Below are 115343 nucleotides of genomic sequence, written 5' to 3' on the forward strand. Positions count from 1 at the left end.
TCCACACCCCGGATTGGCAAGACAGTATCTGACCATTGGAATCCTTCGAAACTAAGCCATTTGGACTACAAACAGACCCGACAACCACGGTATCGCTGAGCAAAACTTTGCCAGCAGTGGCAATTCCGGCGATGGTTATGTTCCCGCTGTCGTTCACGGCCAACGCCGACCAGGTTGTGCCGTTGCAGGTGTATGCCCGCGGCCCCGTGCCGACTGTTGGTGTCTGAACGACCCTTGTCTGCCAAGCAGCAGCTGCGTTGCACGTTGGCAATGTGGCGAACGAGGCCACCGGATCCTCCCAGAAGGCAGACCCCTGGGGTTTCCAGAGCCCGGCCTGGCATGACAGAACAGTTCCCGTGGAGCTACGCGCAATAGCACCAAGGGTCGAACAGGCGTCGTTCGCAACCTGCACGGAATTCATCACAATGGGAGTGTTCATCGCGTTTAACTCCGGCCGCCCAGGCACGGCATCCCTGGCCAAGAAGGCGGATGAAGTGTCACCGTTCTCAAACCAGAGGGCCATCGCCGGGGTGCCAGCTGCAACTCGAACATTGCCCGTTGTCCCGTCACACCTGCGAGTGACGTTGTTGACCAGGTTGTCAAAGGTCGCGGTGCTAATCGCCCAGCCACCAACGGCACCGCGAATCACGCTCGCGTCGGATGAGTATGTGCCGCCCCCGCTGCCCCCAATGATGGCAGCCAGGCTCCCAAGTGAAAGATCGTCTACAGCGGTGCCGCCCTCAGCAACCACCATCGCCTGCAGGCGATTCGCAGTTGGTTCAAGCACAAGCGCACAAACGCTCTGCCCATATGCGTTCGTTGACATGAACCCAGTAGTGAGATGACCAGACGCGATCAAAGTCGGAACATCGATCATCGCTGGCGCTGTCGGCGTGGCCACGGCCTGGATGGCAGCGTAGTTATCCTTGATGTAAGCCTTGGCGGCTTCACCGAAGGTGCGTGTTTGACTCGCCGCGATGGTCACCTTCGTGTCATCAGAATACCTCGACGCGATCATGTTCATGCCAATCGTCGCGGTAGAAATGATTCCGAGCGCGACGATCACTTCGAGCAAGGTCAAACCGTGCTGGCTCTTGCTACGTAAGGCTCGGAGCGGTGGTTTTGGGATCGACATCTGAGTTGGCCCTTTAAAACTGTGGCGTCACGAACTGGTAATTTGCTTCAGCATTTCTTCCAACTTTTTACGCACGGCGCCCTGTCCTGCGACGCTGCGTAGCGCATCGCCTTTGGAGATTCTCTTGGCCGCCACATGGTCGTACAGGCTCTTCGTCATTGAACGAGAAATCTTGTCGGTCTGATTCTCGAGAGCCATGTTGACTTTTGCCGCATCGCCCAGCATGTCGGAGAACTGCTGATCGTGATTGAACATCAACTCAGTCGCTACGACGCCCTTCACCTTATCGACCGCCGGCACCATCGACTGGTAAATCACGCCAACCAAGGACGTTGCGAGTGCAGCGAACTTTGCCTCTTCATCGCCAGGGAAAAAGGAAACGAGCTTCTGCACTGCGCCGTATGCCGAGCTGGCGTGAATTGTCGCAATTACAAGATGGCCGGATTCACTCGCCAGAATTGCATTCTCGGCTGTATCGCGATCGCGGATTTCCCCGATGACAATGACGTCAGGGCGTTGCCGCATAGCTCCGCGGACTCCCTCATAAAAACTGGGGGTGTCCGCGCCAACTTCACGCTGGGAAAAGATTGAATTCTTGGCCTCGAAGACGTACTCGATCGGGTCCTCGATAGTCTCAATATGGCAGTTCCGGGTCGTGTTGATGGCATCGATAAGGGCCGCCATAGTGGTCGTCTTGCCGGCCCCGGTAGCACCGGATATCAAGATCAAGCCCTTGGGGTTCTCCACCATCAGGGAGATCTCCTTCGGCAGGCCGGTTTGGGCCAAAGACAGCGGCTCCACTGGCGTGCGGCGAATGGCCAGCATCTGTTTGCTCCCGCGCAAGGCGAGGTAGGCAGTCACGCGCAAGCGCCACTTTCCGACGAGAAAAGGCCGGCTAAAACCGCCAGCCACCAACAAGTTGGCGAAGGCCGGATCCATGGTCGACAAGATGTACTCAATATCCTCCGCAGTGTAGGGCTCCATTTTGTGTTCGACCCAGCCACTTGCGTTCCGGATCATCACAGGGTCGCCTGCGGATATCAGCATGTCGCTGAAAACCACGTCGCTTTCAACGACCCCCAGGATCGCCGCAATTGTGTGAGCTGCCTGAGCGTCGTTTGGTGCCGCGGTTGGTGTGGTGGTTTGTTCCATTGCTATTTCCCTACGATCAAGATTGCACCGTTTGGCACCGCGGCGGGTACAACCACCCCGGTGCCAAAACCCTTTGCGCTAACTAAAAAGCCGGCCACATTGCGGCCGACCATGTATGAGTTCATTGTTTTTGCATAAAGCTCATCGAGCAAGCCTGGCGTGTTCGATGGTGAGGCTTCGTAAACATATAGGGCGCCACTACTCACCAGATTCGTCCAACGCGTATCGCGTACGTGGCCCCAAACAAATGTCAAACTGCCATCTGGCACCGTTCCTGAGAACCCTGGGTTGCCATTGAGATAATTGATCACTGACTCGCGGTATGCCAATGCCGATGTGGTGCGAACATTCGCGACGGCCTTAACCATTTGGGCTTCCTGAGCAGGAACGTGCATGGCGGCAGCCAGTGACACCATTGCAATGAAAAACAGGACCGCAACCAATGGCATAGAAGATCAGGCGCCAGCCCGCCTACCACCAGCCATGATCATCCGGCTTTTCTGGAGGTTGCTGAAATTCTTCAGCTGGTCAAACTTGCGCTGGCGCACCAGATTCCGCGCTGCGTGCTCGTCCTCGCCTGCAATGAACAGTGGTTCGAGCATTAATTGCCTGCGCGAGTCAGAACTTTCCAACTTCTGGTGGACGACCGCCGCCAATCCGGTAGCGAGCATGCTCAACACATCGTCAGGCGAGGAACCTTCCACACCGCATGCCAGTGCAAAAACACGCTCGATAGCCATGGAACAGTTGTCAGCGTGCGCTGTACAAATCACAAGTTTTCCGTTGATCGAAGCGCGAAGTGCCTCTATCGCCGTTTCAGCATCTCGGATCTCGCCGAGAAAAATGATCGAAGGGGCCCAGCGTGCCGCCTGGCGACAGGCGTGGCCGAAGCCGCCTTGCTGGACCCATGTTTGGTAGCAAACGCCTTCGCCATGCTTCCCATGCAGCGGGGCCTCCGGCGGCTCTTCAACCGTCACAGCCACACCGCCAAACTTGCTGATTCGAGCAGCCACGAACGACGAGGCGGTGGTTGTCTTTCCTTGGCCGAATGTGCCACTCACAATGAAGAGCCCCGTCATGTTTGGCTTCATCATCATGTCCACAAAGACGGGCGGGATACCCAACTTGTCAATGGGTGTAATTGTTTCGCTCAAACGCCTCATGACGTAGATGACCTCATTGATGGTCTTCATCGTCGACACCCGATAGCTGGTGGACCCATGGCGGAGCGGAAAGTCCTCGCGTTCTGGGTTCGCTTTGGTGTATGCCTCGCATTCGGCCCGAAGCGCGAGAATTTCCGGCATGTCCTCTTTTGATGCCGCTACTGGATCGGAGGTGCCCGGAACACCTGAGATCCAGGCACCCCCCACATCCAGATAGATGTCGGTAAAAACGAGATCTTTAAGCGCCATAGTGTTTTCTTAGCCAATCAGGTCGACTGGAAAATGATGGTGTTGGTTGCTGCGGCGGAGCACTGTGTGGACGCCGTATCGGGGGTGATCGGGAATGCGGTGATAGCGGTGCCGGAACCGACCGTCACAGAATTCCAGCCGTTGGTTCCGGACAGGAGGTTCAAGCAAACATCAGTCGGGACCGCCGTCACGGTGATCGTGAAGTTTGTCGCCGCGCCGGTGGCTGTCACGGTTCCGTTAAGCCCGTGTGTGATGGTCGGTGGCGTACCGGCGGTCACAGACATGGTGGTTGGGACCTTCTTGCCGTTCACCAGGACAGCGTTCAGATTTGCTGTGCCGTAGCCGCCCTGGCCAAAGTAGAGGGATTTGACGGCCGAGCGAATCGCGCTCAGATCGGAGGTCATCTGCGTCGAGATCTGGCTTGAGGACGCACCGCCGAACAGTGCCAGCGCCCCACCGACGACGACCGCGAAGATTGCCAGCGCCGCCATCGATTCGATGAGGGTCAGGCCCGCCTGCTTTTTGGCTTTGGAAATGAATGAAACTTTCATGAAAACTCCTGGATAGAAAATATTGAAACAAACACCCTACTGAACTTCACACTCACCTCACGCCCTGCTGCAGCAGCTGGGTGAGCTGCAGCTGCATCGCGATCAGTCCGGAAACGGAGAACATGATCAGGCCCGCAACGGCCAAAATGCTCACACCGAAAATCATCCTCATCAGCCCCTGAATCTTCTCGACAGACTCGGAAATCCATTCATTACCGATAATCCGGATCGCTTCATCAAAGCCGGATTTCGTCGCGTATATACGGATGTCAGAAATGATCTCGGGATCGGGAAAGTTGTTGCCACTTCGCTCCAGCGCCTCCCCGAGATTCCGGCCGGCGCGCAGGCCTTTGAGAGCCGCCGCGAGACGTGTCGAGAGCCACGGGGAAGCCCCGTTCCCGAGTTGCTCAATGGCCGCAACAATGGGCATTCCCGCTTGAACAAGAGCCGACACGGCGATCAGCCAGGAGGAACCTTGCATCACCCGGTAGATGCTGTACGGCGCGAACATGTCCAGCTTGGCGCGGAATGCCGACGTCCAGCGTGGTAACGACACAAAGAACAAAATGGCCACCGTGATCGCAAGCAGCGCGAGCCAGTGAAGATAGTTCTGGACGAAGGAGGAGGCGTCAATCATCGTGCGTGCGAAGCCGACCCACGCGTCGCCGCGCGCGGCCTTAGTAAACGCCGGCACGATCTTGAAGCCGAAGAGGTACAGAATCCCGAACGACAAGAGCATCAGGAAGAACGGGTAGGCCAACCCGCCGAACACGGCTGAGTTGATGTCGGACTTCGCTTTGGAAACCTTTACTACTGAATTGAGCGCTTCGTCGAGGGTGCCGGACTCTTCTCCGGCCACAATCAGCATGTACTCCTCAGTGGTTACCCAAGGTCGGACCACTTCAGATAGCTTGCGACCATTGTTCATGCCGCGCGTCCACGCAGCGATCGCCACAGAAATCGGAGCCGTCGGCTTCTTCAGCCCGCGGATCTCGTTCAGCCCTGCGATGATGGGAATCCCGTCTCGCAGCAGTTTGCTGAGTTTCCTCCACAGGCGCTGACGCGTTTTGGTATCGCTCTTGAACTGGAGCTTTGAGAACGCGAGGCTCAGTTCCGCCATGTTCATGGTACGCCCCCAGCTGCAGCGTCCTGCAGGACAAAGTTCAACGGTCCCACCTCGTCCTCTGCCTGAAATGGGTCCACAAGCCCTGCATCGATCTTTGAGATTGCCAGGTCAAGCATCGTCCGCCCTCCCGACTCTCTCCAATACGCGATTGCCTTGTCACGATCGCCTTTGCGTACGTGGGCCATGAGAACTTGGTCCGGAACAACTATTTCGGCAACAACGGTTCTTCCCGCGATGCCGTTGTTCTGGCAATGGTTACAGCCGTCGCCGATTACATGGGCCGTCTCGACGTTGATCGTGGACATAATGCGATCGCGGTCGCCGGCGGTATACCGGTCAGCATGCGCAGCAAAGGGCTTCTTGCAATGAGGGCACAGCACCTTCAGCAAGCGCTGGCAGATCAACCCGGTGACTATGGAAGGGTCGGCCATCATGTTGAGCGGAATTCCCAGATCCACCATTCGGTCGATAACCGCGAATGCGCTATTTGCGTGGACAGTCGACCAAACCTGGTGACCCGTCATAGCTGCTTGCACAGCAAGGCGGACCGACGGCGTGTCGCGCATCTCGCCGATCATGATGACGTTGGGGTCAAGACGCATAGTCGCTTTGATTGCGGCCTGGAACGCCGCTGAGCGCTCCTCTTCCGTCGTTGCGTCCGCCACCGGCGTCTGGACGATGCCCGGCATTGGATACTCTGGTGGATCCTCGACCGTAATGATGTGCTTGGTGCCGCGACACTCCTGATGGATTGACAACAATGTGCGCTGCAGCGTGGTCGACTTTCCCGAACCTGTCGGCCCTGCAATGATGTTGATGCCAGTAGGCCGGCGCTTCATCAGGGCGAATTCCTCCTTTTGGGCCTGGTCGTAGCCCAAAGAGCAGATATCCGTGGATTTGTCGGCGTCGTTATACAGAAGACGCAGGACCATTACAGTCCCGTCTACCTGTGGCGTCGTAGCAATTCGAATACCGTCCAGGCCGGGAACCAGATTCTTCTTTGCGGAAATTCGACCGTCCTGCCGCGCGTTCTCCTCGTAAGTTGCAGCAGAAATGTCCGACATCGCGGTATAGATGGCAGAACATAGCAACTTGCCCCAACTGTACGGGTGCTCGGCGATTTGCTCGAGGTCGTTATGGATCCGGAAAAGAATCCTTGTATCTCCCTTCGACGAAACTCGAATGTGAATGTCAGACGCCCTGCGCTTGAAGGCCTGCTTGAAAAGGTCCGATGCAGTCCGTTGCATCTCACTGGCTTCAATGACGTCGTTTCGGGTCTCCTTTACCTGGTTGGTACGAAGCGTCTGGATGACCTCCATCGCCACGTTCTGAATATTGAGGTTGATCCCATCATTCCGGAGAAGGCTTGTATAGCTCCTGACATTCGGGTCGAATGCGTGGGTTTTCGACACGTACAGCGTCGCGCTGTCCTCGTCGAAGTAAGCCATCTTCTCCAGATCGCTTCCGGGCTTGACTGCGTGTACGGTCATCGTGCTATTGCTTCGGGGAACTATTAGCTCGGAATGCTTAGCGAATTCCACTGCCGGCAGGGGCTGGCGCTGGATAGCTGATCTGCCCTGGCGCGCCAGCAGCGGCCGCGCCTGTGTCTCTGGCCACGGCCGAGCTGCCGAAGGCGAGGCGTCGTTCATTTTTCCCGTTGAGGTCGGTAAGGGCGACCTCATTGAGCGAGACCCTTGCGACTTTCCTGTCGCCGACGATGTCGCCAGGTTTGACTCGTTGAACAACACCGCCCGGAAATGCAAGAAGCGCTTCAACATGGCCTTTTAGTCCTTGTACGTAAATCACCGAAGGGTCTCCAAGCGAGCTGCCCAGCGCACTGAAGCTGGAGCCGCCCTGAACCCCGATCAGTTCTTTCTGCTTTGCGGCGATCTTTGCTTTGAGTTCCATTTCATTCAGCCTGGCCTGCAAGACAGTCATGTTCTCGTTGATGCCCTGGATCTCGGCTGCTGTCGCGGCCGACACGGGGGACGAGTGAATCTGAGGCTGCGGTGGCGCAGCAGGAGCGGCCGCGGGTGCGGCGGGGGTCTGCGCGCTCACAATTGCCGTAACCAGCACGAGCAAAAGGAATGGGGCTTTTTTTCTAAGGTTGGACATACTGCACTCCGTATAGTTGGTATTGCATGGCGCCGGCGTCGTAGACATAGGAGATCTTTTTGAGCCTGAAGCCCGGCATGTTGAGTACTCCAGCGGCCTGGGCTGGATCGATGTTCGTGTTGACCACAACGTTCAACTCCGCCCACGAGGGCGGAATGACAGGGGCAGCGGTGCCTGCCGCTTGGCCAGGAAGCGTCGGTGGCGCGGAAGGCGCTGGTGCTGCGTCGATGCGGAGAGCCATTCCGTAGCGAGAAGCGAGATCGAGAAACCTCAATCGCGTACTGTGCTGCGGTGGGAGAACTTCCGCGAAATCGTTTGACGGCGGGGCATAGGCCGTCCCGGTCACGCTTGCGCCCTGGCCGTCAGCCGTGAAGGTCGCGTCAGGGCGAACGGCAGCAAGATGGCTGATCCACGCGCGTTCGTTGGGTCTCTGCCAGGAGACCGTCAAGGTCCCACCTTCACAATTGATCGAAGAGCGAACCCAGTTCCCACCGCTTAGCCCTGCCCTTGTCAGCGCATCCTCACACGCGGTCGCGAACAGTACTGGGGCGGGCATCAGTGGCCATGGCTTGGGCGGTGCCGTGGGTGCAACGCGTTGCCCACGTGCAGCCTCTTCCTGTTGCAGGCGAAGGGCAGCGGCAGCAGCAGCCTTCTTCTGCGACCACGTCTTCCATCCGTAGGTCCCACCAAGTGCGACCGCAGCAATAACGATTGCCGGTGCAACATACTTTCGCCAGGCGATCGTCGTTTCCCGTAGCGCCCACTTGCTCGGCGCCTTGAGGGTTTTCTCGTTGAAGAAATGGGAGAATTCTTTGTCGTCAGAATTGGGGATCCCCCAGTCACCTGGGCAGATGATGACGCCCCACCCTCCGAAAGTCACGGCCTCGACGAAGCGTACCCGGATCTCGTCGCGTGAGCCAAGAACGTCGCCATCTGCGAGGATGACTCCACGCACGACGGACACGAACATGTAGGTGCCTGGATCGTCGGGCAGTTGCAGTGCGACCAGCATGTGCTGACCGGCGGAATCGTCGGAAAAAGCGTCTGCAATAACCGCTGCGGCCGCGATCTGGCCCGCTTTTGCGCCCTCGGACTTTTTGGCAAATCCTATGTGGGGCGACTCCGTGCCACGCATAACCTTGAGGTCGCTCTCGGTCTGGGCCGCGTAGGCAAGTGCTTCCTTGGCCCGACCAGACCCGGCATCCTGCAGCAAATGCCAGACGAGCCCCGCAACGAGCTCGATCTTTTTCTTGCCGACGTTTAGCTCAATAATTCGCATTTGTTGCTTTTTGCGCGCCGATTAGAGGGCGATGTTGGGCTGAATCAGAACTACCAGCATGGTCCGCTTTCGAGTTCCGTTCCTGCTTCCAAGTGCCGCGTTCTCGGCAGATCCAATGCCGTTCGACACAGCGGACAAGTTGTCCTGGTCGAAGCCAGCCACGACAAGCGTCTCGCCTGACTGGATTCGAACCCTTTGGATGAAGTTGCTGGTCGAGATGTCAGGTGCTTGAATGGAGCTGGTACCCGACGTGATGGTGGAAAGACGGAGCAGCGAGGACAGGTCGAGGGAGTACTGGAGCAGCATCTCCTTGCCATCGATGATGTGCGGTACCAAGGTCATTGAGAATCCAGTTTGCACAGTCCCAGGCGTCAACGCAGTTGTCGCGCCTACGTTGGCGGTCTGGGTGGTGGAGCTAGAAGCCAGGTACGAGACGCGTCGGCCTACATTTACGGGTGCCGGCTGGTTGTTCAGGGTAACCAGCGTCGATGATGTCAGTTCGCTCACGCGCCCCTGGGTTGACAGTGCCGAAATCATCGCGCTGGAACCTGCCCATCGACTTGCAGAGGTAGCAGGTGCTGAAATGATGATGTTGCCGGCACCACTTGCAACGGGGAACGCCGTCTTCAAAGCAACCGAAAACGGATTGCTTGCCGATGCCAGGTTCGAATACACGGCGTCCCAATTGATCCCGTAGTTGTCGCCGTCGGTCAACTCGACGGACAACACCCGGACGTTGACGGAAACCTGGCGGTTTAGCGCGCTGTTTTGTCCGTTGATGTATTCAGTCACCCTCGCCAATACGCTTGGCGTATCGGTAACGGTGATTGTTCCCGTGGCCGGCGACGCGATCACGCGGCCTCCTGTGCTCAGCATCTGTTTGATGCCGGACTCAAGCGCGGACCACACTGATAGACCAGAAAAGCCCACACCGGTCGAGTTGGTCGAAGTACCTGTCTGCGTCGCTCCGGATGATGCACCTGACCCAGTTCCGCCGGCGCTCGCGTTGGATGATGAGTCGACAGACGAGTTGAGCCGAGTGTCGCCAGGAAGTGCAGCGATGCGGTATGTCTTCGAATCCATGACAAAGAATCGCAGGCCTTGCGCCTCACCCTTCCAGTTCACGCCGTAGTAGGCGGAGACCAGATTCATCAACCCTGACAAGGAACCTGAATAGGTCGCCATAAAGGGCGAGTTGGCCGTTATTGGACCGGCCTGCGCAGCGGTCGGAATACCGCCAATTCCGGCAGGCATCGGCGTCGGCATGACGCCGCCAGGGGCACCCATCGGGAACGGCATCCCTGCAGGCATTGGCGCACCCGCGGCCGCCGCTCCTGCAGTGGCGGCCGTCGTCGTTGGAATGTCGGAACCGAGATACACGGGCAGGCCGGTGAGCGAAGAGATTACGCCGGCTACCTCGTTCAGGCTGGCGAACCGCTGGTTGATCTCGATCTGAATGGTGTCGGCCTTCGCGCTCGCTTCATCCCGGGCGAGGCGCTCAACTTTGCGCAGTGGGATCCAGCTCTGGTCGCTGTAGCTCACTGGGCTGGTTTCGACCGGTTCAACACGCCGCGTCAGCATTTGCTCCGCTTGTACCTTTGCCGTTGAAACTTCTTTCTCGATCGACTTCACCTGCTGTGTCGGAGCGGTACAGCCAGCGAGCGTTGCGATTGCGAGCAGGGATGCAATAGTTTTCATATTCAGAACTCCGTAACACGTACCGTTTTGTTGCCGCGATAAAAGACAGCACGAAGACGGGACCCTGCTTCGTTCGTACCCTTCAAGAAGAAGAGCACCGCGGTTTCGAACTCACCCTGGATGACCATGTTTTGATCAAGCACAAAGTCGGGGGCCTGCCAGATCAGGTCCCATCCGGACCGTTTGCCGAAGTCGCGAAGTTGCTCGTCGACGCGCTTGCCCCTCACCAACTCGAACGTCGGGATCGGCGCCTGTGGGACTGCAGTCGCGACTGGCGCCACTTTGCTAGCGGCGCCCGGCTGGTTGGGCGCTGCGAACGGAAGCACAGGCTTGTCCACAAACGGCTCATTGGAAACCTGAATGGTTTGGGCTCCGGCCATCAAGGTTGCGCATGATGCAACAGTGAGCAGCGCCACTTTTATAAAGGGGGTTCGTTTCATGTCATTCGCCCGTGAGTACAAGAACTTGATTGCTGTACGCGGTTGCTTTAATCTGGTAGCCGACGGATCTCGCCTGGGTGACAACATAATCCGCAGCCTGAAGGAAACTTGGATGTGTCAACGGCCTGTCTGCGTCAGCCGTAATCTCCACGGTCGGGGCACCCTTCCAGATAACCCGCCATCCGGCATCCTTCCCCCACCGAGCGAGCATGCTTTCGATGGTCTGGTCCGCTTTACGGACCGACCAGGAAGAAACGGCTGGTGCGCTCGGAGCAGCCGCCGGGCCGGCTATGGCTCGCGACGGCTGTGCACCCTTGAGTCGTTGCAAAGCCTCAGATGGACTGAGGCGGCCTGCCCGCATAGCTTCAATAATTGAAGAGTCAGAGTCGGGGTGGCCCCGGCCCGCCACAACAGGAGCTGGTGATCGGAGCGGGGTAGATTCCGACCAGCTGATCGTTGTTGGGTTCAGTAGCTTTTTCCCAGTGTTCTGCAACTGCTCGTCAAAGAGAAAACCGACCTTTACGGAGATGACGGATGGCGCGACGCCGGCGGCGACAAGCGCATTGCGGACTACACGTGCGCGCTCTGTCCCGCCAACGTCTGCGGGATGGGTGTCGTCTGCTGCTGATATGACGACGCGCTGAGAGCCGGTCACGGACGACGCGATCTGCTTCAAGCGCCGCTCACCTTCCCGGTCGAGCTTCCCAGATCCGCGTTCAAACGCGACCACCTTGGAATGCTCGGTCTGGGCGGACGCCCAGGTCACATAGTCACCGCGCGCGGGCTGGGCGTAGGTGTTGTCCGTCCATTCATTGCGCTTGACATAGTTTTGGGCGAAACCTGAAGTTCCTGCTGTCGGCGAGAGCGAGGCCAGGGTCAATCGCTCAACGGGTGTCGCTCCAGGCGCTGCCCCCCGCTGCTGATACTGGGGAGCCGTGCTGAGAGCTGATGCGTGCGTAATCCTGGCGCTGGATGAGCCGAGCTGAGCGACGAAGTCGCGTGGAGTGCCGTTGATGACCGTGTATGGCCCCTCTTTGCGAGGGATCAGCAATTCGGAGGTACGGGTGGATATGAAAGCGGGAATGTCGTCAGTGGCGCGGTACTGAAGAAACGTCCGCTGTCCGTCGTCGAACACCTGCAGCGGCTTAGCCCTCGGATCCCCCTGAACTGAATAGTCAAAGCTGAACCGGTCCATGGCATTGACCGGGCCGGAGGCGGACATCCCATTTGCAGTTGCGAGCGCAAGGAGCGTTCCGATGAATGTGAGTTTGCTCATTTGAACTAGCCTCGATAGGGAGAAGGAAACACCATGTCGCGCCTGACTTCAATAACGACCCTTGCACCAGACGGGATGCTGATCGTCGGAGCGACCTCGCGGTTGCGGTCAAGAATTGACTTTGCGGTGTCAGTTAGGATTTGGCCCGTTGCCGAGAGGCCGCCCGCTTGACCGTTGGTGCCTTGGGGCACGGCTCTGGTCGAAACGACCCGGTCAGCCAGAAGGCCAATCATCAGACTGGTGCCGAAGAGTCGGAAGTAATGGTTGTCGACGTCGCCTTTCACACCAGCCCGTCCTGCCGCATCTCCGCCGTTGAACGATCCAAGGTCGAACGACTGGCCGTCCGGAAGCACAAGTCGGGTGAATGCGAACAACAAGCGCTCTTGCCCCATCCGGACTTCGGAGGAGTATTCCCCGATCGCTAGCGTGCCCTTTGGCAAGATGAGATTGCGCTGGGTTGTTGAGTCGTAAATATCGCGCGTCGTGCGCGCTGTGATGACACCAGGTAGATCACTGTTGATCTCGCGCAGGGTAACTGCCTCAATCACGCTCCCCTGCGTCAGCATCAGTGGCGCCTCCGGCAATGAGGGGCGAAGACCGGGGTCCTTCCGCGTTGTTGAGAACTCCTTCAGCCACGATTTGTCGGCAGCTCGGCCCACTGCCGCCTGTTGCTGACGCTGTGCGTTAAGGATCCCCGCAAGTTGTGATGGATCCGTCGCCCTGGCCTGCGAGGCCTCCCTGCTTGCCTGGGCGCGCTTTTCTTGTTCGATGAGCTGCGAGATCGGATCCAGCTTTTCGGCAGGCGCCTGCGCTGGCGCCAGCGCCTGGTCAAAAACAACGGGTTTGGCATTGGAAATCTCTGTCTCGCGGACGGCCTCCAATGACGCCGCCGAGCCGGGCTTGGAATTCCCCGGCGCGCTTCCGAGTTCTACAGGGAACGGCTGCGGCCGAACCCCGGTTTCCGGTGGTAGTGCACTGGGGAGCGGTGCTTTTGCGTTCGGATCGCCTCGCAGCGCTGCGGGCACGCCGGCCTTGTCGGCGAACGCGGTTACATCCTTGGGATCGCCCTTCATGCCAACGTCCTTCGCGGCGGTCGCTTCCTCCAAGGTAGCCTTTTTGCTTCGTTCCTGTCCCGGATTCGGCGCTGAACTATCCTGGTACCAGGTGTAGCCACCAATGGCCAGCAGAATGCCGATGGCCAAAAACGCGAGGATGTTCTTTGGCGGTACTCCTGTCGGGGCAGGGGTTTTGGGTGACAGGAGGTTATCGGCCATTCATCAGCCCCCCAAAGAAATTCCTGCGACCTTCCTTTTCGACTCGCACTTCCAGCTTACCGAGCTTTAGCAGGAAGACCCCGCCAACACCCTGGGCGATCAGATACCCATCCTTGACCGAATAGTTGACCAGGGACGCCTCGTTGTCCTTGAGGGTGAAGAGCGCAGGCATCTCCTGCATGCCCTCGGGAATCCGAAAATAGGTGCGAACCCCGTCGTCAAACACCTGCGCCGGCCGGATCGACTCGCTGCCAGATATGGAGTAATTGAATTGGACCTTGTCGATGATGAGGTTCGAGTCACTGCCGCCGGCTACTCGGGCAGGTTGGTCAGGTGCCGCCGCTGCATCCCGCTGTGGCGTGCCGCGCGAGGAAGCCACCACATCCTGCAGCACCATGTCTGGGTTGTTCCAGGTCACCCGCTGGTGCCACTTCCCTGTTTCGTTGGCGCTGCGAAGGATGAGCTGGTAAGTTGTCTTGTTCGTGATCAAACTTGCGCTCGTGGTCAGACCTTCGAACTTGGGTTTGATGAAAATATGTTCACGGCTCGCCGAGACCTGAAAAACGAAATTGACCGTATCGCCGGCGACAAGGGAAAGCACCTGTTCGCCTGGCGCAAGCATCAGGTTTGTGACTGACTTGGGTCGCGTAAGGATCAGATACGTGACGTCCGGATCGAAGTCAAACGTAACCAGGCGCGTGTCGCCGTTTACGGGCGTAGCGATCTGTTGAGCGTTGGCGGGTTGCCCGGCGAGAAGACAAAGACCCAGGGCAAGAGCAGAAAGAGATCTCATTTCACACCCTCTTTGAAGCGCTCGAAGTACGAGAACGTGATGCCCAGTGGGTTATCCATAAGTTGGGCCTCCGATTCCGGGGGGACGGTCTTGTAGTGGATGGTGAAGCGCCAGTTCTCAACAATGGGCGGGTTCTGGCTGATGCGCTCGTTGGTCGTCACGGTCGCGAAGATGAGCCCCGGTTGAGAGGTATCCACTGACGTAACGACCGCCTCCCGTACCAGGCCTGGCTGCTTGGCCAGGCGCTCGAACGGCTGATCGCTGGCGATGAGGTCCTTGACTTTGCCGATCGCCTTGTCACTGGAGCGCCGCATAGCGGTCTCGAACTGGCCCCGCGTGAGATAGGGGTCGATCGTCATGAGGTTGCGGACGTACGTCATGGCCTCGGCCTTGACAAAGCGAGCATCCGGCCGGAACTGCTCTGCCTTGAACGGCTGCGCCACAAGCAATTTTTCCGAATTGGTCTCCACCAGGTAAACGGCGACCTGCTTGAGCGGAATCAGAAAAACGAGCGAGAACGACTGGAGGACGTTCAGCAGTAGCAGGAACACCGCTACCAGGAACCAGCGTGATCCATGCGTTGCTGCGTTTCCGTAAAGTTCCGAAAACTGCCGGGCGGCCTTTATCTCGGCGATCGGCGGCGTGTTTTGCAGTGAAGTGGGCTTTTTTCCGAACATGCCACAACTGTAGAAAGCAAAAGTGCGAAAAATTTCGGAGAAATAGGCCCCAATTCGCTGTTTTGTCCCTTTCTGGCGCCGAAAATAAAAAAGCCCACCCTGGTTAGGGGTGGGCTCTGGGGCAGTGGTGGCTTACGGTCTGTAGCCGCTTTCGAGCCGATCCTGCCAGGACTGCTGAGATTCGGCGTCCGACGTTACAGCTTCGTTTTCAGACGCTGCCATCGCAGCCTCGTGCTGCGCTGCATTTTGAGCGAGCAGCTCAGCTTCTTCTCTCTCCTGGTCCAGCACGCGGGCCTGTTCCTCAAAAGCTGCAGCTTCCGCATGGCCATCCGCAGGTGCCATCTGAACGGCAACAGCCTCACCGTTTGCGCCCGCCTCATACCCAGTCGAGGGAGTTGAGACGAGAGGCGCCCGCCGCCGTGGCTTGAAAATCTGCCAATGCACGAAGGCAAGTACCAAAGCCCCAAGCAGGGGGTACATGACGGCGAGCTTGCCAGGCACCAAGAGAACAAGCGCGAAGAGTATTAACCAAATGAGGTTGGCTAGCATGGCTACTCCTTGGAATTTCTTGCCACGATGGTACGCCACGCAGCTTCCGCGGCGAATGCGTACATTCTCGCGGGCATTTCCAGGAGTTTCACCTTCACCACCTCGTAGATCGCGCATTTGACGGCGGCCGGGCAACCTCGGCCGACCTTCACCAAGCTTGAGTTCACGACGCGGTGCAGCGAAATCCTCGGCTTCCCGTCTTGCCACTTCCCGTCGACAACGATGCTGCCATCTGGGAGATGCCCATCCTTGAGGCGGACGAATCCGCCGGGGACCACAGCGAAATGCATTTTTGTGGCACGAATGTGACCACGCGAAAAAAAGACCTTTTCCATTTACGGACTCCATGAAATCCGGGACGGAATCCCACAGTGAGGAGACCCCCGGTGGGTTGAACGAGACTAGCTCGGAAGGCTTGAATTAGGCACAAGCTATGCCATCGAAAACAGTTCGACTATATCGCAAATTCTGGGCGGAGGAAACCGCGGACACTCTTGCTGCTATTTAAAGTCTTTAAATGCGTCAGCCTGGCCCTTCTTCACATTGGCGCTTTGCTCCAGACGAAATTTCATCTGCCCGCCGTGAGCGTTTGCGCAGTTTGCATCGCTCTTCATCGACGCAACGCCCTTTTTTATACAAGAGTCAACCACCGCGTTAGCCTCTGCGATGTGGGCAAAGTAGTACTCGACTGTCTTGATATCAGTCTTTTGCTCGCATGCCGACAAAAGCGCTAACAACATGCAGCCCAGAATCGAAGTTTTGATACTCATGGAATTCCTCATAAAAGCCGTACTACTCAGTTGATTTTAAGTTGACTTTTTGCAATTTCAAGTGACTCCCGTTTAACGGGGTTCCCGCGATCGACACCGCCTTTCGCAGTTAGCGTAAGGTTCCACGCTTGCATCAAGATTCCTTGCGCGTCTGCAATTGAAGAGCCAGTCAGGACATCCGCGACCTCCTCCCACGAAACGTCCATAACCGCGTTCCTTTTTGGGTCAAGGAAGAATGCCTTTGCCATCGCCAGCAGCGGAGCGTCGCCCGGCTTCTCAAAACGCACCTTCTCAGTGAAGCGGCCCGAGCGAACAACGGCCTCATCCGAGACTTCGGCGAAGTTTGTTGACGCGATCCACAACAAGTCGTTGATCTTTCCATTCGGACCATCCATCGCGGCAAGCAACTTGTTCGTTGCCGCCTTATACGGGTTAGATGAACGGTCGCCAAGCAAGTCATCAGCTTCGTCAATGAAGATAATTGCGGGCCTCGCGTTCTGCACCTTTTTTATCGTCTTATCGATAAGGTCCGGATCCCTGGCGAGATCTGATCCGTGAACAGCAAAGAATGCCCACTTTGTTTCCTTCGCAATCATTCGTGCGGTTTCGGTCTTCCCTGTTCCGGTTGGGCCGTAGAAAAGTACACCGGACGGCGCCTGGCCTCCAGACTCTTCCATCTCGAACGACCGCCGGACACGGGCGATAAGCCCTTGAATCGTTGCGGCCTGCTGAGGCGGGTAGCTCATTTCGGCAAATGACTTCGTCGACTCCGGCACGCGGTTGGCCATTCCCTGCTGGCGCCGCAGCATCTCCATAAAGTCGTCAAACGTGAGTTGGGTCCTTTGATGATCCTTCACGAACTGGGGGATTTGGGTAGGGACACTCAAGATGGTGGCGGAGTTGAACCCGTTCCAACGCTTGGCCAAGGAATCAACAACGCCGTCGGCAACTGAAACATTGGTCGAATTCTTTGCAATCGACGCGCGCAGCAAGCCCACGCGAGCTTCGAGATCCGGCTTTGGCACTTCGAATACATAGTCGAACCTGCCAGCACGTTTCACAGCAGGGTCTATCGCGTCGATGAAGTTAGTCGCAGCGACAAACACGACGCCGCTTCGACGATAGTCGACAAGGTAGGTTAGAAGCCTGTTTACCATCGAGTTGGTTTCGGTGAGGAGGGAACTGGAAGTTGCATCTCCCCTGCACGGGAATACGGAGTCGGCTTCGTCGAAGAAGATCAAGCAAGGGGTCCTAGCGATGGCCTCGTTAAGTTGATCAAAAAGGTTCTGCGGTGCGTCGCCAACCCATTTCGACATCTTCTTGTGAATCGGGATGAACTCAAGTCCCAAGTCGCCGGCAAGGGCTTTTGCGAGCGATGTCTTGCCGTCCCCCGGCTCGCCGTGGATAAGAATGCCGTTTCGGTCCTTCGTGCCAACGCTATCTAGTCCGGCTTGGCGAAGTTTCTTCTTGAACTCGGTCATTCCAACGATTGAGCGGAAATCGTTTTCCCATGATGGCGTGATGAACCGTGGAGCCGGCAGCCCAGCTTTGCGAGCGCGGTACCTTGCGGCAAGCACTTCCCCCGTTGTTGGCAGGGGAGGCTGAGTGGCCGACATATTTTTCCCGCTCAGGCCATGTGCAACCAAGGCTCGCCTCTTCAAGAACAGTGAGCCCACAGAAGCGACCATCAACGCCGTTCCCGCGGCCAGGAACAGAGCAGCCTCGGTAGAGGCCTTGTAGTGAAACCATGCCGACGCGGCTGCAATGGTCATCAGAGCACCGATCGCCATGCTGGCTTGGCCAGCAGACAGGACAAATGCCGAAAGGACCGCCGCGACTAAAAGGATCACCCCAAAGGCCAACCACTTCATCCACCCGTCCATAGGCAGCGACAGAACAATCGCGCCGGCTACCACTGCGGCTATCGAAGCTGGATTAAAAAGACGATTCATCATTTCGCAGTACCTCCAGCCGTCGCCGGACGGCCTTTATGACGTTGCTGATCCTTTTGCGCCGTGCGAGGCACAGCAACGACTTCGATCTTGGGAAAACGGACCAATGGTGTCGACGTGGTTTGCTCAATCCCATTGACCAGAACTGAAGCTTCCCGCAACTTGTGCTCATGCACCGACAGGTTCGTTGAACGCCAGATTGTTGGCATGCTGACGCATGCTTTGGACGCATTACACCAGACGGCAACCGCCTAGACCTCCGACATGCGGGTGCTTGCCGCCAGAGCTGCAGAGGTAATTACTGCCACGCCGGCGGCGACACCAGCACAGATGGCGGCGCCGCGGAGGACGGAGTTGGCAAAGTGAAAGGGGGAAACACCTGTGTTCATGTCTAAATTAGACACGAATCACCTTAGGAATCAAGGTTCGAGTGACAAGCTCAGAAGAAAAGACGTAACCCGATCAGCACAGCAATTAGGGGAAGAAGCGCCGGATGCGCCTTCTGGATATCAACAATTGAGTAAACGACGCTGGCAAGAACACTCCGCGCCCGAAACACAGCCTGGTCTGCGAGCGCGTCCTGCATCTCGTCTTCATTCGTTGCTTCAGACTTCCGCCGCTCATGCTGAATGAGTTCTACGAAAGCGTCGCGAATTCGGTTTTGCATCGTCGTTCCCCCGGCTAGCTGTTAGGGGGCGCGGGGGGCGCCCTTGTTGTCCCCTTAGCGCGCTCGAACGTCGCGCGGGCGAGAGTTGCATTACCGAAAGACCGCTGAACCATTTGCTGACCTGCGCTGGACAAAGTCTTCCCCTGGAGCGCCTTACCTGCGGCCTGGGCAGCACCCAGTTTCGCAGCTGAGCCGGCGAGCCCTGCCGAGCTCGCAGCGAGGCGCCCTGGAGTCGACGCGGCGCTGCCCTTCGCAACGGACGTGAGCTGACCAATGCCTGTTGCGCCACCGCTAATAATCCCTTCCCCAATATCCGCGGCTTTTAGCATCAAGTAGGTCAGGATGATCGCCATACCGCCCATAGCCAAATACGTGACAACCGCAGCCGAATCTGGCGGCACGTTCTCGATGAGATTCGCCATACCCTTGGATCCGGCAATCACAACAGAGCTAACGGCGAAAACGCCAACGATGCCGAAGCCCGCTTTCAGGAAGAAGTTCAACCAGCCGCTGAAAAGGAACTCTGTTGGCTTAAAAACTAGCCAGGGAATGAGTAGGGGTGCCAGCGCAATGGCTAGCGCCATTTGAAATTTGGCGACGAGGATGGCTGCAACAGCCAGTCCGGCGGCCACGACAATCAGCAAGATGATTCCGATCCGCAGAAGGAGCATCGCAAACGCCGAAAGTGCGACGCCAAAGATACTACCCTCAGACTGTGAAGGCGAGCTGGCATTCCAAATCAACGTCGCCGATTTGAGCAAATTCGAAGCTATACCGATTTCCATGCCATCAGCCCCGCCTGCCCCGAAGATCCCTGAAATCGCCGCAATTGAAGAGTCCACAACTTCAGGCAGTTTTCCAATGCCCGCACCAATAACAAACGCGGCAATTACAAGGGGGAATACCAGATCTCCCACCAGTTGCGGAAGTGATTGTTTCAAGGCAATATTTTTGATGATGCCCCAGACGATCACGATACCGGTCAACATGATGGTCAGTCTCTCTCCATATGCCTTGACAGCCGTATTCCCCCTGATGCTGTTGATTGCGTTGTTTGCAAGTGTGACAACACTCTTAAATGCCTGTAGCGCCTGCGCACCGAATGACTTGGCCTGCTCCTCTGTTACTGGAGTCGTTGCGACAGATGTTGAGTACGCAGTGGCGTCAGGGACCTCGTTCGGCAACTGCGCGAACGCGAATGCACAAGCGAAGGATCCGAGTAGAACCAAGGCCTTCCAAGGAAATCCTAATCGCTTCATGGACTACTTCCAAACCTTGAACACTTCGCGATCTGCAGCCCTCTGAATCTCTGCATTTCGAATACGAGTACGTTGGTCGTCGGCAGCCCGCTGCTTCGCCTGCTCTTCAGCCATAACCTGTTCCGGCGATTTTCCGTTCATGGAAGAGATGAGACCTTTGTTCACCTCTGCCAGTTGCGTGACCACTCGATTCATCTGGGTATTCATGAGGGCCATCGATTGTTGGACGCCCTCAGCTTCTGGGATCTTTTGAGCCATTTCCTGAGCAAACTCATAGTCGCGTTTCACGCGTTCGACCCGACTGATGTCCTCTTGGGCCCGGGCGGCGGCTGAAGCAACACGAGACCGAATCTGCAGATCCTCTTGGGCGGCATACTGCTCCCATGTCAGGTTGAGCCTCCGAGCCTCCTCAAACCGCCTGGAATAGCTTTCCTGCATGCCCCCCATGCTCTGTTGCAGTGCGATCAACGAAGTCACGCTGGCCTTTGCGTTAGAGATGGACCCGGAAACACGCCCAATCTCAGTGGAGATTGTTCCAATGTCGCGCAACTTCTCAAGCCTCCCCATGTTTTTCACGAGCTCCGCCTGCCCCTGCGACAACGACCCAAGCGCGCCGCTAAGCGCGCCCTGGGGCAGCTGCTTCAGATTCACCAGCATCGTTTGGTATTGCTGAAGCTGCGTGACGTACTGCTGGGCGCGTTGGGCAGTCCCGGCGATCGACTCCGCAGCGGTAATAGCGTTCTGGATCCAACTCGTCGGATCGAACACAATCCATTGGGCTACCGCGGGCCCCTGGAATACCGATCCCGAGATAAAGAGAGTGAAAACAGCGAAAAAGCGCGCGAATCGAGTGTGTACTTGCGTTTTCATGATTTTCCCCATTCAGTGGTTCAACAACGTCTTCACATAAGCCTCTGATAGCTCCGCCCCGACGAAGCCCTCTTCAAGGAGCTTCTTGAATACCAGCTTGGCGCGAGGGTCTGATCTCGTGTGGGCGAGAATTTCTGGAGGGAGCAGCACATCGATCAAACGTACCCGGCCGTTTTGCTCAATCAGGTAGTGCCTCTTTGGCGTCGCGTTGGCCAGCACGTCGACATCCTCTTCGCTCAGGCCTAGATAGTCGATATAGACACGAGCGGCGGACTTCGCCTTTGCGCTTGGGAGGTAGATTCGGGTTCTCACGTTGTCGTTGAACGCAGCCGACAACTTAACCTTTTCGATGTCGAAGACGGACTGAGTGGCCAGGCCAATGATTGCCCTGCGTTTACGCAACGTCCGCAGATAGTCCTCGTAGACACCCCGGAACCGCTCGTTCTGAAGCAGATACCAGCCCTCCTCCAGATAGATCATCGTGGGCGAGAGTCCGTCGATCATTTCGTCGATCGCCATAAAAAGGTACTCAATAACGCAAGGAGCGAGTTTTTCGTCCTTCAATAACGCATTGACATCAATACCGATGATGCCGCTCGAATCTGCAGCAAGCTGGGCTGCGAAGCCATCCTCATGCCCATCAAAAAGGTGGGCGTACTTCGAGCCAGACCCCTGTGCGTTTCCAGACCCAGCGGGGGACACAAACGGCGCGAGCCTGGCCGCCAAGTCTTTGCTCAGTCCACTGAGTTGGTCGTAAAAGTTCCCCAGCGTGTGTCTGTGCGGCTCTAGAGACGACAGCTGGGCGATTACCCTCGTAATCATCGTCGACTGCTGGGCGGTGATTGGCTCATTCCCATACACGGACATCGCGCCTTCGATCCAGGACGCCACCTTGGACCATGAATTCGGGTTCTTGATCCACCGCAGTGGATTCATTTTCGCCTGCGCCTTCTCGGGATCGATGCTGATGTAGGAGCCGCCCATGGCGTTGATAGCGATAAAACAGCTCTCGTCCTTATCGATAACAATTGTCCGAGCGCCCCTGTACTTCTGCCACATCATGAGGAGCAGATTGAGCAGCGTCGTCTTGCCGGCGCCTGTCCCGCCGATGATGGCGAAATGCCCGACGTCACCAACGTGAAAGTTGAAGTACTCTGGGACACCACTTGTCGTCGGGAATAAGCATAGCGCTTCCTGGGGCGAACCAAGCTGCTCCGTCAGGTACTCATTTTGTGGAGATCCTGACTTGATAGATCGAACGAGCGACATATCGGACAGGTTTCTCGTCGACACCATCGACGTTCGGACCGTCGAGTCGCCCCCACCGGGGATGGTGGCACAGAAAGCCCCGACCTGATTCACAACCTCCCGGACCACGCCATACCCCAAGTTCGAGTACAGGCCGGCAATCCCCTTAAGGGTGATGTCAAGGTCACGACGATCCCGGCCAATGGCCATGACGGCCATGGTGTGATACCCAAAGTTGACTCCATCGCCGGTCAGCTCCGCAAGTGCGGCAGACGAATCCTCGGCGAGCGCGAGCATACCCATGTCCATTGAGTCAGACTCGTTCCCGCTCAATCGCTCAAACGCCTGGGTCATCGGCGACTTGATCGAAGATCGGTAATGGTGCTCGCAGTCATTGATGTAGGCTTTGGCCTTTTCGCGATCAAGGAACCGGTACTGTTGCACGACGGAAAAGTCGCCCTGCAGCGAGAGCAGAGCCTCAACGTCAGCGTTGTTGATGACTTGCGGCAGCCCCTTGATGCTCAGCATCTGAACAAACTGGCTGCGAGTAGCGCCAACAAACTCCAGAACGCCGCCATCCGCTCGCTTGAGGGTGTCAGTTACCAGCAATGTATTCAGGTAGTCGGGAAGGGGACCGCAGGCCACCCTGTTGCGGGGAGTAGCAAGGTTGACTCTGTCACTCAGACCGCAGAGAAGCTCTTCGTCAACAAGTCGGCGCGCGTTCAACGTTGTCAGTGTCCCGAGAAACGCGCCGATCTGAGATTCAAAGGCCGCAGTAGCGCCGACGATCTTTCCCTGCATCTTTTCGATGCCCTTCTCGCGCCGGAGCGTCGACGAGACAGTCTTCAGAATGGCTGCTGGGAGGCTATTGTGTTCGTCCATCATCGACGCAGAGATTTCGTCGAAGAATCCCATCGTCCCGCGGAACGGGCGAAATGCGATTGCGATGTAGTGGCGAATTTCCGAAAGCGATCCGTCGTCAACCGAGGCGCGCCAAGCATCGTCAACGGCTCGCGCGACAAGGTTCTCCCCGCCGGCCGGCCCCAGGAACGTGCGCCGGCGCTTGTCGACGTAAAACCACCCGATATTCCGGTCATCGAAGGCACGAAGCGCGATTTCCATCGAATTCGAAGCCTGGTCGTGCTGATCCCCGTCGGTGCTCTGAAGATCGATCCCGTCGTACTCAAACATGGCGAGCAATGAACCATCCATGCAGATCACCAGCCCAGGAGTGATCTGGCCGAACCATGGAACCAGCTCCGGGTACGACCCGACCTCTGTGTTGTAGTCGCGGATTAGCGATTTCAGGTTCAGCATTGAAGGTCTTTCCCGTATCCGGCCGGCCGCTTTGTGGTCGTCACGGGTCGATGCCAAGGGTCGTAGACATCCTGCTCCCGTGCATAGCTAAACATTGCCTGGAACGCACCATCGTCCCGGGCGTGCATCCAACGTGCCGCGAAGTGAATGGGGATCAGGATCAGGATGAACACGTATACGCCCCCACCCAGCATCAGCACAAGCAGCAGGGACTCGACCGCGAAGATAGCTATCGGGACTCCCATGATCGCCCTACGGCGATTTAGGCTGGAATGGATGAGGGAACTGCGCATCGCGAGTTAGCGGATGGCTGCGCACTGGACGTCGAATGAACCCAGCGAGCTGAGCACCGAGCCGAGGCCCTGAGCGATGCCGATCAGGAGGGCGATGACGAACAACGTTCCCCAGACGCCTTTGTCCATCTTCAGGAGATACGCAAGGATGCCGACGATCGCGACAATAAGCGCGACATAAAAGAGAATCTTCTTGGCCAGGTAGGTATAGATGCCGCACAGTACGTTGTCCAGACCAGGCAACGAAAAGTTTGAGGTGGTCTGGGCGAACGCCTGGTCATTTGCCGAAAGCAGCAAGAAGCCAACGGCCAGAACGATGAAGATGCGAATGATCTGGTCGATAGAGTGCGCGGGTTTGACGGTGGTCGAAAACATGGAAAGCTCCCTGGTGGTTAAAGATCGGATTGGTACTCAAAGATGAGTTTGGTTGTGTAGCTGCCGTTGGCATCAAGGCCTGTCACTTCACGAAGCTCACAAAGGCGAAGCTCGTTTCCCTTCGGCGTCGTCACTTCGGACATGAAGCCGAGGACGTGGGCCGCCGATGCGATTCGTTTGCGGTGTGATATGAGCGGGAGGTTTGGCTGGCCTTCGATGCACATGTCCTCCAGCTTTTCCAGAATGCTGGCGGCGTCGTCGGCATGCAGCGTCGCAACGGTGCCTGGGTGACCGGATTTCGCGGCATAGATGAGGTCATAAGCTTCGCCGCCGCGGACCTCGCCCACGATGATTCGATCGGGGAAGCCGCGCATTGCGGACATGATCAGTCGCCGCACCGACACGCCTTGCTCGCTGTCGGCCTCAAAGTAGATGACATTCTCTTGCCGCAAATTCAGCTCGTGAATCGTCTCGATCACGATCATCCGCTGATCGTCGGGGATCACCGACAAGAGAGAGTTCGCCAAAGTGGTTTTTCCAGACCCTGTACCGCCCGCAAGGAATATGTTCTTCCTGTCGAGGACCGCGTTGGCGAGGTACTTTGCTACGTCTGGGGTCAACAGGCCCCGGCCGATTAGCTGGTCGAGCGTGAAGACGCTCGATCCAAGCTTTCGTATCGTGAGGCAAGAGCCCATCACCGCCACCGGCGAAAGCCAAGCTTCTATCCGGAACCCAGGAAGCTTCGCGCTGATGATCTTGTGCCCCTCCGACCCGCCTACCCCTACCTCCCTATAGCTAATGGAGGCGAGATTGGTGATCGCAGAGGAAATCTGCGCCTCGCTGATGCGGACCGGAACCCGTTGCTTTGGCGAGCCGTAGCGCTTGACGAAGACCTTGTCGACGCCGTTGACCATAACCTCAGTTAGGTCGGGCGCGCTGAGCAGCTCCATGACGGGAGCCAGGTAATCGAGTGCCAATGATTGCATGGCACAAATTTAGAGGCTGAAGGCCCTCGAAATTTTCTAGAAATACCCCTGAATTCGCCCTTTTCTCCTTTTTTTCAAAGAAGCGAGGTTCAGCGAGTGAAGATCGGCTGTGTGTGCCTTATGGCGAAACTGAAGGGCAGCGCAGTGGCGATGACCCAGAACGGCATGAACAGCGGAGTGACAACGTAAGTTGGGACGATGATGCTGAGAAGCGGCACAGCGCAGAGCAAGATCGTCACATGAAACCCGAGGCTAAATGCGGTGGGATTCTGGTGACCAAGGCTCGCAAACTTCACGTGGCGCATCTGAAAGCCGTCGAATACGACCGCAATCACAAAGGGCAGCAAGATGAGGAGCCAAGCCAGCAAAACGATAATGCGCAGGATCACGCTGTAGAGTTGCACAGACAGTGCCCGGACTTTTGAATCGGCCTCGAACGCAAAGAAGGTGGCCACCGTGCTTCCGACCTGGTGAGCAAGGCGCATGTCGTCCTGGGAGTGCTGCAGGTCGTTCAGCCCGGCCTGCACACCTGTTACGCCGAAAACGAGAGAGTGGGCTACGTTCGCCGCTTTGATGATTTCTCCCGTGTAGTGGTCACCAAAAACCCGGGTAATTGACGCTTGCTCGCGCTTCAAGCTTGTCAGCAAGATCTCGGCCGGCACAAAAAACGGCACAACGAAGATGCCCACAAGGGCCAGCACAATCCAAAAGCCGATGTGTGACGTGCTTTTCATAGCGCGCCCATGCCCGAGTTTTGCGGCCGGAACAAGAGTCTGGCGGCTTCCGCCGGCGTCATAATCTGGGAAGCGATCAGGTACTTGCCCATTTGATACTCGCCCTCATCGGCTCGAATCGGGTAGCTGGTGATGGAATAGTCCTCGGGGAGCCGGTCGGCCCACTCCCCATAGGGGCCTATCGATGGATCCCAGACAAGAATGTCCGCCTTCGGGTTGGGCGAAGCAGCTTCAACCCTGTTCGTGACAACGATCTCTCCACACTCAAGCAGGACCTCCAGATACCCTGAGGCGGCCCGATCCAGTGGAGCATTGATGCTTCGCTTGAGGCGAAAGGTTGCAATTGCCCGTTCGACCAGCTCGCCCACAATCGGCTGGTTGCTCGGCCCTTTGAGATCTGGCCCCATCAAGCGAGCGAGCTTCAGAGAGGCGTGCTTCAGTGGTGGCCAGAGATCCCACGCCGCGCGGCGCCCGTCAAAGAGACCCTTGGCGTCAAGCCACGGGATTAGCCACCCTGCATGGTCTTTCTCAACCCGACGGACAGGGGCAGGTCCAGCTTTCGGAACAAGGCGAACGATTTTGGGTTCCATGAGTATTTATTTTTGAAATTCGAGAATAGGAATCCGGCCCTTGAATATCTTGGCCCGATTGACAACAGCGACATACTGGAGGTCCGGCATCGACATGAGTACGCTTCGCGGAATCATTACCCGATTCTTTTCGCTGAAACTAATGCTCTTTGTTGCTGAGTACTCCAGTCCCACGTCTTCTGTCTTCTGGCCAGATCCCTGCGAACGATTAGCCGAGACAACATCGACCTCACCAAACTTGTCTGAGATCAGGTCAAGCGTGTCGGTGTCCTGGGTGGCCCCAACCAGCAGGTTGTTCATGTTCGCCATGAAACGCTTCGCCGCGTTGACGTCTCCGCCCATCTTCGTGACGATGTCGCTGAAAGCCTGAAAGGCGAGATACACATGAATGCCAGCGCCCCGACCCTTGTTGCAGATCTCGATAAGCGGCGCACATATTGCGTTCGATCCTTCATCAATCAGAAGGTGAACGCGCTTCTGACGCTTCTGGCTACTGTCGGAATAGTTGTAAAGAGATCCAGCCTCCGCTGCCAGGTCGGAGATGGCAAAGGCAGCGATGGCTGAGGCGACCGCAGGATCCGAAAGCGCGTCAGTACCCATGTAGAAAATCTTTCCCTCCTGGATGACCTTCCCCATGTCATAAATCGGGCGAAGATCTGCCGGATCGTCGTAATCGGGCGAGAGCATCCCCCGGAGGTCACCAGTCGAAAGCTTTGTCAGCGTTGGCGTGAGCGCAACAATCATCTTTCCGAACCACTCGCGATTCGACTCAAGGTTTCCGATTAGGCTGTCGATCTCGGCCGGTTTGGGACCTTGATACTCTTTGAAAAAGGCGATGAGCGCCAGCAGCCGGGGTTCGGCCTTCTCTGCGAAAGTCGACTTGGCCCGACCGCCCTTTCCGTTCTGCGCCGACGTGATCGACTGGATTTTCTCGTTGATCTGCGCGGAGAAATTCTCGACACGCGGAGTTAGCCACTGGACGAGAACGTCTTCGCACAATTTCTCAGAGTTGTCCAATGCTCGGATGTGGTCAAGGATCGATGCGATCGTCGGGCGGCGGCCGATGATCTTCATGCAGGCGACGATGCTTGTGATAACTTGCCAGCAAAAATCAATGAAGTTGTTGCCTTCTTCACCGGCACTGATGATCTGAGTGATGCGGGAGGCGACCTGCGACTCGCGCTCCCAGTTTTTCAGTCCGTCGAAGCGGACCCCTTGACTGGGAAACGCCGGATGGAAACTGATGAATCGCGATGGGTCCCCGCACGCGGCGGCTGCATCCTGTGCGATCTTGCGGAGATCTTTCTCCCCCTTCGGGTCAATGATGATCACGGTGTCGCCGGCGAGCGCGAATTGATAGACCAATAGCTTGTACAAGCTCGTCTTGATTGCACCTGTCGTCGCGGCGATTGCCGTGTGGCCGGCCAGGCCAGTAAAGGGAACAATGACGTCTTTTTCTGTGCCGAGGCCGTGCACCCACTGCCGCCCCTTCATGGCCCGGGGGTCAAACTTCACACCGTTGAGTTTCAGGAACCAGTTTGGCGGATAGATTTCGGCTGAATCACGTTTCAGAATGTCGTAGGCTTGCTGCGTATGGCTGGGTTGCCACTCCCAACCCCATCCGAGCCAGACGTTGTCCTGCAGCTCCTTCTGAATGCCGTCGATCTGCGCCGTGCTGACTTTGTCGATTGCGGCACCAGACAACCGTACTTTGTATCCCCACACCTGCGCGGCCTGGTAGTAGCGCAGAGCAGTCATGAACATGGCAAAGAACAGCATCATCGCCATTGCCGTGCCTGACAAGTTCGAAAATAGCGCCAATCCAACGATCCAGAGGACGGCGACGCTCCAGGCGAGCGCTGCCCTTCCCTCGAACACTGGTCGAAAAAGCGAATCAGCTTTCAACTCACGCATCATCAGACCTTTGCGTCCGTGGCCATTCCCACCTTCGCCGCGAAGTCAAGCTTGACCGCAAAAGCGAGGCGAGGCGTCGGCGAATCCGAGAACACCACCTTGGAGACAAGTGCCACACCCTTCTCGTTCGGGTTGCGTGCAATGACGCCTACCCGCTCAAGCGGGTTCAGGAGATCTGCGAGGTCATATCCTGCAGTGTTGTTCAGCCAGTTCACGCACACCGCTACGCCCCAGTCGAGCACCTTCACCCGATCACCGCGATAGGCAAGGCTTTGCTCAATGATCAGCCCGAGGGCATTTGCAGTGTCGTCCGTGTCCTTGACCCTCAGTTTCGCGAGCCAGTCGGGTGGGACCCGCTTCCCTGGGTGAGGCTCAAACTCGGCGTCGGCAATGGCAGCTCCGGCCGGCTGCGACGCGGCCGCTGTCGACGGGGCACTTTCGGGATCCGGCACCACGACCTTCTCCGCCTTCGGCGGAGCAACCGTCCGAGGTTGTGGCCCGCCAACCAGGACCGCCCCGGGCTGCTGCTCCGCGGTTGGCGGAACTTGGCGCGGTGCGGAGGCAGTCTCGGTTGCCCGAGTTGCTGCCAGTGCCAGCTGTTCGGCTTGCGCCTCTGCCATAGCCTTGCCAAAAGGCGAAGTGATCGGTTCGACGCTTAGGTGTCCCAGAAGCACGGCGGGTTCCTTGAACCGCATGGCTGATACGACGCTCCTGTCTTCACCTACGACAATGTCATGCACCCACACGCCGGTGTCCTTCCCGATGATCACCCCGCTTTGACCAAGCATCTCTGCAAGTGTCACCGACGAGTGCGGCATCCCTTGGAGCTTCCTCTCACCGAAAACCTTGATGACGTCCTTCAGGCCACGCGGCCACGCGACGTACAACCCGTCGGACCCCCAAAACAGGCATCCCGCTGGGTCGTTGGTTTTCCACAGGCCTGACTCGACGAGTTCCCGCATGGCGTTGAGGAAATGCACTTCGAATTGAGTGCCCACAGTGAGCCGCCCGAAGCGGGAGGCGTGCTGCAGCGCCTCAACTTCCTTCACCCGGCCGATTACCCCCTTGAGAACTGCGCCAAGGATGCTGTCTGAAGAGAGCATTTCGCGGGTCGCTGCCACGTTCAGATCACGAATGATCTGCGGATCTGTCTGCGACAGCCAGTTCATGATCTCCGCGGGCACTATTGCGGAAAGGATTGAAGCGCCCTCGGCGCCAGTCACCCGTGCCTTCTCGTGCCAAATGACAAAGTAGCGATCAGCGCCTCGTTCGGTCAGCCAGGTCAGAAGGGGGACGCCATACTTTGGCCACTGCGTTCCTCCAGCGTCCGTCACAGTCATTTGCCCGACTGGCAAATGAAGTTGGGAAAGCAATCCGGCCAGAAATGCTGAATAGCGCCACGCGCCAATCGTCCTGTGTCGCTCTTCGATTGACGATTCGGGCACGAAGATTTTCCCCTCTGCCGCCTGCCTGGCCATGATGGCGATATCCAGGCTCATGTTGAAGAGACCCCCTGGGCCACTGTAGTGCGTGGAGGATGACGCTGGAAGAAGGTGGATTTGGCTGGCAAGCAGCCGGATGGGGGTGAGGTAGAGCCGCTCGAACTCGCCCGATGTTCCACCAGCGATCTCGACCAGACGCTTCAACTTCCGTTCCGCGCCGTGCAGCAACTGCTCGGCCTCGACGACGGGTAGGCCAGTGTCGACTGGAGGGTAAATGGCCACGAGTTCGGCCTTCGACGCCTGCCAGCGCGCACTGTTAGCGAGCGTTGCGCGTTGCTCCACAACTGGAGTTGCTGGCGGCGCTGCCTTGCGGAAAATGAAATTGAGGAAGGACATGACACCCAAGTGTGATGTCCCGGGCCGACGATTCTGGGGACGAAATCACCCCGAATTGAGCGATTTCACCCGTTCTGCGAGATTTTTAAGCTGCTTTTGCGGGCCGAGGTGGCGCGGCATCAACTTTGGGCGCGGCCTTCCGGTTTGCCGTTGCCAGCAAATCGCAGAATACACAATCAATCGACGTTACAGAGATGTGCTTGGTCAGCAAGTTCCTGGATCCGCAGGAAGCGCACCTGTGCAAACGGCTCTCGCGGGTCTCAATTTCGAGTGCAACGACGTACCAGTGATCGAACGAAATCAGTTGTTTTTCATCGGTGCCGAACGCGGTCTTGCGCCGGTACAGGCGGTACACCACGACGAGAGCCGACTCAAAGGCGACCCCTGCACTTCGCAGATCGCTGAATTGGGTGTACAGCGAGTTCAGATTAGCGCGGTACGTAAGGCTGCGGTACATCAGCACGACCTGCTTGCATGAGGGTTGAGTTCCCCCCGGGGCGCGCAGGTCGCTCGTTTCGTACATGCGCCGTGCAGCAATTTCGGCGTATTGATGCGGTACAAGCTGCGCTATTGTTGCGGGGCGGGCTCTAAAGCTGACCAGTTCCCGAATACTGGTGATTTGCTCGGGCGGCAGCACGGCCACGAGCGTTTCTCGCTTCAGTCTACTTGCGGATTGCATAGCCTAGCGCCCCGGTCCGTATTTCAAACGAGCAGCTGACCTTAGATGGGCCTGCCCCTGATCTACCGGCAGGATTGACGCATTGCGCAGGGTGTCGTGATCGATGACGGGCTGTAGCAGGAAAGTCCCAAGCCCTGCCACCTTCTCCAGCTCGGCCGAAGGGACCGCGAGTGTCTGAGCAAGGAACTGGCTGGAGATATTCAGTCGCAGGCACAAGGCGTCGCCCTGTGAACTGTGGCGAGTGACAATGTTCAAAAACTGCCGGTTTAATGCGGCGATGTCTGCATCGAGAACTTCAGATGACATGGATAGATCCTGGAAGGTAATGTGCCGAGTCGGCTATGACATTCATTGCCCGGTACCGGTGCGGTCCAGAACCCAAATACTGTTTCCGATCCTCCGCGCGTCTTCGACCGTCTTTAGTTCAACGCGCTCTGCCTTTGCCTTTGCTTCCGTCTCTGCCTTTTTCAGCTCCTTCTCAAGGTCCAGTGAACGCTGAGTGACATCCAAGGGTTGAGTGACATCGTAGGAGGATTTGTAGGGTGAACTCGACGTTGTCGAAGCGACGCTAGCGTCATAGCCCCCGGAATCCGGAATGATGAGATTGCCCTTTTTCCCGCATTTCATCCAAGGCGGACAGCCTTGGGCGAACGAAAAGTCAGGTGTGACCAACGGTAGAACGGCGGCTATTGCCACGACAAATTTGAAGCTTGAAATCGCAAACACAACAGACCCCCTTTTTTTATCCTAGTTGAAGGCATTTAGTAAAGCAATGTAATTTCCAAAATATTAGAGTGACAAAACAATCTCGATTCTTAGCAAGCTAACCTAAACGGGTTCAGTTGCTTGTCACTGCGAGTGAGCGACATACGAAGAAACGTGTAGACAGTTGTCCAGTTTCTTTTTGCAAACATTCTTGGTGAAATATTCACATCCGGAGTTGTCCCGTGCTCGCAACAGACAGCCCAGGGAGCTTCAGTGCATCGAGGCCTCGTTTATTTCGAAATACAACAAAGTCCGCGCACAATGCATTCCGCGAAGCTCTGTATATGAAAAACTCTGCCACATCGAGCTTATCGTGACATAAACTTACAAAGTGAGTGACAAAGAAAAAAATGTGGCATAAAAATCTCCTTGCAGTGCTGAGCCGTCACGGCTATGACCCCCATGCAGCCGAAACGCTCCAGGAACTTCACGCCAGGACCGGTGTATCTGCCGGGCGCCTTACCTTGCTTCTAACCGGCAGTGCTGAAGCAACCATTCACGACATAGAGTTGGTGGCAGCAGAACTGAATATTCCCCCAGGTGAGCTGTTGAACGCAGATCCAAGCTTTCTGCGTGTTTACTCGATCGATGGATCTAATCCGATCACCGTCGCACTTCCGCCCAATCTTCTGGCTTACATTGCTGCGGCTGCCGGGGGGGCGTTGATGTATGCGGACTCCAATGATGCGAGCTACAGCGGTATCGAGGGTGACACTGTCACGATCTGCAGCAGGGGCCTGAAGGACCTTGTGTCGGGATCGCTGTATCTGATGGAGACTGAATCGGCGCGCTTCATTCGTCGCTGCGTCGAAGCGAGGCCCAGTCGCAAGGAAGCGGTGTTCGCGAATGGCCCAGGTCCGGACGCCGAAAGACTGGTAGTGAACTGCGAACCGGTGCAGGTTGTATCGGCAACCTCTCCACTCATCATGGGCCAGGTCCTTTGGACAATCGACAGGGTCTAGCCTTCATCTGAGGGGTGAAACGGGGGAAATAGGCTAATTCGGGGCCATTTCCCAAATATTTTCTGGGTGTCTGCCTTCTAAAGTTAGCTGAACTTTAGGAGCGCTCTATGGCACGAAAACAGGAAGTAAAACTCGTCCCCGCACAACGCAATGAGGACTCACTCAACGAGCTGAAATTCGGCGACGGATCCGTGATGTCATTGAAAGACCTGTTCGGCAAGAAGTTCGACGGCTCCGTCATCACGAGAGAGTTCGAGCTGATCAACAAGCCCGTGCAGAACTTCATCCGCCGCGACTTCATCTTCCTGTCGCGGTGCTTTTACCTCGGCACGGTGCTCGGGGAGAACAAGAACGTCGACGCCGGCCGGATGGCGTCCCTGGACACGGAGCTGTTCAATATTTTCACCAGCGTGCAGGAACTTGTCCGCAAGCGCCTCAACGAGATCACGCGTCTCCTCCAGCTGCACGGTGCTGACAAGGAGGAAGTTCACACCGCCCGTCCGATGCTCTACCGGGTACCAATCATTCACCCTCGAGCCTATGAATTTCTGAACCTCCTGCGTGAAGTGGATTCCCTACACTCTCTGCGCGAGCACGCATGGCTTCTCGGCCTCATCAACCCGCAACAGCGCGCCGACAACTTTCGTGAAACCATGAAGGCCGTCCGCCGTATCGGTTTTGTCACACGCATGAATCGCATCGCCATGTGGAAAATGCTTCAGCGTGCGGCGGAAGAAACCGGCGGGCAAGAAGGTGAAGACCTCCGCCAACTCGCCACCGAGCAGGCCCAGACGCTTGCTGCCGAGCGCAAGGTGGATCCTGAGATCGCCGGCAGCGTCAGCAGCGAGGCAGGGCTTCCTTCTGAACCGAGCAGCGACGCGCTGCCAGGCGAAGCCCGCAGGCCCGAGGCTGTAGCTGCCGCAGAATAGCCTTGAGCTTCTCGGACCAACAAACGCAGCTGATCTGCGTCCAGGGGCATGCTGTTGCCTTGGCTGGTCCAGGGTCGGGAAAAACCTCCACAATCATTGAAAAGATTGCCCGGCTGCTGCAGCAACCGGGCAACTCCGTCGTGGCGTGCTCGTTTACACGGGAGGGTGCTGAGGAGATCAGGCGCCGGCTGACCAAGCGGATTGGGGACGCAGCAATGGCGAGCGCCGACATCCGTATCGGGACCTTCCACAGCGTCATAGCGGAGCATCGAAAGACCTTTGGCCGTAGCCCCAAGATGATCTCTCCCGCGCACCAGATGAAGACTCTGGCGACCGTTGCGCGAGAACATGGCATGTCGCTGGGCGACGTGATCCCAGAATTTGAGGAAATCAAGCACCAGTTGTCGCCGCCTGACGCCAACTCGCTCCCAGCCTGGTTCACGGACTACGAAAGCCACCTGAAGACCCTGGGTGCGATAGACCTGCAGGATCTCATCCGAACTACGGTCCAGCAGATGGCGCTTTCCGCGAAACTTCCCGAGCCACCCGATTCGCCGCCTGACGACGAAGAACCAATGCCCCTGCGCCTTGCGTTCGCAGCCGCGGCATATCGGGACGCTTTCAACAAGAAGCGGGAGGAACTGAGCCTACGAATCGAAGCTTGCCGGCGGAAAGGCAACACGCAGGAAGCAGTGCAGCTGCAGGCAGAACTGACCAGGACATCAAACGAGGGCGGGGCGCTGCCGCTACTGCCTGCGACGCACCTGGTGATCGACGAATCGCAGGACAATGACGAACTCCAGTTCGCCCTTGCAACGCTGCACGCCCTGGCCGGCGTTACCACCACGCTGATCGGCGACGACGATCAGACGATCTATGAATGGCGAAGAGCCATGGGCTATCCAGGCTTGCTCTCGTTTGCCAACACTTTCAACGCGACCGTCATCACGCTGGGCGACAACTACCGGTCGCTCCGCACGATAGTCGAAGCCGCGGACCAGCTCATCCGCCACAACAACGGCCACCGCATCGAGAAAGTGTTCGTGGCCAAGCGCGGTCCTGGCGGGTCGGTGCTGGCCGAGCAGACCAACACCGAATGGGGCATGGTCGAGCTATCCGCGAAGATCATCCTTGAGCACACACAAGAATGCGCGGACCCTAGCGGCCGATTCAAAAGGCAGGTTGAGACAGGTCAGTTCGGGATACTTAGTCGCAACAATTTCATATTGGACGACATCGAGGCCGAGCTGATGCGAGAGGGAGTGCGGTACGTGCGGCAGGGGACTTCGATTCTCCAGAAGGAAGCTGCAAAGTACATCTATGAACTGCTCGGTGCCGTGTACGGGTTCGACATAAAGGGCATTAGCTTCCTCCTGCAGATCCATGGCGTGAGCGCCTCGATGACGAACAACGTATGCCGGGAGATCACTGGCCACGAGAAGGACTTTGTGAATGGAAGGCTGGGAAATTTCCAGCGATTCGGCGAGGGTTCCGACGCAATTGATCGGACGGTCGGATGGCTAGTTGCGCGACGAGCCGAGGTCGACGAGAAGACAAAGTCGAGGGAAGTCATCGGCAGCGTGTGCGCCGTTGTACGGGAGGTGCTCCATCCAGCGGGGCCATGGGACAGGAAGAACATCCAGAATCGAAAGTGCATTGCCGCCGTTCAACGGTGTTTGGAGCGGATGAACCAACCGGTGCTGACCCGTGTGGCAATGCTCCAGAATCGTGATTTCAAGGGCGCAGAGAGAAACGCCGTGAGCCTGATGACCTTCCACGGGAGTAAGGGCTTGGAGTTCAACAAGGTGATCCTGCTCGGAGCCGATGACGACGTATGCCCTGGCAAAGGTGAGTTCCAGTCCGAGCGACGCTTGTTCTACGTGGCTGTTACCCGGGCGAAGGACTCAATGCTGGCGCTCTACAGCGGGAAGCCTTCGCGGTACCTGGCCGAGATGGGTCTTACTTAATCCCGAAGCGCAGGTGGCGCGGCGCACGGCCAGCTCCGCTGGCCCGGGCAGGTGACGGCTTTCCCGGCCGTGAGCGGATCAAAGGCGTTCGGCGTAGGGAACCGCCCTGCCACTCAGCATGCCGCCCTCATACGCGCGTTGGCGCCCATACGCCACCGTTCCCTTGATGCTGCCGCTGGCAGCAAGGACGAGCAGACCCTTCGTCACGATCGCGTCGCCGTCCTTCTCAGGGGCGGATACCTTGCCGGCAACGACCACGTACTCGTCAGACTCAATAGACCCCACGACCTCGCCACCTGGCTTCACGATCACGGGAGCGGACCCGGCCATGATTCTGCCCTCGACAGTTCCGGAAATGACCACGGCGTTGCCGTTCGACACCAGGTCGGCCTTGATGACAACGCCGGCAGGAATCAGCAGGACTTTCTCCGCATCAATGCTTTTGATGAACTGCTCAACCTCGAGGCTCAGTGGCGCTTCCGGGGCGATGACGGTCTCTTCCCTTGTGTCGGCGCTGTGCACAACCGCCAGCGCTGGCGTTGTGCGGCTGCCGGACAGCTCCGCAGGCGCGCCGGACGAGCTGGCACCTGCGGAATCCGGTCCGGATTCAATGTGACCGGGGAATGAGGAAGTGGTTGCGTTCATGGGTTCTCCTTTGGGTGAATTAATTGAGTACGAGCTGTTCGCCCTTGGACGTCACCGCCGTTGAGGCCGCCTTATCGACAGACTTCAGGGTTGAACCATCGGGAAGCTGTTGGCCAACCTTCACGATCATGGGTAGCCGCGTCGTAGGGTTTGTGACGACGATGCTCGCGGGATCCTGAACGGCAAGCATGCGGACACTACTCTTTGCACCAGGTGCGGGCGTGCCGGCCTTCGCGGTCAGGACAACGGGCCCGGACGCGGCGGCGGGTGCCTGGACGACAGGCGCGGAAGTGTTGCCCTGAGCCGCAGTGGGTTTTGCGAGCTGCAATGCCGGCTCATTGAACACTGCAATTTTGCTGTCCTCGGGTGAAGCGGGAGCTTGTCCCTTCGGTTGCGCGACCGGTGCGGGCGCTTTACGTTCAGGGACGACCGCGGCAGCGACAGGACTTGGCATTGGGAGCGCCAGACGCGCTGGCAATGGCGCCGCGGGTTGGGACGGTGGTGGCGTGACTTTGCCGGAACTGACGTTCGACTGCGTGACCGGAGGTTTCGCTGCGGCCGCTGGCGCGGTGTTGGGTGCGGGGGCCAATGCCTTTTGGGCCGTCGCTGGTGCTTGCTGGGCTGGTGGTGGCGGCGACAGATCTGCGCGCTGAGCCGATGCGCCATCCTCCAGGGGTTTGGCGTCAGCCTCAACGATGGGCGGAGGCAATTTACTGAGGTCGATTGGCTCGGACCCGTATGAAGAGGGTGCAATGCTGATCGATTGCGGATGGATCGGTTGGTTTGTAGAAGGTGGCGCGAACGGCAATCCGGCCGTGAATGGCGGAAGGCTTGTGAAACCAGTTGCGATGAGCGCCCCCGCGAGCAGCGCGGCCGAGACCTGGAAACTACCTCGTGTCCAGAACCGGCTTGCGATCAGCCGTGCCCACCGTGATGCGCGTTGCCCGGAGGACTCTATCTTCCAATTTCCGGTGCCTTCATCCTGCAGCAGGTATTGGCCGGGCTTGGCATTGTGCTCAAGAGCCATCCTTCCAAGGGGTAGCGAGATTTGTAGTTGGTGCACGGTTGATTTCATGGTGAGTGTGGGGACGGATGCGCCCACACGGGCTGCTTTGAATTGATTTTTGAGCGAAACCGCTCACGCAAATCCGGGGAAATGTGCCTGAATTCGTTAATTTCCCCCCGGCGTGCACGGCTTAAAGAAAAGTCACTGCAAAAAAAAACGCCCCGATTGGGGCGTTTTGTAGAGAATTTGGTCCGTCACGCAGCAACCTCCTGAAGGAAGTTGACCATGTCCGTACCTTGAACCTCGGGTGTACGAATGACCACCTTGAGAGATCCATCGAGCAACCGTGCTTGCACGTCTGCTCGTTCGACCAGGCGGCGAGCCGCATCGAGGCCAGGGTTTCCGCCCCGCACCGTCAGATGATCGTTATCGGCGAAGATGACCAATGACGTTATTGCCGCAGGGACAAAGAAATTGGCCATGCCGGTATCTGCCACAACGGACCACGTAGGAACGCTGGAATAGACCATTGCAGCCAACGCAGTCTCAATGCCCTCACCAATGCCCAGAACGCCGTCTACAGGCTTCGCGAGCCGTATCTGGTAGTGCCGGGCCCCAATCGAAGGCATGAGCTTCTTGGCAGGGAGATCCACCAACTGAGTTGGATCGTCCGAGTCAGGTTCGCTAAGGGCGAGCTTCTTGCCGTTTGGCGTCAGAAACGTCCGGTGGATGTTGCATGCACGCCCGGTCTCGTCAACTACCGCGGCAACCATGCATGGATGGAGGCCGTAGTTCTTGCCCAATTCACCGTTGCTCCCCGGCTGGCCGAAGAACGGGAGTCCTGGGTGATACCGCAGAGCAGCTGGAAACACCTCAAGCCCAGGGATGCGGCTGTGGAGATATTTGGCAACCGGATCGCCTTCGACGATCGGCCTGGCTTCTGACCAGATCTTCGCGTACTTCGCGCGGAGGCGCGCAATCGCTTCTTCTGGCTTGCCCTCAGGAGCTGGTGCCTTTTTCTTGACGAGCCCGGGCTTGCGCGACGACGGGGTGCCGCCAAAGTAGTCATAAATGACCCACTTCGCAGCTTCCACATAGGACTTGCCCGTTGCCTTCATGAGGAGCGACATGCCATCCCCATGACCGCACACCGCGCAATGCCAGTTTCCGTTCCCGTCCTTGTTTTCAAACCGGAACTTGCCCTTAAGCCCTTCGTGCAAAGGGCACTGAACCTTCTTGTTCCGGAGACTCTCGGAGGGAATTCCGGCGCCGGCGAGGATGTCAGCCCATTTCCCGTCCGCGAGATCCTTCAGGCGTTCGGACAGGCGCTCTTCAAACTGCGGTGCCTGTTGAGTTGAGTTTGCTGGCATTTCTACCTTCCGTAGCTAACTGTCGACGAAGCGAGGATGACCCGCGTTTCGCTCCCGCCCTGGAGTACGTAGACCTGAGAGCCGACGCGAATGTTCGGATCCTCCTGGGCCACGGCCAAGACGGAGCCCGACGACAGCTTCACGATGAGGATCGAAGCCTTCCGCGTCTCGGCGCCGAATACGGCACCGGCTCGCTCGCCCATCAAGCCACAGAGGCCGACGACGGTTGTGCGCGATTGCCAGTCGGACATTTTCCGGGTGGCAGCGCCACAGGCCAGGCCTGCAGCTGCTGCGCCCACGACGCGCGATGTGCCTGTCGCTTGGACGGCGAGATCGGAACTGACCACGTCAATCACAACGGCCGTTTGCGCGGGCATCGCTCGCCGAACGTCATTGGAGTTGTAGTCGGTACCCGAAAACTGGGCGTGGCCGAACGTGGTGAGTGTCAAGGCTGCAATAGCCAGAATAATCTTCTTCATGTTGATTTCCTTGATGGAGAGCGCGTTCCCAAAGGAATGCACCCTTGGGGACGATAAAACAGCGACAAAGCACTGCACTGGCCTCACTGGGGGGAGGCGGCCCGGCATGGTTTGCACCACGATTCCTTGATCTTACACTGCAGCCGTCTTTTTGAAAACACCCCGAATTCATGGGTGCGCTCAAAAAGACGCTCTCACCCGTGAGGGTGAGAGGTCTGGAGAAAAGGCTATGCAGCCTTCGGCAGAAGAATTACCGACTGCATCATCGTTATCACCTGCCGTGGCAGGTCGGAAATCGAATCGACGACACACGAGTTCGGAACCAAGTGACTCACCTGGGTTTCAATCCCGATGGCCATGTGTTCGATCCCATCACCCTCCCCCATTTCGATCATGAGGCTGGCAGCAGTGAGGTCGTCAGGAGCACCGTCAGTGACGATGAGACAAACGTGCCGCGTCGCAGGAGACGAAAGCAAGACGGTATGCGCGTGGATTAGCGCGACATCCATCGGAGTTGTGCCGTTTGGCGCCATCGCTCGGAAGCGATGAGCAACGTCACGGATTGACTCACCCGGGCGAACCAGCTCCGCAACGTCATAGCTTTGGAACGGGAAAGCAGATACCGAATACGACACACCCAGGACCTCGTCCAGAGCCAGGCCCAAAGCCAGGGCAGCATCCAGCGCCACTGCACATCGGCCTTTTACCGACATCGAGTCACTGATGTCCAGCAGCAAGTGAACGGCAGTGTCCACTTTTTGAACCTCAGCCCGGCGCTGGAAAATCCGAGGATTCCCGAGCGCCATTTTCAGGCCTGCGTCGCGTGTGAGCCGTTTTCCGTACTCTCCACTTGTGTACCGCTTCCGGGTATGGGTCTGAAGAAACTCCTCGATCCCATACTGGAGCGCCGTCGAGGCAGCTCTAACCCGCTGTATCGCTTCGGCATCGCTCTTTGACCCTTGCACGCCGAACACCTCTGGGATGTTGAAGGTTGCGTCACGATTTGCGCGCGACTCAACCAGGCTCTGGGACATCTCCTCGCGGATCACGTCACCTCGATCCGCGCCCTCCTCAAGGCCTGGGGTGTCCAAGGCCTCCCGCAGAGACGCTGTGTAGGACGTCCGCGTACCAGGGAAGCCAGCGGATTGCTCCGGTGCACCGCTTGGGCCGCTTGACGCCGGCATTTGACCGTCGCTTTGCGACCCTGCGGCACTGGCACCACTCGTAGGTGCATCGGAGCCACCTGCGGTGCTTTCAGCGTTTTGACCGACCTGTCCGGTGCTGTCCTCAGACTGCTCCTCGGGGTCGCCTTCGCTACCGGGGTCCCCGGCAGCTGCTTCGTCAGGCTCTCCAGGCAAAGTGGCCTCATCGCCATCACCTCCGCCTGTCGATGGCGGCATGGACGGCGATTCGGCACCACTGCCTTGCGATCCGTCGCCGGATTCCGCGTTGTCAGGCGCGGACTCCACTTCCGCGAGTTCCTGGCGCAAAAGCCCGACGATTTGGTCAGCGGCACCGACGACCGCGTGCGTCGACGACGACCAGGCGGCCTGCAGCGCAATCTTCTCGATCTCGTCAGCCAGCGGCTGGGAAACCGAGTTCCTCCAGACGTCACGCTGCTGGACGCCGATGCCGGCGACCGCTTTGTAGTGGAGCACCGACTCGTAGAGCCAGTCCTGCAGGTAGCGGATCAGCTTGCGCGGAAGCTCAGCGTCTGGATCAACGACGCCCTGTCGACCGGTTTCGACAAACTTCAGCGTCAAAGCATCCAGCCAGTGGCGCGCCCCAGGGAACACGCCATTGATGAGACGCTCGATGCGGATGTCTTCGAGGACATTCACCAGCATCCTGTGAAGCTCGTCCCCTGGCCTGGTGCCGGCAGCCGCGAAATCGGTGTGCCGAATGTGCCCGGACTCGTGAACGATGTAGCCGAGCGAATAGATTGCCAGCTCTCCACCGGTATACGGCAGCGGCGGAAGAATAACCACTCGCCCGTTCGTTGCCGCGGTTGTAGCCCGTGGGTCGGTCCTAAGATCGACTCCGGCACCGGCCGCCACAATGCTCAGCATGTATGGCAGCGACTTGAGCAAAACGGAATCACTCATAGGTGATCCTTTCTGAAAAGAGGAGCGGGCCTGAAGGCCCGCTTGCTCAAAAGTTGAAAAAATTCGCCGCTGGTGGCGGCGTGTAGGCGACCGGCTGGAATGCCGGTCCTCGCGGCTGTTGGGCACCTTGGGAGGTGTCGAACAAGCCTGGCACCTTGATCATCGGCTGCGCGGTCACAGGGACTGGCAACGCTTTAGGCGCAACCGCCTTGTACGGCTGGCCGAACGCCTCGTCATAGACCATGGAGACGTCCGACTCGGTCACTTTCGTGCCGATCACAAGTGCCTGGTCCGGAGAACTAAGCATGGACGTGAGTCCATACAGGTTCCGGAGGTCAGCACCCTCGATGCGCCCCTCTGGCGGCATCACGGACAGAACATGGCGAATCATGCTTGCCAGCGCCCCGACCCGTGGATCAACGAAGTTGAAGCCGTCGAGCTTGTCAGCCATGGCCAACAGCGGCCGGAACGCCTTGCGCGTGACACCGTCGCGATTCTTCAGACTCTCGTCCAGAAGCTTGCTCGATGCCTTGGCGATATCGTTCAGCAGGTTGCCGAGGAGGCCCCCTACTTTGCTTTCGAGACCCTTCGCCATCAAGCCACCTTCGTCACCGGCGGAAATGCGGACACCATCCCAGTCGAACTGGATCTGGTCGTCAACGTAAGTAATGTCGAATGCATTGCCCCTGATGATTGCTTCCCAGCGCGGATTTTGCTTGGCAAATTTGTCAAAGATCAGCGGGTAGCGGGACATCAGGTCTGCCTTGAGGCTCAGTCCTTTTGTCACCAGGACGTTGAGCTCCTTGGCCAGGTCCTGCGCCTTGTGGTCCGGGATTGCGAAACCACCAAGGAACGGAGCGCCGATGGAGGAGCACGCCCGTTGCATTGCGCCTTTGACTGCACTGAGCTTTGCGAGCTCGGCCTTGTCAAAGACGCGTTTGACGCCCAGCGCCATGACCTGCTTTGTTTTGTCGACGTCAATGGTGACATTGAGTGCCGACTGCAGGTCTGCTGAACTGAGCTTTCTGTTGCCGTGGAAGAGGCGACAGTTGAGAGTGAACAAGCAGATCTTGTCCAGTGTTTGCTTGGCAATTTGTGCCATTGCAGACTCCTAAAAATAGAAGGATGAGCCCGAAGGACTCAAGATCCTCGCGGGTTATGGCTGCTAGCGCAGCTGCTTGACGAGCATGTGCTCGATCAGAAATTCACGCGACAGAGTGCGAATTTCTCATCGATCTCAAGGGGTGCTCATAAAAACTGATGACCGACTTTGGTCACTGGCTCCGTTAAAGGGGAGCTGCCTCGTTGAACGATTATGGCAGAGAATTCCCCGCAGGTACAGTGACAAATAGGTGCCGCTGGCCAGGGGCAAAAAAATCCCCAGGGGCCTTTCGGCACACGGGGGATCTAGGACTCACAGCTTGTCACTCGGCGCAAATTTGGCGATCTTTCTGACCGCCGCACCGCGATTTAGCCGCATGCCCCTATCGACTGGCATGAAGTACAGCGTTCGCAGCCGTCCGACCGTATTACGGCATAGGCTCCGCATTCACCACACTTCTTGCCCGGCGTGATCGCGTTGAACACCATTGCTGGTGCCGCGGCTTCGTCAGCGCTGGTCGCTGCAGCTACCTCTTCAACGGCCGGCGCAGCCAATTTCAGCAAATCCCGCAGAGGAACCTGGTTGCCATCAGCGTCCAGAAATCCCCTATTGAAAAGGATCTGCTGTATCGCGTAAGCGAGGGCCCCGACCTCCGAGTCGTGGAACCGTGGGACTTTGCCACCGTCCGCCTTTTCGAAGACCCCGTACCTCACCCGCCCGCGGTCCGATTTGACCTGGCGTGCGTCCTGCAGGGCTTTTCCCAGCTGGCCACTACGCGCATTCAGCGACAGCTGGCGCGCAAAGGATGAAATCCACTCCTGCGGCACGTCGCTCTGGCTGCTCGGGATAAAAATTTCCATGGGCCTTTCGACCAACACGTTCTTTCCATCCACCACGCCAGGTACCTTCGCGAAGGACACGGACAGGTACATCGACTTGGTGCCGGATTCGGTGATGTAGTGGATCCGGCTGTTCACCGCATCCAGGTCTCCGTCCGGGCGCCGTTCAAAGATCACCTTCAACGGGTCGACTTCTTTGACTTCTGCTGCCTTGGCCTCTGGCGCGGCCGCGCCGACGCTCAGAACTGCTCCCAGGGTCTTGTTGGGCCTGTACGTCGCCAGTCCCTTCAAGTTTGCTTTCCAAGCCTGCATGTACAGGTTCTTGAAATCGTCGTACGGATAGTCCTCCGGCACGTTTACCGTCTTGGAGATCGCCGTATCGATGAATGGCTGCACTGCCGCCATAACAGCCAAATGTTCCGCTGCCGTCATCTCCTGCGCCGTCACGATCGACGGCGGGATGCAATCCTTCACGAGGTAAGTTCTCCCGGCCACTTCGAAGCTCGGCTGATAGCCGCTAACAGCATCCAGCAAAGGCGCACGAAGCTCCGGGCTACACACGGTCTCGAGGAAAACCCGAAACGCATGATCCACGACGCTGTAGTTGACGTGACCGTCTCCAACGCGTTTCTTGCGCGTGTAGGCAAGCGCAAAAGGAGGCTCAATGCCATTGGAGGCATTGTCCGCAAACGCAAGGCTCACGGTACCGGTGGGCGCGATCGACAGCAAGTGGCTGTTCCGAATGCCGTGGCGATGGATCCTGCCCTTGAGCGCCTTTGGCAGCCTCGACGCGAACGTTCCCTCTTTCAGGTACTTCTCCGCATCAAACAAGGGGAATGGCCCCTTTTCAATCGCCAGGTCAACGGACGCCTCGTAGGCAGCATCGCGCATCATGATGGCAATGTGCCTGGAGAACTCGACTCCTTCCGTCGAGTTGTAGCGAATCCCGAGCATTGCGAGCATGTCGCCCAGACCAGTGAACCCCACGCCGATGCGGCGTTTGGCTTCCGACTCTTTGCGCTGCTGCTCGAGCGGCCAATGAGTGACGCTGAGCACGTTGTCCAGCAGCCTCACTTGCACCTTCACCGCAACCTTGAAGCCTTCGTCGTCGAATGCTGCCTTCGCAGTAAATGCATCGCTGACGAACTTGGGCAAGATGATCGGTCCCAGGTCACAGCAACCGTACGGAGGCAACGGCTGTTCCGCGCAAGGATTCGTAGCCTCGATGGTCTCGGCGTAGCCCAAGTTGTTATCGAGGTTCATAAGGTCCAGAAAAACAATTCCTGGTTCCGCGAAGTCGTAGCACGACTTCATCACAGCGTCCCAGATCTCGACAGCTGGAATTTCACGATAGACCCAAAGTCCATCGGACTCGCGCAAATAGGCGCCGGCACGCTGCTGTTCAGCAGATGGCTCTGCCTTGTGAACCAAGGGCCACATTTCGTTGGCTTCGACGGCGGCCATGAAGCCACCGACGATACCTACGGAAACGTTGAAGTTGTTCCAACGACCGACTTCGCGCTTTGCGGTGATGAACTCCAGAATGTCCGGGTGGCTGATCTTCATCACACCCATCTGAGCACCACGTCGCGCCCCCGCGCTCTCCACGGTTTTGCATGACGCATCGAACACGTCGATGTACGAGCATGGACCAGACGCGGAACTGGCTGTTCCCTTGACCACCGATCCGCGCGGGCGGATTCTGGAAAAGTCGTAGCCAACACCGCCACCGCGACGCATCGTCTCGGCCGCTTCACGAAGGGCCTCATAAATGCCAGGGTATCCCTCTGCGTCAACACCTTGAATCGCGTCACCTACAGGCTGCACAAAACAATTCGCCAGGGTCGCTTTTATGCCGGTACCGGCCGCAGACATGATCCGTCCAGCGCCAATGGCGCCGCGCATCATGTTCTCGAAGAACACGCGCTCAAACTTCTCGCGCAACTCCGGTTGCTCGGCCTGGGCAACACCCTTGGCCACGCGCGCGAAGATCTCTGTCTCAGTGGACTCATCGCCCTTCGCGTATTTCTCCAGCAGGACGTCAATCGACACTTGCTGTGGCGCCATGGCGGCGACCTGCAGAACTCTCATAGAAGGCTCTGACTTCATAACTATCTCCTTTGAAAAATGTGGTGGAACACTGAACTTCGCCGCAGCGAACTCAGTTGTCCCGAGGACGCTCTGGTGAAACCATTGCGTTTGGCTGAAAACATCAGCTTTGGAGTGCATGACTGCACAACACTCAGCGAGAAGCGCTCGGCGAACGTCTCTTGATGAGTGGGCTGTGTGGTTTTCGGATACGAGAGCGCAGGGGCGCTAAAGGGCAGTCTTTCGACTTGGCTACACACGTTGGTGGCAGCTGCATGAATTTTAGTCAATCTGGCAAGGCTTTGCAACCATGCCGGTTTTCGGTGAAATTCCTTTCCTCTGGACTCGTTTTAAGTCCAGAGGAAAGGGGTTACCCCCTCCCCTCCGTTACCGCGGAAAAACCGGGATGCTCCCATCGCCAGCGACGAGAGCCCAATTGATAGCCACAACATTGACGGTGCGGCTTAGTCGATCAAATTCTTCCTTGAAAAATGACTCGGTGATGGTCTGCACCTCAAAAGTGCCCTTGACCGCCCGATTGAGGTAGCTGCCGGCGGCAGCCTGCAGCTACCAAGGACCTCGCGACGCCAATTGGCACTTTGAGGTATTTATAACAAGCCTTGCTGTTGAACTTCACCAGCAGGCACCGTGCAAGGCTGTCATAAACCACCGAATGGAGGTTCGACGAGTCAACCATGGTGGAAAACGAACCGCCCATGCTATGGACGCTTCACTTGGCCGAAGCTGATGTCCTGCACCAGAATCTTGACCACCGCCAGTTGCTGCTCGCCAGACATGACGATTTCCTGCACGAGAGTCCCCTTCACGGTGACCCGTTGCGTCTTCGCGCCGCGCTCTGCAACCGACTCGGCAAGAGCGCCCTCGGCGCGGCAGCGCCACATGGAGCGGCCAGGCTCATCGCCTGACAACACACTGTGTGCGATGTTGAACTCGCACACGACACCCTTCTTGCCTTCAAGAAGAACCGGCTTTTCAGTCAGTTCCCCTTCCATGACGAGAACGTTGATCATGGCAGCACCAGAATGGTGAAGCAGTTCTTCTGCGAACGACCGCCAGTCGGGTTGCTTGTCGGAAGGCTTCCGTGACTTTGAATAGCCAACTTGTCGCCAATTCGGCACATCGATTCCACGATCCCCCGCTCGAGGTCGGTGCCCCACACACGGTGAGGCTTTCCTTCGTTCGGCTTGTCAATCAACTCGAGGTCGACGCAATACTGATCGAAGGTCCGATCGCCGATCGTTCGCGGCTCCATCCCGTATTTCACGAGGATTCCACGCACCTCTTCTTCGACGACCGGCCGCGGCCGGGGCGTTTTAGGAGCAGCGGGCGCTGCAGGTTTGACGGCCGGTACCGCCTGCTGGGCAGCTTGGGCAGGTTTCGGCGTCTCCGGGGCCTTTGGAGGGGCCACGGTTGCCACCGGGGGCATCGTCGAGACCACCTTGGGGGCGGCAGGCTTTGAAGCCGCGCTGCGCGCCGCCTGAATTCCGAATTGCGTGCCAGCGGTGCGGTTGCGCAGCCAGGACTCAAAGTCCCGGACGCTGACTTCCATCATCGTGGCCGGTGTGTCGCCTGATCCCATTTTCAGGGGAGCGAACGGGACTCGGCTCAAGCCGACAGATGTCCGCAGGAGCGGGTTCAAAAAGGTGACCTCGCGATAGACCATCCTGGTGTCCAGGTACAGCCACAGTTTGATCTGGGCCAACACGCGCCCTCGACTGTCCACGATGGGACGCGAGGTGATATCGGCCTCCCGATACGCCGAGAAGTCTGTGTACGCCTTTGACGGGCTAGCGGACCGAAGGATCAGCTTGCGCTCATTCACTTTCGTGATGTGAGCGATAACCGGGCCCACCGCAAATGCGGCGACCCGGAACAGCATTTCGAAGAATGCTGACGTGGTCGTAAGACCAATCGAAAGTGACTTTGTGGTCATGGTTGCGTGTTTTCAGGTGTGATGCCCGTAGCCAGCCGGAACGCCTCGTGGAGGGCCGACCGTACCTCGGGGCGTTGGCGGTTCGCGAGAACCGTGTCCAGCGCCATGTACAGCGGCTGCAGCGGGGCGTTGCCCTGCTGATAGGCGCGTGCGTACAAGACGGTCCATTTCGCCATCCGAGCGGAACACCGCACGGACATCGTGCACGGGAGTGCGCCCGCGTTGTCGTTTTCGCCCATGTAGGCTTTACGAACCGCGGCAGCTCCCTGCGCTACGGCAATGGCGATATTCTCGATCTCGCCGGCGTTGAGGTTGGGCGCGGCCAAAGACTTTTTGATGACGTCCACTTCCACATCCTGGTCAGGATACTTTGTGAGGACATCGACAAATCGGTCGTCGTTGGCCAGATCCTGGTTCTGCCGTCCGTTATAGCCGGCGGTCTTCGGATTGATGGTCACAAACACCCGAAACCCGGGCGCTGGGACAATCGTCTCGCCTGTCTCGGGAATGGTGTACTGACGCCCCTCGAGGAAGGCGTTCAACCCGGTCGCTTCCCCAGGGTCGAGGACGTTGTACTCGTCGACGAGCACTGACATTCCATTTCGTGCGGCCATGGTGACAGGGCCATCACGCCAATAGACGCCGTTCGGACCGGGGAAGAATCCCCCGATAACGTCACGGCTGCTCAACTGTGGGTTTGCACCCAAGGTGATGAGCGGCAAGTTGAGTGCCGCGTGGAAACTGAACACCGCCTCGGTCTTGCCGGTGCCGGTATGGCCAATCAGCTTCAGGCAGGTGTCGCCCGAGAACCAAAACAGCACCATCGTTTTGATGAGCTCCGGATCCCAAACATAGTTTTTGTCACCCCGAGGTGTCTTGATGGTGGGCGTATCCCACGGCTTGTCAAAACCTGTGATCGGGTGCCCGAAGGGGACCGGAAAGACGTCCGACGCCTTGTAGGTCATGAAGGCCGGTTGCGCGACCTGTTGTTCCGCAGCCGGAGTTTCCTCTGGAGCGATCATTGTTTCAGCACTCATTGGTGCTCCTTTTGTTGGCGCAATCGACAGCCGAGGCTATCGCGTTGCGACGGAAAGATTGGTATTCCCCTGACTTGATCTTGGCTTCGGTTTCGCGAAGGAGTGTCGTCAGGGAGGCATTCACGCCGGCACGCAGTTCATCTGGGTCGTAACCCAAAATCTTGCAGCACCAGGTGAACGGGAATGAGGTCTGCTTAACGCCGGAGATCATGTCCTTCGTAGGCGGTGGCCAGGCGTAGAGACTTCGATCTTCGAGAAACATCCATTCGAGTGTGTCGATCTTTTCATCGACCCCACCCACGTCAGCAAGGCATTCAAGTACCGTTTCAAAGAAACAGGCAACGAATTTGAAAGGGTTGACGATCAACGCTTCGATGTCCGCCGCTTTGTCATTCAAACTCGGTTCGTTGGTGACAACGAACTCGATTTCGACTTGTGCGGTTTTCTGTTCCTCGATCTCCCTGAGCAGCTTTTCACCCTTTGGGGTGAAGATTGGCCGTTTGAGAATTTCGAGGTGAAGCGGTTTGAGGTTTGTGTGGTCGAGAACATACGCGAGTCTTCGTCGCTGTTGCTCTTCGATTACGTTTAGCACCTCTTCGTCATCCGCGTGGAATGAGAATGCTTGCTGAGTGAGCGAGGCCGGCAATAGTTGCGGCTTCGTCACGGGTACTCCTACGAGTAGTAGGTCAGGCTGGACTTCAAAATCGGGTGGCGCCAGCTATGCCATCTTCCCGAATTCTTGTATCGAATACTTTTGGATGAAAACATCGTGTTCATCAAGAAATACTCATCGCGCAAAGAGGCTTGTTCAAGCGCCGAAGCGCTTGAACAATTCCAGACCATCGTCAAATGATGACGGTCTCGCCTTCTGCCACAGCAGCAAGCACCTCGCGGTAGTCTTTGCTGATGGCACGATTCTCAGAGAGGTCGCGGACGACTTCGCTGAAACCTGCTTCGCAGAGTTCTTCTGCAACCTGGGCCACTTGCCCCAAAGGGAGCTCGTGGATCCAGCGCGGCTGGGCTGCGTACATCCCTGCCACAAGGCCCGGCGTTTTGCGGGCGGCTTTCTCGATTGCCGTTGCACGAATTTTGTGCTGGGCAGTTGCTTGAAAGTGGCTGGTGAGAGCCAGTTGGTTGAAATCGATGTTCATGATGCTTCCGATCTTTGGGGGAAAAAAGGGGCACCACTCCAGAAGGGAGGATGACTCCCAGCGGGGTTGAAAAAATTGGCGAGGTAAGCCGTGAGGCCTATTCGACAGTGACGCTTACTTTGCTTGTTCCAGAGCAGCTTCAATGTTCGCGGCGCGGGAACTGTGGCTGTTAGCCGAAGAAACCGAAACGCTTTTGAAAGCCGAAACCGAAACGAACGCGATCAGGGCCAACACGATGATAGTTTTCATCAAAATACTCCTAGAGCTACCAACAATGTTGGTGAAAAACTCATCGCTTTCACGACGAGGATTAAAAGCAAACGCTGTTTAGGCATCTGCACAGGCTGTTCACGCACAGCTATCGTCACCGGCTTTCGCTGGAGAGAAAATTTAGCATTGGGTCCTATTGCAAGACACAAGGCGAATTTCACTCAGGCAGGGGAAACTGGAACGGAGGGTATCAATGGCAGAGCGCCGTTGAATCAGGGCGGGACTATTGACGAGTGGCGCCGCACACGACCGCTTTCGCGATGAAGTGGAATTTACCACGTTTCCAAGAAAAGGGGGAGGTGCATTACGCACCTCCCCCAATCTTTTTTTTAAGCTCTTGTCACTCGCTTGGAATTACGTCCCTGCGGTGCCGGCTTGTTAGCGCGCAGCCGGATATGCTTCTTCGCATCGCCATACCCGAACCGCGCCCATGCTTTCTCGCACACCGGCAGCGAGGTGCAGCGACCAGTCTCGAGATTTACGAACACCCCGTGGAAGCTGATCTTGTGGTGCCGCAGCAAGTCCCACAGCATGGCCATCCCGTGGCTTACCAGCGTCCTGTTGATGAACAGGCTCTGGCGGGCCAGGGCCTCTGCAAGGGAGCAGCTAGGCCCCTCATCGGGATCGACCACCTGCGGATCCATCACCTCGGGGAAAAGCTCCCCGACGTGGGGTAACGTACCCCCATTGGTCTTCCGGTTGCCGCCGACGACTTGGCCAAGGATGGCCTGGCCGTCTTTCGCCCTGTTTCCGAAGTCCAGGTAGTAGGACCCGCTCGGGCCCCGCTCCATGGCCCGCATGATGCTCAGCCGGGCCTTTCTGGTATCGACCGCGCCGATCACGATGTCAAAGGCCAGCGTATCTGACATGGCCACCTTGTCCGGACACGAGGTCCAGTCGGTACCCATCGTCATGTTCACTCTTTGGACGAGAACATCAGACTTGAATTGACCTAGATCCGCCGGGAAGAACCACTGGCGACCTATGTTCGACTCGCTCACTCGATCATCGTCGTAGACAGTGACGCTGAGTCCGCCGGGGTGGCCAAGCTTGACCAACGCATAGTGCATTTGCGCCAAGGCCGTAACGACCTGAGAGCCTGTTCCACCGGCCCCAACGAGAGCGACCGAGATCGTCTTCTGCAGGAGGCGTGGATTGATGACATGTTCCATCAAATCACCTCCACCAGGTTAACCGCGATGCCCAGCATTGACAGCCGACTCACAAACTGCGGCGTCGCTTCCGAAACACGCCCCAGCACGGCTGATAGGCACAGCTGGTCTGCATCGTCTGCATCGTCCTGCGGCGAGAAAAAGGCCCCAAGCTCTCCATGCGAGTGGATGTCCATCACAAGGTGAACACCATCGGGCAGCGGTGGCCTTTCAAATTTGACGTGCCCAGCCGACACCGAAATGTTGGCCAGCGGAAGGTACTGGAATTCCCTTGCCTCTGCGTCCCACACGATCCACGCCGCTGTTTCCATCGGAGTGGCCGCCCGGGCTTGCTGAACAAACCGGTCCAACATGGCTTTCGGTACTGGACCGCAGCGCAGGTTGATCCCGGGCTTCGGGCCTTCACCGTATGGTGTGGGCCGTGCAAAGAGTGCAGAGATCGGCTGGACAGCGTGCAGCCAAGGCCGCGAAACTTCCATGAGAACCCGGTTCGCCGTGAGGATGAACCGGTCTCCCGTCCCCTCCATCGGACCCAGCGCCGCGAAGCGCGGGGCAAGTACCGTAGGGAACTGGCTCTGGATGATTGCGTCCATCAGTTTTCTCCCAGGGCGCTCAAGGTCACTCCAAGCGACTTTTTCATCGGCTTGAGCGATTTAACCGGAAACGTCTTCGCTCCGGCTTCGACCAAGTCAGCGATAAACGCGTAGGGATCCTTGCCAACAATTGGGACGGAGCCGTTGTAATGGGTGAAGACGCTGCTGAAAAACAGAGCCTGCCAGGCAGGAATGTCTTTCACAGTCTTGCCGGATGGCTTGACCCCGTCTCCCCAGCAAACATCGCCGTTCTCTCCCACGTTCAGCAGTGGCGCGCGAAACAGCAATGTCTCAGTCGTTGGGCGCTGGTTTTTCTCCAACGCATACACATAGAGGCCCTGGAACGCCCCTCCAGTGGCACGGTTGCGCCGGATTGCAAACACAAGCGCCGGCGTCGGGACCTTTCCGGTCAGACCCTGAAGCCGCGATTTGCCGGGAGTGTTGTGCATGCTCACGTCGAAGCTCATGAGTTGAACACCTTCAGGCATCCACCAGGCAAGCAGTGAGTCGTTTGCAACCAGCACGTTGGCCGGAATCACCTCGAAGTCCTGCTTCAGCCCCTGGTGGGCCTGCTGGGCGAGCAACTTGAGGTTTTTGGAAGTCAGAGTGACGCCTGGCGCCAGCTTAAATCCCGAGTCGATCTTGCGAACGACATGGTGTGTTGCAAAGGTGGTCGCTTCTTCTTGACCATCGGTTCCATAGAACACGATTGCACTGCGCGGAACGTGGTTCTGCGTACTGGCAATGCCACTAATTGAATTTTGCATAGTAATAGCGCCGGTGTGCGGCGAATGAATGCCTTTCGGCGTAGTCTGAAAATCCGTCAGCTCGGACCCATAAGGTGCTTGAATTATTGCACACGAGATGCCAGTCGTTCAAGCAAAAAAAAATCCACCCGGTTTTACGCGGGTGGATCTGGGTATGGATTTCAAGTGACAAACTTGCTCATTGCTTCGTAGAGCCTCCCCACGGCAACTTGCGTCGCCAACAGGTGCTCCACGGCTCGAACATCATCCTCCACTTGCTGCGGTTCTGAATCTGCCCGCACTGCAACCTGTAGCACTGACTCGCGGCCCTCGCCGGAGTTGTAGCGATCTTCCACAACCTCGTCGAGTGCGTGCCGGAGCTGCGCGCTTTCCTCATCCCAAAGGAAAATAAAGCAAGCCTCAACACATGAGTACCGCTCTTCGTCGGAACTCTTGACGTGACCGCGCTCTATGACCTGACGGACTTCGAGTATCGCCTTGGCAAGTTCCGCTTCAAGTGGTGACCGGTGTTTGATCGAGTCGCGGAGTTTCCGCTTCGAGATTACCGGCTTCCTCCCCAGTGGCTTGTAGCCCAGCTCGCTCATGTTGGCATCCCACGCGGAAGGAAGCACACCTGGAAAGTCTGAGGGTTTGAACGAGGCTTCAGCCTCATCCTCGTCGCCGTCCCAAGAATTCAACTTGAATTCCTCCAGCACATCTGCATCCGTGTCGCAGCAGTACCAGTTCATGTATCCATACATGTCACGGATCACTTCGGGCGTCCAGATCTCCAGGCCAAGGTAGGCGACCTGATAAATCGCTTTGGCCGCGTCGTGGGCAAGCGCCTTGTCGGTGCATCGCTCCATGAATTCCTTCATGTAGATCAGCTTTGGGCAGTCCATGAACAGCTGCACCATAAGCATGTCGCCTCCAAACTCAGGCGAGTTTCCCGAACGGGAGCTGTATCCAGTCACTTCCGGGTGGATGGATAACTTGTCCTGGGGAAGGTAACTCTTGAGAGTCCCCTGCCAGCGGTCCACGATTTCCACACAGGATTTTGCAAGGTCGATATCCGATAGATCCATTGAGTCCAATATTTCCGGATGAACCCTGCAAAGCGCAGCTGCCAGCCTGGCCAGCCCAGGGTTGAGTGGAAGCTTGACGGTAAGCTGCTGCAGGTGAGGCGCTTTAATTGGCGCTACAACAGCAGAGGACAGCTGAACGAAGACAACGTCATTGCCGTGCCGCCCACCTGCGGGTGCAGAATGCGCTTCAAGTCCGCGAGCGACGGTTGGCCGCCAGGTTTGCTGCGGGACTTGCTTGCCTCGGGCGCAGCGGCTTCGAGGCAGCGGAGAAAAGACGCAACATGCGCCGGCAGCTTTGCCCGGACTTTTTGTGTCGAGCCCTTCGCGGCGGCGCCTTTTGTGCCAGTGGTGCGGTGGAAGGTATAGGTGAGTTCACCATCCTTGTTCACTGGACCTTGTACTTCGGCGTTCAACAGCTCAGGGTACATGGCCGCCCAGAAGTCCTTGACGGCAGCCGGGCTCAGTGAGGGATCAGGGTCCGTCAGCGGGTTTCCATTCGACATGAAGACCCGTTTCAATACGGTAGCAGAGACCAAAATAAACTCCTTGCGCATAGCGCTATAACACGCTCCCGCGGACCCGCACGATGGGGGACTTCACAGGAGGCGCTTGGGATAAATCCACCAGAGAGGTGGAACGAAAGTCAGCGAGCTGACCAGGCGAAATAAGGCATCGCGGGCACTACTAAACGCCTCGACTGTAGCAGACTATTTCATAGCCCTCAAGCGCGAGGCAGGCCACCCCTCCCCTATTGGCGGCTCGAGAACCGTGTGATACATTGCGGGCAGGTCATACCTCGCCAGCTGGCGCGCAGCCAGCCAATTCCTCGCTCACGCGAGTATTTTCAAAAGGACTTTATGTCACTCACTTATCACATCGATAGGAAGGCGCTTGTCTATTGCATCGCGAATGGCCGGGAAACGCGGGTGTTGGATTTCTCCACAGTTCGTGAGGAAGCAAATGCCATTGCCGGCATGCTCGGCAAGGTCGACCTGCTCATATCCCCGTCCGAGGATGGCACCATGAACGCATTGGCGAAATATCGGCGGCTGAAGCTGCTGTGCAGCCGTGAAGGGCGTCGGAGCTTGTGGTTTGATCCACGCGTCAAGCAAAGCGTACGGCACGCTCTACTGACGGCGACGGCGACCCGGCGACCCATCAGGCTGATCTACGGCGACCCGGCCAGCGGCAGGGCTTACCTGGAGCACGCCGGTGTGCACGGCTGGATTGCTGCTGGTCAAGATGATGGCGTTATGAGGCCGACTTTGAGCGAGACCCAAAATCTCGAAACGTCATGCGCAGTTCACGAACTGGACATCGTGCGGGTCATAGATACCAGTTCAACCCTCGACACTTATGTGCACCCGGAATTCCACATGCCGGACATGGAAGTAGTCGAGAGAAGCGAACGCGGCTTTGAGCTGCACGTGGATGGAAGCCCGATGCTTGTGGCTGAGCACAAGGTGACCTTAACGAAGTGGGCCCGGTTCTTTGCGGGATCGAGCCACGACAGTCCGCAGGTGGTGCCGGTGTTTCACCCGGAGTCGGCGGTGATTGAAAAATGGGCCTGGTCTTTGACGACCGGGCCCATTGTTCCCACTGCACGACCTAAACCTATGGCCTCGCCCCTCAGGGTTTGCTGAGCAAGGTTTGCGCAAACTCAAGCAAGGTATCCGGCGATGGGTCTCCCCAGATATCTCGCATCAACCACTGATAAAACGCTGTCTGTGCAGCCTTTGTAGACTTCGATTTGAGAACCAGGCTCTTCAGCTCCTGTTGCTCGTTGTAGCGATTCACCAGCGCGGTCTGGTCATCAGCATCAAGCTCCTTGAAATAGTTCTCTGCCTCCACGAGCTGCTGGGCGCGGTATAGCGCGGCGATGTCAGGCTTAGTGTTCGGTGCCAGCGCTACAGCTTTCGGCTCGACGTCAGTCACTTCTGTGTTGCTTCCCCACTTCTTCTGCAATGCCATCCGAAAATACGCCGCGGCGTTCTCGAGCTTGTCGACCTTCTTATTGTTTTTTCGCTCGTTGGTGTAGTTGATCGCACCGCGAACATCCGCCGCGGAATACTCCTTTACGAGCTTCCTCGCTTCGGAGCTCAGTACGCCAAGCTTGATCATTTGCCCAACCAGGGCAAGTTCGTTTTCATCGAGTGGGTTAACCACGGTAGATGTTCTACCTGGTGTAACCTTGAAGAAGACCCCTTCAACCGTCTTGCCGACTTTAGTTTCCCGGAGCTCCACGCTAATCGCTCCCTCGGCGTTAACTTCCGCGATAGACGGGTTGAGGACCTTTGCCTTGAATACCTTGTATTGCTCGTACGTTTTGCGGCCTGCGGATTTGCCCAAAATCATGTCGCGGAATATTGGCCAGGGCACAATCGCGGTGGTACCCAACTTTTGGAATCGAACACAGTGTTCATAAATTCCGATTGAGCCTACTCGGCGATACTTCCTTACCACCGCCTCATCAACGAGCGCGTAGATCTCTGGGTTAACCACATGCGGTTTAACTTCTGCGCTGATGCGGAAGCGAATGGTGGAACTGGTTATCTCGACGTCAGGAAACGGTACCGAAGACTTCCACTTTGATCGCTTCGCTTCCGGTGTGATTACGTCCCAGGCGAAGATCACTCGCTGCAGTGCAGTCGCTGATTCTTTAAGGAATTTTCGGTTTTTCGAGTTGAAGTCGATCGCAACCATCATCTCGTCGATCCGCACCGTCCAGAATCCATCTGCGTCCGGTTCGGATGAGTTGGCTTTTTTCAGCCAGTGGTTGAACATCTTCTTCTGCGTTGCTGTCAGTTCCACCTGAGGCATCGCATGAACGATCTGAACGGGTTTTCTAAAGGGGTCTGGTACTTCCTTGCCTGGTGGGACAAAGAGAGCGATTTGCTTCTGCGGAGAAGTTGACACCTTGGTCATGCAGGGTACCGGTTCGGAGGAGTTGCTCGGATGGTACCTATGGAACCTTTTTAGCGCAATCCTTTTTTTCTCCCCTCTTCGATTTCAAAATGGTCGGACGCCAGCTGTTGTGTATTCTTTTAAGAGAACACTTTAAAACCTTTAATACATTTAGGAGGCCTGAAACGTAGTATCCATGCGGGTTCCAAGAGGGTGTGGTACCCGGCACTGGGTGAATGGGGACCCGAAGATGGGGCGGAAGGTAGACGCCAATGGGGACTTGGTAACCGGCATTGGGTTTGAAGGTATGTGGATATGGGCTTGAAGGTACCCGTTGATGGGGTTTAAGTTAGGTACCGATTAGTGGGTGATTGTGAAGGTACCTGAAGGTGGGCGGGAAATTGGTATACGTTTGTGGGGTAGACGTGAAGGCTCACGACATTTGATGGTGCATCTTGCGTTGAAGATCTGCAGCATGAAGTGGTGTCTCACCCTCAAAGGTATACATTTTTGGGGCACCAGCGGTGGTACCCATTTGTGGGGTTGAGTGTAGGTACCCAAGAGTGGGTTTTCATCTGTTGCCCGGTACGCGACCCCGTCGCGACGGATTGATGGATTGCTCTCGGTCGCAGTCATCTTTCAGGTACCGTCTTTTGGGTATTTTGGTAGGTATCCGTTTATGGGGGCAGTTCAGGCGGGATTGCAGCTTGTGGCAGGGCGCCTTTGGTTGGCAAACTTGTCTCTCACATCTCCGGCAGCCAGTAGGTATCCACAAATGGGGCGGCGTGAAGGTATCCGTTTATGGGATAGCCAGAGGTACCCGTCTATGGGGCGCTATGGCTCGAAACGCTGCGTAGGCCCATGTCAGGTGGGCGAATTTGGCAGTTAGGTACCCGAACATGGGGCAAAAATAGGCTTGTTTGCGCCCTTGGAAAGATGAAACCCCATGGCCGGGTACCTAATAGTAGAAAAACGCTTATTTTCAGCTTGGCAAATCCGGCAAATGCGCAATTTTGGGGCGTGAAATAGGGATTGCAGGGAGAGTGACTGCTCACAGCCTTTGCTCTCCCCGTAATTCTCTAAGACGCGGGCCCCAACTCGTATTGGCCCGAGCAGGCCTTTTCAATCAGGCTTTTGAGTTCCTCACACGCAGCCGGCGTGAGACCTTTCATGCTCAAGTCGAGCTGGCCCCTGGAGGGGAAAACTTTGATGACCCCTTTCGCACCGGAGTAGCTAATGTTGCTCGACTCGGCCCGTTGCCGTGTCTTTGGACCTTCGAGCTTGGACTTTATGAGCGATTGGACCTGCGTTTTGCTCAGATCCTTCGTCTGGATCTCGTCAATGATCTCGCTGGCCAAGAGTTCATATTCGACTTCCTTCTCGGCGAAGTCTGGTTGCACAAAAATGCCACTGATCTCGTAGGCAATGGTGAAGGCGCTGGTTTGCTCGTGGTCGGCCATCTTCCTCATCAGCCGCTCCGGGATCTTGCCGATGCGGAAAAGCATGTTCACCTGAGACTTGGTCATTGGTGAGCCGTCGCGCTGCGTCAGATCCTTGCCGGCCTCTTCTTGCGTGGCGTACACGCCGTCATTGATGAGACAAGTGATACGGTAAGCGGTGTCGAGAGCTGTGTGGTCGCTTCGTTCGTCGTTGAGCCTGGCTGACTCTTTGTAGAGCTCTCGACGGTTCGCAGGTTCTGCCACGATCCGCACGAGCAGCACAGGCCGGCCCCCGCTTCGCGCGGCGCGCAGCCGCGTTCCGCCGTTGATGAGAATGACGCGGCCGTTTTTGACGAAACCGTTTGCGGGGTCGTCCTGGTCGTTTTTCTGCAGCGACTCTGAGATCCGGTCGACGTCTGCGGCACGGTAAAAGTGGCGTGCGCCGTCTGGATTGGGGTCGACAAGACCGAGAGGAATTGAATAGACCATTCCGACCTGACAGGTCGACGGATCGAACACCGTGCCGGGGGGCGCGGAAAGGCTTCTAGGTGCGCTTGCGCCTTCGCCCGGGACCGCTGCGACATCGCGCTGCGAAGGCCGCGCAAGCCCGTGTGGCAGCTCGCTGGTGATACCGCGCGCCACTGCGAATCGGTTCTCAGCTTTTTCGGCTGAATGTGCCGCCATCTCGGACATGGCGGAATCCAAATTCAAGGAAACCTTTGGAACGCTGGGCCGTTTTGCTGCCGGCGTTTGGCTTTTCGATTTGCTCATGACTGTCCTTCCGTTGCGGCGGCCGTGTCGGGCAAGCCAAGGATGTTCAAGATTGCGTCGACCATTTCTTCGATCTCTCGGACCGAATCCTCACTCCCACGGAGCGAATGGGCTGTGGCGCCGATGAGCATGGAGCGCGTGTAGGCTTTCCTGTCGCCGAGCGACACGACTTCTCTGTTCTTGCGATCGCCGCGCTGCGTCAGCACTGGGAATGCCGTATCAGCTAATAGGTCGCCGACGGCCTTTCGATCGTCTGTCATGTGCATGCGTGCGGCTACCGGCACCACCCTAGCGGGAATCTTTCGGCCGCTCATTTCAATTGCCTTTTTCACCAGCAGCTTGGCCGCATGAAGTGCAGCGATGTCCGGGGGATTCAATTTCGTCGGGATGATGACGAGATCACTCACCAGGAGCGCCTGCCACGTTGCAGGCTGCTCGACTGATGGGGCGCAGTCGAGGACGATGATTTCGTGTTTTGTGGATTGAGTTTCGAGCTGCGCATTGAGGTTTTCGCCATAGCGGTGACCGGTCCAACTCGTTGCTTTGAAATTCACTCCGCCGCGTTGCGCCAGCCACTTGGCACTAGATTCCTGCGGGTCGAGGTCAGCGACAAGCACGTCGTAGCCGCGGATTCCCAACGTCCCGGCGAGTTGGCATGTCGTAGTCGTTTTACCGCTGCCGCCCTTTTCGTTGAATACGGTGATTATTTTTGCTTGCGGGTTATTTGACACTGTCGAATCCTTCTTAATATCGAATTAAAATGATAATCCGGCTTGTGAGAACTTAGCCCACGACTGCTGGATTGTAGGCGCGAGTATCAGATATGTCGAGCAATCACTTGCCACTATTTGTGATCTGAGTGTTTATATTGCCAAAGTCACTCTAATGTTCAAGATAACGACGCCCAAATCTCAGGCGCTGAAAGGTCTACCTGAAAGTTCAACCAGTTGAACTTCGGCCTGCTCGGTTGGTTCAAGACCCAATACGGATCTTGACTATCTGACTCGCGTGGCTGCTGACGCTGCACTCTCCAGTTCAACCGGTTGAACCGCAAAGGCAAATGGGAAGTGGTCGACCCCATCAAACAGAGCGGTAGGAAGTTCAACCGGTTGAACCTGTCGCGCCACTCGAACACTGACGGCAGCTGGATCTGTGCGCAAGTGCCGGCAAAGCAGTTGCGTGATCCGATCGCGCCGCCGCATCGGAGCGAGCAAGCGTAGGTGGCATGTGATTTTTTCTGCCAATCCATTTGACTGCTAACCTCCCCGCTGTAGTCCGGAGTTCAACCGGTTGAACCCTTTTGGAGTGGGGCAACCAGGCTAGGGGAGTGCGGCAAATTGAAGGCTCGCGGTGCAAGGTTCAACCGGTTGAACTCCCTGTTGACGCGCGGGGTTCCATCGAATGGCTGCATGAGCTGCGGCGGCTTGTTCCGTGTGTCCGGCAGTCGGTGAGAGCTTCAGTCGCGTGGTGAGGCTGCAGCACCGCCAAATGCCTTTGCAATCTCGTCGGCCAAGCGTTCCTCTGGAGCCGTTCCATAGGTGTCGTGCGTCGTCTTTATGCTCGCGTGGCCCATCTGGCCTTGGATGACGTCAGAGGGTACGCCTCTGGCCATTGAGTGATTGCCGAAGGTGTGACGGAGCCAATGGGTGGAGGCTCCCGCCAGCAGTTGAGCCTGTCGCGCGTTGACGCCGGGCGAATCGAGTGATGCTTTGAACCAGCTTTTGACATGCGCATAAAGGGTGGGGTAGGCAATCGGGCGCATTGAATCTCGATTGCTCGCAACCAGCGGAGTTTCCCCGTCGGCATCCTCTGCTCGAGGAAGTGTTCGGTATGCCAGATATTCCTGAAGGGCGTCCATTCCCTGCTTTGCGATAGATACGTCCCGAGCTTTCGACCCCTTACCAACGACAGCTAAGAACCACCTGTTTTCTCGATAAGAAAGGTCTTTAACCTTCGCCGCGATTAGTTCGGACGAGCGTAGCCCAACCGACTCCAGGAAAAGAAAAATAAAGCGGATCCTCGCACGGTCCATGGACGGTGGCCGGCTCTCAATAAAATCCAGAAGCACTTTGAACAAGTCCTCGCCTACCGCTTTGGACGTGGCCCGTTTAGTTGCTCGCTTGGTAACGACGTTTTTGTTGATGATTGCCCAAGGATTACGTGGGAGGTACGCGGCGGCCGCTAGCCAGGTGTACATAGCTGCGACGATAACGATCGATTGTTGGCGGCTTGACGCATCTAGCTGGCCGCGGAAGGGCCTCCATGCCGCCTCTCCGGGCTTCGCCCGAGAGGTAGATGCACTAATGTAATCCGAAGGAATTTGCCCGAGGAAATCAATGTAAGCGTTGCAGTCGATCACTTTGATATCAGCCAGGCAATCCAGCCCGCGTTCAAAGTACAACCACAGCAAAAACCGCCGCGCCTCGCGCAGGTAAGTTTTCGCGGTCTCGGTCGACCCCACGACCACTTTGACCCATTCGTAGATCGCGCCAACATCATCGGTGGCATCAAGAAACGAATCCGGCGGCACCGAGTAGGCCCGATAAGAAGGCGTTTCCAGGAAACAACGCGTAAGTGGGTCCGGAAAGGCGAGGGGTCGAGGCCGTGGTTGTCTGACGCCTCCGGCGGCCGTAAGCGCCACAGGGCGTTCCTCAACCGCAGTGCTTGTTCCAAGGACTGCCGGCACTGCAAACGCAGGCGCACCCGGGAGGAGGGGAGGGCGTGTCATAACCGCGCCCGGGAGATGAGTGGCGGGGGGCGCGGGTTCTCCGTACCGTTTTGGGAGCAAGGGGATCAGTGCGCCAAGGTGATGCTCAATCCGTTCGGCCTTGACCGATCCAATAGCCTTTGCGGCCGCGTGCCACTGCGGGTCGCTTGCAATCCTCGCGTTGAGGTCGGCGAGCGTGCCAAGGCCGATCGCAGCAAGGCGGTCGGCCGTGTCCTGGTCATACCAGCCTGCCAGCGCATCGGTGGCCTGAGGAGGCACCACAACGAGTTTCTCGATCCGTGACAGGGTGGCAAGAAGATTTTCACGGAGTCGCAGCCGGCGGGCTGGCTTTCGACCGGTGGGATAACGTTCCTGGTAGGCCTCCAACAGTTCAGCTTCGCTGAAATCAGATGCCCACGGCGTCGTTTCGGCGAACTCGGCGAGAGTCGGCTGCGAGGTCTGTTCGCTCACTGGGATGGCCAGGCCGACGAGGCGCCAGGAAGTTTCGCGGTGCCGGCGCGCCACTGCGCGAACCGCGTCGACGGTTTCTCGGTGCGCCGTCACAGCCTGGTTGCCATGGTAGATGGCCAGGTACCGAAGCGCGGACTCTGTGACCGGCAAGCCCTCTGCAACGGCACGAAGGTGTGCGAAGTGGTGTTTGCCTAGGCGGTGGACAAAAACCGGCTCTGTCGCGGTTGCGGTCATTGGGGTAAGTTCAGAGTTAAGTGAAGAAACAGGACGCCAGCGACGAAAATTCTTTTTAAATCAATGAGTTAGGTGCAGTCACACACAGGTACGTGGAAACGACAGCAGTTTCTGATGTATAGATTATAGACTTAATCTCTCGTTCGATCACCACTCCCAACGGAGGAGGGGCGTGGCAGTACTTTGCGGCGCCCAAGATCTCCAGCGTTATCTCGGTACCCTCGGTCGCGAAGCTCCTGCCGCCCCTCATCAAGTGTCTGTAAATGTCCGAAGAACAACGAGTGAACGAAATCAGGCGTGCATCAACGCTAAGCCACAATACAGGCAACAGTAGGGTTTCCAGTGAGCGATTTCGCCAATAAAACATTCGAAGGTCAGGTTTACACCTTCCCCCACCTCGCACAGATGACGCTCTCCGTTGACCTCGTTGTCCAGCTGCAGCCGATCAGCATCCCGGTCCGAGTCACATTCGGGTGCCACTGCTTTACGGAGGATTTCGATCCAATTAAGCACGGTGGCCACCACCGGTACACGCATCTCGGCGAAGAGCGGGCTTTCGACGTGGAGCGCTATCAATGCTCCCTCCAGTTACCGCAGGTCATGAATTCCATGTTGAGCGGGACAATCTACCGTGCCGACAGGAGCTACACCTATGTTGCACAGATCGTTCTGCCGCCTGGCACTGGCCTGGCGCCGTATTCGATCTTTTTTAGCTTGGAGAAGACCCGTAAGTCGGCTGTCCCGGCTGTTGAAATGTTCATCAAGAGTGCATATCTGAGCCCTCTTAAGCACAGTCCGAACGCGCAGAGTTGGCGTTTCAAGGCGCTGGTTGGAGAAAAGGCGGATGTATTTCCCGCCAAATCGCCCAAAGGGCGCCGTTAGTCCGGGTCGGTACCCCATTTGACGGTACCGTGAACTGCTGGTACCATAGATGTACAAAGACAGTTCGAGAGCGAGTGCGTATACGAACTAGCTGCCTGGAGTAATCTAGGTCCTGCACACCAGCAGGGGTAACAGAGCCTCGCAGCGATATCCCGAAATGGATATCAAGGAAAGGACCTTCGGGTCCTTTTTCTTTGCCTGAACACTTTGCGAACTTAATCATCCGGCGGACCTTGAGGGTGAGTATTTCCGTCTAGTGTTGAGTTCCGTCGAAATCTGACCCACCGGGGATGCGGACAAAAACTTGGACTACCAGGAGGTAGTTCATGTATTCATACGAAGACAGAATTCGAGCGGTCGAGCTCTACATCAAGCTCGGCAAACGCGTGAGACCAACCATCCGTCAGCTGGGTTACCCAACCAAAATGTCTTGAAGGGCTGGTACCGGGAATATGAGCAACGGCTCGATTTACCGGTGGGCTATGCGGGCCGGGAGCCCAAGTACTCCCAGGCGCAGAAGGAGGCAGCTGTTGAGCACTACCTCACTCACGATCGATGCATTGCCGCCACCATGAGGGCGCTGGGCTACCCCGGTCGTGAGACATTGACCGCCTGGGTCCGCGAGGCGCTTCCAGAGAGTAGGAAAGCCATGGTTGGCAGCGTTGGACGCCCAAGGTATCCCGAGTCGATGAAGCAGGCCGGTGTCATCGGGCACCCCCCTCGGGTCAGACTTCAGCGGAATTCAACACTGACAGGCTACAACTCAAAGCAGGTCAGTCAAGTATTGGACCGGATGCCAGAACTGCACTCTCGTGAACGTGAATTTTCCCCCGCTGTTCAAAGCTGCCTGCTGAGGGCCGAGGAGGACACTAAGGCCAGAGCCACAGCCATTAAGGGGGTGGCGGGCTCGACTTTTGCCTTGGCTCTTTTATTGGGACAAAAAGGGGTCGACCTAAAAGACGGCAATATCTTGGCCTACGCCCTGATGCCGCTAGTTGCCGCACTAACCGTTGCCGGATTCATTGCCGTTCATGCGCGCGGAACAGTTGCCGTTTATGGGCTGGCGCATGCCGTCATCTATAAGCTTGAAGCGCAAGCCCTTTCTCGTCAGCAAAGCCAGGCGTTGCGGAAACGCCGTAGAACAGGCGCGCCTGAAGCTAATCGCGCATGAATAACAAAACGCCGCGGATCGCCTGCCTTGGCTGGGGATCATTGATCTGGAAGCCTGGGGAGCTGCCGATTTTTGATGGGTGGAAAACCGATGGTCCTATGCTACCGGTCGAATTCGCACGCGAATCAGGTGGCCAGCGCATCACGCTTGTAATCTGCGACAACGTGGACCCCGTAAGAACATGCTGGACCTTGTTAGAGGCAAAGGACATCGGAACAGCAATGTCAACGCTCGCAAGCCGCGAAGGAATTTCCGACAAACGAGTCGCGATGGATATCGGGTATTGCGACCTCTCGACCGGAATGCACCATGGCCTGCGTGCCAACGATATTGCGGCTTGGGCTGCAGGGCATGAACTTGATGGAGTGGTTTGGACGAACTTACCTTGTGGCTTCAAAAATTCAAGGCATATCCTGCCAACAGGAGACCAAGTAGTCTCATATTTGCAAGGGCTGACCGGTCAAGCGATGGATGATGCCCGTGAATATATTGAGAGAGCTCCATTGCAGATCAGCACGGCATACAGGAGCCAGATTTCAAAGGAACTTGGCTGGGTGGCCCTGGCAATCTGATTACCACGCAGCGGCACTCTAAGTGGTGTTTGTCGAGGCTTGCGCTATTTGCCGCCCTTGAACCATTCCCTTATTGTGCTCGCCAAGCCCTTGCGGTCTCCTGGTAAATCAGCAGAACTCTTACTTGGCACCTTCGGATCGAATTTCTTCGATGGCATGGTGGCCTGAGTGGCGTAATAGGCCGCTTTTGCCTTCTTGTCACGCCTCCGGCCGGCATCGATCAGACCTTGCGGCATATCGCCATACCAGTGCACTTTATTTTTTCGGATCCAGTAATGTGCCCGGCAAGGAAAACTCCAGTTGCCGATCGACGGATCCAGCGACACAGATTCACCGTCATAAGAAAGCAGCCAGTCCGTCGGTGAGATGGGTGTGACTACCTCCTTCCCACAGCCACAAAAGCACCGGTGCACTGCGGTGGCGTATTCCAGGGAAACGTAGAGTACGCCCTCCTCCAATACATCGGGCACAAATTCGACAAACCGATGGGTGATGGAGGTCCTCATGCGCAGTCTTCCGATGTCAGCAACTCCGTGCTGGTGGTGTACGTAGAGTCATGCTCGTGCTCCAAGTCCTGGTAAAACCCACAGAACTTTTTCCACTTAATCACTGCCAGCGCTGCGCAAAGGGCGTTCAGATCGGCAATTTGGATATTGCGATCGTAGTCATCCTCGTCAGCTTCAGCGAATGACACGCGCTGTGAGATGTGGTCCTGCTTTTCGGACGTGCTTGTCGTTACGCGGCAGATAGCCCACAGCTCCAGGCTGTCCTCCAGCAGATCGGTACCCATGCCGACGTCCACAAAAGGGATTCCATTCGCTTGAAGGGTTTCGACAATGAGTTTCTTGGCCGGCCCAGAGTCCATGCACAAGAAAACAAAGTTGAAATCTGTCAGTTCGGCAACATTGTCTGGACCTATCTTCACAGGGTGTGCCTTGATGCCGCGGTGCATCCTGGAGTACTGGGCTTGAAAATATGACACCTTGGTGGGTTGCTCAAGCAACTCCTCCAGTGAGGCCGCCGACGGTGCCCGGAAGGCGTTGTGCTGCAGGAACTTGTCCGAGTCGTACAGGTGGATCTCCCAAATCGGCGTTTTTGCCAGCAGGTCCAGCACATAAGAGCCGGTACCGCCCACCCCAACGATAGCCACCTTCCGCATGGTCAGCTTGGCGGTGACGGCGGTGATGCCGACCCGGCCAGAGGCGGTATCCATATAGTTGAAAACGCCATCATCGGGAGGGGAGGCAACTACCTTGAAGGTACAGGCCGTCACGCCCGGCTGTAGTGACTGTGCCGGCGCTGAGATGATCTCGATGTAGCGCGTCATCTTCTCGTAGTAATCCGCATAGCCACCCGGAGGCTTGTTGGAAAACGAGTGCTTTGCCACCAGATCCGGCGCCAGCGGGATGTTACCGCTGCTGTGCTTGATCTGTACGATTTCGCTGCCATTCACGTTGCATGGGTGTTCGCCCGTGAACCAAGCGATGTGCGGCTCAGGCTTGATGGTCTTGTCGCCTGCCAGAGACAGGTTGGAGATCAGGGTCGCCCGGGCAACTTCGCCTCTGGGAGTCACGTACGGTACGTTGTGTACGAGCAGGTGATTCGAACAAATCTCCAGCTCGTACCCTTCGTGTTGCAGCCGCTGCAGGTCCGGGCTACGACTTATCAGTGCGCTTGACATTGAACACCATGCCTTCTTTGATTTTCACGGACTCGCCTTCGACCAGCGTGCCTTCGGGCTTGTTGCCTTCGCCGCGCTTGTAGGTGATGGTGTAGACCGTGACATCGTTGAAAACCGCGTCTTCAAATGCCAGCTTGACCACATCAACGAAGGTCAGCTCCTTGCTGTGAACCTCTTTGGGGCGGCCGTTGACCATGATCTTGTAGACCTTGTTAGCCTCGTGACCTTGATCAGGCCCGCCCTGCGAATTTGCGGCCGGAGCCGCGACTTGTTCATTTTTCATACAATTTCCTTAATGTTGGGCACATGGAATTTGGTGTGCTTAGTGAGTAAGGCGGCTGAGACGCCGGCTGCGGACGTCAAAATAAATTTTCTTTTTGCGTCCACGGCGCCCCGCTGAACCGCCTTACCTGGGAACAAGAACATGAAAATAGACGAACCACCCAGCGAATACCTCTCCACGACGGAGGTTGATCAAGCCCTGCAGGGCTTGTCTGCGGCCGATTGGCTGCGCGCCAAGAGCGAATGCCGGTGGATTTCAGGAAACTTGCCTGGTTTTTTCGGGAATGATCTCCTACAGGAAGCTTGCGTCAGGTTGTTGGCTGGGGGACGGCATTGGAAACGCGGTATCCCGGCGGTCATCACGCTGAAGAACGTGATGCGCAGTATTGCCAGCGATACCCGTGAAAGCGTCAAGGACGGCCCCATGGACGTCTACGCAGTAGTTGACCAGGGCGCAGGTACCGAGGACGACGACGAGTCTGCTGTAGGTGTTTGTGCGGTCGAACTGCAAACGCCAGATCGTGTCGCCGATGCAAATGCGCAACTCGCAGCCCTGCAGGAAGCGGTAAAGGACGATGACGACGCTCAACTGCTACTGATGGCCTGGGCAGAAGGTCTGTATGGGAAAGAAGCAGCCGAGGAACTGGGCTTCGACATGAAGCGCCTGGATGCGACACGAAAGCGGCTGGAACGCAGGATTGCGGCTCTTGCCGAGGAAAGGAATACCGAATGACCTCATCGCCCAAGAAGCCAGATATAGAAAACGCCCTATTGGACGCGCATTTTGCGGAACTGATGGGGATGACAGACGAAGAAATACTGGATGGAGCCGATCCAGAAAAAATTAAAGCTGAAGGCCTCCAACTACTTCAGAACGCCAGAGCGGAAGCTGGTCGACGTCGCCTGGCCAAAGCAAAGACGAGCTTGGAGGCCGCCAAGTTAGTTTCAATGCCGGCAGTTGCAGATATCACCCCTATGGAAGCACGGCGCTATCTTGAACAGGCTGCCAATAACCCGTTGTTTACCATGGCCGCGCGATCTCTTAGCGATATGTCTGATGAGGATGTCCTGCGTCGGTATCGACAACTCCGTCGCTTAGAGCAGGAGTCAGATTCAGACAAAGGTGACGAAGAATGAGTCCTGGTGAGCGCGCGGAGGCTCGCATTGCGGAACTAGGGATTACCTCACCTGAAGAACTTGATATCGAGCTGATTGCAATGGACGCATGCATGGCGGTCGTGTATGAAGATCTCGACGGTTGTGAGGCGACTTTGATGGGTGTTGGTGATCGGGGAATTGCGACTATCAAGCCATCGCCAAGCCGCGGCCGACAGCGATTTTCTGTTGCACATGAGCTGGGACACTGGCTGATGCACAGAGGCCTATCGTTTCGATGCCGGGTTGATGACATAGATCTGAATTTTTCGTCAGATCAAGTTCGGGAACGCGAAGCTGATAGCTTCGCATCTCATTTGCTGATGCCGACCCCCATGTTCTACCCAGCGTTGAAGTCGTTTGGTACACCCGACTTCTTGGACCTTGAAAAAATGGCAAGCGCATTCGACACCAGCCTGCTGGCAACTTGCATGCGGCTGACCGATATCAACACACTTCCCATAGTGTTGGCTTGTTATTCGTCGACGGGCCTACGCTGGCACAAGGCGGCCGGCGATATACCGCGCCGCTGGTTTCTACACCAGCAATTGGATGACGACAGCTTTGCCTACGCACTTCTCCAAGGTGGGAGAGCTCGTAGTAGTCTTGGAAAGCAATCGGGTGAGACTTGGTTTGAAAACGATGACGCAGACCAGTATGAACTTCGCGAATGCTGTCACCCTGGGCGAAATGGTGAAGTTCTGGTCCTTCTGTACCTTGAAAGCAAAATGCTGCATGCCCGCTATGACCCTAATGTCGGGCAACGCAGATACAACGAACACGGCTCGTACGTTGTTCGTACCAAGCCGGCGGCGCGATAACTTCTAGTCAGTCGGACATGTTTAAAGTTGCCGGGTCAAACGATTAGATCATTTCCACCACTTGGTTTGGCGGTCAAGATAAATACTGCACTCCGGAATGACGACAGTTCCGCCTTGCCATGCTTCACGGTGTGAGCGGTGGAAGCTCGCGGAGATAAGCACTGGAATCCCGAGACGAGGCGCACGCCAGCGTTTTGACCTTTTGTCGTATCCACCTGCACTGCGCTCTGAGCCGCCTTCGTACCAGGTGCTACGCGGTACTTCAATGACATAAGGATCAAAGTGAACTACTTTTAAAACTTGCCCTTGATCCCAATAGTAAACACGCCCATAGTAGGTTGCATGGCACCATTTCTCCCATGCACTTGGACTGTATTTTGAAGTTGCGAGGTCTGGGCTTGGAAGCGCAATCCAGAGCACCGCGATACCCAGTCGATGGTAGTTTTGAGTCCGCGCGTTTATTTGATTGGCACTCAGCGCGCTGCGTTGAATTTCTATCGCCACTGGTATACCAGAGATGCGGGCAAATATCCGCCACAGAAATGCCGCAATCACGTTCAATCTCCAGATCCGCTACATTACCCTCCCGCTTGAGTGCATCGAAGATTGCCAACTTAGCTTGAAGGTGGGCCTCGGATTCACCTATACCCCTTGCGCAGGTTACCGGAGGCTTGTGTGCAAAGTGATGTACCTTGATTTGACCTTTGTGAAGAGTAACTTCGCGCTGGCAAGTTGGACATTGAAATGGCGCCTCGGTGCGCTCGCTATCACGAGCAGTAACTTTGGCGGTATCAGATCGACGCATCGCTGTAAGCATGGTGGCTTTCCTATGCGCGGTACAGCAATTTTCTGAAGCGTTTACACAGTAACTGGAACGCGCGTTGGCAGAGTTTGATGCAACCAGTTCGCACTGTTCAATGCGCGAATCCCGCTGCCATTTACCCCTCCATTGCCGTCCAAGGCACGCAGGCTGACCAACAAAGCCACATTCAGTGGCTCAGCCAACGGCGGTTCATTGGCCCGGAGCAGCGCCTCCACTTGAATCGCCCATTGGGCACCAGCCACACCCACAGGGAAACTCTTTCGATGGAGCTTTACGGGAGACCATTTCCCTCCAAACTCGATCTGAGTGGCTTCATACCCTGTGGTACCCGTTTCACCTTCCAACGGCACTTTGCCGGAGATCCGATTGCCATTGAGGACGCCGAAGCTAACGTTAGCGTTGGCTCGCACGTATTCGGCCCCAGAGTTGGGGTCCAAGGGGGGAGAGTAAACAGCAGTGATGATCACTTCGGCTTGGAGCCTGCCATTTCTCATCAAGACATCAGGTATCGGGTATGGTGTCTTGCGCCATTTGTAGCCAGGCACCACCATTACTTCGAACATCAGAGTGAAACAATCATCCCGGTCATACAGGGTAGCCAAGGCGTCGCTAGGGACCCCCGCGCCGAAGTAGCGCCGCTCCGCTGCCGCGTAGTCCGGCGATGCCAGGCGGGCGGCATGGATCATCAGGGCTTTGACCATGTGCGGCTTGACGGTAAAGTTGGGTTGGCCATCCAAGCTCTGCCAAACATGCGCCGCAAGGCCCGTTACCAACGGCGCGGCATAACTGGTTCCAAAGCCACTCCCAACCGTATTATCGGGCTGCAGGACCTGCATGCTGGTCAAACCCGCTGCCCATGGGGTGTGCACTCCGCCGCCAGCATGGACCAGATCTGGCTTAGGCGTGAATACAGGCCCGGGGCCGCGGCGTGAGTAAGATGCCGGCTCCCCTGCGTTAACAAGGGCCCCTGGACCATCCAAATGCGCCACCGAGCCAACCGTAAGGGAGCGGACCGAGTCGCCGGGACTGCTTAAACGGTCATCCAGCAGTGCGGTGGTCGGCCAGCCTCTGCGTGGAGTTCCTTCGTAATTTCCTGCAGCGATTACACACAGAACTCCATGCTGGTCGCTCAACGCATCCAATTGCTGTGCGAACCAGCTAAATTCATCATTGGAAATCGGTGCGCTCCCAAGCGACAGATTCCACACCTTCACCTGGGGCGCCAGAGCCATGGCCCTGCCTAGTCTGAGTACGAGGTCTGCAGTTTTGGCGAAGCCAGATTCCATGGCGCAAACATCGTGCACCATGCACCGCGTAGGCGAAATCAGCGTATGGTCATTGTTCAGAAGTCGTCCCCCAGCCACCAACGAAGCCACAGCTGTACCGTGCACGTAATCGGTGTCAATCGCAAGAACATAGGTGTCCGTGCTGGCGATCCATGGGCGCAAACTTAGAGCGTTCGCAGCCGTCCCCGTGTCAAAGACACCCACAATGGGATGATTGGCTTCAGGGATCGGAGCCGGCAATGGTCCGGCCAAGGTGGCGCCTGAAGTGGCTGACGGAAAGGCTATCGGTTCCCGAAAAATAGCCCGCAGACCCGGAAACTTTGTCAGCGCTGCGAAACTCTCCTCACTCAGACCTTGCGCATCAATGCGAAATACCGGCGGACCCCAGCGTTGGGGGATGACTTCTGCTTGAATGTTCCGCTGTTGCATCAACAAGCGAAGGACATCCAGATTGCGCGCCGTGGCATCGGTGGCGTGATAGCGAAACAGAGTTAGCAAGATCGAGCCGTGGGCGCGCAGCTGATCGGCTGGCACTTCCATTCGGCGTTGACTGTCCCAAGCGTCTATGCGCTGTATGGCAGACAAATTGGCCTTGATCGCTTGCGTCTGACGATGGAGGATAGTCTGCGAAAAACTGAGAATGCTTGCAGCATTCGCCGCCACTAGCATTTCATCGATCCGGCCAACGCCGGCAGGTTGCAATCCGGCTTCCGCGACCAGCGTATTGGGGCGGTGGGTTTTTGCGACCGCAATATCCCGGAGTTTGAGTATCAAAACGCCGGGGGTACTAGGGTGAGCCTGAATCTCGGGTAGTAATGCCGCTGAGGCTTCGGCTAGTGAGGCGTTTAGGGATGCCCGATATTGCGGTGTAACGGGAACCAGCTCTTTGGGTCCCCCGCCACCACCTTCGGGCGCGCTCCGGTCCTCCGGACGAAATGCAATCCACCGAAATGGATTTGCTTCACTGGCTCTGTTTGTCCCCCGTGTCGCCATGTTGTTCTCCCTCTATCGCATTTCTGACCTGGCGCTGTGAGATTCCGTACGCTGCTGCTAGCACACGGTGCGTGAAAAGCTTTGGATACCAAGCACGCAGCCATCGAATCTCACCGTCTGTACTGCCAACAGCCTTCGGTTGTTCAAATGCCAGCGTCAAGCCAAGGCGTCGGAACAACTCGGTTTCATCGACAACAGTCTCACCCTTTAAGACGGCCGTGCGTTTGGCGTCCTGGCAAACCTGTTCGATTGTGGCCCCTGACAGTCCCTCAGACCTACGGGCAATATCTTCAAGGTCGATTATTTCTGGTAAATATTCACCCAAAAAATGCTTCCAGAGGATTTGGCGCAGCTGACTATCAGGCAACGGCATAGACAATCGATAACTGAACCGCCGCCAAATTGCGTAATCCAGCAATTGGCCGTGATTGGTTGCGGCGACCAGGATGGTGTCGACTGGTAAGGCATCAATGTTCTGCAGCAAAGAGATCACCACGCGCTGAAGCTCCCCTACATCGCGCTCACTTCCTCTTGCCGTGGCCATGGCATCGAGTTCGTCCAGGAAAAGCACGCAAGGGAACTCCTGTGCATATTCAAACACCCTACGAAGGTTCCGGCTGGTCTGCCCCAACAAGCTGCTGATCAAGGTGTCACAGCGCACGGTTAATAGTGGCAAGTCCAATTGACCCGCAATGGATCGAGCGGTCTGAGTTTTGCCGGTGCCTGGCGGCCCGTCCATGATGAGTCGATGGGGGATCACTACTCCGGCCGCCACCAACTTGGCATGGTGTCGTATGCCGGCGAGATAATCCTCAAGCCTGTTCCGCAAGGCATGCGGGAGTAACAGGTTTACCTCAGCTGCATTCGGTCGACTCAAATCCACGGTGTGCATTCGGCTGTCGCCGTCGACCGGGAGGTGTATGTTTTTGAGCGGAACCAAGACACCGCCCTGAGCAATAGACAAAGCACCTGGCACACGCGCCAGGCGTTCGCGGATCATTCGCGCCTCGCGTCGACTACCATCGCGCTCCAATTTGTCCGCGAGCAAACCAGCGTAATTCGTGGCCATGCTCTGATTGGACTTCAGCGCGCCGTCAAGGATTTTTAGGACTTCGGAAAGATGTTCCACGGGATTTGGGCAGCGCAAACGGGATCGACCGCAGCTGCTCCGGAAATTGGCGGATTTGCTCCGCAAGAAGCCTATTTTGCTACGAAAATAGCTCCTTTTGATCCGCGTTTCCACTTGGTCCTGCAAATACCAAGGGAATTGTGTTCGAGCTGGTACAGAGTATCACACTGACGAATGCCAAGAGAGCCCAGTCCCGTCCAAGCCATGCATGGAGCCGCCAGGACGCGCATGAACAATGGGTCAGGGCTATCGCTTCGGCCCATCCACGCCAGCAGCCCGCCGGCCACTTGTAGGTAACTTGATAGGCCTGCTTTTCGCTGTGCGCCGTGGTTCCAGAGCTGCCGCTGCAAGCGCGCTCTCAAGCCCTTTCGCCCGTTCCTCGGCCCCCTTAAGCCGCTCTTTCAGCGTTGCCACCTCGACTTGCCCTTCATGCACACGACTGACCAGCGCTGCGTTCGTGCGTTCAAGAGCCTGCTTCTCGGTGGCGTGCTTTTGGCCTATGTCCTCGAGCGCTCGCGCCGACTGCTTTGCCTCCTGGCGAGCGCGATCCACCTCTTCCAGAAGGCGATTTTGGTTAGTCGAAGCCCGCAGCTCCATACGCTGACGCTCCTCAGTGAGTGTGCGAAGCTGGTCATCGAACTGCCGCCTGTCTGTATCGCGCTCTTGAACGAGGGTGGCGATGCTACTGCGGGCCTGTTCGAAGTCGAGGCCGACCTTTTCGAGTTGAGCGACTTGGTTGTGCAGCTGGGACTTAGCCAGTTCCAGCGCATGTTCCAGGGCGATACCCCGCTCGCTTAGCGCTGCTTCCCGCTGCGTGAGCTCCTCGCGCGCGGCCTCCAATTCCTCGCCTTGCTGAACAATTTTGTCGCGCTCGGGGGCGAGCGCTCCGTCCGCTTTTTCGTGCGCGGCTGCAACAGCGGCGGCCCAAACGCCATTCAGCGCCTGGCATAGCTCCTTGGGCGCGCCCTCCTCTGCCGGCTGGGAGCCCGACGCCGCAACCCCGAGCCGCGGCGCGAGCGTGGCAAACCAGCTTTCCAGCATGGGACTGACGGTATTCGGTGAGCCTCGGCCGATCTTCAGGCGCACCCGTTCAATCGTTGGCCGCTCGCCGGCGGCGATCAGGGCATCCGCCGCAGCCCACACTTCTTCCTGCTGAACGCCTCTCGTACTTTTTGATTGCATTGCTGGGCTCCAGTGGCTCTCATGGTGGCGGCAATGCATCGATCGTGGGTGAGGTAGTGCTCAACAGCTGCCGCCTTCTGCGCCTGCGAATACTTGGGTCGCCGGCCAGCATAGCCCACCGGCAAATCGAGCCGTTGCTCGTATTCCTGGTAACAGCCCTTCAAGGCATTCTTGGTTGGGTAACCCAGCTGACGAATGGTCGGCCTCAAGCGTTTACCGAGCTTGATGTAGAGCTTGACGGCTCGGATTCGGTCTTCGTACGAATACATGAACTACCTCCAGGTAGTCCAAGTTTTTGTCCGCACCCCCCTTCGTGAAATTTGGAAATGAAGTTGTCAACAAAGCGCCGCTAGCCCGCATAGTAGCTACGTCTTCTGCCTCCGGCTCATTCCTTACAGCGGTGAAATATTTGACGGAACGCGCCAATCGAAACAAACGGTAACATTAATCACTGATTGGCATGTTCTCTTCCAAATCGTTGGAAAAGAACCTGCCAACAATGCGCGTGGCTTGCCAATGAGATCGAAGAAAGGTGCGTTGGCAACTTCATTTCGCCCGATGCTCTCGTCTGGCAGAGATAGTCTCATCACTGCAATTGCATAACCTGCAGTGGCAACCCTGACCGTCCATGGCGGCGAAACAGCCTCCGCCATGCTAATTCAGCGCCGACGGGGGTCCTGTTGCCACCCTGAACAGTTTCATATTCATTGAGTGCAACTTGGAAAAACCGCCGAACATGAGCTGCGAGTCAAAGTGATGAGCCATCCACGACCAAGCACCCGGCCGCCCCGCCCCGATCACCATAAACGCATTGGGGGCACTTGCTTGCTTCGTACGGCGAATTTTCGCCAGGGTTCGCCGATCGACCATACTCATCCGACAGTCCCCCCCGGGATGCGTGTGCCATTCTCCAAGGTACACCTGCCGGCCATTTGATTGCAGAAAAAGCTCGTCGAGCTTGTCACATTGCCACTCGTGGTCGCTGTGGAAGCTGTAGCGCTCGTGAATGGCGTTTGGACCTGGACCAACAGCACTCTCGATGATCTGGCTCAAACCACTTCGATAGCCGACAAGTACCCCTCCGGTTTCGAACGGATACTTAGCTTCGGCCGTTGCCTCAATGGCGGCGAGCGCGTCGACGGAGAGCCAGAGGTCAAGCTCAAGCACAGGCGCTACAGTCCGGATGTTTGTGCAGCGGGTAGGTCGTCCAGCGGCTTTCGATCCGGCGATCTGCCGAGAAGAAATCGCCTACTGCCACATCCCATTCGAAATCTGATGCCTGCCCTACGCCACCATCCTGCGCAAGCAACGTAGCCACCGCCAGACGGGACGCGAGGATAGACACCTCGTCGCTGTCAATACCTGCTGCAACGAAGGTTGGGTGTGTGCAACCCCTAGGTTGGACATCCAAGGCCCCGTTGTCCGCTGGATACCTGATTTCCCCCGCTGCCATAGCATGTTGAAAGCAATGCCAGCATCCTTGAGTTGCAGTCGGAGTAACACGGCCAACGACCCCTCCAGAGGCTCCCGGCGTGGTCGAGAGCCAAACATACGCCTTGCCTTCTACCCGTGACACGTCCGCAAGCAGGTGGTTAACGCGATAGTTCGCGGTCGCGTCGATGATGAGATCCACTTGACGCATCTCCTCTCGAAGGAAGTCATAGTCGCTAAACGGCAATCCGTCGGATGGGTTGATCTGCTGAAAACCACCGATTCGAAACGTGCTGGCAGTGGCCTTCGTACGGGGGTAATCGCTTGCGACGCGGTGTGCAATGACCTCCGCCTTCGGAAATCCCGCGAACTCCCATCCGAAAGCCCATCGCACGCTGTTTCCTGCTTGAAGGTGATCTGTATCCACTAAGCGCAGTTCTCGGATGCCGCTTTTCGCCAGTTGCATAGCCAGCGTAGAGCCTATCGCCCCGGTCCCTACTAAAAGCACCGACTTCGAACGCAACGGGGCAAGCGCGGGTGCTCTCTTCAAGAGCGAGTCCTCCCCAGCCCAATCTGCACGTACCAGACCGTAATCAACGATCGACGCAGTTGGGTTGCGTCCATGACGAGCGGCTTTGGCGACGCGAAGCCAGAGGAATAGCCAGTCCTCTGCAGCTTGCCTCCATTCCACTTGGTCCGCATATAGAAAACCGAAGATGATTTCCTCGCCAGCCTTCGCATGGTGAAGTCTTTTTTGGAGTGCCGGTGATGTCTCTAGGGCTAGGTCGTACAGCCGCTTGCGAATCTCGTCGTCTATTCCTTCGCCAAGTTCAGGACGGCCCTCCAGCCGGGTCCATAGCCCGCTGCTACGTTGCTTGAAGGCGAACATCTGAACGGGGTAATCAACAAGCGGAACACCAGCGTTGTCGCTAATCTTACGCAGTATTGCAATGATGCCCGGATGCTTTTCCCCTCGCACACGAGCATCAAGAAGAAGAGTTCCGGACGAGATGCCTATTGGCGGCAACTCATCGGGAACGATGATTGCCGAGTGGCCCATGTACGGCAAAAAGTTCGACAGCGGTTCGCCGACGTGCTCTTCATTCGCCGTGACGTATTCCGACGCAGCGCCAGGTTGAGTGACTTCCTCAAGAATAGGTAGCTGCTGCTCGAGCAAACTGGCGAGCGTGTCTTGCCCGGGATGCCATTCGTCCCCATCTTGCGCGAGCAAGCACAGATAACCTCCGGGATTGTGGTGCCTTGGAAGCTTCATACCGCGGAGACGGACGTGCGGCATGAAGTAGGGATAGCTGTCCGGGTAAAAGCCCACTAGCTCGCGCTCTCCACCGCAGAATTCGACGGTGATCGTCACCACTAGACGTCCCAGCTCGAACTGATCCAGCTGAATTGACCAAGGCTTGCCCCAAGCGTTCAGTGCTGCTTTTTCAGCCTCCAGGGTACTCGGATACCGAGTCCACCAAGGCTCCATTGTTAGCCGACCGGGCGGTGATGCGGGGGTTTGGGAGCGCCGTGTCCTGGATTGGGCACATCTGTCGGAGGTCCTGGTGGGACGTTCGGGTGCCCAGGATTGCCTGGATTGCCTGGGTTGCCTGGGTTCTGAGGCTTATTCATGCTAGTCCTTTTGGTTCGATGTGGAATCAGATCTTACCGAAGCACTTGGCGGAGCGCACCCTCCAATTGGATGATCCCTCGCAGAACTCTGATTGTCAGCTGGTGGCTGAACCTGGGCAGAAGGCCAACCGGCGCCGGGGAGCGTCGCTCCATCTCAATCACCTGGTAAACGCTTGCAAAGCCTTGTTGGACGCCAAGTTGTCAGCAAAGAACTGCGGAAAAAGAGCCCCGAAGGTGTGTGTTTCGTTCCAAACTGCAGAGAAAGCAACGTCTACCTTTCTCATCTGGTTGAGTGAAACCTCCGGAAGCGTGTTCACATCAGCAGCTATCCGGCAATACTGGCCGAAGGCTTCCATGAGTTTTGCCAACTTTGTACCGCTCTCATCGCCCAGAAGTTGACTTTGCGCGCTGAGAATAATGCCAAACTCACGAATTGCTGCAGTCAGATGCGCCCTTGGGTCACTTGACACTACAGACGGTTTTGGTAACGGATGCAGTTTAAAGCCGAAACACTTTGCCATTACCTCAAGCATCTCATTGTCACCGGTGATCAGCGCAATAGCTTCTGCATCCTCTACGTTCAGCTTTGCGCCTTTGGCCCCCGTCACCGCATTGAGAAGGTATTTCGGTGTACGACCAATGGCCTTAGCAAGCGCCTCGATTCCTGCCTCGTACCGCCACCCGGTTTGGAGACACCCAGCAGTTCGCAGAGATCAACGACGTGGCTTTGCGCTCCCTGCTCCTCATTAAGCGCAAAAGCCGGGCCGCCAGGGACCATTTGGTGATGAATTCTTGTGGGCTCAAACGCCGATCCTCCTGCCGTTTCGGAGGGGCGGCTGCGTCCGGGCCATCTTACCCAGCTTACAGATAGGTTTTGAGGCGGGAAGAGCGAATTTTGAGCTCGCTCTGCACCAACGCCGGCGCCGCGAGGTCAGGGTACTGGGTTGGCCTAAGGCGTGCCGTCCTGAACCTCGGGCCTGTCCTCACGTGGCAGCCCATGAGGCGTTTCGAGCATGGTCTCAAGTCCATTCGACATCCTTTTGGCAAGGGTGGTTAGCGGCCCAAGTTGACGTCTCATTTGCTCGACGCTTGAGCTGTACTCTGGAACAAGGACGAGAGGTATGCCAGGTGCATCCACTGCTGCGGCGGCACTTGCGTCCTCAGAAGCTGCAAACTCCACGACAAACTCAATTTCTTGCCGCAGCTTGTTAAATCTTTGGATCGCTGCAGCTGTTCTGGTTTCTTGCTTGCCTCGCCAGATTGCGCGTAAATAGGAATTCTCATCGAAGGAGAGATCTCCATTAGTGAGTTGTCGGATTCCTCGCGTCCAATGAGCATTCGAACTGCGGGATCCAATGGAGGAAATGGTGTCCTTGGTGGACTTCCTCAAGGGGTGCGATTCGGGAAGAGCATTATGTAGATCAAGAATTGCTTGAAGCGGCACTTCGACCTCTCGCATGTTGGTCGGGACGTACATCGCCATCCTCTGTGTCGCCATCTGCCTCTCCTCCTCCAGTTGACGCTCCCTGAACTCATGGTCCGAAATTTCAAACTGTCGCAGATCCCGGTCGACCAATTCTTTTGCCGCCTCAAGTGCCTCAAGCTTCGTATGGGCTTGGGGTGGATCCTCAAAGCCGTTTACCACGAGCGGTCCCTGAGACTGAAAGAATTTCCATTCGCCACTAAAGTCACAGGCGACGTATGCTCCTTCTTCGTGCCCCATCGGGCCTTCGTCCGTGACGACAATGAGCGCACGCTTGTACTCGTATTGTTCACGCATTGTTGGCTGTCTTTCTAGGTGTTTTGGTGGAGCTGAAGCCTGTTAAGCCGCGTGGCATATCTAGGTTCACAACCTGGCTTCAGTCCCGATTCGATATCATCAAGTGGTGTTTCGGGCCGATCGCAAAGTGTGGCTATCGAATTACTTTGTGCAATAGATCGCGAACGGAGCGGTCAAGGTGCGCATACTCCGATGCACAACGATTCGCCCGTTGGTTAGAAACGCGGGCAGCGTGCATCGCCCATGCAAAACGCTGAGGATCCTTGCCATATGCCGCGCAGGCGAGATTGGCCGCGCGTTGCGGGTTAAGCGCATGCTCAGCTGACAGGCTGTGCTGGCTGAAGAAACCAGGGATTGACGATGCGGGCTTGCTGAAAAAGAAAATTCCCCCCGCCACGCCCCTGTCAGCCAGCGCAGGCTCTTGAAGGATCAGGTAGGTTGAAAGCATGTCGGCAGCATCTTCCTCACGGCCGAGAACTGGAAGGCGTTCTATGTCAATGATTGCATGGCCCAATTCGTGGAAAACGATAAATACCAGTGCTCCCGTCACGACATTTTGAATGCTGTCGCGCTCTAGGTTGCGTGTACCTGGATCCGTAATCACGCGGTTCACTAGATCGGGGATCAGCTCAAGGCAAAGAACTATGATTTTGGCGTCTGATTTGTAAAAGGCGTTGGGCGTGCCACACTCCCCGAGGCCGATTTTTAGTTGCTGGCGCAAGGAAAATTGGCGGGAGAACTGTTCGGCCATCGTCTCTAGTAGGCGGTTTCTTTGCCAGTCAGCTTGCAAGTTCCGCAACTCAGGGCTGCGAATTTGACCCATCGGCTGATATGTTGCTGTAACGCTTTGAGCTGCAACCGGGCCAGTAGCAGCGAGCAACAATAAGAGGCGAAGAAGGAAGTTCACTCCGGCAGTATCGCAAAATCCCTCGATTGAAGCGCGCAATAATGTGGCGTTTGGCGTAGAATTGGCGCCACTTGGCATTTATTTGGGCAGTAACTTATGGCAACAGCATCAATCTCGCGTTCTACAAGACTGCCGGTTAGCAAGGCTGTCAGCCCGCGAAAAAAATCAACTACTGTGATGCGGCAGCGGCATCCTGCGACCGCAACCAACCCGATTGCCCGTCGAGACGGGAAAATCACCAAGGAGATCTTTCGGGATCTGATTCACGGCGGCAAGCATTTGCTACTCGACCCTTACGAGAATGTCACTGGGTTGACGTTGCATGACGCTGTAACGGCGGGAGTGAGTGGCAAGATATTTACCCACTTCGTCACGTCTTTTCATCACGTCCCGAGAAAAGATCTCCTGCTGGTTGTTGGTCTAAGCGAGAGAACTGCCCAGCGCATCCAGCAGGATCAAGCCAAAACGATGGACATCAACGTGTCTGATCGAGTGCTCCAGCTTTCGAAAGTACGCGCCCTGGCTGCCGAGGAGCTTGGAAGCGTAGAGGCAGCTGAGCAGTGGTTGATGGAACCCGCGATTGGCCTTGAGCAGCGCCGCCCCATAGATCTCATGCGGACAATGGATGGAATCGCACTGGTAACTCAACTTTTGGCACGAATGCGGTATGGGGTCTACGCTTGACTCCGCTGCCAGGCGCACTGGATACCAAGGCGACCCTTTCGGGATGGCATATCTGTAGGGACACTTTTGCAAAAACGTGGGCCTCTGGGGAAGGCGCTTTTCTGTTTGGCGGCCGGTGGAATTCAATTGGAACCCGCGTTGTCTATTGCGGCATTGATCCTTCCACCAGCATTCTTGAAGTCGCTGTTCACAAGGGTTTTGTCACCCTGGACACGGTGCCGCACAAGTTGGTTAGCTTTGCCGTTTCCGATGTCACAAAGGTGCATGTTGTTCGACCGGCAGATGTGCCCAACCCAAACTGGCTGGCGCCGGGCACACCAAGCGCGGGACAACAAGCATTCGGAGACGCCCTTCTCTCGGCCCACCCGTTTGTTTTGATTCCAAGCGCTGTCAGCTCAAATTCCTGGAATCTCCTAGTGAATGCGACAACAGCCGCCCCATTCATCACTGACGTAAACATCATGACGTTGGCGCTTGATACTCGTTTGCATCCGCCTGTAAAGAAACCTTGACGGCTCTGGGGACTCATCACAGGTGGTCTTGCTGCTTTGCTGAAGCTCTACAGCAAGGCGCACGCACTGAAAATTGCAAATCCTATCGATTCGCCTCGAAGTTGAACCGTCTGGCCTGATCATCACCGTTCCATATCTCAGCGGGATACGACACCCACGCGAGACGCCCCTTGCCGAGCGATTGGTACAAGAGGGAAAATATTCAAACATTCTGTGGAGATCTAAATGAAGTCGCCATCTGACAACGTGACAGCTTTTTGGGAATCCATGCTCTCCCAGATGAATCCAGGCTGGAATTTGAAGATTGACAAGACGGGAAATGACGGACAGCGGGTGAAGCTTTCCGACTGCACGGCCTATCTCTACATCGTCGACGCGGCGACCGGGTGGATCGGGGCGGCTTCACTCAGGCCCCTGGACCTGGAAGTGATGAAGGCCTCGTATCCCGCAATCATGTCGACTACGAGCATGTCTTCCGCAAAGCTCGCTGGCGCAGCAGCTGGCTTGGTCGCCACGGCGAGCGAGGCGGGTGCAAAGTACGGAGACGCCATTTTTGTGCAGGCAATTAAGGGCACCGCCTTTGCACTTGCCGACACAAAATTATTCGACCTCGTGAAAGAGAGAAACGGCGGCTACGACGGACATTGGATCTACCTTGTCTATCTCCTGAAATCCGGAGAAAGGGTTGGGCGACCAGTATTTCTCCCAGACGAGGACAACGGCCGGTTCCTGCAGACCGATGACTTGATCAACGCAGCGCGTCAAACAATTGATCACGACCTGAGTAACGTTGGTGGCGTGGTACAGACCATGATTGCGAGTGGAAACGGCGCCGTTTGGCACGAACTGTTTTCGCCGCCGGCGTGATCCTGCAACAGTCTGAGCCATCCATCGCCCGCGCCCTACAATGCTGCGGCTGTTTACCTAACGACGACATCTCTCGCACCAGGACTAAAAATGCCAAATCTCGCATCCCTCCTTAAGGGAGAAATCAGCCGCATTTCGAAGAAGGAAGCCCGCGCTGAATCCTTACCTCAGAAGAAGGCATCGGCCCAGTATCGGAGCGAGATCGCAGCGCTCAAGCGAAGGGTGCTGCAGCTTGAGAAAACTGTGCGCGCGCTGGCCAAGACCAACGCTAAGCCGCAGCCCGCGGCTCAGGATGTCAGCATGGAAGGGGCAATAAGGTTTAGTCCGTCCGGATTTGCATCTCTGAGGCGCCGTCTTGGGCTCAGTGCGGCAGAAACAGGCGCGTTGATTGGCGTCTCGGACCAATCGATCTACAAGTGGGAAGATGGCAAAAGTAGGCCACGAGAGATGCACATGCCAGCCATAGCGGCTTTTCGGAAAATGACAAAGCGCGCGGCAGCTGCAGCCTTGGAAGCCCTTTAAGTCGAACAGGGTGCACTCAATTTATTCCGGCCAAAGCTTGGCAGTCCTTTTCGTAGAACCGGCCGAGCTCCCCCTCACCCGCCATGCGCCAGGCTTTCAAACTTGGTGATACGGTTGATGAAGGCCAGCTTGACCGTGCCGGTGGGGCCGTTACGCTGCTTGCTGATGATGACCTCGGCCACGCCGGGCTCCTTGCACGCATCCTTGGTGTAGTACTCGTCCCTATAAACGAAGATGATGATGTCGGCGTCCTGCTCCAGGGCACCGGACTCGCGCAGATCGCTCATCATGGGGCGTTTGTCGGTGCGCGATTCGACACCGCGACTCAGCTGTGACAGGGCGATGACCGGGCACTGCAATTCCTTGGCGAGCATCTTCAGGCCGCGCGAAATCTCGCCAACGGCTGTTGCCCGGTTCTCGTCCGCCATGCCGCTGGACACGCTCATCAGCTGCAGGTAGTCCACCACGATCAGGCCCAACTTCCCGCTTTGCCTCGCCAGGCGTCTCGCGTTAGCGCGCAGTTCGCTGACGGTCAGGCCCGGGGTTTCGTCGATGTGCAGCGAAATGTTGCGCAGCTTCTCGATTGCTTCCGTTAGGCGTGGCCACTCGTCATCAGTCAGGGCACCGGTGCGCAGATGGGTCTGGTCGATGCGGCCGATGGAACCAACGATGCGAACCGCAAGCTGGGAGGCACCCATTTCCATCGAAAAAACTGCTACTGGAAGACCTTCGTTCAAAGCAACATGCTCGGCAATGTTCATTGCCATGCTGGTCTTGCCCATACTGGGTCTTGCGGCTAGGATAATCAGGTCGCCGGCCTGAAAGCCCGAGGTCATCTTGTCAAGGTCATAGAAACCCGTGGACATGCCGGTAACGTCGTTCGGGTTTTCCGACATCTCGGTGACGCGATCCAGCAGGCTGACCACCAGCGTGTTCATGCTCTGGAAACCCTGCTTCATGCGCGAGCCCTGCTCGCCGATCTTGAAGATCTTCTGCTCGGCCTCGTCGAGAATCATCGCCACCGCCTTGCCCTGCGGGTTGAAGGCGTTGGTAGCGATCTCGTCGCTGGCGGCCACCAGTTTGCGCAGAATGGAACGCTCACGCACGATCTCGGCGTAACGGCGGATGTTGCTGGCGCTCGGCACATACTGCGCCAGCGAATTAAGGTAGCCCAACCCACCGACCTCGTCGGCCTTGCCCTGGTTTTGCAGGTGTTCGTACACCGTGATCACGTCGGCCGGCTTGGTGGCGTTGATCAGCGCACCGACGGCGGCGTAGATGAGTTTGTGTTCGTAGCGGTAGAAGTCCTCGTCCACCAGCAGGTCGCCAACCCGGTCCCAAGCGCCGTTGTCCAGCAGCAGGCCGCCCAGCACGCTGGATTCGCCTTCGATGGAATGCGGGGGAATGCGCAGCTGGGATATCTCACGATCTGCCTGATCTGGGGAGTTCGACTGAACTGCGGCCATAAATGGGCTCCAAGTTGGAAAGTATCAACGGGCATTCGGTTCAGGCGGGTAGTGGGAGCCTGGCAGCGCGTTGACCATCTCCATTCTGAGGTGGTAACACCCTTGCCGCAACCCTCTGCAGCCCGACCAGGCATATCCATTTCACTATATGCTGTGTGATCGCGACTTCAAGTCGCCCCGCGATTTGATTGGAGTGACAACCCGCCCGTCTCGCTGAAAGACAAGGCGCGATGGTTGGCACGAAAGGAACTCCCAAAAAAAATCCCCCTCGCCAGCGAACTGGTGAGGGGGATTCGTTACATGGCCGCCAACGGGAAGCAGCGTTGCCGCCGTGGCGGTCTACGTGCGGGCAGTATTCGCGGCGGTCTAGTGCACCACCAGACGGCTGTTCATAGACAGGGATACCCGATCCTGAATTTCGCGTGCGCTGTCGCTCAGTGACGCGGACGTGGCGAAGTTGTCCCAGCCGCTCTCAATGCCGGCTTCGGTGAGAAGCTTCTCGGCCTGGTCCAGGTGCTGAGTCCAGAGATCCGCACCAATGAGGCTGGCCCACTTCACCGTGCCTCGCCCCACGACCCTTCCCCGCTGGATGGTTGCCCCGAACTGATCTTTCAGGACGACAGTTGACGCCGAAAACTGGCCCTCGAACTCTTCATCTTGCTCGTATTCGGCATTAACTTCGGCCAGGATTGCGAGACCGAGCTGCATGCCCGCGCTGAGGGTCATATAGCCCGTTGTCTCAAATCGGCGGGCTGCCGGCGACTGGAAGTATGTATGACCGGGATGCTCCTCATACATGTTGAGCGTCACACTGCCGCGCAGCTCAATTGTTTCCACGAAACGAGGCGACGCCGCCAGCGCAATCTTCTTTGCCGCGTCCGCCGTGTCGGTGGACCGGTGTAGGCCCAGCGCGTACGCGGCATGCGCAGCGCTTTCCTCAATGCTTACCAATACGGCATATAGGGCCGCACTTGCACGCAAGGCGTTGACAGAACCACTGTTGGGGGTTTGCATAAAAGTGACCTCTAGAGAATTGGAGGGCACGAGCCGTAAGGCGATCGGCGCCTTCCGGGGTTGATGATTTAGGCTGGCTACGGCAGCTCGGCTAACTCCCTAGGGGAGACAGTGTCGGGATTATAGGAGAGGTTCCCAGAGCGATGCAATCCGGCGCTCAGGCAATGCCAGGCCCGCCGTTGGGCCCTTGCCAACCCATGGATCGTCCATGGCCGCGATCGCACTCTAATTGGACCGGGAGGAACGCTTTGCACGAGAATGCTTCTGTGCAGCTCACCATTGACCTCCGCCATGACCTGGACGTCGCCATCGCCGGCGAACTTCAGGTCTGGGGGCACGTAGCGAGTGACAACGAGAAGCCCTTGGACCGATACTGCCTTTGGTTTGAGATGATGGAGCGCGAGATTCCTCTCAAGCCCTATCGAGTGCAGCGTTCGCAGGAGCTGCAATCTAGCAGTGAGGCTCAGCGCCTGGCTTTCGTTTTGAGCGAGATCGAGACCGTTTTCCATGGTGGCTTATCGGTAGCGCCATATCTTTCAGCGCGGGCCGCCAAGCTTGGTAAGACTGGCCGTGACCACATGCTGCTGCACTGGGGGATTCGCCACTTGCATCTGAGCCCTATCAGTACCAAGAGACCAAACGGGCTTGTTGCCCGCGCCGACGAATTACTCTTCTTCCGAATTGCCGGCGATGTGGTCTATTTCATCGGGATTCTTCCCCATGCTGACCCGAGCGCCTTCGAGAGGAAAGGCCTGCTCGAGGTGGTGGAGCGCAATTGGCCGCACCTTCATCACCGTCTCCGCACAGGCTATGCCGAACGCGAACTCAATCCGACCGAGCGCCGGGCGCTTCGCCGCGGGAACGTCATGCACATGGAAGAGATAGACGGCAAGCTAATCATGCCGACATTTGGTGTGTCCACAGCTGGGTCTCCGATTGATGCCACCCGTGCATTTGATCGTCAGCAGCTGCAGCTGCTCGACCTCGAACGAATGTTGCGTAGTCAGCCTGCAGATGTTTTCCCAGAGATCGCGGAGTTTGAGAGTGCCCATGTTCGCCTGAAAGGCATGTGGGAGTATGGCTTCGACCTGGTCGAGACTTTGACCGGACTGGAGCGCCGCGTCCAGATCTTGTAGCACTGCGCGCCGGCGGGCATTTACCCGACTGAAATTGCTGCAGCGCCAGCGCCTGGGCCTGGGCCTGGGCCTGGGCCTGGGCCTGGGCCTGGGCCTGGGCCTGAGCGCACCGCCCACATGGTGAATGCGTTTCGAGGCGAAGGTTCAATTAATTACCTCTGCCCCGATGCTTTTTCCGACCCGCTTCATTCGTCTGCTCGGCAAGGACGCCGCAACGCTAGCTCGGAATGCTCATGTAACTGTTGATATTGTTCATTGGGGAAGGCAAACAAATATTTAGCGGTGGCCTGTGCGGCGGCGGGTTATTGCCGCTCCCCTATGGTGCAATAGCTGCAGCTTTGGCGGCGGTTGGTCTTCGACGCCTCCTGAACACGACTCACCCAACGATTTGGCAGCAACCATATGAGATTCAGCACCGTTTTGTTTATATCCCTTCTGGCCGCCAACGTGCAAGCCCAAGGTGCACGCGCAATTCCTAAAAGGATTGTTTGTATTCCTTCGGAGTACGGGACGCTGAACAGCAGTGCGGTCACGAGTCCCAATATGCGGCCAGAGGCTCACCTCTTTGAACACAAAGGGAAAATCAAGGTGGTTCGGGAGTCGGAAAGTTCGTTTCGCTACATCTACGACGGTAGCGGTGTGGATCACTTTGATGTGAAAGAAAAACTGAGCTTGCACGGCACGCCCATCGTCATCGGAGGACCGCATCTCATGGGACGTCACGTGGATAGCGATACGCTGGTGATCAAAAGCATCTGGGATGAGACCTACTTCCGCATCGACTTGAACAGCAAGAAGTATTACGGCTTCAAGCTTCGAAGTGAAGACATACAGACGTTTGGTGGAACTTGCACTTTTGAGCGATAGCACAGGCGTATCTGAGGCAACGCTCGTCGAATGAGGGCAGTCCTTATGGCTTCGACATGGTCGAGACGTCGACCGGATTGAAGCGCCGCGTCCAGATTCTGTAGCACTGCTCGTCGGCAGGCATTTTCCTGACTAAAATTGCTGCAGCGCCAGTGCCTGGGCGCACCGCCCACATGGTGAATGCGTTTCGACGCAAAGGTTTCAATCAATCACCTCGATTTCGGTGCGAGGCTAGTGGGCAGCATTCGCGCGGATGGAGATCGAGATGACGACACCACGAGCCGTAACGGCGACCCTGGTCGCCAGCCTCAAGCGGGCAGCGAAGCGCGAGTCACGAATAACATCGTTGACGTACAGCCAGGCGTTGGAGATTGAAGCGCAACATGCCGGTTTTTTGAACTGGCACGCCGTCACAGAGCTATTGCGCTCCGGGAGCGCGGTGCTGCAGGAGCCGCTGGAGATCGACCCGCTACTGCCACCAGACTTCTACAACACACCAAACGATGAACGCTCCGAGGAGGAGCTCGCGCGCTGGTGGCAAAAACCGTTTGCCTGCACCAATCCAGATGGCTCGTTGGATGTGAGATGTCTGGATGGGGGCGCGTGGGACCGACCCACTTTCTATGGCTCCGCGCCTAGTCTTACAGCGGCGATCGCACTTGCAGACAAGAAGCTTAGAACGTGGCAATGGGCACAGCAACAGCCGGTATCAACTATGCGGGGCGACCGCATCTACATGATGGTTATGCCGAACAGACCGGGGGAGACTCCGGTGACGGTGATGGAGCTCGAGTCCTTCGAGGCCGCGAATGCATGGCTGACTGAATGGCAGAAAAGGCACCCGCCACCCCTTGGGAGCCGGTCCCAGTGGCGTGGACACCAGGATCAAACACTGAGTGACAGAGGTTGAGCCGGGTAGCGGCTGCGCCGCTTCAATGGTCTTTGGGCGGCCTGCCTCGTAATCCTGGGCCTTGGCCCATTTACGCCATTTGCCTTGTCAGCACCAGGCGCGTTCGCCGAGTGACAAAGCCTTGTGGTGAAATGCCGGTCAGAAGGGTCTTTGACCTGCAGCATGCGCAGCCGGGTGGATTGGTGCCGTTCCGGGCTCTGCATGCAACAACAACCTCATGGAGAACCAAATGGCCGACGACGAAGACCTGCGCCTTTGCAGTGAGTGCATTCGCGAACGGGTCCTGCAGCAGGAAGTGGTTCGGGCAGGAGCTACTGGAACCTGCATTTCGTGTGGTGAAGTGAACCTCTCTATTGGAATTGCCGCGCTTGCCGACCGGATCCGGCCCGTGTTTGAGAGGCACTATGAGTTGTCACCCGACGAACCTGATGACATGGAGTCGGCGATGATTCGTCACGGAGTGGGCTTCCCCTGGTTTCGCGATGGCGACCCTCCCGAATACCTCATTCAGGAAATGGCGGAGATCCCGGAGGATGCGGCGCGTGCCATCGTCGCGTCGCTGGAGGAGCGCGCCGATTTCGAGATGGAGTTCGAGAGTCGCGATGAGAATCCCTATGGCGACGAGGCCCGGTACATCACACGCCCGTTTGATGAGACCGTTGTTTCGGGAAAGTGGCGCCTTTTGGAAAAGCAAGTGCACCATCGCGCTCGATTCTTCAATTCCTCGGTCAGCAACTACCTGGCGGAACTGTTTGAGGGGATAATTGACCACAAGGCAACTCGAGCTACACACGCGGTGAGGCTGATTGCGGCCGGCAGGAAGGTCTACCGTGCGCGCGTTGCCCGGACGTGGACGGAGGTAGGCGAAATACTCGGCAATCTGCCGGCAGGGATGGGGTCTCCTCCGGGTCGAGTTGCGAAGGCTGGCCGAATGAATGCGACCGGGATTGGCGTCTTCTATGGCGCGCTGCAGCGGAACTCCTGCCTGGCTGAGGTGCGCGCGCCGGTTGGAGCCCAGGTAGTGATGGGAACATTTTCGTTCCTGCGGCCCGTGCGAGTATTGAACCTCACTGCCTTGGAGAATCTCGCTGTACCCAAAAGTTGGTTTGACCTAAATTATGAGAAGGCTGCCGAGCAGAGCGCCTTTCTTCGATTGTTGTCGCGCCAGTTCGCCGCGCCCGTTCTTCCAGGCGATGAGGACTTTGAATACCTGCTGCCACAGGTCGTTTGTGAGTATCTCTCTGAGGTGGTTCGTCTCGACGGCGTTTTGTATTCGTCTTCGCAGACTGGCGGCAAGGGAACCAACCTGGTGCTGTTCCCCAGAGCGGCAGTAGTCGAACCGCTTCCGCGCGGGACGGAAACGAGCCTCGGAACATCGTTCGACGAAGATCAGGCGCCGATACTGGAGATAACTACCGCGCCACCAGAGGTGGCCAACTCCCCAGATAAGAGCGTCTGGGGTATCGATTTTGACCACATGGATACGAGCTCTTTTTCGGCTTCAGACTTCGAAGAACTTGAGGACCTGACGTTGCCGAAGCCAAGCCTGAAGTTCATCTTTGACTCGGTTGAGGTCACAGAAATTAGAGGCGTAGCTTACAAGCAGTCTCGGGTGCCGATACCCGCACTGCGTTCCGAGCGGTCCCCTCGCCGGCGGCAACCGCCCGAGTTCTAGATCGGTCACCAGGCCTAGGCGTGGCCGTGGCTCGGCTGCGGGCAAAAAAAACCCGGCACGAGGCCGGGTGGAGCTGGCTTACGCCAGAAGGGAGGTGACGGGCGCGGGGAAGCGCCAGCGTCAAGCGAATAGTAGCACCCTGGAAAGCCGTCCAGCCGACCCGCTATGCAAGCTCCTGCGGGATACGCATCGCGGCGAACCGCTCATGCAGAGTCATAAGGACGGCCAGCGTCGGCCTTGCAGTTCGAGGGACTGCGTAATGAGGTGCGCCCGCCGGGTCAATGAAGCGCGCCGCTGAGTCGGCCTCGTACATGGTGTTGAAGAGATTGCTGGCGTGCATGGGGCCTTGGGTTGGCATGTAGATTCCGATCAATAGGCGGAAGCGATGTGGCTTACCGCAAAGTAGCGTGGATGGTTTGGAATTGGACGAATCCGGTTGCCTGTCGGGTTCTTTTCAGGCGTTGCCTGAAATGGCTGAACTGCGCGCAGCTGGCGGCCTCGGTTGCGAGGCAAGGAAATTTTAGTACCGTCTCACAGGAACGACAAGCCCCGATTCGGTCAGTTGCCGACTTAGCCCTTGAAGTTTGAACATGATCTTGCAAACTGTTTGCATGATTTCAAAAACCGATATTCAGTCCTATTTGCAGTGCCCTCGGAAGCTTTGGCTTGAGCACCATGGTGACGCGACCATCGCCCCGAAGGCAAGTGATGGACGCCGGGAGAGGGATGGTGAGGCGGGAGGGGCATTGGCGCGCAGTGTGCTTGGGCCTGACGTGATCCGGCCGTCCTCGAACGATGACAAGGCTGTGGCTTTCACGTTGGCCCGGGCTGAGCTTTTGGCGAGGCCTGGCGTGCCGGCGGTTGAGTTCCCATTGGTGTATGGGGATGTCTACGCGAGGGCCGATGCGCTGCTGCCAATTACGGGTAGCCAGCACGCCCTGCAGGAGACCAAGGCCAGTACCTTTCCCTTGAAGGACGACAAGGTCACCCCAGGCAAGCCGGAGGCGCATCATCTCGACGATATCGCCATCCAGGCGTGGACCATGGCGCAAGCTGGCCTCAACATGGGCCGGGCGGAGCTCAACTTGCTGGATGGCCAGTGGGTGTATCCGGGTGGCGGCGACTATTCGGGCATCTTCAAGCCGTACGATGTGACCGATCTGATCGCCCAAAGGGTTTCCTCGGTACCGGACTGGGTGGCGGGCACGCGCGCCACGCTTTCCTCGAAAGTGATCCCCATCGCCACAAGGGGCAATCAGTGCAGCAAGCCGCACGATTGCCCGTTTGTCGAGAAGTGCAAAACGCTTGAGCCTGATCCACCAAAGCACCCGTTGACCCTTTTGCCTGACATTGGCGGGAAGGCGCTGGCGAAGAAGCTTACAGCCGCAGGTTATTCCTCGCTACTTGAACCCGAGCCCTCGCAGCTCGTTGGATGCCAACCTCAAAAGACCGAGCTTTATCGCAGGATCCAGACCGCCCATAAGCAGGGCAAGGCCATCCTTAGTCCGATGGCGCAGGAGGTGATCGACGCTATCCCCTACCCTCGCTATTTCCTGGACTTCGAGGGTATCGATCTGGCGATTCCAGTGTGGGAAGGTGTTCGGCCCTATGAACAATTGCCATTCCAGTTTTCCCTTCACATACAGCGGGTTCCCATGGACCCGTTTGAGCATGTGTCCTTTCTCGACCTTTCGGGCGCGGACCCGTCCAAGGGATGCATCGCGGCCTTGCTGGATTCAATTGCGGACGATGGCGGTGCCATCCTTGTCTATTTCGCCACCTATGAGCGTGGCCGGCTGGTGGAGCTGGGTAAGCGTCACCCGGCGCATGCGGCGGCCATGGCGGGCCTTGTGGACCGATTGGTTGACCTTCTGCCGATCGTGAAGGAGTTCTACTATCACCCCGACATGGAAGGGAGCTTCTCGATCAAGAAGGTCTTGAAAGCGATGGCGCCAAGCCTGGACTACGGAAAACTGGAAGAAGTTCAGGAGGGCGTCGGTGCGCAGCTGGCATACCTCGAGGCGGCTTTCGAGCCGGTAGTCGGGCAGACCAGAAAGGCGGACCTGGCTCGAAAGCTGACTCTGTACTGCGAGCAAGACACGTGGGGAATGGTGGTTATCGCCTATTTCCTCGCACGCCGCCCGGTGCCGGCGCGGCCGGCGACGGACATGTCGGCGGTCATGCAGATACCGAAGATCCCGATTGCAGCATAAGAAGAGTGCCCAAGCAGAAATGAAAACGCCCACCATTTGACTGGTGGGCGTTGGGGTTTCCAGGTGACTGGAATTGCGGCTAAAAGCCTTCGTCGTTGAGCAACCTGCTGCGTGCCAGGTTTTTCTCATGCAGTTTGCGGGTCTCTTTCTTCATAAACGGTATCGCGAAAAGTGCCAGCAGAATGCCGAGCACCATAACCACGTTAACCGCAATGATGAGGGGATTGTCCACGTTGAAATTTCCCATAACCTTGATGCCTTGATTGTATGGCTACAGCGCGAGCTTTTCAACTCGCGTTGTCACTCCAACTTTTGAGGCGGTCCGGGTAAGTTCGTCTCGAATAATAGACCGCACCATGCCGGCCATCTTCCGAAACCTCACCTTCTCAAGTTCGTCTTCCTCGCGCTCAAGCTCCTCGAGCTGGCTGGCCAGCGCGAATGTGAAGCTGTGCAGGGAAATAAACCAAAGCACTGCTACAGCGTACATCGCAGACGAGCCATGGTTGTAACCAAGGACACCTCCGATCGCAGTGCCATAGAACGAGGCATGCGAAATGATCTCCTTCAGCCATTCAAGCTTCTGCGCTGATGCGTAGAGCCTCTTGGAAGCTCTGCTGATTGCTGGGACTACCTCAACAACGAATCCCACGAGCGCGCAAGCGCAGGCGGGGGCTAATGCCGCAAGGTACCCAATGGTCTGTGAGGCCATAGATGCTCCTTGCGGTGCTGGATGCGGCGGGCATCTCCGATTACAGCTGTGGGCTGTGAATTCTGGTGCGCAGAAACGCTTTAAGGCTGGATTGATCCAGGCTCAAAGGGTCTGTGGAATGCTGTGGTTCGCTTGTGCGATGGCGCGTGGCCAGTTCTGATCGGTCCAAGTTGAACCTCTGGGCGGGACTATTGACGAGTGGCGCCGCACACGACTGCTGTGGCAGTTGGCCGAATCGTATCAGAGAACAGCCGCCCCCCGAAGGGGGCGGCTTGCCTTAATGCGTCAAACCCGCAATGCCGACATTTGCCGACACCCGACGGACGGCATCATCAAAGGTAATGACATCTTCGTCATCTTCCAGGAGGGTGAGCAGGTCCATGTCCAGGGTAGCCCAGTCGACCCAGTGGCTTTGTATCGCCACGGCACCGTGGGTAGCCGGCGAGAATGCCTTCAATGCAATACCCCGCTTGGCGCAGACAATAAAGTCTCCGGTTTCGAGTGTCGGCGTGGGATCAACCCAGTTGACGTCATGCACGTAGATCTCGACGCTTGCCAGGTTCTTTTCAATGGCGATGTCGCGCAGAGCACGAAAGTTTTCCAACCGCGCGCTTGTCAGGCGCAGCTCCGCAGTCGCGGTTGCTGGTGCCCTGGTGGCAATACCGGGGGTACCGGTATAGAAGGTAAATGAGAGTTTCACTTCAGTTTCCTTGATGTCATATGGCTCACGCCACGTTAGGCTGCTGCTGCAGCTCGGGTTCCTGATCGCTCAGGGTACTTCCCGAAGCCCTGTGTTGGCTTTGGGAAGCACCTTGGTAGGTGCTTCTTAGGATCCTTAATCTTTGCTAAAGAGATCCATTCCCGCAGACACTGGAGTCCCGGTTTGAGCTGGTGCTGCCGCATCGGCCGGAGCAGCTGCAGGAGCTGACGGTGAGTCATCGTCGGCTTCGTCTTCGGCCGATCCTTCCGAGCCGGAGCCCGTATCGGCCGCCGTCGAGGCTTTCCCGGTCGCGGGCTTGCCAGGCTTTCCCTTCAAGGCGTTGCTGCCCTTGTCGGCGGAGGTCTTCCGCGCGATCTCGAGGACCGCGGTTGTCGCCTCGACCTGTTCGGCCAAAGACGCACGTGCGCTGGCGATCTGCGCCATCGCCTCAGGCATATTTGCCTCCAGGTCCTCCACGGTGCCGTGCAGGGTGAATGGCTTGGCCAGCGCTGGGTCGCCGCCCTCCCTGAGGGTCGGGACGAAGGTCAGGCTGAGCTCGCCAGCGTTGGCCTTCACAAGGATGTTGAGCACGTTGCACTGCAAGGCCAGTTTTTCGATTGCTTTGAGCATTTTTGTTTCCAAAATGTGCTGCGACCGGGACAAGTCCTGATCGCAGCTGGTTTTACTGATAGGCCAACTGGCCTGGGACAACGTGAAAGTCGAAGTCCTTGACGGCGAGCAGGCTCTTGATGGCATCGTCCTTCTTGCCCAACATGAGCTTGCCGAACTCCTTCCCGTACGCTGTCTCGAGACCAACTTCCTTGGCGACGGCCGTGATCTCTGACTTGGTGAGAAGCTTGAGATAGGTCTCATCGATGGAGAAGGTCTTGGCCAGGTCGACTTCGAAGGCCTTCAGCGCGTCGGTGACGTGCCGGTTGTCCAGCGAATCGAGCGCCGTAAACGCGATGCTCGCTACCGTTGCAGAGATCTGGGCACCTTCGGCCTTGTTCATGGCTTGGATCGCCTCGAGCACCGAATTCCCGCTCAGGCCTGGCACAGGTGTCAGGTCGATGTCGGAGCCTTGAATCTGCCGTGCTGAATCAGCAAGGCAAATCGCGATGAGCATTTGGATGCTCTTGCGGGCGCCTGTCTGCAACTCGGTCCGGAGCGCTGTGCGCCACACCTTCTTGCGGAAATCAACCACGCCGGCGGAGACGGCAGAAGCCTTCGCTTTTGCCTTCGGTTTCACCTTGGCGCCCTTTTTTGCGGTCGGGGATCCCTTCTTGGCGTTTGAACCACCGGCTGAGGAAGCCTCTGCCGCTTCGGCAGCAGCTTCGGCCGTGGCCTTGGAGTGCTTCGCGACCATCCGCGTATTGCAACCCGTGTCAAAGCATTGCTGCTCGTAGACCTTGCCTTCCTTGCCAGGGATCGCGCTGACGGCTGCGCCAAAATTTGCGCAACCCAAACAGGCCTTGCCCTGCTCTTCGCCGACGCCCTTGGGGCCTTCAACGACCAGCTTGATCACGGAATAGTTGTCGCCTTCACGGACGATTTCCACTCGCGGATAGTTTTCGACCAGGGAGGCCTTCTTCTCGAGGAGGACTGCTTCGGTCTTTGCGGTGAAGCATTCACCGTTGGTACAGTTGCCCGAGTCGATTGCCTCGCTGAACATTGCGCGCTGCGTGTCCGAGTTGTTCGGGCATGCCTGGCACTCCGTTTTGTCGAAGCAGGCCGAGGCCAGAGGGCGTGCGATCTTGATGAGACTTTCCTTGAGTGTTTCCACCGAAGGAATGCTGGGCATCGCGAGCAGCTTGGCCAGCGCCCCATCCTGCGCAGCCTTTGGGGCCGCGGCCAGGAGTTCAGCGTGCCCAAGCTTGATGACGCGCTTTGTCAACGCGTCGAGCACGTTGTCACTGGCGTTCATCAGGGCGAGCCTTCGCGCAACAACCTCAGGCTTGAGACCCATGTGGCGCGCGACTTCGTTTCGGTCGCCGGCAAATTCGGCCAGCAACTTTGCACAACCCCTAGCCTCTTCGGCAGGGCTCATGCCTGCGCGTGCGATGTTTTCAACGAGTGCGGCAATGAGGGCAGCGGCTTCGTCCATGTCGTCCATGTCGAAGATGTTGGCTGGGATCTCGTAGCTCTCACCAAAGGCCAGCTTTGCCGCGTGGTAGCGGCGCTCACCAGCCACAAGCTGGTAAAGGCCATCCCCGAGGTCCCTGAGAATGATCGGGGTCATGACGCCGAGCGCTTTGACCGTAGCGTTGAGCTCGAATTGCTCCTGGTCGTCGAAATGGGTGCGCGGGTTGCTACCCATCACGATGCAGGTCAAAGGCACATGCGCGAGCCGACCTTTCTTCACGACGGAAGGTTTGTCGATGGTTTCCACCATAAAAACTCCAAAAGATTTTTTCCCTTTCGGGATAGGTCGCGGTTAAGCGATTCAGACTAGTTGACCGACCAGTTACGGATCTTGCGATGGCCTAAATATACCACTTCGGCAGGTTTTTCATAGGCGGAAAAGAAGAAAAAAGACGCGGTTTTGTCCTGCCCGGCATCAACCGGGGGCCGTGGTGTCCACCTTGCCACCTGGCCCCACCGGAAGTCACCGCATGGTAGTATTTGCTCGTTCCCCAACCCGCCGCAGCTCGGTCAATGCTGCCTACGTCGCTCACGCGATGACCCGCCCTCACAGGGCATCTTTTTTGAGGAGATTAATTTTGAACAGTTCAGAAAGTGTGCGAGATGGGCACTCCTGCGACTCCACCAAAGGCGACCGGTTCATTCCGTTCCATGACACCAGGAGGAACCGCCGTGGCAACCGAACGGTCCGTATGCCCCATGAGGCCTGGAAAGCCCTTTGCCGGGCCTCCAGGGGTCAGGATCCGGGGCGCTGTGCGCGGGATATCTGCCGCGTGGGCTTGATGCATTGCCGCGATCAGGAGGAGTTTTACAGCTTCACTCGCATGACAGCGGCAAACATCAAGCCACCGGTGATTCAGGAGCTGATCCACAGCTGGTGCTGGCAGTCGACGCCCTCAGCACAGCGCAAAAAGTATGCAGAAATACTTCGCGCATACTTTTCCAGGTGCAGAGCGGACCGGGAAAGACGCCGTGGCTACATGAAGCCCGGCCAGCCATTTACCCGGCTACCTGGGTGAATGTGGAACTTGCCGAGCCATAGGGCCCCTTAATTGGGGCCCTTTTTTTTGCGCGCGTAGGCTCAAAAAAAAGGCCACCATCCTTCTAGAGATGGTGGCTTGAGTGACATGAGACCGGTTGCGTCTACGCTGCGAGCAAGAGGAACGGCTCTGAATCAGTCGGTTTGTGGGCAATTTGACGAATATCAGACTGCCCTGGCCCTGCCAGCGCTGGGCCACATCGAAGGCCTTGCTCCTCGTGCACGGCGTCAATCGCCGCGTCCATACGATCCAGCTCTGACCCGTCAACGTCCAACCCCTTGACCTCTCGGAGCACCTTCAGTGCTGGTCGATCCCACCCGTAGGAGGTCCGGGCGCTCTTTTTATAGAGATCCATGTAGTCTTTGGTGAAGGCCTCACCCTTGTCGTACTGGGTCTTGAAGTCTTGATTTGCCTCAGTGAAATCGCCAGGGATCCACCGGCGTAGCCGACCGACGAACAGGTTGATTTTCTCAACTACCTCTTCAGACTTTGGATAGAAATGAATCGTACCCGCGCCTTTGTAGTATCTGAAATCAAAAAACTTGGTAGCCACACGGTTGCCCGTCAGTACGTTGTTTCGTTTGAAGCCGTCGGCAAGGCCGTCGTAAGCCTCCGTGATCCCATGGAGATAGCCGAAGACCTTGTCAATGTCGGACAGGAAGTGCTCTGACTCATAGTCGAGCGAACCGCTATAGGACGAGACGCTAAACCTTGGGATGATGAACCTGGTCTTGCGGATCCGCACACCGATTCGATGTTTTTGATTGCTTTTGAAAGAGCGGAAGAATACGACATTGTCGCTCGAGCGCTCGATGATCGTGTCGAAGAGGTCACAAACCATGTCCTGGTAGATCTCGCCCATTGAGCCGATCACCCCAGCCAAGAACCCATGCACGTTCGGAATGCTGAATTCGAGATCGTAGATGCTCTGCGATGAGGCCTCAATTTTTTTGCGAGCCTGGTTCGATAGCTTTTTCGTCAGCAACGATGAACGAATGATTTGTGCCCACGCGCGCTTTTTCAAATCGGCGTAGCGCTTACGGAACTCGTCATTCGCGGAATTGCGAATCGATCCCGTGGACTCCCGGAAATCGTTTCCGACCCCTTTCGCCTGCATGTCTTCCAGAGTAAGCCCTAGCCCATTGCTCAGGTGATTGCAGATCGCCTCCGCCTCGCTGCATTTTCGGGCGGCCTCAACTGCTTGCTCGAATCTGTAGAAGGTGTCGTTGATGAAGTTCGTTGGCAAAGCCAGAGCCGTACAGACCCCGGGGTCGATTTCGCCTCTGAGGCTGTCACCCCTGCGCAGGCCCGAGAGGAGCGTATCCATGTCGAGGTACTTGCCGGGCACCTTTTCGAGGTAGATGAGAGCTACTTCAACCTCTGACGTTCGCTCGACATCGCTTACGAACTGGCTCTGCAAGAACTCCACGGATCCGTAGCTTTCGATCAGTTCGACTAAGCGCCGCCGTTCTTGGCTGTACGGGTTTTTGATCGACTCGGCGTTGATGATTGCCACAACTTCCGCGTCATAGACCAAGTCCCACGCGTGCAGGACATGCTTTACCCCGTCCGCGAACGGAGGGTTCATGATCACACTGCCGACAGTCGCTAGCGACGAAACATCCAGGAAATCGTAGCCAATCACTTTGACGTCAAGTTCCTTGAGGTTCGCGTGATGCTCGATGTTGATTTCGACGGCCGAGATCTCCAGCAAATCGCTAAATTTCTCCCTGGCGCGGTCGCGGCGTCTGAAGCTTCGATGGCGGCCGTGCTGAATTTCTTCATCGGGCACCGCTTCGAGCCAAGGGATTTGGTCGTCAGTAAGCTCGGTGAAGCCTTCTTTGGCATAGCGGATCAAGTTGCCCTTTCCTGCGCTTGGATCGCACAGGTGGCGGACCGGACGCTTGAACTTTGCCCACATTAACGCGGCCGTGTGTGCCCCGGTGGGGTAGTACTGATAATTCAGGATGATCTCCAATGAAACTGGAGCCGTTGCCTTTAGGCATCTGGCTCTGTTGCGAATAACCCGATGTGATCGGGGCTGGCTGAGTTAGACCGTCAGCTGCGGTTGCCACTTACGCGGCGGGAATTCTTTAGCGTACCAGGCGGAACACGAAGTTCAAGGCTGGAAAGTCTTACCTTTGGTAGTTTGCTGGCCACGTGGCCAAGAAAAAGCGAATGCAGAAAAAAAGAAAGGCGAAGGAACCAGTCCTTCGCCTTTTTGGGGTGTCAGTGTGCGGCGCGAGCCGCAGACTGACCAGACCCTACGGTGTGTCGTACCCACTGAAAGAGAGTGAGTTCGGAGTCAGTGCGTGCGCCTTGTTTGCGCGCCTTGCAATGAAACCAACGAGCTGCGCTGAAGGGAACTCCAGCGGCGGCCATGGCAGCCGGCGTACAGGCTGCGAGGGGAGCAGTGTTGAGTGATTTCGACATAACATTTCCTTTGCACGAGGCAGGCCACATGGCCCCCAAAGCGCTCATTGACGAGGACTTTGGGGGACATGCGACCCAGAAATGAATGAATCAGCCGCCCGAACACATTTGCGCGTGAAGCAGCAGGCTGTGTTCGGGCGGAATTGCTATGAAGCGTGGACTTTCGTCCAGAAGAACCCTCGATCAGGAGGACTTGGTTTTCACCAATGCAGGCTTTCGCCTAAGGTTGCACTCCACTGGGGAGAGCTAGGCTGTCATTCGGGACAGCTGCCTATCAGCCTCGTGCGAGGTGTAGAAACTGCAGTGTACAACAACATTTCGGTGGCTCGCAATATCTTTCGGCAAAAAAAAGCCGCCCACGTGGGGCGGCCTTTAGAAGGCTGGTTACAGACTATTGGTACGTCTTGCGTTGTCCAACCAGGTCTGGGCCTTGTCGGCATTCGGAAAGTAATCCGAATACCGCGAGTGGGGCGACGTGAAGCCGTCTTCGGTGACAGAGCAGCCGACGTAGAAGCCGGCGGCGCTTTGCATCACCTCAGGTTCACCAACCACACGCTCTGACGATTCAGGTGCGGGTGTGGTGGCGGAATGGTCAAGACTCATGACGAGATCCTCTGAAGGAGTTGATTGATGAACACGGCTGCTGGGGCGCCGAGCGTGAATGAATTCCAGATGCCAAGCAGGGATGTCACCGTGTACGCGAATTGCTGCAGGAGTAACTTGCGAAAGTGACCCTTCACAGCGAAGACGATCCAGCACAAGTTCGAGGCGAGGAAAAGCAGCCAGCCATAGCGGCTGTACTGACCCATGCTCGCCACCAGCAGTGCGCCGCCGATGCCCGTCAGGGCACCGTACGTTTCTGCGTCGGCAAGCGACAGTTTCACGCCGCCACCTTTGCAGGATTGAACCGAAGTTCCAGGCCGCACTTAACCGGAATGATGCGGGGGTGGGTGTGCTGGCCAGCGGCCTCTTCCAACGAGATGCTGACCGGGATCGGAGTCAACGCTGGGAGTGGGAGGTACGAACCTTCGCGCTGCAGCGTGGCTGGCGGCGCAGGATCGAAAGAAAAGCCCGCCGGGGGGCAGGCAACGGGTAATGCAATGCCGGTCGTTTTGGGCATAAAACTCCTCATTTGAAAGTTGACGCGTTTTAGGTCAGACGTCTGGGTTGGCCATTTCGAAGGCGTGGATTGCGGCGTCGACTTCTTTTGAAACGCCGACAGGCAGTACCAATTGAATCAACGTCGTGTATGGCTTGATGCCAGTAACCTGCCGCAAGGCAGCACCCAACGCGACCTCGAGATCCGCGCGAAGCGAGTCGGTCAGGAGCACCTCATCGCCGAAGGCGCGAAATGTGATGTGGGGGAGGTCTCCGAGCTGAGAGACGCCGTACGGTTCCTGGAGCGCCCGGAGGAGATACAGGTTGATGACGTCCTTCTGCATGAGCGCACTCAGTGCATTTTGGATATTCATGAAAAGATTCCAGAAGCGGGAAAAAGAAATGGCCCGAGAGCCATGACGAAGGCTGGTGAAAGGTCCAGCTGACCTCGAAACTTGCGTTACGAGCCTCTACTTTATCCGAAAATTTCCTGAATGGCGAGAGGCTTCGCCGTTGTCACTCAAACCGAGTAGCCGCTCAAACAGCGACGCCGTATGCCTTCGCCATGTCCAGGAGGGAAGAGTCTTCCATGAAGAGGGGCGCGACAGGGACAGGGGCCTTTGCAGGCGGCTGCTTTGGCCAAGAATTCTCGTCGGTGCATTTTTTGACCATGTTCAGGCAAAAACGGCGATAGCGCTCACCCTTGGCCAGTGTCTCTGGAGTCAAGATGAATGACCTGGTCACGTAGGGCTCAGCCTTTTCGACGGCGAACAGTGCGAAGTTGGCGTCTACCCCGAAGACTGCTTTGACGCCCGCGCGGTAGTGGGCGGCTTGAAAGTCGTAGCGGAAATTAAAAATATCGCTGATAAAGGCTGACTCAGCTGCCGACCTAGTGGACTTCAGGTCCCCGATCAGGGCTGAAATGCCCAGCGTCATTGCGTCGGGCCGTGCCTTGCAGAGCAAGCCGGTTTCTTCGTCAATCCAGAAGAGGCTCCGTTCTTTGATCGCGGGGGCCACGGACGCAACTCCCTCCAGCCAGGCATCGAGCGGGAAGTCTGCCATCTGGCGAAGTGCGGCCGCCATCCCGAGCGCCGCGTCGTACTGCGCTTCGGTCATGTGCGTCTTGCCAAGGTGCTGAACCCTGAAAAGGTCCCAAGTCATGCCTTGTCGACGACCTTCCGACCACACGACAAACTCCGAACTCACGAGATGAGGTTCCAGCACCATGGTGTGCAGGAGGCGCCCAAGGCGTAGCGCATCGGTCTCCATTGGCGGACGCTTCAGCTTCAACTGATAACTTGCTGGTGAAACCAGCATGTGTTTGAGTCGCGACGACGAGAGCCCAGGCGACCCGTTGTGGTACTCCTCGGCGCTCATCTCACACCAAAACGACCCTGGTGATACTCCAGGAGTCTGCAGCCCAGGCAGGCGTGGCGCAGGAACACTTGAAGTGATGTTTGCAATAGCGTTGAGAAACCCGAGGTCGAGTGCGTTGTTCATTTATTGGCCGTAGAGCAATTTCAATACGGTCAGGATGGCATACATGCGAAGTATTTCAAGGGCCAGCTTGTCACTCGTCAACATGTCACTCCGGCAGAAATCGACGGGTTTGCCATCATGAGACATATGCACTATTTGACCCATCCGGAAATCGAACACATTGAACTTCTTGATAACTACCGCGGCGGGATATTCGCCATGCCGGTACTGCTTCACCCGCAAGGGGTAAGGGATAGTGGCGTTGGTGGCCACGACAACTTTGGCGTTGACCCTATCCGTAAGCTGGACTATGAAGCGGTAGGGACGGTGCTTCACAAAAGCGGTTTGCTGTCGAAAGATGGCCAGAACGCGACATTCCTGGCGCACGCAGTTGATGCGAGCTTTGTGAGCAGCAGCCGGGGAGAGGCCCAAGAGGGGCTCATGAAGGCGTTGGTGACATTGCACCAGTCCCTGCCATCGACAGATGATCTCCTGAAACTGTTCCGGATTTCGGGTTTCGACCCAAACGGTGGCGGACTTGTTTTCATCTTCGGCCTGGTTTACCGGCACGCAGCAGACCTTCGCCCCATCTATCTTCCGGATCCGAATGAATTCCTTTTTAGCCGTGAGCGCCTGGACATCGAGCTGGCGCTCAGTGGGAATCAACCCGGCATGTATCGGCACCAGGTGCTCGCACCCTACCCGCTTTCCACCGCCATCGCCCAAGGCGTGGCAACCGCCGTTTCTTGTTATACCGGGATGACGGACCAGCTGCTGTCCTGCAGCATTGGGTTCACCCAACACGGGGACATGAAGATGGAGTTGCTCAATGACGAGGGTGCTGCTGCTGTATCCGTGAATTTCGCACGTGACGCCCTGTCACCATCAGATATCAACCTCATACATGAGCGCGCACTTCGAACCGCTGCGATGGGCGCGGCCGCAGCGCCCAACTATTTTCGGCACTAGGGGTTGAAGTCTTCGGGAGATATGAGATTCTGAATCAGACGCTCATTCGCCAATTGCAACCTGTACACCGACCAACTAACCCAGATTCCTTTGCTGGAGATACCTATGACTGATACCGCGCAAGCAGGATCCACCCCTGAACCAGTTGCGGCCATGCCGTTGCCGACTCTGCGCGGCTTATTGGGCGGGCTCACTTACCAGACACCGGTGATCGGCACCATCCGCATCGGTAGTGTCGAAGATCGGCTTGGCATCAAAGTCCCCGTGCCTGACGACGAGTTCAGTGTTCACGCTCGTTTTCGAGACGACGCAGGCAAGTGGGTTGAGCATGCCGAGCACGCGAAGCTCAAACAGAAACCGGAGCACCTGGTCAACGAGAAGCTGCGACGGATTCCGGTCCGGCTCGTTTACGATTCCCCGAACCTCAACATGGGGGAACAGTACGCCGCGTTTACGAGTAACGGGCGGCCCGCGTGTGTCGGAAATGGTTGTACGGCGCGGCAAATCACGCCGACCGGTGTGGCCGAGGTCGCCTGCCCTGGGTCCGACGCCTGTGTATTCGGATTGGCTGATGAGCATCGATGCGGCACTCTCACGCGGGCAATCTTTCACCTGGAAGGTCAAGCTGAGGCTGACGGGGTGTTCATCTTCCGGACCGGGTCCTACAACTCGGTCAATGACATGCGGTTTCGGCTGGAGACGCTGCACGCTGGATTTGGCAAAAAACTCGCAGGACTTCCGATGTGGCTGACCATGCGGCTGAAAAGCACGGCGCAGTCGTCTGGGCACCCGTTCTTCTACGTTTCACTTGAGCCACGGTTTGCCTCGCTCAAGGAGGCGTCCGCTGCGCTCAAAGAAAGGGCGAGCGCAGAGGACGAAGCTGGCTTCAATCGGCAGGCCTACGAGGCAGCGGCCTCACTGCTTCTGGCCAATGGGGCAATCGCCGAACATTCCGAAGATACCGGAGAGTTCGAGGAATTGCTTGTGGGTCGCCCAGGACAGACCTCGCAACTGCCGCGCCGAGGACAGAGGCAGTCAGTCGTCGGGCCTGATATCTCCAACCTGGTCAGCACCTATGCGGGCGCCAGTGCGAATGAGGCGGCGGCCGTTGCCCACCCGCCGCGGCCTCAAGCAGCCTAGACAGCGTTTCTGGTGCGCGGCGCCGGTGACCCGGTTGCCGAGCAGGCAAATGATGGCCGATTCAGCTCAATGTTGCTGATTTGGGGTGTTTTCTCGCACGTTTAGCCCGCCGCGGCTGCGTATTCTGCGTGGATGGACATTCTCGTTGCCAGAACTCGATTCGACTGTGCGTCAGCACTAGAGAACATCGACGGCATAGCGGACGCGATGGTGTTGGCAAAGTCAACGCCGGGCCACGCGCTATGCCTGTGCACCACTCCATCCAGGAAGCTCGTCATCCGCACGGTCGGCATGCGGCATTTCCTGGCGGTATGGCCCCATGATGGTTACAACCACCACTATGCCTGCCCCTTTCACCGGGACGAGGTCGAAGCCGGCGGCGACGGAGCGCCCCTTGAACCTGCGATAAAGGAGAGTGAGGAAGGCTTCGACATCGCGGCCGACTTCCCTATGGCCAAGATGCTCCAACGCGAGAGCCCCGATCCTGCGGCGGCGCCTACGCCGCCGAACCCCTTAGCCCCCCCTTCCCGTCGAACCCAGCGGGCCCGCATGGGGCTTCTGGGCGTTCTCCAGCACCTTTGGACCACTGGTGGGTTAAATCGCTGGGGTCGCGGGTGGAAGCGTGACTGGTGGCGGGTAACGCAGGAGCTGATCGGCGTCATCGAGCAGGGCTCGGTTGGTGGGCAACCGATGAAGGAGCGGTTGTACCTCGTTCCTGAGTTCAACTTGAAGCGAAAGGATCTTATTGACCACGCGTGGGACGAATTTAAAGCTCGGATGATTCCAGGCGACGCACAGGTCCGCATGGGTTTGATCATCGGGGAGATCAAGGAATTCTCAAGCTCCAGCTTCGGATACAAGATCGCAATCCGGCACTTCGGCTCAGCGCTGTATCTCAGACAGGAACTACGCCAGAAACTTTCCGAGTCATTTCCACGGGCATTCCACAAACTCAATGGTCCTCAGGAGCAGCGAAATATTGGCATCTTTCTGGTTGAACTGGCCCCCAAGGGATACCTCAATGTGATTGACGCCGCGCTGATGGCGTGCAGTCTCCACTACATACCGGTGGATTCATCCTACGAGGGAAAAGTCGCGCACAAGCTCGTGGACGAGCAGCGGAGTTTTTCAAAACCGCTGCGACTCGAAGTCGAAGGTTCCACGTTGCCGGACTTCGTTCTCACGGATACCAATCCGCCATGTGTCATGGAGGTGTACGGCATGACCAGCAACGAGTATCTGGAGCGGAAGGCCGAAAAACAGGCGCTGTACCGAAAAGAAGGCAAACCGGTGTGGTCATGGGATGCAGCGGTCGACAAACACATCCCTCGGTTTCCCGAGCGGGTCGCGACGGGATCCAGCGCTCCATGAGCAACGTCAACCTGGTACTCGTCGATGGTGTTGGGCTGAGCTACCTAGAGACGGTGGAAGTTCCTGACGGCACGGTTCAAGCGGTGGAGGTGCTCATCCAAAAGGCCTTGGCCCCGAACGCAATCATCAGGCCGGAGTTGCTGAGCATCGCAAGACAAATAACGACCGAGTTCCCGGTTTACCTTTGCGGAAATTTCGCAATGGCGTGTCTGATTGGTGCAGGCGGCGACAAATACGTGAAATCGTTCGAGCCGTTGTACCGGGCGTGGATCATCGGCGAGCGCGCAATCGCGACGGCTGGGGTGAGACATCTTCGAGCGAGCCTTAGCCGCCCCAATGCTTCGTTCCTTTCGGCTGGGGCGCAACTGGCCAGGTATTACGTTTGGAAGGGAAAACTTGAAGCGGGGTTTAAGCTGGCGAACATGGTGGTCGCGCTGGACGGGGAAAGCAGTACGCAAGCCCGCTTTGTGCAGGCGCACATCCATCACCTCCTCGGGCTTCAGGATGCTGTTGACGCGCTCAAGGCCTTGGCCGATCGGGGAAGTCCAATGGCGTATTACACGCTGGGGCTGGAACACTTGCGGCGCCGGAACAATGACGCGGCTCGCCACTCGTTCCTTCAGGGCTATCGCCGGGTCCCTGAAGTTGCATCGATTCTGCTGGGCAAGACTGGCGCCCGCAGTGGATCGCGCGCGCGAATCCGTGAGGCAGAAAGCTACGTCGAGACGTTCTGCCTTTCCGAATGGCGTTCTGACGAGCTGGCGCAACTGGGGAACCTCCTTGCGGCCACGGATGCTTCAAGCTAAAACCATGTGCCCCATGATATTGACTGACGCTCCTCCAACCGGCCTACCGCCGCTTGACCCGCAGGAATTCCTTGGCACCCGTCGCAAGATGATCGCTGCGCTTGCGGCCGCTGCAGCTTCCACCTGTTTGCCGGCGTTCGCTGTCGCGCCCGAGTGGGGGAAATCCCCTGCGGGCGTTTCTGGCGACTTCTGGACGCAACCGCGATGGGTTTGGCTCAAGCGAGCCGGAACAGATGAAGAGATCAAGGTGGTTTACTGGGCGAACGGGCAGTTGATCACAGAGGCCTATCACCAAATCTCCTGGTTCCTGCGTGACCGCCGGTTTGAAGCGATGCTCAGTGCTGATAGCCCGGTGATTGCGAAGGCTGAGCGCTCGGGCCGCCTCTCGGCAGCGCAAAAGTCCCCGTGGGCCTTGATGGATCCGGTGGTTTTGGACATCCTGTATAGCTACAGTGCCTGGCTCAGCATCTATGGGTTGTCCCGGCCACTAATGGTGACGAGTGGATTCAGGCATTTCATTTCGAATGAGCTGACAGAGGGTGCTGCGTTGGCCGGCTGGCATCCGAAGGCCGGTGCAGTCGATTTTTTCATTCAAGGTGTGCCAGTTGAGCAAACGGCTCGTTTTGGGCAGTGGCTTTCGGGCGGTGGGGTAGGACTCTACCCAAAGAAAAACTTCACGCATGTCGATCGCGGGCGCGTCAGGACATGGAAGTCGTAGCGGTTTCTCTCTCACCAAGAAAGAACCCCGTGCCAGAAGCGATTTCTGCACGGGGTTTTTCAGTTTGGCGCCGCCTTCGAATTGAGGTAGCTTTGTAGAACTATCACAGTTGCGTTGTGATTCTGTTCGTTGATGAGGTTGGTGAACAGCTGTCGGACTACATCCGGAAAAACCAAAGCCCACCTTCCGATTGGAAGATGGGCTCGAGGTGGTGGCAAGGCCGGCTGGCCGTACCAATGATTAAGCGAGGCTTTCACCCCCTTCCGACAATGCTTCGAAGTCCCGCCTGAGCGCTTCGTACTCGCACGCCAATCGGTTTCCGCGTTCCTGCCAGAACAGGTGCTTGGCCCGTTCCGGGTAGCCGCTCAGCATGCTGCTGATCGCCCCCAGGATGTCTGTCCCCAACCGCAGTTCCAGGTCCATGAGGCGCATTTCCGGAGTTTTTTCCCAAGGCCGCTTCTTGTACTCACTGAAGAGCACGAAAGGCACCTTGTAGACCATGCGGAGCATTGCTGCCACATAGATCAACAACGCTTCGAGGTTGGTGACGAACGGCACATGGGCCGCTTCCATCAGGTCGATCTCATCGAGGCCGGCTTTTGTCCGGTCCCAGACGTTCTTGGCACACAGGGTTCCTTGCTGGATGACGATGTGGGCAATCAACAAGGCCGCTGCAAAGCAAACCATCAGATCAATGGTGTCCATTTTTTCTCCGAATGAAAAAGGCACCAATCCCTACGGAGTTGGTGCCCCGTAGGCAAATAGGAACCGTCTTAGACGAGTTCCACAGGCTGATTAGCGGTTCAAGCTGACCGTCGCGACTTTCGCCGAGAGCGTTCAGTTTAGCCGCTTCCGCTGCCTCCGGCAAGCCGGTGGCAGGCCCATAAGAATTTCAGCGTTGCGCCGGCGCCGGCGGCGCATCCGGGATGAACACCAAGGCCGCTGCCGGCGGCACCGTGACCGTTTGCCACTGGGTCAGTTCTGCCGTTGTCACTCGCTTCACGAGATGGCCGGGCACCTGCCCTACCTCGGTCAACAAGCGTTCACGATGGGGACTGGGTTTTGTCCGCGCCTGGAGCCAGGTCCTCTCGATCCATGCGGTTCCCTTGTTCAGCGCCTGAGAAATCCCAAGCCATGGCTGTGACGGATACCGGAAGATTCCCGGCGCGCCATCGCTGACATCCGGGGGCTCGATCAGCAGCACGCGCATGTAGGCGCCATGGATGGCGAAGTTCGCACCGGGGTCAACCTGGCGTTTATGGCCACCGATGAAGGCCACGGTGCAGGCTGATGCGCAGAAGGCCTGGGCCTCGCGCAATTTCGGGACGCAGGTGTCGTAACCATGATCGTCGAGCCATACTGACAAATCTCGTCCACCTGATGAGTGACCACCCAGTGAAGCAAAACATAGAGTTTTGACTTCTGGCCGGCGGAGCAGCTGGTCAACAATGGGGTCAGTGTCGCTGGGGATTTCCCCTCGCAGGACTGCTGCGGAGGTGCAAAGCTCCCCCTCGCAAACCTTTCCCCACAAAACAGCCGGTTGGGCGTCCGTGAGGGACAAAAGGTGCTGTGCCGTGGCAAACCCCGCCAAAACCACAATGCCCAGGAGCTTCAGGTAGGAGTATCTTTTTGGGCGCGATGGTTGCTGGGAGTTTTTATCTGGCATGTTGTCCAAGGCTATCTGACGGCTGTCGGATTTCAAGTACGTCCAGCCAGCGCACCTTGTTTCAAATCAGTGGACCCTGTTGCCGCTGCCTCCCACGGCATAGACGTGCCCCGGTATATCCTCGTTCGGCTTCGTCGGGTTCACCAGAACAGGCCGGATCCATACGCGCTTGATGAGTGCCTTCTGTGGCCCGTGGGCCTGCCTCCGCCAGTGGCCGCGCCGCCAATGTGTACTGACGTCTGCGCGCCCTGTTTCAGGGGAGCTCGAGCCCTGCTGGACTTCATCTCCCATCAACCGGACCAGGGTGTAGCCCTCACTCCCGAGTTTTTGAGTCACTTTGAAGCGCCGCATCGGTGGCGTCTGCTGCCACTTGACGTGAAGTTCGGGCGGTACATCTCGCCCTGGAGTGAGTTCCTTGTCAGCGCCAATCGACTCGATGTAGAACAAGCAGTTGATCACCAGCTCGGTCGCTTTTCTCAGGAGTACCGCGCCCTCCTCCCATTCGCCTTTCCGGATCTCGATCAGCGCGAGGTTGCGCTCGCTCTTGTCTTCGTCGGAATCGAGGTCCGCGAATTTGCGCGCGATGAACGCGTCGATGGCCTGATGCGGCGATAGGCGCTGTTCCTCCGGGCTGAAGTCGACGAAATACCCGGGCATCATCACGCCTGAGCCATCGTCCTTTACTGTTGTCAGTCCAATCTTCAGCCGACGTTCTGTACCGTTCGTAGTCCAGGGTGTGACTGCCACAAAGGCGCCGTCCAGATATTCGTGGCCGTCATCGAATGGAAGTTTCATGTCATCTTGCTTCCCAAAGCGCACGAAGAAAGCGTCGTAGGGTGGGTGCCAGTCCTGCAGGGTGCAATCTGCTACGTCGGTGTTCCGCAACATCGTCACGATGTTGTCGTCGAGGTCGAATATCTGCTTTCCGCTCAAGTTGTACTGTGCCACCAATGGAACCCAGTGGCGCTGCTGAAGCAGCTTTGCAAAGAGCTGGCCAAGGTGCTCTCCATTACCGTCCGCGTCTGCCTGCCTCATCGCGGCTTCCATAGTTGGGTCGATGAGGTTTTTCATGATGAGCTGGGGAAGGGCTTCTGCGATCTGGCCATTTCGAGTCACAAATCCGTGCTGGCCGGCCTGCGTGCCGAATTGCCACCATTCCGCGTCACGAAGTCTCATGGGAGCGTAAGGGGAAAAGGAGGTCTGATTCATCTTCACTACTTCCTGAGAAGTTTCACTGGTTGTCGGCCGCTTTGGAGCCCGCTTGTTCAAACGTGAATTGAACCGGTTCCTCGTCAGGCCGGAACTTTGCAAAAAGGTCGACGTCCGCGAGCCGGTAGCAGCCGCCTGGGCCGCCCTGTACCTGGTACTGGGCATCGGACGTGATCACCGCCGAAAAGAGTCCACCCTCCTCGCCTTGGCCGAAATACTTAGAACTGGGGCGGATCCGTGCGAACAGGTGTTGACCGCCAGTGCGGATCTCCGCACACCGCGCGTCAAACGCTTCAATTGAAGCACGCTCTTCTTCCCTGTTGATCTTACGGAGCGCGTTGGGGTGGATCGGCGCCTCGGCCGAAGGGGATTTTTCTGCGCTGTGGTCATTTGCCATAGGGACTCCCGTAAATCTGCGCCGCTTTCGCACTACCTATGCGATCCGGAAGCATAACCGTGCCGGCACAGCTATGCTTCGCGCGGCAGGCGCTCCGGCATGGCCAGCATGCGAACCAGTGACTCATACTTCATGGACAGAGGTGCACGAGAAAAGTACTGAGCTGCCCCGTCAGGCGCTGCAGCCAGGCGAAACATTTCTTGGTGCTCGGCGTCCTTGTGCCGGTAGGCCGCGCCAAACTCAGGATTCTTGGCAGCCCGGTCCAGGTATTCCCGTGCGCTCTGCGGCAGCTCCCTTTGGTAGGTGTAGTCGGTGACGCCCTTCCGATACTCAAAATCCTGGATGATCACCGCACCAGGGAGCTGAGCCTCAGGCTCTTCGGTATTCCAGATTGAAATATCCGTCTTCCTTGCCCCGTGCTCGATCCACGCATGTGAGATTCCACCTTCCCAGCTGCTGTCAGTCACCCACCCAACGACCATTTCCACCGCAATACCGCGCTCGCGCGCAAGGTACTCCCGCAGGAAGAAGGCCAGGTTGTAGCACCCTCCTGTGAGGTTCTGCTGCAAGACGATTCTGTTGAACGTAGCGATCGCCACTTCGGCGACATCCTTTTCTTCGCCATGCAATGAGTTGTGCCAGTCGCTCTCGCGCGATAACAACATCTTTATCTCGGCGCTTCGCCGTTTTGCCTCACCCATTGCCGCCTCCTATTTTTTTTACTTGCCACCCGATGACCGGATCTGTTGGCCTGTCCTGTTCAGCTATCACACCGGCATGGGCTCGCCTGGCGGGCCACGTAGCGGAAGTTGAGGAGTCGGGTGCCGTAGTTAAGGCGCTTTCGCAGTACGCGCTAGAGTAGTTCATCACGCACGCGTTTTCGCCGCCGTTTGTTCGATCAGGATGCTCGAAATGATCTGCTCGCGCGTAGCTGTGGTGATGTAAGCGTCGACGTTGAGGCAGTTCACCAGCAGGCGCGTGAGCTGAATATATTCGTTCAGTGCCTTGACATCACCCCGATGATATTGGGCGACGTGCTTGACGACCTTGCCGACGTTCTCGCGCGCTTCGTCCAGGCCCATCTTAAGAGTCTGGATGGTTGCTACCTCGATCTTCTTAATGCGGCCGAACTCCTTTTGCATGTCTTCGACTAATTCTTTGGACGCGTTGACTACGGCACCATAGCTCGGCTCAATCAGTTGAAGCTGATCTGCGACGTGCGCAAGAGCCAGCGCCCGCCGTAGCGGGAGTGGAATGGCTGCTGCCGCATAGACGAGCGCAGCATTTTGATTGAGGAAGTCGCGAACCTCCGAATTCGTTTGCGCGATCAGTGACAGCTGCTCGCGCATGCGCTTGACGAAGTCGTCGGCCTCCGTAAGTAGCCCGGTAGTCAGCACAAAAACTTCTCGCCAGCGAGGCTCATTGGCATGCCGTTGGACCAGGTCCGCTGGGCCACTCTGATTGGTGTTCTCGGTGATTGTGCGCGCAGTGAAGTATTCCTGAAACGTCAAGTGCGAGAACGAGTAGATGCGTTGGGCACGCTCGACCAGCACACCGTGTTGCGACTCGATTTCCTTGAGTACCTCAGCGGCATCTACATCTCCCGCATCATTGCCGGGCGCTACCTTCAGGTTAGTCATGAACACGCCGATTTCCTGCTCGAGATCAGACTGGCGAATGAAGTAGGCGCCACGCTCAAAGGACTTGGCCGCAATGCGGCTGAGCAGCAGCTCTTTCTTGGCCAGAGACAGCTGCTGGTAGGCTGTGTTTCGCCGGACCGAGCGAGAGGCGTCCCACTTCTTCAAAAGAGCGTCCAACGCCTCCTTGTACAACTCGGCGCGATTGTTGGGGAACGTCATTCCCTCGTCGAAGGCCAAGCACATCAGCGTCAGGAGCAACGGCGTTTGGCATAGATCGCGGATGGCTTTGTTCTTTTCGAGAGAGAGCTCGACCAGGCAGAGGTCGGCTTTCTGCGATTGATCGCAAAACCAGTTGCGCACGAATTGCCTGACCTGGCCTTGGTGAAAGTCGGCAAGTTCTACATCCGAGAACTGCTCGAACAGATAATTGTAGGCAGCCGTGCGGCAGCTGATGACGATTCGCACCTGCGGATACTTGCTCGCCAGATCCCGGATTTCCTTGTGCGCTTTGACGAGACGATCGTTGTCATTGACTTCGTCGAGCGCGTCGAACAGAAGGATGAGGGAGCCAGCCTCTAACATTCCTTCCACGAAAGCCTTCGGATCATCGAAGCCGCAAATCTTGAACTCATCACGGATGTACTCGAGCAAGGTGTCCTTGCCATCGCTCCAGTCCTTCATCGGAATGAAGACCGGCATGCGGCGCTCCGTGAACTGGCCGTCGATAGCAGTCAACGCGATCCACTTGAGAAAAGTGGTCTTACCGCCACCTGGCTTTCCCAACACGACGAGACGTGGCTCTCGATTGACCACCTGCTGCCCCTCAAGGGTGTTAGACACCTGACCGAAGCCGTTTTGGTCACAATTGAGTTGCTCTTCGAGATCCTCGATGGAGGAGCGACGCTGCGCCGATATTTTGTGAAGCATGTTCACCCGCACGAAGATGTTGTGGATCGGCATCGGCCGCGCCATGCCGATGATGCGCATGGTACCGTACCGTTCCTGCACTCTCTCGCAATACTTCGCCGCCTCGAGCCCGAAAGGGTCTTCTTTCTCGTAGCGGTGTTTCACCCACTCGGGAACTTTTGCAGCCTTGCTCCAGGCAGCCTTGATCACGTCCTTGATCAACTCCTTGCCAACTGTGGCCACAAGTTGGTCCGAAGTGGCATCGCCAGTGATTGTCATTGAAGTCCTTTGCATCTCGTCGAGCACACTGGTTGAGGCCGAACGCGTAGCGAATTGAGACCCGGTCTGAAAACTCATGCGCTTACCGGAGCCGCGGCCAACGATTATCCGCCACACTTCGTCTGGATGCTGATTGGCGCGCGATTGAAAGACCGCTTCGGCGTCTCCGAGATGTTGAAGGGGGTGATCCGGCTTTCCAGAAAAGCGTGGAGGTTACGTCTCGTCCTCTATGCGACGTAGGCTGTCCTTGGCTTACCAAGCGATCTCTTTAACCGCCTTCTATTTTGTTCGGACGTCAAGGTAATTATTTTTTGCAGACTGGGTTAGTTCAGCGGCTGCGCGCGACTGTTCGTGTAGTGCCGTGCGCGCTCAATAATTTCCCTAAGGTCGATGATTGAACCACCTGCAGCGCTGAAAACGGTGTCGAAAATGGCGTGGATGATTTCTTCTTGGTCGGGAATATCTATCTCCGTATTACGACAGAACAGCTTACGAATCCGCTGACCTGGCGCGACCTGCCTTACCAAGATCTCGGCGCAATGGTTCGGGGGAATCTCGTTCGTCGGAATTGGGACCGGCATCGCTTCAACCTCGCCCTCGAGCAATGGCCGCAGTCGGTGCGAGCGCTCAGTGTGGTTCTTGAACCAGGCCGCGTCGTCCGACTTCCACGCATGCTCACCCATGAAAACACCTTTCAAATCTATGGGAACGCCGGCTTGCCTCATCAGCGCATCCGTGCGCGCATCGATTTCAGAGAAAACCGACTGCATGGCGTTCAGAGCCTGGTCGGCGTTCGCAGGCCCAGCGCTGGGCTTCCTGTGGCCCGGTTTGCCGGATGCGACCAAAAGGTCGATGCTTTTCGTCACATACAAAGTAGATAGAGTGCATGACCGACAGCACCTGTCGAGCGCAACACTCGCCGGCAAACACTACTGTGCCGTTGCTAGTGAGGCCGCCGAAGGTCCTGGTGTTGTGCGGGAAAGGCTTGTTGCAAATGGTGCAGTTGTCGCTCGTCCGGATCTTCTTGAATTCTCTTTCGAATCGACGGCGGTCTTCTCGCCTCACAGCGTCTCCCTGTACAAATTGGTAAGTTGATCAGAGTAACATTTTGTCGATCCGACCGCACCTGGGTCTGTGCACCCAGCCAGTAGCGTTACTTGATAAATTATCAAATATTAGAAGCCCCAACCGCTGGACGTTATCGTCGGATTTCTGACCTCGTGCATGCGCGAAGCGCGCTTGGTGATGCCCGATCAACGTCACGGATCCGTCCGGGCTCGTCCTCTGTCGGTTTAACCTCATTGACCGGGCCGCCGTGGCACGCACTTGATCCGATCCAACACGGTGATTTCGAATTGCTGCTTTTGGGCGACTGCCGATTCTGTGGCTGACCGCTTTGCCAGCGGCTGACCGGCAGCAAAGGTCCCTTAGCGGTAGTTGCATTTTCTCTAAAGGCGACATTCAGTGGCCTCACCAGGTAAAGCCCGACGGACTTTATTCATGGAAGCCTTCTTTCGGCGGCGCGGGAGCACGCGGCGAGGTCGTTATTCATTTACAACAGGCGGCATCGATCCAGACCGTGCCCTCCCCCTCCTTGGTGGCTCTTCGAGCGCCGCAAGGCGCGCCCGCTCGAGCTGGGACTGAGGAAAATGAGAGGAGAGCGAAAGGGGACAGTCGATCAAGAGGAAGGGGGGGAGAAAGCGCGGTCGAAGTGACCGACGGCGTAAGTTGTAAATGAATTTTCTATGGCTTCAGGTTGGCATGCTGGGCCGAAGTCGCACTGGCCTCCTCCGGAAAACTTGATATCGCAATTGAAATCAATGACTTAGGCGCTTGCCGAAGCCTGCCGGCAGTACCTGAACACTGCGACGGCGGCGGCTCTTGCGGTACCGACAAGGAGGAGCCGATTCACTATCCTTGCAGGCATCTCCAACTCCGAGGACAGGCCGTGAGCCCATCTCAAGTCGAAAGCGCCAGGCAGGCCTGCGAAAGAATCCTCCGTGCCGAACAGGCCTACAACATCGAGCACAGCATCTTGCCGGGCGAGAACGCCATTGCCGAAAGGCTGCTTTGCCGCGGGCTCGAACTCGCTGACGCCTACGAGGAGCTGCAGGACGAGCTGCACCGCCATCCGAACGCTTTGCAGGCTTTTTTGGGAATCGTGCTGAGCACGGCCTCACAGTGGAGCCCCGACAAGATCGCCCTCGCCCGCACCGCGCGGGAGGATCTCGCCGGCGTCAATCGGCAGATCTCCGCCAAAGCGGCCGAGCTGGCCCGATTGCTTGGTCAGCGGGACACCCTGCACAACACTAGCGGCTTCTGCAGCTCAACCCACTACCACGTGGTCGAAGTGATCGAGGCGGCGGCACGGTCGCGAAATCCACGGTTCACCGTCCACGTCAAGGATCGGCTTGATGACTTGCGCGCGCAGTTCGACCTGAAGTACTGGCCAACGCTGAGTGACTTCGTGTCGGAGCTGGCCACCGATGCGGAGGCGTCAGATCCGCAGGCTTCTGACCCGCTGACCGCTGCCGCCACGGTTTCAACAAGACCGTCACTGGCTGACTTTTTCAGGGCGTTGTTCACTGCGATTGAAGAGAACAGTGCCCACCTGCATGGCCAGCTGCCCGCTCAGTTCAAAGTTTCAGACGGTACATGCGCCGCCTTGGCCAACTGCGCCCTGGACCTGGAGCCCGATGATCTGGTGGACGGCCCCTACGTAAAGCGGCTTCGGCAACGCGACAGATCCGGATCAGGAAGCGCAGGAGGCTGACGATCATCAGGATCGGTCGACCCTGGTCGCGTCATGCGAACGAATAGGTCCAATGTCCCTCCTGATCGCCGGGGCCTGAGACGGCAGATTACCCGATTCACTGAATTCAGGCGTGAAGGCGGGCTTGAACAACTGACGAGATATGACAGACTTGAGCCTTGGTATCGAGGTTTCGGTACCCTGCGATGGCTGCACCTGAAATTGGCAGATCGCTCAACTACTCAAAGGGATATCGATGGGGGAAAATCGCACGATCGGAGAAACTGTCGACATGGCGTTCGCAAGGGCCGAGGCAGAAATGAGATCGGGTCGGCAAGGGTGCCTTGGTGGACTTCAGGCACAGGAAAAAGCGAAGATCAATGTCTAGCTTTGAGCATCTGGTGCTGAAAATAGGAGAGGCGGCGTCGAACGGCCCGGGCTGGTTGTCAACTGGAGAGGCGCTGGCTGCAGCGCTGGCGTTGAACCGCAGTGATTGGCTGGCAAAAATGGGCTACACAATTCCCCAGGCGCTTGAA

Annotated in this window: 114 protein-coding genes and 3 pseudogenes (1 of these 117 running past the window's edge); 26 read left to right on the forward strand and 91 right to left on the reverse strand. The window is 57.2% G+C overall.

Annotated features, from left to right (window positions below):
* From pilV to PSV26_RS02630, 34 genes are all read right to left on the reverse strand, one after another.
* The coding region (gene pilV / locus PSV26_RS02465) for a shufflon system plasmid conjugative transfer pilus tip adhesin PilV (RefSeq protein WP_300567255.1) at positions 1-1135 on the reverse strand (1135 nt) is incomplete at its 3' end.
* Positions 1136-1162: 27 nt separating this feature from the next.
* Entirely contained in the window at positions 1163-2287 is a 1125-nt protein-coding gene (locus PSV26_RS02470; RefSeq protein WP_300567258.1) for an ATPase, T2SS/T4P/T4SS family, read from the reverse strand.
* A 2-nt stretch (positions 2288-2289) separates the two neighbouring features.
* A complete protein-coding gene (gene pilM, locus PSV26_RS02475; RefSeq protein WP_300567261.1) occupies positions 2290-2736 on the reverse strand; it encodes a type IV pilus biogenesis protein PilM in 447 nt (148 codons plus the stop codon).
* Between the two features lie 6 nt (positions 2737-2742).
* Complete coding sequence (locus tag PSV26_RS02480) at positions 2743-3699, reverse strand: ATPase, T2SS/T4P/T4SS family (protein WP_300567264.1); 957 nt, start codon at positions 3697-3699, stop codon at positions 2743-2745.
* 17 nt (positions 3700-3716) lie between these two features.
* Positions 3717-4250, reverse strand: a complete 534-nt coding sequence (locus PSV26_RS02485; protein ID WP_300567267.1) for a type 4 pilus major pilin — start codon at positions 4248-4250, stop codon at positions 3717-3719.
* Between the two features lie 52 nt (positions 4251-4302).
* Complete coding sequence (locus PSV26_RS02490) at positions 4303-5376, reverse strand: type II secretion system F family protein (protein WP_300567269.1); 1074 nt, start codon at positions 5374-5376, stop codon at positions 4303-4305.
* On the reverse strand, positions 5373-6866 hold the full coding sequence (locus PSV26_RS02495) for an ATPase, T2SS/T4P/T4SS family (protein ID WP_300567272.1): 1494 nt from the start codon (positions 6864-6866) through the stop codon (positions 5373-5375). The genes PSV26_RS02490 and PSV26_RS02495 overlap by 4 nt, the downstream gene beginning before the upstream one ends.
* A 37-nt stretch (positions 6867-6903) precedes the next feature.
* Positions 6904-7491, reverse strand: a complete 588-nt coding sequence (locus PSV26_RS02500; protein WP_300567275.1) for a type IV pilus biogenesis protein PilP — start codon at positions 7489-7491, stop codon at positions 6904-6906.
* Positions 7478-8770, reverse strand: coding sequence for a type 4b pilus protein PilO2 (pilO2, locus tag PSV26_RS02505; protein WP_300567277.1), 1293 nt, complete (start codon positions 8768-8770; stop codon positions 7478-7480). Before pilO2 ends, PSV26_RS02500 begins: the two co-directional genes overlap by 14 nt.
* A 21-nt stretch (positions 8771-8791) precedes the next feature.
* On the reverse strand, positions 8792-10468 hold the full coding sequence (locus PSV26_RS02510) for a PilN family type IVB pilus formation outer membrane protein (protein WP_300567280.1): 1677 nt from the start codon (positions 10466-10468) through the stop codon (positions 8792-8794).
* A 2-nt stretch (positions 10469-10470) separates the two neighbouring features.
* Positions 10471-10908 carry a TcpQ domain-containing protein gene (locus PSV26_RS02515; protein ID WP_300567283.1) on the reverse strand — a complete coding sequence of 146 codons (438 nt, stop codon included), beginning with the start codon at positions 10906-10908 and terminating at the stop codon, positions 10471-10473.
* Between the two features lies 1 nt (position 10909).
* Positions 10910-12184: a TcpQ domain-containing protein gene (locus PSV26_RS02520; RefSeq protein ID WP_300567286.1), complete on the reverse strand. Its 1275-nt coding sequence runs from the start codon at positions 12182-12184 to the stop codon at positions 10910-10912.
* Positions 12185-12189: 5 nt separating this feature from the next.
* On the reverse strand, positions 12190-13458 hold the full coding sequence (locus PSV26_RS02525) for a TrbI/VirB10 family protein (protein WP_300567289.1): 1269 nt from the start codon (positions 13456-13458) through the stop codon (positions 12190-12192).
* Positions 13448-14251 carry a TrbG/VirB9 family P-type conjugative transfer protein gene (locus tag PSV26_RS02530; protein ID WP_300567292.1) on the reverse strand — a complete coding sequence of 268 codons (804 nt, stop codon included), beginning with the start codon at positions 14249-14251 and terminating at the stop codon, positions 13448-13450. The genes PSV26_RS02525 and PSV26_RS02530 overlap by 11 nt, the downstream gene beginning before the upstream one ends.
* The gene (locus tag PSV26_RS02535; RefSeq protein WP_300567295.1) at positions 14248-14928 is read right to left on the reverse strand and encodes a type IV secretion system protein; all 681 of its coding nucleotides are present in this window, start codon (positions 14926-14928) and stop codon (positions 14248-14250) included. The genes PSV26_RS02530 and PSV26_RS02535 overlap by 4 nt, the downstream gene beginning before the upstream one ends.
* 132 nt (positions 14929-15060) lie before the next feature.
* Positions 15061-15477, reverse strand: a complete 417-nt coding sequence (locus PSV26_RS02540; RefSeq protein WP_300567298.1) for a hypothetical protein — start codon at positions 15475-15477, stop codon at positions 15061-15063.
* Between the two features lie 2 nt (positions 15478-15479).
* Positions 15480-15812, reverse strand: coding sequence for a hypothetical protein (locus tag PSV26_RS02545; protein ID WP_300567301.1), 333 nt, complete (start codon positions 15810-15812; stop codon positions 15480-15482).
* Between the two features lie 165 nt (positions 15813-15977).
* Complete coding sequence (locus tag PSV26_RS02550) at positions 15978-16247, reverse strand: EexN family lipoprotein (RefSeq protein ID WP_300567304.1); 270 nt, start codon at positions 16245-16247, stop codon at positions 15978-15980.
* Between the two features lie 26 nt (positions 16248-16273).
* Complete coding sequence (locus tag PSV26_RS02555) at positions 16274-18202, reverse strand: AAA family ATPase (protein WP_300567307.1); 1929 nt, start codon at positions 18200-18202, stop codon at positions 16274-16276.
* On the reverse strand, positions 18199-18408 hold the full coding sequence (locus PSV26_RS02560; protein WP_300567310.1) for a hypothetical protein: 210 nt from the start codon (positions 18406-18408) through the stop codon (positions 18199-18201). Before PSV26_RS02560 ends, PSV26_RS02555 begins: the two co-directional genes overlap by 4 nt.
* Before the next feature lie 230 nt (positions 18409-18638).
* Entirely contained in the window at positions 18639-18866 is a 228-nt protein-coding gene (locus PSV26_RS02565) for a hypothetical protein (RefSeq protein WP_300567313.1), read from the reverse strand.
* Positions 18867-18880: 14 nt separating this feature from the next.
* Positions 18881-20125, reverse strand: coding sequence for a type IV secretion system protein (locus tag PSV26_RS02570; RefSeq protein ID WP_300567316.1), 1245 nt, complete (start codon positions 20123-20125; stop codon positions 18881-18883).
* A 3-nt stretch (positions 20126-20128) separates the two neighbouring features.
* Positions 20129-20995: a hypothetical protein gene (locus tag PSV26_RS02575; protein ID WP_300567319.1), complete on the reverse strand. Its 867-nt coding sequence runs from the start codon at positions 20993-20995 to the stop codon at positions 20129-20131.
* Positions 20996-21007: 12 nt separating this feature from the next.
* Positions 21008-23560, reverse strand: coding sequence for a type IV secretion system protein VirB4 (locus PSV26_RS02580; RefSeq protein WP_300567322.1), 2553 nt, complete (start codon positions 23558-23560; stop codon positions 21008-21010).
* Positions 23554-23853 carry a VirB3 family type IV secretion system protein gene (locus PSV26_RS02585; protein ID WP_300567324.1) on the reverse strand — a complete coding sequence of 100 codons (300 nt, stop codon included), beginning with the start codon at positions 23851-23853 and terminating at the stop codon, positions 23554-23556. The genes PSV26_RS02580 and PSV26_RS02585 overlap by 7 nt, the downstream gene beginning before the upstream one ends.
* A gap of 6 nt (positions 23854-23859) precedes the next feature.
* The gene (locus tag PSV26_RS02590) at positions 23860-24228 is read right to left on the reverse strand and encodes a TrbC/VirB2 family protein (protein WP_300567327.1); all 369 of its coding nucleotides are present in this window, start codon (positions 24226-24228) and stop codon (positions 23860-23862) included.
* Between the two features lie 17 nt (positions 24229-24245).
* Entirely contained in the window at positions 24246-25214 is a 969-nt protein-coding gene (locus PSV26_RS02595) for an ATPase, T2SS/T4P/T4SS family (protein WP_300567330.1), read from the reverse strand.
* 89 nt (positions 25215-25303) lie between these two features.
* Positions 25304-25948: a DUF4400 domain-containing protein gene (locus PSV26_RS02600; RefSeq protein ID WP_300567333.1), complete on the reverse strand. Its 645-nt coding sequence runs from the start codon at positions 25946-25948 to the stop codon at positions 25304-25306.
* Positions 25945-26538, reverse strand: a complete 594-nt coding sequence (locus PSV26_RS02605) for a hypothetical protein (protein WP_300567335.1) — start codon at positions 26536-26538, stop codon at positions 25945-25947. Before PSV26_RS02605 ends, PSV26_RS02600 begins: the two co-directional genes overlap by 4 nt.
* Positions 26539-26544: 6 nt before the next feature.
* Entirely contained in the window at positions 26545-28452 is a 1908-nt protein-coding gene (gene traD / locus PSV26_RS02610) for a conjugative transfer system coupling protein TraD (RefSeq protein WP_300567338.1), read from the reverse strand.
* Between the two features lie 2 nt (positions 28453-28454).
* On the reverse strand, positions 28455-30290 hold the full coding sequence (mobH, locus tag PSV26_RS02615; RefSeq protein ID WP_300567341.1) for a MobH family relaxase: 1836 nt from the start codon (positions 30288-30290) through the stop codon (positions 28455-28457).
* Positions 30291-30375: 85 nt separating this feature from the next.
* Entirely contained in the window at positions 30376-30933 is a 558-nt protein-coding gene (locus PSV26_RS02620) for a FlhC family transcriptional regulator (protein WP_300567345.1), read from the reverse strand.
* Positions 30934-30972: 39 nt separating this feature from the next.
* The gene (locus PSV26_RS02625) at positions 30973-31275 is read right to left on the reverse strand and encodes a hypothetical protein (RefSeq protein WP_300567348.1); all 303 of its coding nucleotides are present in this window, start codon (positions 31273-31275) and stop codon (positions 30973-30975) included.
* A 42-nt stretch (positions 31276-31317) separates the two neighbouring features.
* Positions 31318-31695: a hypothetical protein gene (locus PSV26_RS02630; protein ID WP_300567351.1), complete on the reverse strand. Its 378-nt coding sequence runs from the start codon at positions 31693-31695 to the stop codon at positions 31318-31320.
* 374 nt (positions 31696-32069) lie between these two features.
* On the opposite strand from PSV26_RS02630, the gene PSV26_RS02635 reads away from it, so the two are divergent.
* The 3 genes from PSV26_RS02635 to PSV26_RS02645 all read left to right on the forward strand — a co-directional run bounded on the left by PSV26_RS02635 (position 32070) and on the right by PSV26_RS02645 (position 35592).
* Positions 32070-32696, forward strand: a complete 627-nt coding sequence (locus PSV26_RS02635; protein ID WP_300567354.1) for a helix-turn-helix transcriptional regulator — start codon at positions 32070-32072, stop codon at positions 32694-32696.
* 107 nt (positions 32697-32803) lie between these two features.
* Positions 32804-33625, forward strand: a complete 822-nt coding sequence (locus tag PSV26_RS02640) for a hypothetical protein (RefSeq protein WP_300567358.1) — start codon at positions 32804-32806, stop codon at positions 33623-33625.
* Positions 33626-33627: 2 nt separating this feature from the next.
* Positions 33628-35592, forward strand: a complete 1965-nt coding sequence (locus PSV26_RS02645) for an ATP-dependent helicase (protein WP_300567360.1) — start codon at positions 33628-33630, stop codon at positions 35590-35592.
* Positions 35593-35670: 78 nt separating this feature from the next.
* Here the strand turns inward: PSV26_RS02645 and PSV26_RS02650 are convergent, their stop codons facing one another.
* From PSV26_RS02650 to PSV26_RS02735, 19 genes are all read right to left on the reverse strand, one after another.
* Entirely contained in the window at positions 35671-36237 is a 567-nt protein-coding gene (locus tag PSV26_RS02650) for a polymer-forming cytoskeletal protein (RefSeq protein WP_300567361.1), read from the reverse strand.
* A 19-nt stretch (positions 36238-36256) separates the two neighbouring features.
* Positions 36257-37312 carry a hypothetical protein gene (locus PSV26_RS02655; protein ID WP_300567364.1) on the reverse strand — a complete coding sequence of 352 codons (1056 nt, stop codon included), beginning with the start codon at positions 37310-37312 and terminating at the stop codon, positions 36257-36259.
* A gap of 185 nt (positions 37313-37497) precedes the next feature.
* Positions 37498-38613: a toprim domain-containing protein gene (locus tag PSV26_RS02660; RefSeq protein ID WP_300567367.1), complete on the reverse strand. Its 1116-nt coding sequence runs from the start codon at positions 38611-38613 to the stop codon at positions 37498-37500.
* 2 nt (positions 38614-38615) lie between these two features.
* Positions 38616-39092, reverse strand: coding sequence for a hypothetical protein (locus PSV26_RS02665; RefSeq protein WP_300567370.1), 477 nt, complete (start codon positions 39090-39092; stop codon positions 38616-38618).
* 227 nt (positions 39093-39319) lie between these two features.
* Positions 39320-41197: a hypothetical protein gene (locus tag PSV26_RS02670; protein ID WP_300567373.1), complete on the reverse strand. Its 1878-nt coding sequence runs from the start codon at positions 41195-41197 to the stop codon at positions 39320-39322.
* A gap of 46 nt (positions 41198-41243) precedes the next feature.
* Positions 41244-42299 (reverse strand): DUF3150 domain-containing protein, encoded by a 1056-nt coding sequence (locus PSV26_RS02675; RefSeq protein WP_300567376.1) that lies wholly within the window; start codon positions 42297-42299, stop codon positions 41244-41246.
* 368 nt (positions 42300-42667) lie between these two features.
* Positions 42668-45247, reverse strand: a complete 2580-nt coding sequence (locus PSV26_RS02680) for an adenosylcobalamin-dependent ribonucleoside-diphosphate reductase (RefSeq protein WP_300567379.1) — start codon at positions 45245-45247, stop codon at positions 42668-42670.
* 493 nt (positions 45248-45740) lie between these two features.
* Positions 45741-45944 (reverse strand): KTSC domain-containing protein, encoded by a 204-nt coding sequence (locus PSV26_RS22630; protein WP_366945956.1) that lies wholly within the window; start codon positions 45942-45944, stop codon positions 45741-45743.
* Position 45945: 1 nt separating this feature from the next.
* On the reverse strand, positions 45946-46257 hold the full coding sequence (locus PSV26_RS02685) for a single-stranded DNA-binding protein (RefSeq protein ID WP_300567381.1): 312 nt from the start codon (positions 46255-46257) through the stop codon (positions 45946-45948).
* Entirely contained in the window at positions 46254-47180 is a 927-nt protein-coding gene (locus PSV26_RS02690; protein ID WP_300567384.1) for a hypothetical protein, read from the reverse strand. The genes PSV26_RS02685 and PSV26_RS02690 overlap by 4 nt, the downstream gene beginning before the upstream one ends.
* The gene (locus tag PSV26_RS02695; RefSeq protein WP_300567386.1) at positions 47177-48217 is read right to left on the reverse strand and encodes a MoxR family ATPase; all 1041 of its coding nucleotides are present in this window, start codon (positions 48215-48217) and stop codon (positions 47177-47179) included. The genes PSV26_RS02690 and PSV26_RS02695 overlap by 4 nt, the downstream gene beginning before the upstream one ends.
* Positions 48207-48881 (reverse strand): hypothetical protein, encoded by a 675-nt coding sequence (locus PSV26_RS02700; RefSeq protein ID WP_300567389.1) that lies wholly within the window; start codon positions 48879-48881, stop codon positions 48207-48209. The genes PSV26_RS02695 and PSV26_RS02700 overlap by 11 nt, the downstream gene beginning before the upstream one ends.
* A gap of 181 nt (positions 48882-49062) precedes the next feature.
* Positions 49063-49368, reverse strand: coding sequence for a hypothetical protein (locus tag PSV26_RS02705; RefSeq protein WP_300567391.1), 306 nt, complete (start codon positions 49366-49368; stop codon positions 49063-49065).
* 114 nt (positions 49369-49482) lie between these two features.
* Positions 49483-49617, reverse strand: a complete 135-nt coding sequence (locus PSV26_RS02710; protein ID WP_300567394.1) for a hypothetical protein — start codon at positions 49615-49617, stop codon at positions 49483-49485.
* A gap of 350 nt (positions 49618-49967) precedes the next feature.
* Complete coding sequence (locus PSV26_RS02715) at positions 49968-50810, reverse strand: PRTRC system ThiF family protein (RefSeq protein ID WP_300567397.1); 843 nt, start codon at positions 50808-50810, stop codon at positions 49968-49970.
* Entirely contained in the window at positions 50810-51403 is a 594-nt protein-coding gene (locus PSV26_RS02720) for a PRTRC system protein A (RefSeq protein WP_300567400.1), read from the reverse strand. The genes PSV26_RS02715 and PSV26_RS02720 overlap by 1 nt, the downstream gene beginning before the upstream one ends.
* A complete protein-coding gene (locus tag PSV26_RS02725; RefSeq protein WP_300567403.1) occupies positions 51403-52170 on the reverse strand; it encodes a PRTRC system protein B in 768 nt (255 codons plus the stop codon). Before PSV26_RS02725 ends, PSV26_RS02720 begins: the two co-directional genes overlap by 1 nt.
* A gap of 161 nt (positions 52171-52331) precedes the next feature.
* Positions 52332-53342 (reverse strand): hypothetical protein, encoded by a 1011-nt coding sequence (locus PSV26_RS02730; protein ID WP_366945963.1) that lies wholly within the window; start codon positions 53340-53342, stop codon positions 52332-52334.
* A gap of 5 nt (positions 53343-53347) precedes the next feature.
* Complete coding sequence (locus PSV26_RS02735) at positions 53348-53788, reverse strand: PRTRC system protein C (protein WP_300567406.1); 441 nt, start codon at positions 53786-53788, stop codon at positions 53348-53350.
* Between the two features lie 303 nt (positions 53789-54091).
* Between PSV26_RS02735 and PSV26_RS02740 the strand changes: the two genes are divergently transcribed.
* On the forward strand, positions 54092-54877 hold the full coding sequence (locus PSV26_RS02740) for a hypothetical protein (protein WP_300567409.1): 786 nt from the start codon (positions 54092-54094) through the stop codon (positions 54875-54877).
* Here PSV26_RS02740 and PSV26_RS02745 read toward each other — a convergent pair.
* The 4 genes from PSV26_RS02745 to PSV26_RS02760 form a co-directional block, all read right to left on the reverse strand.
* A complete protein-coding gene (locus tag PSV26_RS02745) occupies positions 54864-56159 on the reverse strand; it encodes a RepB family plasmid replication initiator protein (RefSeq protein WP_300567412.1) in 1296 nt (431 codons plus the stop codon). The genes PSV26_RS02740 and PSV26_RS02745 overlap by 14 nt on opposite strands.
* Before the next feature lie 1058 nt (positions 56160-57217).
* Entirely contained in the window at positions 57218-58348 is a 1131-nt protein-coding gene (locus PSV26_RS02750; protein ID WP_300567415.1) for a ParB/RepB/Spo0J family partition protein, read from the reverse strand.
* Complete coding sequence (locus tag PSV26_RS02755; protein ID WP_300567418.1) at positions 58345-59079, reverse strand: ParA family protein; 735 nt, start codon at positions 59077-59079, stop codon at positions 58345-58347. The genes PSV26_RS02750 and PSV26_RS02755 overlap by 4 nt, the downstream gene beginning before the upstream one ends.
* Positions 59080-59804: 725 nt before the next feature.
* Positions 59805-61760 (reverse strand): tyrosine-type recombinase/integrase, encoded by a 1956-nt coding sequence (locus tag PSV26_RS02760; protein ID WP_300567420.1) that lies wholly within the window; start codon positions 61758-61760, stop codon positions 59805-59807.
* A gap of 342 nt (positions 61761-62102) precedes the next feature.
* On the opposite strand from PSV26_RS02760, the gene PSV26_RS02765 reads away from it, so the two are divergent.
* The 3 genes and pseudogenes from PSV26_RS02765 (at position 62103) to PSV26_RS02775 (ending at position 64385) form a co-directional block, all read left to right on the forward strand.
* Complete coding sequence (locus PSV26_RS02765; RefSeq protein ID WP_300567423.1) at positions 62103-62642, forward strand: hypothetical protein; 540 nt, start codon at positions 62103-62105, stop codon at positions 62640-62642.
* A 326-nt stretch (positions 62643-62968) separates the two neighbouring features.
* A pseudogene (locus PSV26_RS02770) lies at positions 62969-63351 on the forward strand (transposase); the annotation flags it as partial.
* A gap of 458 nt (positions 63352-63809) precedes the next feature.
* Entirely contained in the window at positions 63810-64385 is a 576-nt protein-coding gene (locus tag PSV26_RS02775) for a hypothetical protein (RefSeq protein WP_300567426.1), read from the forward strand.
* 44 nt (positions 64386-64429) lie between these two features.
* Here PSV26_RS02775 and PSV26_RS02780 read toward each other — a convergent pair whose 3' ends face one another.
* The 3 genes from PSV26_RS02780 to PSV26_RS02790 are packed head-to-tail and all read right to left on the reverse strand — an operon-like array spanning position 64430 to position 66349.
* Positions 64430-64891, reverse strand: a complete 462-nt coding sequence (locus PSV26_RS02780; protein WP_300567429.1) for a DUF6527 family protein — start codon at positions 64889-64891, stop codon at positions 64430-64432.
* Entirely contained in the window at positions 64888-66066 is a 1179-nt protein-coding gene (locus PSV26_RS02785) for a ThiF family adenylyltransferase (protein ID WP_300567432.1), read from the reverse strand. Before PSV26_RS02785 ends, PSV26_RS02780 begins: the two co-directional genes overlap by 4 nt.
* Entirely contained in the window at positions 66041-66349 is a 309-nt protein-coding gene (locus PSV26_RS02790) for a multiubiquitin domain-containing protein (protein WP_300567435.1), read from the reverse strand. Before PSV26_RS02790 ends, PSV26_RS02785 begins: the two co-directional genes overlap by 26 nt.
* Before the next feature lie 141 nt (positions 66350-66490).
* Between PSV26_RS02790 and PSV26_RS02795 the strand changes: the two genes are divergently transcribed.
* From PSV26_RS02795 to PSV26_RS02805, 3 genes are read left to right on the forward strand one after another with little or no spacing between them, the layout of a single operon-like run.
* Positions 66491-67081 carry a hypothetical protein gene (locus PSV26_RS02795; RefSeq protein WP_300567437.1) on the forward strand — a complete coding sequence of 197 codons (591 nt, stop codon included), beginning with the start codon at positions 66491-66493 and terminating at the stop codon, positions 67079-67081.
* The gene (locus PSV26_RS02800; RefSeq protein WP_300567439.1) at positions 67078-67485 is read left to right on the forward strand and encodes a hypothetical protein; all 408 of its coding nucleotides are present in this window, start codon (positions 67078-67080) and stop codon (positions 67483-67485) included. Before PSV26_RS02795 ends, PSV26_RS02800 begins: the two co-directional genes overlap by 4 nt.
* Positions 67482-68324 carry an ImmA/IrrE family metallo-endopeptidase gene (locus PSV26_RS02805; RefSeq protein WP_300567442.1) on the forward strand — a complete coding sequence of 281 codons (843 nt, stop codon included), beginning with the start codon at positions 67482-67484 and terminating at the stop codon, positions 68322-68324. Before PSV26_RS02800 ends, PSV26_RS02805 begins: the two co-directional genes overlap by 4 nt.
* 48 nt (positions 68325-68372) lie before the next feature.
* Here the strand turns inward: PSV26_RS02805 and PSV26_RS02810 are convergent, their stop codons facing one another.
* The 11 genes and pseudogenes from PSV26_RS02810 to PSV26_RS02855 all read right to left on the reverse strand — a co-directional run bounded on the left by PSV26_RS02810 (position 68373) and on the right by PSV26_RS02855 (position 79487).
* Positions 68373-68879 (reverse strand): competence protein CoiA family protein, encoded by a 507-nt coding sequence (locus PSV26_RS02810; protein ID WP_300567445.1) that lies wholly within the window; start codon positions 68877-68879, stop codon positions 68373-68375.
* A 25-nt stretch (positions 68880-68904) separates the two neighbouring features.
* A pseudogene (locus PSV26_RS22635) lies at positions 68905-69141 on the reverse strand (competence protein CoiA family protein); the annotation flags it as partial.
* A 41-nt stretch (positions 69142-69182) separates the two neighbouring features.
* On the reverse strand, positions 69183-71426 hold the full coding sequence (iteS, locus tag PSV26_RS02815) for a S8 family anti-phage peptidase IteS (RefSeq protein ID WP_366945957.1): 2244 nt from the start codon (positions 71424-71426) through the stop codon (positions 69183-69185).
* Complete coding sequence (iteA, locus tag PSV26_RS02820) at positions 71395-72555, reverse strand: anti-phage ATPase IteA (RefSeq protein WP_300567451.1); 1161 nt, start codon at positions 72553-72555, stop codon at positions 71395-71397. The genes iteS and iteA overlap by 32 nt, the downstream gene beginning before the upstream one ends.
* A gap of 246 nt (positions 72556-72801) precedes the next feature.
* Positions 72802-73737, reverse strand: coding sequence for a DNA-binding protein (locus PSV26_RS02825; protein ID WP_300567454.1), 936 nt, complete (start codon positions 73735-73737; stop codon positions 72802-72804).
* 14 nt (positions 73738-73751) lie between these two features.
* A pseudogene (locus PSV26_RS02830) lies at positions 73752-74006 on the reverse strand (IS3 family transposase); the annotation flags it as partial.
* A 385-nt stretch (positions 74007-74391) separates the two neighbouring features.
* Positions 74392-74904 (reverse strand): Mov34/MPN/PAD-1 family protein, encoded by a 513-nt coding sequence (locus tag PSV26_RS02835; protein WP_300567457.1) that lies wholly within the window; start codon positions 74902-74904, stop codon positions 74392-74394.
* A complete protein-coding gene (locus tag PSV26_RS02840; RefSeq protein WP_300567460.1) occupies positions 74897-76540 on the reverse strand; it encodes a ThiF family adenylyltransferase in 1644 nt (547 codons plus the stop codon). Before PSV26_RS02840 ends, PSV26_RS02835 begins: the two co-directional genes overlap by 8 nt.
* Before the next feature lie 418 nt (positions 76541-76958).
* Positions 76959-77510 (reverse strand): phage regulatory CII family protein, encoded by a 552-nt coding sequence (locus tag PSV26_RS02845; protein WP_366945964.1) that lies wholly within the window; start codon positions 77508-77510, stop codon positions 76959-76961.
* 239 nt (positions 77511-77749) lie between these two features.
* Positions 77750-78580 carry a hypothetical protein gene (locus PSV26_RS02850; protein ID WP_300567466.1) on the reverse strand — a complete coding sequence of 277 codons (831 nt, stop codon included), beginning with the start codon at positions 78578-78580 and terminating at the stop codon, positions 77750-77752.
* A 133-nt stretch (positions 78581-78713) separates the two neighbouring features.
* Complete coding sequence (locus PSV26_RS02855) at positions 78714-79487, reverse strand: DUF4344 domain-containing metallopeptidase (protein ID WP_300567469.1); 774 nt, start codon at positions 79485-79487, stop codon at positions 78714-78716.
* A gap of 96 nt (positions 79488-79583) precedes the next feature.
* On the opposite strand from PSV26_RS02855, the gene PSV26_RS02860 reads away from it, so the two are divergent.
* The 4 genes from PSV26_RS02860 (at position 79584) to PSV26_RS02875 (ending at position 82072) form a co-directional block, all read left to right on the forward strand.
* Positions 79584-80171, forward strand: coding sequence for an antitoxin Xre/MbcA/ParS toxin-binding domain-containing protein (locus tag PSV26_RS02860; RefSeq protein ID WP_300567471.1), 588 nt, complete (start codon positions 79584-79586; stop codon positions 80169-80171).
* Positions 80168-80683, forward strand: coding sequence for an RES domain-containing protein (locus tag PSV26_RS02865; RefSeq protein WP_300567474.1), 516 nt, complete (start codon positions 80168-80170; stop codon positions 80681-80683). The genes PSV26_RS02860 and PSV26_RS02865 overlap by 4 nt, the downstream gene beginning before the upstream one ends.
* A 225-nt stretch (positions 80684-80908) precedes the next feature.
* A complete protein-coding gene (locus PSV26_RS02870; RefSeq protein WP_300567477.1) occupies positions 80909-81550 on the forward strand; it encodes a hypothetical protein in 642 nt (213 codons plus the stop codon).
* A 90-nt stretch (positions 81551-81640) separates the two neighbouring features.
* Complete coding sequence (locus PSV26_RS02875) at positions 81641-82072, forward strand: helix-turn-helix domain-containing protein (RefSeq protein WP_300567480.1); 432 nt, start codon at positions 81641-81643, stop codon at positions 82070-82072.
* A 74-nt stretch (positions 82073-82146) separates the two neighbouring features.
* Here PSV26_RS02875 and dnaB read toward each other — a convergent pair whose 3' ends face one another.
* Both dnaB and PSV26_RS02885 read right to left on the reverse strand, forming a co-directional pair.
* Entirely contained in the window at positions 82147-83538 is a 1392-nt protein-coding gene (gene dnaB, locus PSV26_RS02880) for a replicative DNA helicase (protein ID WP_300567483.1), read from the reverse strand.
* 366 nt (positions 83539-83904) lie between these two features.
* Positions 83905-84552, reverse strand: a complete 648-nt coding sequence (locus PSV26_RS02885; protein WP_300567486.1) for a hypothetical protein — start codon at positions 84550-84552, stop codon at positions 83905-83907.
* Positions 84553-84818: 266 nt separating this feature from the next.
* Between PSV26_RS02885 and PSV26_RS02890 the strand changes: the two genes are divergently transcribed.
* From PSV26_RS02890 to PSV26_RS02910, 5 genes are all read left to right on the forward strand, one after another.
* On the forward strand, positions 84819-85688 hold the full coding sequence (locus PSV26_RS02890) for a hypothetical protein (protein ID WP_300567488.1): 870 nt from the start codon (positions 84819-84821) through the stop codon (positions 85686-85688).
* A gap of 402 nt (positions 85689-86090) precedes the next feature.
* The gene (locus PSV26_RS02895) at positions 86091-86555 is read left to right on the forward strand and encodes a hypothetical protein (protein ID WP_300567491.1); all 465 of its coding nucleotides are present in this window, start codon (positions 86091-86093) and stop codon (positions 86553-86555) included.
* A 253-nt stretch (positions 86556-86808) separates the two neighbouring features.
* On the forward strand, positions 86809-87465 hold the full coding sequence (locus PSV26_RS02900; RefSeq protein WP_300567494.1) for a hypothetical protein: 657 nt from the start codon (positions 86809-86811) through the stop codon (positions 87463-87465).
* A gap of 229 nt (positions 87466-87694) precedes the next feature.
* Positions 87695-89140, forward strand: coding sequence for an RES family NAD+ phosphorylase (locus PSV26_RS02905; RefSeq protein WP_300567496.1), 1446 nt, complete (start codon positions 87695-87697; stop codon positions 89138-89140).
* Positions 89141-89751: 611 nt separating this feature from the next.
* The gene (locus PSV26_RS02910; RefSeq protein ID WP_300567499.1) at positions 89752-91353 is read left to right on the forward strand and encodes a DUF2779 domain-containing protein; all 1602 of its coding nucleotides are present in this window, start codon (positions 89752-89754) and stop codon (positions 91351-91353) included.
* Between the two features lie 79 nt (positions 91354-91432).
* Here PSV26_RS02910 and PSV26_RS02915 read toward each other — a convergent pair whose 3' ends face one another.
* The 11 genes from PSV26_RS02915 to PSV26_RS02965 all read right to left on the reverse strand — a co-directional run bounded on the left by PSV26_RS02915 (position 91433) and on the right by PSV26_RS02965 (position 100975).
* Positions 91433-91585: a hypothetical protein gene (locus PSV26_RS02915; RefSeq protein WP_300567502.1), complete on the reverse strand. Its 153-nt coding sequence runs from the start codon at positions 91583-91585 to the stop codon at positions 91433-91435.
* A gap of 39 nt (positions 91586-91624) precedes the next feature.
* Positions 91625-92062 (reverse strand): hypothetical protein, encoded by a 438-nt coding sequence (locus PSV26_RS02920; RefSeq protein WP_300567505.1) that lies wholly within the window; start codon positions 92060-92062, stop codon positions 91625-91627.
* A gap of 277 nt (positions 92063-92339) precedes the next feature.
* Positions 92340-92762 (reverse strand): hypothetical protein, encoded by a 423-nt coding sequence (locus PSV26_RS02925; protein WP_300567508.1) that lies wholly within the window; start codon positions 92760-92762, stop codon positions 92340-92342.
* Between the two features lie 135 nt (positions 92763-92897).
* Complete coding sequence (locus PSV26_RS02930; protein ID WP_300567510.1) at positions 92898-93392, reverse strand: PRTRC system protein E; 495 nt, start codon at positions 93390-93392, stop codon at positions 92898-92900.
* Positions 93393-93444: 52 nt separating this feature from the next.
* On the reverse strand, positions 93445-95154 hold the full coding sequence (locus PSV26_RS02935) for a PRTRC system ParB family protein (protein WP_300567512.1): 1710 nt from the start codon (positions 95152-95154) through the stop codon (positions 93445-93447).
* A gap of 893 nt (positions 95155-96047) precedes the next feature.
* Entirely contained in the window at positions 96048-97922 is a 1875-nt protein-coding gene (locus PSV26_RS02940) for a DUF4942 domain-containing protein (protein WP_300567515.1), read from the reverse strand.
* 839 nt (positions 97923-98761) lie between these two features.
* Positions 98762-98980 (reverse strand): hypothetical protein, encoded by a 219-nt coding sequence (locus PSV26_RS02945; protein WP_300567518.1) that lies wholly within the window; start codon positions 98978-98980, stop codon positions 98762-98764.
* A complete protein-coding gene (locus PSV26_RS02950; RefSeq protein ID WP_300567521.1) occupies positions 98977-99261 on the reverse strand; it encodes a hypothetical protein in 285 nt (94 codons plus the stop codon). Before PSV26_RS02950 ends, PSV26_RS02945 begins: the two co-directional genes overlap by 4 nt.
* Positions 99258-99497 carry a hypothetical protein gene (locus tag PSV26_RS02955; RefSeq protein WP_300567524.1) on the reverse strand — a complete coding sequence of 80 codons (240 nt, stop codon included), beginning with the start codon at positions 99495-99497 and terminating at the stop codon, positions 99258-99260. The genes PSV26_RS02950 and PSV26_RS02955 overlap by 4 nt, the downstream gene beginning before the upstream one ends.
* Before the next feature lie 34 nt (positions 99498-99531).
* Positions 99532-99849: a hypothetical protein gene (locus PSV26_RS02960; RefSeq protein WP_300567527.1), complete on the reverse strand. Its 318-nt coding sequence runs from the start codon at positions 99847-99849 to the stop codon at positions 99532-99534.
* Positions 99850-100012: 163 nt separating this feature from the next.
* Complete coding sequence (locus PSV26_RS02965; RefSeq protein ID WP_300567530.1) at positions 100013-100975, reverse strand: PD-(D/E)XK nuclease-like domain-containing protein; 963 nt, start codon at positions 100973-100975, stop codon at positions 100013-100015.
* Between the two features lie 126 nt (positions 100976-101101).
* Here PSV26_RS02965 and PSV26_RS02970 point away from each other — a divergent pair, with 126 nt between their 5' ends.
* From PSV26_RS02970 to PSV26_RS02990, 5 genes are all read left to right on the forward strand, one after another.
* Positions 101102-101923, forward strand: coding sequence for a hypothetical protein (locus PSV26_RS02970; RefSeq protein ID WP_300567533.1), 822 nt, complete (start codon positions 101102-101104; stop codon positions 101921-101923).
* A gap of 105 nt (positions 101924-102028) precedes the next feature.
* Complete coding sequence (locus PSV26_RS02975) at positions 102029-103063, forward strand: hypothetical protein (protein WP_300567536.1); 1035 nt, start codon at positions 102029-102031, stop codon at positions 103061-103063.
* A 132-nt stretch (positions 103064-103195) separates the two neighbouring features.
* Positions 103196-104434 (forward strand): DUF1173 family protein, encoded by a 1239-nt coding sequence (locus PSV26_RS02980; RefSeq protein WP_300567539.1) that lies wholly within the window; start codon positions 103196-103198, stop codon positions 104432-104434.
* Entirely contained in the window at positions 104431-105240 is an 810-nt protein-coding gene (locus PSV26_RS02985) for a hypothetical protein (protein WP_300567542.1), read from the forward strand. The genes PSV26_RS02980 and PSV26_RS02985 overlap by 4 nt, the downstream gene beginning before the upstream one ends.
* Positions 105227-105958: a DUF882 domain-containing protein gene (locus PSV26_RS02990; RefSeq protein WP_300567545.1), complete on the forward strand. Its 732-nt coding sequence runs from the start codon at positions 105227-105229 to the stop codon at positions 105956-105958. The genes PSV26_RS02985 and PSV26_RS02990 overlap by 14 nt, the downstream gene beginning before the upstream one ends.
* A gap of 240 nt (positions 105959-106198) precedes the next feature.
* On the opposite strand, the gene PSV26_RS02995 is transcribed toward PSV26_RS02990, so the two are convergent.
* The 7 genes from PSV26_RS02995 to PSV26_RS03025 all read right to left on the reverse strand — a co-directional run bounded on the left by PSV26_RS02995 (position 106199) and on the right by PSV26_RS03025 (position 112921).
* On the reverse strand, positions 106199-106663 hold the full coding sequence (locus tag PSV26_RS02995) for a hypothetical protein (RefSeq protein WP_300567548.1): 465 nt from the start codon (positions 106661-106663) through the stop codon (positions 106199-106201).
* A gap of 187 nt (positions 106664-106850) precedes the next feature.
* On the reverse strand, positions 106851-107324 hold the full coding sequence (locus PSV26_RS03000; RefSeq protein ID WP_300567550.1) for a hypothetical protein: 474 nt from the start codon (positions 107322-107324) through the stop codon (positions 106851-106853).
* A gap of 366 nt (positions 107325-107690) precedes the next feature.
* Positions 107691-108833, reverse strand: a complete 1143-nt coding sequence (locus PSV26_RS03005; RefSeq protein WP_300567553.1) for a hypothetical protein — start codon at positions 108831-108833, stop codon at positions 107691-107693.
* Positions 108834-108855: 22 nt separating this feature from the next.
* Positions 108856-109230, reverse strand: coding sequence for a hypothetical protein (locus tag PSV26_RS03010; RefSeq protein ID WP_300567555.1), 375 nt, complete (start codon positions 109228-109230; stop codon positions 108856-108858).
* A 71-nt stretch (positions 109231-109301) separates the two neighbouring features.
* Positions 109302-109931 carry a hypothetical protein gene (locus PSV26_RS03015; protein WP_300567558.1) on the reverse strand — a complete coding sequence of 210 codons (630 nt, stop codon included), beginning with the start codon at positions 109929-109931 and terminating at the stop codon, positions 109302-109304.
* A 165-nt stretch (positions 109932-110096) separates the two neighbouring features.
* Entirely contained in the window at positions 110097-112133 is a 2037-nt protein-coding gene (locus PSV26_RS03020) for an NACHT domain-containing protein (protein ID WP_300567561.1), read from the reverse strand.
* A gap of 245 nt (positions 112134-112378) precedes the next feature.
* The gene (locus PSV26_RS03025; RefSeq protein WP_300567564.1) at positions 112379-112921 is read right to left on the reverse strand and encodes a hypothetical protein; all 543 of its coding nucleotides are present in this window, start codon (positions 112919-112921) and stop codon (positions 112379-112381) included.
* Positions 112922-114003: 1082 nt separating this feature from the next.
* Between PSV26_RS03025 and PSV26_RS03030 the strand changes: the two genes are divergently transcribed.
* Together PSV26_RS03030 and PSV26_RS03035 are read left to right on the forward strand one after the other, a co-directional pair.
* Positions 114004-114828: a hypothetical protein gene (locus tag PSV26_RS03030; protein ID WP_300567567.1), complete on the forward strand. Its 825-nt coding sequence runs from the start codon at positions 114004-114006 to the stop codon at positions 114826-114828.
* Positions 114829-115187: 359 nt separating this feature from the next.
* Positions 115188-115343, forward strand: the 5' portion of a protein-coding gene (locus PSV26_RS03035; RefSeq protein WP_300567570.1) for a hypothetical protein. 384 nt of this gene lie beyond the right edge of the window; the window shows 156 of its 540 coding nt (coding positions 1-156); the start codon lies at positions 115188-115190; its stop codon lies beyond the right edge, outside the window.

The sequence above is a fragment of the Polaromonas sp. genome, assembly GCF_029945685.1.
Taxonomy (GTDB): domain Bacteria; phylum Pseudomonadota; class Gammaproteobacteria; order Burkholderiales; family Burkholderiaceae_C; genus Polaromonas.

Bases quoted from the DNA above. Each gene is read 5' to 3' on its own strand.
- PSV26_RS02705 (WP_300567391.1), bottom strand. From the start codon at position 49,368: ATGAACATCGATTTCAACCAACTGGCTCTCACCAGCCACTTTCAAGCA.
- PSV26_RS02910 (WP_300567499.1), top strand. From the start codon at position 89,752: ATGATTTCAAAAACCGATATTCAGTCCTATTTGCAGTGCCCTCGGAAG.
- PSV26_RS02675 (WP_300567376.1), bottom strand. From the start codon at position 42,299: ATGGCACAAATTGCCAAGCAAACACTGGACAAGATCTGCTTGTTCACT.
- PSV26_RS02735 (WP_300567406.1), bottom strand. From the start codon at position 53,788: ATGCGCAAGGAGTTTATTTTGGTCTCTGCTACCGTATTGAAACGGGTC.
- traD (WP_300567338.1), bottom strand. From the start codon at position 28,452: ATGCGTGAGTTGAAAGCTGATTCGCTTTTTCGACCAGTGTTCGAGGGA.
- PSV26_RS02760 (WP_300567420.1), bottom strand. From the start codon at position 61,760: ATGACCGCAACCGCGACAGAGCCGGTTTTTGTCCACCGCCTAGGCAAA.
- PSV26_RS03020 (WP_300567561.1), bottom strand. From the start codon at position 112,133: ATGAGTTTTCAGACCGGGTCTCAATTCGCTACGCGTTCGGCCTCAACC.
- PSV26_RS02650 (WP_300567361.1), bottom strand. From the start codon at position 36,237: ATGAACGCAACCACTTCCTCATTCCCCGGTCACATTGAATCCGGACCG.
- PSV26_RS02900 (WP_300567494.1), top strand. From the start codon at position 86,809: ATGGAGATCGAGATGACGACACCACGAGCCGTAACGGCGACCCTGGTC.
- PSV26_RS02720 (WP_300567400.1), bottom strand. From the start codon at position 51,403: ATGGACGCAATCATCCAGAGCCAGTTCCCTACGGTACTTGCCCCGCGC.
- PSV26_RS02680 (WP_300567379.1), bottom strand. From the start codon at position 45,247: ATGAAGTCAGAGCCTTCTATGAGAGTTCTGCAGGTCGCCGCCATGGCG.
- PSV26_RS02525 (WP_300567289.1), bottom strand. From the start codon at position 13,458: ATGGCCGATAACCTCCTGTCACCCAAAACCCCTGCCCCGACAGGAGTA.
- PSV26_RS02725 (WP_300567403.1), bottom strand. From the start codon at position 52,170: ATGCAAAATTCAATTAGTGGCATTGCCAGTACGCAGAACCACGTTCCG.
- PSV26_RS02470 (WP_300567258.1), bottom strand. From the start codon at position 2,287: ATGGAACAAACCACCACACCAACCGCGGCACCAAACGACGCTCAGGCA.
- PSV26_RS02825 (WP_300567454.1), bottom strand. From the start codon at position 73,737: ATGCAATCAAAAAGTACGAGAGGCGTTCAGCAGGAAGAAGTGTGGGCT.
- PSV26_RS02935 (WP_300567512.1), bottom strand. From the start codon at position 95,154: ATGGTGGAAACCATCGACAAACCTTCCGTCGTGAAGAAAGGTCGGCTC.
- PSV26_RS02655 (WP_300567364.1), bottom strand. From the start codon at position 37,312: ATGAAATCAACCGTGCACCAACTACAAATCTCGCTACCCCTTGGAAGG.
- PSV26_RS02750 (WP_300567415.1), bottom strand. From the start codon at position 58,348: ATGAGCAAATCGAAAAGCCAAACGCCGGCAGCAAAACGGCCCAGCGTT.
- PSV26_RS02490 (WP_300567269.1), bottom strand. From the start codon at position 5,376: ATGAACATGGCGGAACTGAGCCTCGCGTTCTCAAAGCTCCAGTTCAAG.
- PSV26_RS02510 (WP_300567280.1), bottom strand. From the start codon at position 10,468: ATGAAAACTATTGCATCCCTGCTCGCAATCGCAACGCTCGCTGGCTGT.
- PSV26_RS02740 (WP_300567409.1), top strand. From the start codon at position 54,092: ATGTCACTCACTTATCACATCGATAGGAAGGCGCTTGTCTATTGCATC.
- PSV26_RS02790 (WP_300567435.1), bottom strand. From the start codon at position 66,349: ATGAAAAATGAACAAGTCGCGGCTCCGGCCGCAAATTCGCAGGGCGGG.
- PSV26_RS02595 (WP_300567330.1), bottom strand. From the start codon at position 25,214: ATGCAATCATTGGCACTCGATTACCTGGCTCCCGTCATGGAGCTGCTC.
- mobH (WP_300567341.1), bottom strand. From the start codon at position 30,290: ATGTCCTTCCTCAATTTCATTTTCCGCAAGGCAGCGCCGCCAGCAACT.
- PSV26_RS02565 (WP_300567313.1), bottom strand. From the start codon at position 18,866: ATGCAAAACCGAATTCGCGACGCTTTCGTAGAACTCATTCAGCATGAG.
- PSV26_RS02500 (WP_300567275.1), bottom strand. From the start codon at position 7,491: ATGTCCAACCTTAGAAAAAAAGCCCCATTCCTTTTGCTCGTGCTGGTT.
- PSV26_RS22630 (WP_366945956.1), bottom strand. From the start codon at position 45,944: ATGGGCGGTTCGTTTTCCACCATGGTTGACTCGTCGAACCTCCATTCG.
- PSV26_RS02870 (WP_300567477.1), top strand. From the start codon at position 80,909: ATGAAGTCGCCATCTGACAACGTGACAGCTTTTTGGGAATCCATGCTC.
- PSV26_RS02990 (WP_300567545.1), top strand. From the start codon at position 105,227: ATGCTTCAAGCTAAAACCATGTGCCCCATGATATTGACTGACGCTCCT.
- pilM (WP_300567261.1), bottom strand. From the start codon at position 2,736: ATGCCATTGGTTGCGGTCCTGTTTTTCATTGCAATGGTGTCACTGGCT.
- PSV26_RS02795 (WP_300567437.1), top strand. From the start codon at position 66,491: ATGAAAATAGACGAACCACCCAGCGAATACCTCTCCACGACGGAGGTT.
- PSV26_RS02535 (WP_300567295.1), bottom strand. From the start codon at position 14,928: ATGTTCGGAAAAAAGCCCACTTCACTGCAAAACACGCCGCCGATCGCC.
- PSV26_RS02640 (WP_300567358.1), top strand. From the start codon at position 32,804: ATGGCACGAAAACAGGAAGTAAAACTCGTCCCCGCACAACGCAATGAG.
- PSV26_RS02985 (WP_300567542.1), top strand. From the start codon at position 104,431: ATGAGCAACGTCAACCTGGTACTCGTCGATGGTGTTGGGCTGAGCTAC.
- PSV26_RS02800 (WP_300567439.1), top strand. From the start codon at position 67,078: ATGACCTCATCGCCCAAGAAGCCAGATATAGAAAACGCCCTATTGGAC.
- PSV26_RS02975 (WP_300567536.1), top strand. From the start codon at position 102,029: ATGACTGATACCGCGCAAGCAGGATCCACCCCTGAACCAGTTGCGGCC.
- PSV26_RS03005 (WP_300567553.1), bottom strand. From the start codon at position 108,833: ATGAATCAGACCTCCTTTTCCCCTTACGCTCCCATGAGACTTCGTGAC.
- PSV26_RS02980 (WP_300567539.1), top strand. From the start codon at position 103,196: ATGGACATTCTCGTTGCCAGAACTCGATTCGACTGTGCGTCAGCACTA.
- PSV26_RS03015 (WP_300567558.1), bottom strand. From the start codon at position 109,931: ATGGGTGAGGCAAAACGGCGAAGCGCCGAGATAAAGATGTTGTTATCG.
- PSV26_RS02785 (WP_300567432.1), bottom strand. From the start codon at position 66,066: ATGTCAAGCGCACTGATAAGTCGTAGCCCGGACCTGCAGCGGCTGCAA.
- PSV26_RS02955 (WP_300567524.1), bottom strand. From the start codon at position 99,497: ATGCCCAAAACGACCGGCATTGCATTACCCGTTGCCTGCCCCCCGGCG.
- PSV26_RS02965 (WP_300567530.1), bottom strand. From the start codon at position 100,975: ATGAACAACGCACTCGACCTCGGGTTTCTCAACGCTATTGCAAACATC.
- PSV26_RS02905 (WP_300567496.1), top strand. From the start codon at position 87,695: ATGGCCGACGACGAAGACCTGCGCCTTTGCAGTGAGTGCATTCGCGAA.
- PSV26_RS02515 (WP_300567283.1), bottom strand. From the start codon at position 10,908: ATGAAACGAACCCCCTTTATAAAAGTGGCGCTGCTCACTGTTGCATCA.
- PSV26_RS02970 (WP_300567533.1), top strand. From the start codon at position 101,102: ATGCACTATTTGACCCATCCGGAAATCGAACACATTGAACTTCTTGAT.
- PSV26_RS02850 (WP_300567466.1), bottom strand. From the start codon at position 78,580: ATGCGTGAACAATACGAGTACAAGCGTGCGCTCATTGTCGTCACGGAC.
- PSV26_RS02775 (WP_300567426.1), top strand. From the start codon at position 63,810: ATGAATAACAAAACGCCGCGGATCGCCTGCCTTGGCTGGGGATCATTG.
- PSV26_RS02660 (WP_300567367.1), bottom strand. From the start codon at position 38,613: ATGCCAGCAAACTCAACTCAACAGGCACCGCAGTTTGAAGAGCGCCTG.
- PSV26_RS02530 (WP_300567292.1), bottom strand. From the start codon at position 14,251: ATGAGATCTCTTTCTGCTCTTGCCCTGGGTCTTTGTCTTCTCGCCGGG.
- PSV26_RS02690 (WP_300567384.1), bottom strand. From the start codon at position 47,180: ATGACCACAAAGTCACTTTCGATTGGTCTTACGACCACGTCAGCATTC.
- PSV26_RS02590 (WP_300567327.1), bottom strand. From the start codon at position 24,228: ATGTTTTCGACCACCGTCAAACCCGCGCACTCTATCGACCAGATCATT.
- PSV26_RS02580 (WP_300567322.1), bottom strand. From the start codon at position 23,560: ATGCTGAACCTGAAATCGCTAATCCGCGACTACAACACAGAGGTCGGG.
- PSV26_RS02575 (WP_300567319.1), bottom strand. From the start codon at position 20,995: ATGAAAACGCAAGTACACACTCGATTCGCGCGCTTTTTCGCTGTTTTC.
- PSV26_RS02745 (WP_300567412.1), bottom strand. From the start codon at position 56,159: ATGACCAAGGTGTCAACTTCTCCGCAGAAGCAAATCGCTCTCTTTGTC.
- PSV26_RS02495 (WP_300567272.1), bottom strand. From the start codon at position 6,866: ATGACCGTACACGCAGTCAAGCCCGGAAGCGATCTGGAGAAGATGGCT.
- PSV26_RS02895 (WP_300567491.1), top strand. From the start codon at position 86,091: ATGAGATTCAGCACCGTTTTGTTTATATCCCTTCTGGCCGCCAACGTG.
- PSV26_RS02960 (WP_300567527.1), bottom strand. From the start codon at position 99,849: ATGAATATCCAAAATGCACTGAGTGCGCTCATGCAGAAGGACGTCATC.
- PSV26_RS02885 (WP_300567486.1), bottom strand. From the start codon at position 84,552: ATGCAAACCCCCAACAGTGGTTCTGTCAACGCCTTGCGTGCAAGTGCG.
- PSV26_RS02480 (WP_300567264.1), bottom strand. From the start codon at position 3,699: ATGGCGCTTAAAGATCTCGTTTTTACCGACATCTATCTGGATGTGGGG.
- PSV26_RS02540 (WP_300567298.1), bottom strand. From the start codon at position 15,477: ATGCTAGCCAACCTCATTTGGTTAATACTCTTCGCGCTTGTTCTCTTG.
- PSV26_RS02600 (WP_300567333.1), bottom strand. From the start codon at position 25,948: ATGAAAAGCACGTCACACATCGGCTTTTGGATTGTGCTGGCCCTTGTG.
- PSV26_RS03010 (WP_300567555.1), bottom strand. From the start codon at position 109,230: ATGGCAAATGACCACAGCGCAGAAAAATCCCCTTCGGCCGAGGCGCCG.
- PSV26_RS02715 (WP_300567397.1), bottom strand. From the start codon at position 50,810: ATGGAACATGTCATCAATCCACGCCTCCTGCAGAAGACGATCTCGGTC.
- PSV26_RS02555 (WP_300567307.1), bottom strand. From the start codon at position 18,202: ATGATGAATCGTCTTTTTAATCCAGCTTCGATAGCCGCAGTGGTAGCC.
- PSV26_RS02485 (WP_300567267.1), bottom strand. From the start codon at position 4,250: ATGAAAGTTTCATTCATTTCCAAAGCCAAAAAGCAGGCGGGCCTGACC.
- PSV26_RS02875 (WP_300567480.1), top strand. From the start codon at position 81,641: ATGCCAAATCTCGCATCCCTCCTTAAGGGAGAAATCAGCCGCATTTCG.
- PSV26_RS02945 (WP_300567518.1), bottom strand. From the start codon at position 98,980: ATGAGTCTTGACCATTCCGCCACCACACCCGCACCTGAATCGTCAGAG.
- PSV26_RS02930 (WP_300567510.1), bottom strand. From the start codon at position 93,392: ATGCTCAAAGCAATCGAAAAACTGGCCTTGCAGTGCAACGTGCTCAAC.
- PSV26_RS02545 (WP_300567301.1), bottom strand. From the start codon at position 15,812: ATGGAAAAGGTCTTTTTTTCGCGTGGTCACATTCGTGCCACAAAAATG.
- dnaB (WP_300567483.1), bottom strand. From the start codon at position 83,538: ATGGCCGCAGTTCAGTCGAACTCCCCAGATCAGGCAGATCGTGAGATA.
- PSV26_RS02995 (WP_300567548.1), bottom strand. From the start codon at position 106,663: ATGGACACCATTGATCTGATGGTTTGCTTTGCAGCGGCCTTGTTGATT.
- PSV26_RS02665 (WP_300567370.1), bottom strand. From the start codon at position 39,092: ATGAAGAAGATTATTCTGGCTATTGCAGCCTTGACACTCACCACGTTC.
- PSV26_RS02695 (WP_300567386.1), bottom strand. From the start codon at position 48,217: ATGAGTGCTGAAACAATGATCGCTCCAGAGGAAACTCCGGCTGCGGAA.
- PSV26_RS02520 (WP_300567286.1), bottom strand. From the start codon at position 12,184: ATGAGCAAACTCACATTCATCGGAACGCTCCTTGCGCTCGCAACTGCA.
- PSV26_RS02570 (WP_300567316.1), bottom strand. From the start codon at position 20,125: ATGAAGCGATTAGGATTTCCTTGGAAGGCCTTGGTTCTACTCGGATCC.
- PSV26_RS02710 (WP_300567394.1), bottom strand. From the start codon at position 49,617: ATGAAAACTATCATCGTGTTGGCCCTGATCGCGTTCGTTTCGGTTTCG.
- PSV26_RS02560 (WP_300567310.1), bottom strand. From the start codon at position 18,408: ATGCCAACAATCTGGCGTTCAACGAACCTGTCGGTGCATGAGCACAAG.
- iteS (WP_366945957.1), bottom strand. From the start codon at position 71,426: ATGGCGACACGGGGGACAAACAGAGCCAGTGAAGCAAATCCATTTCGG.
- PSV26_RS02625 (WP_300567348.1), bottom strand. From the start codon at position 31,275: ATGTCATCTGAAGTTCTCGATGCAGACATCGCCGCATTAAACCGGCAG.
- PSV26_RS02585 (WP_300567324.1), bottom strand. From the start codon at position 23,853: ATGCGCAGTTCCCTCATCCATTCCAGCCTAAATCGCCGTAGGGCGATC.
- PSV26_RS02605 (WP_300567335.1), bottom strand. From the start codon at position 26,538: ATGGAACCCAAAATCGTTCGCCTTGTTCCGAAAGCTGGACCTGCCCCT.
- PSV26_RS02805 (WP_300567442.1), top strand. From the start codon at position 67,482: ATGAGTCCTGGTGAGCGCGCGGAGGCTCGCATTGCGGAACTAGGGATT.
- PSV26_RS02920 (WP_300567505.1), bottom strand. From the start codon at position 92,062: ATGGCCTCACAGACCATTGGGTACCTTGCGGCATTAGCCCCCGCCTGC.
- PSV26_RS02685 (WP_300567381.1), bottom strand. From the start codon at position 46,257: ATGATCAACGTTCTCGTCATGGAAGGGGAACTGACTGAAAAGCCGGTT.
- PSV26_RS02550 (WP_300567304.1), bottom strand. From the start codon at position 16,247: ATGAGTATCAAAACTTCGATTCTGGGCTGCATGTTGTTAGCGCTTTTG.
- PSV26_RS02670 (WP_300567373.1), bottom strand. From the start codon at position 41,197: ATGAGTGATTCCGTTTTGCTCAAGTCGCTGCCATACATGCTGAGCATT.
- pilO2 (WP_300567277.1), bottom strand. From the start codon at position 8,770: ATGCGAATTATTGAGCTAAACGTCGGCAAGAAAAAGATCGAGCTCGTT.
- PSV26_RS02860 (WP_300567471.1), top strand. From the start codon at position 79,584: ATGGCAACAGCATCAATCTCGCGTTCTACAAGACTGCCGGTTAGCAAG.
- PSV26_RS02780 (WP_300567429.1), bottom strand. From the start codon at position 64,891: ATGAGGACCTCCATCACCCATCGGTTTGTCGAATTTGTGCCCGATGTA.